Source organism: secondary endosymbiont of Ctenarytaina eucalypti (assembly GCF_000287335.1).
In the GTDB taxonomy this organism is placed as follows: Bacteria; Pseudomonadota; Gammaproteobacteria; order Enterobacterales; family Enterobacteriaceae.
In genome coordinates this window covers 1,326,447-1,441,139 of sequence record NC_018419.1, presented here as the reverse complement: position 1 = coordinate 1,441,139, position 114,693 = coordinate 1,326,447, and the positions used below count along the sequence as shown (strand labels likewise).

52 protein-coding genes, 5 tRNA genes and 2 pseudogenes are annotated in these 114,693 nt (G+C 43.6%); 28 read left to right on the top strand and 31 right to left on the bottom strand.

Annotation, left to right across the window (positions count from 1 at the left end; genetic code table 11):
* Window positions 1-2,219 precede the first annotated feature (2,219 nt).
* Window positions 2,220-3,416 (top strand): 1-deoxy-D-xylulose-5-phosphate reductoisomerase, encoded by a 1,197-nt coding sequence (ispC, locus tag A359_RS04115; RefSeq protein WP_014888624.1) that lies wholly within the window; start codon window positions 2,220-2,222, stop codon window positions 3,414-3,416.
* 968 nt (window positions 3,417-4,384) lie between these two features.
* On the opposite strand, the gene lon is transcribed toward ispC, so the two are convergent.
* The 5 genes from lon to bolA all read right to left on the bottom strand — a co-directional run bounded on the left by lon (window position 4,385) and on the right by bolA (window position 12,607).
* Window positions 4,385-6,772 (bottom strand): endopeptidase La, encoded by a 2,388-nt coding sequence (gene lon / locus A359_RS04110; protein ID WP_014888623.1) that lies wholly within the window; start codon window positions 6,770-6,772, stop codon window positions 4,385-4,387.
* A gap of 157 nt (window positions 6,773-6,929) precedes the next feature.
* A complete protein-coding gene (gene clpX / locus A359_RS04105; RefSeq protein WP_014888622.1) occupies window positions 6,930-8,252 on the bottom strand; it encodes an ATP-dependent protease ATP-binding subunit ClpX in 1,323 nt (440 codons plus the stop codon).
* A gap of 150 nt (window positions 8,253-8,402) precedes the next feature.
* Complete coding sequence (clpP, locus tag A359_RS04100; protein WP_014888621.1) at window positions 8,403-9,026, bottom strand: ATP-dependent Clp endopeptidase proteolytic subunit ClpP; 624 nt, start codon at window positions 9,024-9,026, stop codon at window positions 8,403-8,405.
* 1,706 nt (window positions 9,027-10,732) lie between these two features.
* Window positions 10,733-12,037, bottom strand: coding sequence for a trigger factor (gene tig, locus A359_RS04095; protein ID WP_014888620.1), 1,305 nt, complete (start codon window positions 12,035-12,037; stop codon window positions 10,733-10,735).
* A 234-nt stretch (window positions 12,038-12,271) separates the two neighbouring features.
* Window positions 12,272-12,607, bottom strand: a complete 336-nt coding sequence (bolA, locus tag A359_RS04090; protein ID WP_014888619.1) for a transcriptional regulator BolA — start codon at window positions 12,605-12,607, stop codon at window positions 12,272-12,274.
* A 1,909-nt stretch (window positions 12,608-14,516) separates the two neighbouring features.
* Here bolA and mrcB point away from each other — a divergent pair.
* Window positions 14,517-17,015, top strand: coding sequence for a bifunctional glycosyl transferase/transpeptidase (gene mrcB / locus A359_RS04085; RefSeq protein WP_014888616.1), 2,499 nt, complete (start codon window positions 14,517-14,519; stop codon window positions 17,013-17,015).
* Between the two features lie 1,170 nt (window positions 17,016-18,185).
* Window positions 18,186-19,412, top strand: a complete 1,227-nt coding sequence (gene mdtG / locus A359_RS04080) for a multidrug efflux MFS transporter MdtG (protein WP_014888615.1) — start codon at window positions 18,186-18,188, stop codon at window positions 19,410-19,412.
* Window positions 19,413-20,780: 1,368 nt separating this feature from the next.
* Here mdtG and pfkA read toward each other — a convergent pair.
* The 13 genes from pfkA to ispU all read right to left on the bottom strand — a co-directional run bounded on the left by pfkA (window position 20,781) and on the right by ispU (window position 39,223).
* Complete coding sequence (pfkA, locus tag A359_RS04075; RefSeq protein WP_014888614.1) at window positions 20,781-21,743, bottom strand: 6-phosphofructokinase; 963 nt, start codon at window positions 21,741-21,743, stop codon at window positions 20,781-20,783.
* Window positions 21,744-23,097: 1,354 nt separating this feature from the next.
* A tRNA-Phe gene (locus A359_RS04065) sits at window positions 23,098-23,173 on the bottom strand.
* 1,222 nt (window positions 23,174-24,395) lie between these two features.
* Complete coding sequence (gene accA / locus A359_RS04060; protein WP_014888612.1) at window positions 24,396-25,355, bottom strand: acetyl-CoA carboxylase carboxyl transferase subunit alpha; 960 nt, start codon at window positions 25,353-25,355, stop codon at window positions 24,396-24,398.
* A 12-nt stretch (window positions 25,356-25,367) separates the two neighbouring features.
* Window positions 25,368-28,850: a DNA polymerase III subunit alpha gene (dnaE, locus tag A359_RS04055; RefSeq protein ID WP_014888611.1), complete on the bottom strand. Its 3,483-nt coding sequence runs from the start codon at window positions 28,848-28,850 to the stop codon at window positions 25,368-25,370.
* A gap of 484 nt (window positions 28,851-29,334) precedes the next feature.
* Window positions 29,335-30,489, bottom strand: a complete 1,155-nt coding sequence (gene lpxB, locus A359_RS04050) for a lipid-A-disaccharide synthase (RefSeq protein ID WP_044104649.1) — start codon at window positions 30,487-30,489, stop codon at window positions 29,335-29,337.
* 2 nt (window positions 30,490-30,491) lie between these two features.
* Entirely contained in the window at window positions 30,492-31,280 is a 789-nt protein-coding gene (gene lpxA / locus A359_RS04045) for an acyl-ACP--UDP-N-acetylglucosamine O-acyltransferase (protein ID WP_014888609.1), read from the bottom strand.
* Between the two features lie 4 nt (window positions 31,281-31,284).
* On the bottom strand, window positions 31,285-31,740 hold the full coding sequence (fabZ, locus tag A359_RS04040) for a 3-hydroxyacyl-ACP dehydratase FabZ (RefSeq protein ID WP_014888608.1): 456 nt from the start codon (window positions 31,738-31,740) through the stop codon (window positions 31,285-31,287).
* Window positions 31,741-31,889: 149 nt separating this feature from the next.
* On the bottom strand, window positions 31,890-32,912 hold the full coding sequence (gene lpxD / locus A359_RS04035; RefSeq protein WP_014888607.1) for a UDP-3-O-(3-hydroxymyristoyl)glucosamine N-acyltransferase: 1,023 nt from the start codon (window positions 32,910-32,912) through the stop codon (window positions 31,890-31,892).
* A 3-nt stretch (window positions 32,913-32,915) separates the two neighbouring features.
* Entirely contained in the window at window positions 32,916-33,413 is a 498-nt protein-coding gene (skp, locus tag A359_RS04030) for a molecular chaperone Skp (RefSeq protein WP_014888606.1), read from the bottom strand.
* 321 nt (window positions 33,414-33,734) lie between these two features.
* The gene (gene bamA / locus A359_RS04025; protein ID WP_014888605.1) at window positions 33,735-36,164 is read right to left on the bottom strand and encodes an outer membrane protein assembly factor BamA; all 2,430 of its coding nucleotides are present in this window, start codon (window positions 36,162-36,164) and stop codon (window positions 33,735-33,737) included.
* Between the two features lie 37 nt (window positions 36,165-36,201).
* Entirely contained in the window at window positions 36,202-37,557 is a 1,356-nt protein-coding gene (gene rseP / locus A359_RS04020; RefSeq protein WP_014888604.1) for a sigma E protease regulator RseP, read from the bottom strand.
* Window positions 37,558-37,577: 20 nt separating this feature from the next.
* On the bottom strand, window positions 37,578-38,420 hold the full coding sequence (cdsA, locus tag A359_RS04015) for a phosphatidate cytidylyltransferase (protein WP_044104646.1): 843 nt from the start codon (window positions 38,418-38,420) through the stop codon (window positions 37,578-37,580).
* A 20-nt stretch (window positions 38,421-38,440) separates the two neighbouring features.
* A complete protein-coding gene (gene ispU, locus A359_RS04010; protein WP_095531957.1) occupies window positions 38,441-39,223 on the bottom strand; it encodes a (2E,6E)-farnesyl-diphosphate-specific ditrans,polycis-undecaprenyl-diphosphate synthase in 783 nt (260 codons plus the stop codon).
* Window positions 39,224-41,867: 2,644 nt separating this feature from the next.
* Here ispU and pssA point away from each other — a divergent pair.
* From pssA to A359_RS03980, 4 genes are all read left to right on the top strand, one after another.
* A complete protein-coding gene (gene pssA, locus A359_RS04000; protein WP_014888600.1) occupies window positions 41,868-43,226 on the top strand; it encodes a CDP-diacylglycerol--serine O-phosphatidyltransferase in 1,359 nt (452 codons plus the stop codon).
* 1,857 nt (window positions 43,227-45,083) lie between these two features.
* A complete protein-coding gene (gene proQ, locus A359_RS03995; RefSeq protein WP_014888599.1) occupies window positions 45,084-45,767 on the top strand; it encodes an RNA chaperone ProQ in 684 nt (227 codons plus the stop codon).
* 1,134 nt (window positions 45,768-46,901) lie between these two features.
* Window positions 46,902-47,783, top strand: coding sequence for a protease HtpX (htpX, locus tag A359_RS03990; RefSeq protein WP_014888598.1), 882 nt, complete (start codon window positions 46,902-46,904; stop codon window positions 47,781-47,783).
* Window positions 47,784-51,502: 3,719 nt separating this feature from the next.
* Window positions 51,503-53,233, top strand: a complete 1,731-nt coding sequence (locus A359_RS03980) for a potassium/proton antiporter (RefSeq protein ID WP_014888595.1) — start codon at window positions 51,503-51,505, stop codon at window positions 53,231-53,233.
* A 1,335-nt stretch (window positions 53,234-54,568) separates the two neighbouring features.
* Here A359_RS03980 and pncC read toward each other — a convergent pair.
* On the bottom strand, window positions 54,569-55,081 hold the full coding sequence (pncC, locus tag A359_RS03975; protein ID WP_160142742.1) for a nicotinamide-nucleotide amidase: 513 nt from the start codon (window positions 55,079-55,081) through the stop codon (window positions 54,569-54,571).
* A 1,030-nt stretch (window positions 55,082-56,111) separates the two neighbouring features.
* On the opposite strand from pncC, the gene alaS reads away from it, so the two are divergent.
* From alaS to A359_RS03955, 4 genes are all read left to right on the top strand, one after another.
* Complete coding sequence (alaS, locus tag A359_RS03970) at window positions 56,112-58,742, top strand: alanine--tRNA ligase (RefSeq protein WP_014888593.1); 2,631 nt, start codon at window positions 56,112-56,114, stop codon at window positions 58,740-58,742.
* Window positions 58,743-58,989: 247 nt separating this feature from the next.
* Complete coding sequence (gene csrA, locus A359_RS03965) at window positions 58,990-59,175, top strand: carbon storage regulator CsrA (RefSeq protein ID WP_014888592.1); 186 nt, start codon at window positions 58,990-58,992, stop codon at window positions 59,173-59,175.
* Window positions 59,176-59,433: 258 nt separating this feature from the next.
* Window positions 59,434-59,526, top strand: a tRNA-Ser gene (locus tag A359_RS03960).
* Between the two features lie 8 nt (window positions 59,527-59,534).
* Window positions 59,535-59,611: transfer RNA gene (locus A359_RS03955), tRNA-Arg, on the top strand.
* A gap of 981 nt (window positions 59,612-60,592) precedes the next feature.
* On the opposite strand, the gene A359_RS03950 is transcribed toward A359_RS03955, so the two are convergent.
* Window positions 60,593-61,186: a thymidine kinase gene (locus A359_RS03950; protein ID WP_014888591.1), complete on the bottom strand. Its 594-nt coding sequence runs from the start codon at window positions 61,184-61,186 to the stop codon at window positions 60,593-60,595.
* Between the two features lie 1,379 nt (window positions 61,187-62,565).
* Between A359_RS03950 and ubiA the strand changes: the two genes are divergently transcribed.
* Window positions 62,566-63,438: a 4-hydroxybenzoate octaprenyltransferase gene (gene ubiA, locus A359_RS03945; RefSeq protein ID WP_014888590.1), complete on the top strand. Its 873-nt coding sequence runs from the start codon at window positions 62,566-62,568 to the stop codon at window positions 63,436-63,438.
* A 1,679-nt stretch (window positions 63,439-65,117) separates the two neighbouring features.
* Window positions 65,118-65,194: transfer RNA gene (locus A359_RS03935), tRNA-Pro, on the top strand.
* Between the two features lie 675 nt (window positions 65,195-65,869).
* Here A359_RS03935 and uvrA read toward each other — a convergent pair.
* From uvrA to gshB, 5 genes are all read right to left on the bottom strand, one after another.
* Complete coding sequence (gene uvrA, locus A359_RS03930) at window positions 65,870-68,704, bottom strand: excinuclease ABC subunit UvrA (RefSeq protein ID WP_014888588.1); 2,835 nt, start codon at window positions 68,702-68,704, stop codon at window positions 65,870-65,872.
* 1,447 nt (window positions 68,705-70,151) lie between these two features.
* On the bottom strand, window positions 70,152-71,102 hold the full coding sequence (gene fmt / locus A359_RS03925; RefSeq protein WP_014888586.1) for a methionyl-tRNA formyltransferase: 951 nt from the start codon (window positions 71,100-71,102) through the stop codon (window positions 70,152-70,154).
* A gap of 22 nt (window positions 71,103-71,124) precedes the next feature.
* Window positions 71,125-71,640 carry a peptide deformylase gene (def, locus tag A359_RS03920; RefSeq protein WP_014888585.1) on the bottom strand — a complete coding sequence of 172 codons (516 nt, stop codon included), beginning with the start codon at window positions 71,638-71,640 and terminating at the stop codon, window positions 71,125-71,127.
* Window positions 71,641-73,361: 1,721 nt separating this feature from the next.
* Window positions 73,362-73,787: a Holliday junction resolvase RuvX gene (ruvX, locus tag A359_RS03915; protein WP_014888584.1), complete on the bottom strand. Its 426-nt coding sequence runs from the start codon at window positions 73,785-73,787 to the stop codon at window positions 73,362-73,364.
* A 2,932-nt stretch (window positions 73,788-76,719) separates the two neighbouring features.
* Entirely contained in the window at window positions 76,720-77,673 is a 954-nt protein-coding gene (gshB, locus tag A359_RS03905; RefSeq protein WP_014888580.1) for a glutathione synthase, read from the bottom strand.
* A gap of 2,275 nt (window positions 77,674-79,948) precedes the next feature.
* Here gshB and A359_RS03900 point away from each other — a divergent pair.
* Both A359_RS03900 and ftnA read left to right on the top strand, forming a co-directional pair.
* Window positions 79,949-80,033: transfer RNA gene (locus A359_RS03900), tRNA-Leu, on the top strand.
* A gap of 1,606 nt (window positions 80,034-81,639) precedes the next feature.
* On the top strand, window positions 81,640-82,146 hold the full coding sequence (gene ftnA, locus A359_RS03895) for a non-heme ferritin (RefSeq protein WP_014888579.1): 507 nt from the start codon (window positions 81,640-81,642) through the stop codon (window positions 82,144-82,146).
* Window positions 82,147-82,354: 208 nt separating this feature from the next.
* Here ftnA and ydiK read toward each other — a convergent pair.
* Together ydiK and prmB are read right to left on the bottom strand one after the other, a co-directional pair.
* A pseudogene (ydiK, locus tag A359_RS03890) lies at window positions 82,355-83,458 on the bottom strand (AI-2E family transporter YdiK).
* 1,252 nt (window positions 83,459-84,710) lie between these two features.
* Window positions 84,711-85,607 carry a 50S ribosomal protein L3 N(5)-glutamine methyltransferase gene (gene prmB, locus A359_RS03880; protein ID WP_044104770.1) on the bottom strand — a complete coding sequence of 299 codons (897 nt, stop codon included), beginning with the start codon at window positions 85,605-85,607 and terminating at the stop codon, window positions 84,711-84,713.
* A gap of 1,520 nt (window positions 85,608-87,127) precedes the next feature.
* On the opposite strand from prmB, the gene dusA reads away from it, so the two are divergent.
* The 5 genes from dusA (at window position 87,128) to glk (ending at window position 96,774) form a co-directional block, all read left to right on the top strand.
* Complete coding sequence (dusA, locus tag A359_RS03875; RefSeq protein WP_014888574.1) at window positions 87,128-88,162, top strand: tRNA dihydrouridine(20/20a) synthase DusA; 1,035 nt, start codon at window positions 87,128-87,130, stop codon at window positions 88,160-88,162.
* A 655-nt stretch (window positions 88,163-88,817) separates the two neighbouring features.
* Window positions 88,818-91,604 (top strand): DNA polymerase I, encoded by a 2,787-nt coding sequence (gene polA / locus A359_RS03870; protein ID WP_014888573.1) that lies wholly within the window; start codon window positions 88,818-88,820, stop codon window positions 91,602-91,604.
* A gap of 1,620 nt (window positions 91,605-93,224) precedes the next feature.
* A complete protein-coding gene (locus A359_RS04460; RefSeq protein ID WP_014888571.1) occupies window positions 93,225-93,398 on the top strand; it encodes a hypothetical protein in 174 nt (57 codons plus the stop codon).
* Between the two features lie 1,904 nt (window positions 93,399-95,302).
* Window positions 95,303-95,479, top strand: a complete 177-nt coding sequence (locus A359_RS04455) for a hypothetical protein (protein WP_014888570.1) — start codon at window positions 95,303-95,305, stop codon at window positions 95,477-95,479.
* Window positions 95,480-95,808: 329 nt separating this feature from the next.
* Complete coding sequence (gene glk / locus A359_RS03865; protein ID WP_014888569.1) at window positions 95,809-96,774, top strand: glucokinase; 966 nt, start codon at window positions 95,809-95,811, stop codon at window positions 96,772-96,774.
* A gap of 1,067 nt (window positions 96,775-97,841) precedes the next feature.
* On the opposite strand, the gene lysS is transcribed toward glk, so the two are convergent.
* Complete coding sequence (lysS, locus tag A359_RS03855; RefSeq protein WP_014888567.1) at window positions 97,842-99,386, bottom strand: lysine--tRNA ligase; 1,545 nt, start codon at window positions 99,384-99,386, stop codon at window positions 97,842-97,844.
* A 9-nt stretch (window positions 99,387-99,395) separates the two neighbouring features.
* Window positions 99,396-100,494 (bottom strand): peptide chain release factor 2 gene (prfB, locus tag A359_RS03850; RefSeq protein ID WP_160142737.1). Its coding sequence is split into 2 segments (ribosomal slippage): window positions 99,396-100,418 and window positions 100,420-100,494, totalling 1,098 coding nucleotides; the frame shifts between segments, so codons are not numbered across the junction.
* A gap of 3,227 nt (window positions 100,495-103,721) precedes the next feature.
* On the opposite strand from prfB, the gene cyoA reads away from it, so the two are divergent.
* From cyoA to panE, 8 genes and pseudogenes are all read left to right on the top strand, one after another.
* Window positions 103,722-104,615 (top strand): cytochrome o ubiquinol oxidase subunit II, encoded by an 894-nt coding sequence (gene cyoA / locus A359_RS03840; RefSeq protein WP_014888565.1) that lies wholly within the window; start codon window positions 103,722-103,724, stop codon window positions 104,613-104,615.
* A gap of 39 nt (window positions 104,616-104,654) precedes the next feature.
* Window positions 104,655-106,649, top strand: coding sequence for a cytochrome o ubiquinol oxidase subunit I (cyoB, locus tag A359_RS03835; protein WP_014888564.1), 1,995 nt, complete (start codon window positions 104,655-104,657; stop codon window positions 106,647-106,649).
* Window positions 106,639-107,253 (top strand): cytochrome o ubiquinol oxidase subunit III, encoded by a 615-nt coding sequence (cyoC, locus tag A359_RS03830; protein WP_014888563.1) that lies wholly within the window; start codon window positions 106,639-106,641, stop codon window positions 107,251-107,253. Before cyoB ends, cyoC begins: the two co-directional genes overlap by 11 nt.
* Window positions 107,253-107,576: a cytochrome o ubiquinol oxidase subunit IV gene (gene cyoD / locus A359_RS03825; protein WP_044104621.1), complete on the top strand. Its 324-nt coding sequence runs from the start codon at window positions 107,253-107,255 to the stop codon at window positions 107,574-107,576. Before cyoC ends, cyoD begins: the two co-directional genes overlap by 1 nt.
* A 215-nt stretch (window positions 107,577-107,791) precedes the next feature.
* Window positions 107,792-108,028, top strand: a pseudogene (locus A359_RS04580) (heme o synthase); the annotation flags it as partial.
* Between the two features lie 471 nt (window positions 108,029-108,499).
* Window positions 108,500-108,721, top strand: a complete 222-nt coding sequence (locus A359_RS04185) for a hypothetical protein (RefSeq protein WP_014888561.1) — start codon at window positions 108,500-108,502, stop codon at window positions 108,719-108,721.
* A 269-nt stretch (window positions 108,722-108,990) separates the two neighbouring features.
* On the top strand, window positions 108,991-109,041 hold the full coding sequence (locus tag A359_RS04575; RefSeq protein ID WP_407635085.1) for a hypothetical protein: 51 nt from the start codon (window positions 108,991-108,993) through the stop codon (window positions 109,039-109,041).
* Between the two features lie 588 nt (window positions 109,042-109,629).
* A complete protein-coding gene (gene panE / locus A359_RS03815) occupies window positions 109,630-110,541 on the top strand; it encodes a 2-dehydropantoate 2-reductase (protein WP_014888560.1) in 912 nt (303 codons plus the stop codon).
* Between the two features lie 1,271 nt (window positions 110,542-111,812).
* Here the strand turns inward: panE and dxs are convergent.
* Together dxs and ispA are read right to left on the bottom strand one after the other, a co-directional pair.
* Window positions 111,813-113,702 carry a 1-deoxy-D-xylulose-5-phosphate synthase gene (dxs, locus tag A359_RS03810; protein ID WP_014888559.1) on the bottom strand — a complete coding sequence of 630 codons (1,890 nt, stop codon included), beginning with the start codon at window positions 113,700-113,702 and terminating at the stop codon, window positions 111,813-111,815.
* Window positions 113,703-113,739: 37 nt separating this feature from the next.
* On the bottom strand, window positions 113,740-114,642 hold the full coding sequence (gene ispA, locus A359_RS03805; RefSeq protein WP_014888558.1) for a (2E,6E)-farnesyl diphosphate synthase: 903 nt from the start codon (window positions 114,640-114,642) through the stop codon (window positions 113,740-113,742).
* Window positions 114,643-114,693: the final 51 nt, after the last annotated feature.

Sequence of the window (114,693 nt, the reverse complement as noted above, 5' to 3'; positions counted from 1 at the left end):
GGTGGACTCCAATCGAACAAGATCAAAAAAACAAAACTTTATACTGTAGTGTCATCTTATCGACACAGATTACGATAGCGCAACCTGCGAACCGCCTTAAATGGTTTTTACCTCGCCGGATCTTAGCGGGTCCCGATACCCTTTAGGGTAGCAAGGATCATAACGCAAAGTACGCCGTAGATCCTCCTCTTCTACGCAGTTTTCATCCTTTTTATCCGCAGGGAAACTAGGTGCTTTAGCCTTTTCCTGATTCTTTCATCGCTGTATAGAAAGTAAATTCTACGATCGACGAAATTATGTATGCCTGTATATTTCGGTTGGGATCTCGGATCAGCGATCCTGCTAGGATTAAAGTAGGTTCAAAAAAGGTTGGTAAAATCATGATCGAGTGTTTAATAAATTAACCAATAGAAGGGCTGTTATTACATAATACCAATGATGGTATTGGTTTCTAACAGCGTCATCCGTAGAAACGCCAAGGCATTATTCCATCGCCTCGAATGTCTATAAGCACATCATAGTCAGCTAAACCGTGGACGATCACATATCAGTGTTTTGAAACGGGGAAGGGCCAGAATTCAACTAGTAAGCTACTGCCAAGTATCTCCTAGCGCTCAGGCGAAGTATCATTACTTCCGCGTAGGTCATGATTTTTAGCTGCGTGCTTATGTTTATAGTATGCATGCAGTTAAAAATTATGCACTCTCGCCACATCAGAATAACTGGCTTGATTGTCTATCTGCATGCATGGTGATAACGGTCACTTATACCATAAAAGCTGTTAGCTAGCGCTGCTTTAATCTTCCGGTAGTTTGGACGCATCAATAGTAGCAAGGCCTGTGCGTTTATAGAACCAATGTGCTAGAGATGGGCATAGATCATTTCATGTGTCACGCTATCTATTCCTAGATGTAGCTTACGCCATGATCTGTATTTTCGAAACCATGTCACTAGACTGCTCATGCTCCTACATCAAAAACTAAAAGGATGGTACTACTAGTAATGAATAAAAATAATTTCATTTCATATTAACATTTTTACGATGCTATTAACTTTCGTGTCTCACTTCCTTGGGTCTTGTTGAATGGAAAAATATTCTGTTTACTGCTGAGCTGTGCATGAGAACAAGGTTTCATCTCGAGTCAATAGCGCGTCCATGAAGCCTATATTCTTGATTGTTAAATTTTATGGCTCAATTAGTCTACGGAACTGATAGCATTCAATATATTCATTTGAAAACCACTGGCGCAAAGAACTTTTCCGGCATCTTAGTAGAAAGAGTATAAGTTTAAAGGTGCAATTAACTAATCCTCGTAAACACCCTTGGAACAAGAATCAACAGAGGCGTTGAATGATCCGCATCGTAGTTATTGCCATATCTGCAGGGCACAGTAATCAAATAGGCTATTAAGAATAGTTTTCTCTTCCCAGATGTGGCATGCACTAATTAAATTAGTTACTCTATAGGCTGATAGCATCGTGATCCCTGAAGGGCTCAGTGTACATAATCCATTCGGTGCTTTTAAAGTTTTTCCTTGTCATAGAGACAAGGCTTAAAAATATAATGTAGTGCATTCAGAAAATGATTAGCTCAATATTTGAAGTGCTTAATCCTGCCTCCTCGCATTAAATAATCTATGCCGATTGATTAAATGATAGTATCATTAATGTACAAGTTTTATCGGAGGTGATCACGAAAACCAATTGAATAATAAAAGAAATATATTATTTTAGATCCTACGATACCCGCTACTTGCATGGTTCGTATTGATTAAAAACATTAAGCCTCTGACCCCGCTGCGACATGGAATGCAATGTTAGGACCAGTCCCTTAGCATCAGTGTAGCCATATGATTAGTCATCATGCTTTGGGAAGAGGTCTATCATGCTTCTGAACTAAAGCGGTATGTTTTTATAGATCCTCACTGGATGAAGAGCAGCGTTTCTTATCAAGACATACCTCTAAATACTCATCTGAATCTACGTAATTCTAGTTCACAGTTTGAACGAGCAGTATGAAAGTCGTCAAAATACTACTTCACTAAATGAGACCATTCGGCGTGCCGAATGCTGTTCGTATCGCGCCGAAACAGTCTTTCTAGCACATCTATCTTAACAAACTCTCATTCTTCAACAAGTGTTCGTAATAGACAAAGGAGCGTTATCGTTGCACACTAGGATTTTGTTGCATCTTCTAACCTAGCAGAAAACATAAGCGCATGCGGTATTTGACGATTCTTGGAAGCACTGGCTCTATTGGCGTAAGTACGTTGGCTGTCGTAAAGGAAAATTTCGACCAATTCACGGTGCGCGCACTAGTGGCCGGTACCAACGTCTCCTTAATGACAAAACAGTGCCTGATATTTCGTCCCGACTACGCCTGCATGGCCGATGCGCCTGCGTCGCGAGCGCTCAAGGATAACCTCGATGCAGTGCGTGTTGACACTACAGTACTGTCAGGATCACAGGCCGCTTGTGAGTTGGCCGCGCTCGATGATGTAGATACGGTCATGGCCGCGATTATCGGCGTCGCAGGCCTATCGGCAACGCTGGCTGCTCTGCGCGCGGGAAAGAGGGTATTGCTGGCCAACAAAGAGTCTTTGGTAGCCTGCGGGTGTCTTTTCATGAAGGAGGCGCATCGCCATAACGCCTTATTGCTGCCCGTTGATAGCGAACATAATGCGATTTTTCAGAGCTTACCTGAACCACTTCAGCGTACCTTAGGTTATGCCTCACTCAGGGAGTATGGCGTATCTGGTATTATTTTGACGGGCTCTGGAGGACCATTTCGCCAGACATCGTTAACCGAGCTAGCATTGATGACCCCTGAGCAGGCTTATGCTCATCCAAACTGGTCGATGGGACGTAAAATATCAGTAGATTCAGCTACTATGATGAACAAAGGATTAGAATACATTGAAGCGCGTTGGTTATTTAATGCTAGGGCCGAACAAATAGAAGTACTGTTACATCCGCAGTCTATTATACATTCCATGGTACGCTATACTGACGGCAGTGTACTAGCGCAATTGGGATCGCCAGATATGCGTACGCCAATAGCGCATGCTATGTCCTATCCTAAGCGCATGCAATCCGGCGCCGCTTCATTGGATTTTCTACATATCGGTCCGTTGAGCTTCGAGCAGCCAGACGTCACCCGTTATCCCTGCCTACAGCTGGCAGTGGAAGCAAGTAAGTGCGGCCAAGCAGCGACCACTACGCTTAATGCCGCCAATGAAATCGCGGTGGCAGCGTTTTTACGGGGCGATATTCGCTTTATTGATATTGCAGCCGTAAATAGACGGGTTCTAGAACAGTGCAGTTTCTCTGAACCCGAGAGCCTGGAAGCAGTCCTAAACATCGATGACCGCGCGAGGGAGATGGGACGTCAAAGCGTGCGGTATTATACACAGTGAGACGATAAAGCTGATCAGGGTTCATTTCTGATTGTTACTATTAAAAATAAATTATGATAATGACAGATTTTTATTTACCTCAGTTATAATTGAGAATAATTGAATATCAGTCGCTTAAGATGACCCATTGATGTTGTACTTGAAAATGTTCGACGTCTATTTCGGCTATGAATCGATTCAACCCGGTTAGTGCTAAACTACATTAACATGGTCATGTATATTGCTAAACGCATAGAAATTAAATTAATTATTACGACAGAATGCAAACATTCTATATTCAGTGTTCTTAACAGTATCATCTGGTTGTGAACCATATAAGTACATGATATTCGTTTCTTCTATCTGCGCATCATAGTCATAAGGACTCTACTAAGCATTTAGTGAGATTTTGAACCAAAATATGAAGGGGTTACAGCTGCCAGAGAGCTTCAGTGAGTACCTACTTACCGCTTCTTTCAGCCATGATCGACTATCACTCAGAAGCTGATTGTCTATCCTGAAATGACGCTAATAATATGCAGCGGGGCAGATGCTGCTATACCATGCAGCTGTATATCATCAGAAAAACGTTTTATATGCTTAGCTTCATAATCCGACGATACCTGCACTTTTCGATGAGTTTTTTTATTAATTCGAGAAGAGCCCTACTTATCAGTGATAAGCGATATTAATAAGATTTCGCTTTGCTATTAGAGACGATTTATTACAATGAAAGGAATTACTATATCTAATTCTCTAAAACCCTATATTTTTAAAAAATATTACCAAAAACATTTTGAACTATCATGCTGATGATGTTTATACAATTTTTTGGTTTTTTCTAAAAAATTTTTAAAACTGGTGATGCATGTTCGTTACTGCTTTTGGATCTCCATATCACTAAGACTGATATTTTATGCTCAATGCTCTTTAAGAAAAACAAAATTCTCTCTGCTAACTCAGAGAGGGATATATAATATTCCTTTTTATCAATACAGATTCGTTGCCCCTTCCCCTTCCTTTTCTGCTTTCATCACTTCTTCTAGACCGAATGGGGCATTCTGCAACGCAAGAGTTAATACTTCATCGATACGCTGCACGGGATGAATATGAAGATCATATATTAAATTGGCAGGCATGTCTTCTAAATCTCGCATGTTCTCAAAGGGGATTAGGACAATTTTTATCCCACCTCGGCGTGCCGCTAACAGTTTTTCTTTTAGGCCACCGATAGGTAATACCTGGCCTCGCAGAGTAATTTCACCAGTCATCGCGATGTTCGACTTAACGGGATTACCAGTCAGGCAAGACACTAGCGCAGTACACATAGCGATTCCGGCACTCGGACCATCTTTTGGGGTGGCTCCTTCCGGGACATGTACATGTATATCACGATTTTCATAGAAATCGTGGTTGATTGCTAGTTTATCTGCGCGTGCACGTGCCACGGTCAGCGCAGCTTGAATCGACTCCTTCATCACCTCACCTAAGGAGCCCGTATAGGTGATCTTACCCTTTCCAGGCACGCATGCGGTCTCGATAGTTAGCAGATCACCTCCGACCTCAGTCCATGCCAAACCAGTTACCTGACCGATGCGGTTTTCACTTTCGGCGCGACCGTAATCGAAGCGTTGAACGCCAAGGAAATCCTTCAAGTTATCAACGCTAATAGTAATGTTTTTAACACTCTTATCCATAAGCAGAGTTTTCACCGCCTTACGGCATAATTTAGAAATTTCCCGCTCCAGATTTCGCACCCCAGCTTCACGGGTATAATAGCGAATCATTCCAATCAATGTGCTATCTTCCACCGTTAATTCATTTTTCTTCAAAGCATTGCGTTCAATCTGCTTAGGTAAAAGATACTGCCGAGCGATGTTCATTTTCTCGTCTTCAGTGTAACCTGAGAGGCGTATGACTTCCATACGGTCAAGCAGTGGTGCTGGGATATTCACTGAATTAGAGGTGGCGACAAACATGACGTCGGAAAGATCATAGTCTACTTCTAAATAATGATCATTGAAAGCCACATTCTGCTCGGGATCTAGTACCTCAAGTAATGCGGATGCGGGATCGCCCCGCATGTCCGAAGACATTTTGTCTATTTCGTCGAGCAAAAAAAGAGGGTTTTTCACTCCGACTTTTGACATTTTTTGAATAAGCTTCCCGGGCATCGAACCTATATAAGTACGACGGTGGCCTCGGATTTCTGCCTCATCACGCACGCCTCCTAGTGCCATACGCACATACTCACGGCCAGTGGCTGTGGCGATAGATTTACCGAGCGAGGTCTTCCCTACTCCCGGCGGACCTACCAGGCATAGGATCGGTCCTTTAATTTTACTGACCCGGCTCTGTACTGCTAAATATTCTAGAATGCGATCTTTGACGCGCCCAAGTCCATAATGATCTTTATCGAGCATCTCTTGCGCTTTGACCAAATCTTTTTTTACTTTGCTACGCGCATGCCAAGGCACGGACAGCATCCAGTCAATGTAGCCGCGCACCACTGTCGCCTCGGCAGACATCGGTGACATCATTTTTAATTTCTGCAGTTCCGCTTCGGTCTTTTGTCGAGCTTCTGGCGGCATTTTAGCAGCCTCTATCTTATGTTTCAGCGCTTCATTTTCATCCGGCGCATCCTCTATCTCCCCTAATTCTTTATGAATCGCCTTCATCTGCTCATTGAGATAGTACTCACGCTGACTCTTTTCCATTTGCTTTTTGACTCGATTCCGAATACGTTTCTCCACCTGCAAACGGTCGACTTCCGACTCCATCATTGTCATCAGATACTCCAGACGGTCGGTAACATCGGTCATTTCTAGTACCGACTGCTTCTCAGCCAGCTTCAGAGGCATATGGGCGGCAATGGTGTCAGCTAGACGGGCGGCATCATCGATACTATTTAGTGAGGTCAGGACTTCGGGCGGAATTTTCTTGTTTAACTTAATATACCCTTCAAACTGATTGATAGCTGTGCGAACCAGCACTTCCTGCTCAGGCTCGTCTAGTTCGTGTGCGTCAAAATAGTCCGCCTCGGCGGTGAAATGATCACCGCTGTCAGCAAGCTCCTTGATGCGAGCTCGGGTCAACCCTTCTACCAGAACTTTAACTGTGCCGTCAGGCAGTTTAAGCATTTGCAGAATAGAAGAAACCGTTCCGACTGAAAAAAGATCTTTAAGAGCGGGCTCGTCGGTTGACGCTTCTTTTTGAGCCACTAACATGATTTTTTTATCACTATCCATGGCTGCTTCAAGACACCGAATTGATTTTTCCCGACCAACAAACAGGGGGATGACCATGTGCGGATAGACCACCACATCACGAAGAGGCAATACGGGGATTTCTATGCGTTCGGAACGCTGAGCATTCATAGAGCTCTCTCTTAGTTTAGCTTCCGCAGGGTTTTTGGAATGCGCAAATCTCGGCTTGTGCCAGTTTTAAAAATTAGCTATATGAGTATATGGGGTCGAATCGCTAACATTCAACAGCAGTCGGTCATGAAAAGCAGGGGGGTATGAGATTGTTTTCCTAGACGCGCTCTATCGCCGTATGAGCCCCAATACGACACTCATTTTGCTTTCCGGAGGAATCCTGCTGTACTTCTTCCGTACTATAGATCAGTAAAGGCTCTGAGTGACCTGAGATGACGGCTGCATCGATAACTACTTTTTCTACGCCGTCTTGGGACGGTAGTTCGTACATTGTTTCCAACAGCACGCCCTCTACGATAGAGCGCAGTCCTCGAGCACCTGTCTTTCGCATCATAGCTTTTTTCGCGATGGCGGTGAGCGCTTCTTCGCGGAATTCAAGCTCGACGCCTTCCAGGTTAAATAAAGTCTGATACTGTTTGGTCAGTGCATTCTTTGGCTCACGTAAAATCCGGATCAGCGCTGTTTCACTTAATTCATTTAGCGTTGCTACGACGGGTAACCTGCCTATGAATTCCGGAATCAGACCAAACTTAATTAAATCTTCCGGCTCCACTTGCACAAGTAGTTCACATTCGGAGACTGGCTCCGTACTATCTTTAATAGTGGCACTAAAACCTATCCCGAGGTTCGTTTCAGTGCGCTGCTCGATTACCTTATCTAGGCCGGCGAAAGCGCCGCCGCAGATAAACAGAATTTTTGAAGTATCTACTTTTAAGAATTCCTGCTGGGGATGCTTTCGCCCGCCCTGCGGCGGCACCGAGGCCACCGTGCCTTCTATAAGTTTTAGCAGCGCCTGCTGTACACCTTCACCGGAAACATCGCGGGTAATGGATGGGTTTTCCGATTTACGAGAAATTTTGTCTATTTCATCAATATATACAATTCCGCGCTGGGCTTTTTTTACATCGTAATCGCATCTTTGTAACAATTTTTGGATGATATTTTCCACATCTTCACCCACATACCCAGCTTCAGTTAAAGTAGTGGCATCAGCCATAGAGAAAGGCACATCTAGAAAGCGTGCTAATGTTTCCGCTAGTAAAGTTTTACCGCTCCCGGTAGGCCCAATCAGTAAAATGTTGCTTTTTCCGAGTTCAATGCCGTTATTAATATCACTATTGCGTAAACGCTTGTAGTGATTATAGACTGCCACCGCAAGCACTTTTTTGGCTTTTTCTTGACCGATGACATAATCATCTAAGTGGTAACGGATTTCATGGGGCGTCGGTAGTGCACCGCATGTACTATGCGGTGGCAGCTTAATGATCTCTTCACGGATAATCTCCTTGCATAAATCAACACATTCATCGCAGATATATACCGACGGCCCGGCAATCAACTTCCGCACCTCATGCTGGCATTTACCGCAGAAAGAGCAATACAGCAGCTTTCTTGAACCGTTTTTGAGCTTATCTGTCATCAATAAACCTATTTCTTTCGTCTTTTGTCCCGCAGGAAAATTCTCTCGGGAACGCGACGTCTTAACTCTACACTGGTAGCCGGCAGTGCAGGCGCTTCCGCACAATGCACTGCATGAACTATAGCGCTATCTGTTCGCGCGATGAAATAACTATGCGCGCTGGATCAATACTGAATCTACTAATCCATACTCTACCGCCTCAGGCGCAGATAGGAAACGATCACGTTCAGTGTCCCTCTCTATTACTGCAAGAGGCTGGCCCGTATGTTTCGCCATCAATTCATTCATCCGTACCTTCACCTTCAGTATTTCCTGGGCGTGAATCTCAATATCAGTAGCCTGGCCTTGAAAGCCCCCCAGAGGCTGATGAATCATGATCCGCGAATTATGCAGGCAAAAACGTTTTCCTTTGGCGCCAGCGGCCAGCAAGAAGGCGCCCATGGAGGCAGCTTGACCCATGCAGACCGTGCTGACATTGGGTCTGATAAATTGCATGGTGTCATATATAGACATACCAGCGGTAATGACGCCTCCGGGTGAGTTAATGTACAGGTGGATATCTTTTCCCGGATTTTCCGCTTCTAAAAACATCATCTGCGCGACTATCAGATTCGCCATATGGTCTTCTACCTGACCAGTCATGAAGATAATCCGTTCTTTCAGCAGGCGAGAAAAGATATCGTACGCACGCTCTCCGCGTGCAGTTTGTTCCACTACCATCGGCACCAGAGCCATATGGGGTGCATAGCTATCATGTTCGCTACTGTATGACATGATCGTCTCCTAGAAATAACGCTTTCGACGCCCGGAGCTGCATTGATTGAATCAATGACAGTATTGATGACTTAGTCAAGAAGTATTCTTGTTATCCGATTCGAATGGTGTTACGACGTTGCTCACGGCGTAATCCGCTGAAGCGCTTTAGCTATCATGGCATCTTCTCGTTTACGCCTGCATCTTCGTTGCGCAGTCTAAGATAACCATCCAGAAGTGTTGCAAGCTCGAACCTAGCAGTATCAGTTAGTGAGCGCCTATGATAAACTGCTCTCTGTCTTCTACATACTATATCTACCGTTCAGATGGTGAAGTAAAACAGTGATATTACGCTTATGCAATAAAGTTATCTAATATTAAAAACTTTTCTTCTATCGAACAAGAAGCTTGCTTTTAAGCCTCCGCAGAGCATCATGACCCTCAGGTGTATTACAAACCGCGTTAACTGACACTGTCCGAACTTTTCGGTAGGTTCTCTTTATAAAAAATTTACTAGAGCCGGTGCAGTCATCGTCTTTCTGTTCGATAAATCGGGACAGAGACTTTTATCTGTCACATTATTTAATACCAGATAACGCTTACGTCATAGGTTATGTTTGTCAAGACCATGCTGTCGGACTATCTATTCTCCTTGATCCAACACTTCAAGGTCTATGCTATCAAGCAAAAAACGGCGAATTACAGCACCTTTTGACCTGTTTGTGCTGATTATTCACAGCCGTTACTTACGTGATGCTCAAAAAAATACTCCAAGAATCTTAATCGAAACGCTATCTTGTAACGCCATCATCACAATAACAAGTCCCCGGTTCATTATCAGCACCCTAGGGCTCTTTCTATCGGCGTAGGCCTGAAATTGGCGAAGCTATTTAATTGCAGTTGTCTTTTGCCATGCAATTATGTCTATCTCATGCGTCCATACCTTCAGAGCACTGGGCTTCTTGAAGGTCTTTTTGTGACTGGAGCAACTAGTAACTGTAAGTTTTTTTCTTATAGAAATCACTGGTTACAATGAATGTCTTCAGCTGAGGTAATAATTACCTAACATTTTGATTAGTTCAACACATTTCGTGTAAATTTTAGGGTTTGTCTGAGAGATAACATCATCAGCATATCTAAAAATATAGCTAGCTCTGCTCGACAGATTTTAGCACGCCCACCTCACAAGAAGGGCCTATTCTCTTTCTTTCTGACAGTCTTTTAGCCCGACAGGGTCGCTCATGGTCTCATGGCTAATTTTTTTAGCGCTCACGGCCTCTTAGTTATGTTCGGATGTTTAAATAACATTGCAGGATGTTTAATTAAATTTTTTCAGCTCCTTGATCGATTTATGCCTAATCTGTTCAGATTATTTTTACATGTTGAGAGTTTGTCGAATAAATAGATGTTATACGATCGTCTCATTGAACTGATTGATCTTTGAAATGTAAGATCTTTAAGTAAATATTTTGGGGCAAGCAGCACGCCTGAGATGGAAAAGATTCTCTACTAAAACTGCATCGTAAAACCACATGATATTAAATTATATAGTTTATTTTACAACAGTCATTGCAGCCTATCTTGCCCACTGCTTAACAATTCAATATAGCAATATTGATCACCGTTAATATTATCAACCACTTATGAAAAGCCTATCACCACAGGATGACAGGCTATAAAAAATAATGCATGACGCTTAAGACCGCACGTAATAAACATTATGGCCGCTACGAAGCGCTCGACTGATACATCAAGTCATTAAAACAGGTTTCTTTTTCAACTACACGAGCGGTGAGCAACAGAGCTTCAACTGCTTGTTCTTCTATCGCCTCGTTGCGTATGTTTTCCATCAGATTTTGATGCTTACCGTAGAACTCGATCACTTCTTTCGGATCTTCGTACATGGAGGCTCTTTCTTCAATTAGCGCTCTTACACGGGCTTCGTCTACTTTTAGTTTATGTTGTTGAATAACCGTGCCTAGCAGGAGACCGATCTTGACGCGGCGCTTTGCCTGTTCTTCAAATAGCTCACGCGACATTTCTAAATCCCGCTGTTCGTTTCCGCCAACACCCTGAACCGCGTGGCTTTTCAAGAACTCGATTTCATTATCGACCAGCGCCGCAGGAAGATGAATGTCGTTAGTGCTCAGCAGCCCGTCAATCACCTGGGTCTTCACGCGTTTGCGCACAGCCTTTTTCATCTCGCGCTCCATGTTTTGACGCACTGCAGCACGCAGGCTTGGCAAGGTACCGTCAGCTACGCCGAAACGCTTAATGAAGGCTTCATCCATTTCCGGCAGCACACACTGTTCGACTTTCTTTTGCTCAACGGAGAACTGTGAGACTTTACCTTGTAAAGCTTCGGAGGGGTAGTCTTCTTGGAAGGTGATACTGATGTTAAATCTTTCGCCTGCTTTATGACCGATCAGACCTTCTTCAAAACCGGGGATCATGCGCCCCTCTCCCATGACTAGGACAAAGTCACTAGCTTTGCTTCCCTCAAATGCTTCGCCGTCAATAGTGCCAACAAAGTCGAAGGTGACGCGGTCTTCCGAGCCCGCTGCATCAGCGGTTTCTTTCCAATCCGCGAGCTGCTTGCGGAGCGTTGCTAGCATAGTGTCTACGTCAATATCCTTCACTTCCACATGCGGCTTTTCAATCTCAAGCCGATCCAGACCCGTTAGCTCTACTGTGGGGTAGACTTCAAATTCCACCGTATAGGTAAACGTCTCCCCGGTCTTGTATTCACCCGGGGTGTAATGCAGCTCGCCCACTGGATTGATTTTTTCCTGGATCAGAGCGTCGACACAATGTCGCTGCATTAACGCGCGTATCGCATCTCGACGGACAGTAGCGCCATAGCGCTGTGCAACTATATTTATAGGTACTTTCCCTTTCCGAAAGCCATGAGCATGAACTTTTTTAGCGATGTTCGCTAATTCAATTTTCACTGCTAGCTCAAGTATTTCAGCATCAATGGTGATATTTATGCGGCGCCCCAGACCTGCAGTGCTCTCAACAAAAACTTGCATCTTTTACCTCAAAACAATCATAGTGCTCGATCATTGCCAGAAGCTGTTTTCAAAGCACCGCTCGTCGTCGTCAGACACATCCCGCATGACGTCCGAAAATATTCAGGTTTGTAATTATAGCGAGAAAGATCTCATGAGTCGAGCGTAGCACGACTTTTTGCCGTGCATAAGCCTAAAGAACATATAAAGACGCAGGACGGAATGAGTGGTTGCCCCATCCGATGAATCGGTAGACTATTTATCGATACAGTTGAGGGTAGTCAGCACGTCGCTATGACACGTTGGAGAGACTGGTGCCTGCGCCTTTAGTTCTTCCCATTCCATGAGCGTATAAGCGTGTAGAGCCAACCCATGCAAAGCCCCCGTCAGCTCATCTGCCAAAACACCGTATATCTTTCGATGACGGCTCAGGGCAGTCTCGGTGTTAAACTGATCACTCACCACAACCACTTTAAAATGACTCTCAGCGCCTACTGGAACATTATGGGAGTCACTTTCGTCCAGCACTTCTAGGTAAAAAGGCGCAAATTTTGACCTGATTTTTTTTTCTATTTTCTCGCGCATACTCATCTCTCCTCCTTAGCGCTAGACATAGCACTTTACTCAATCAGTTAAAATATCACCTCATAATTTTTAAACGCTGAGCGTGTTGACGCGACAATTGAAATTGGTTATAATTAAAGGTTTTATTGACTTTCTAATATATCGGTAATTAATCTTTATCTAAAGGGCCGCGTAGTGTGTTTTATTAGAAATTTTCTAGACTTTTTTGGATACCTGTAGTTCTTTCTCATCATTGTTGACAGGTCGAAATACTAGATGTAAATAGTCGTATTTAATACACGGATTGTATGATCCTGTTTAATTGAAACGATTGATCTATATAACTTAAACGCATCAAATAGACCGTACAAGAACTTGGTACACCGAGACGACAGGTCTTTACTGCTAACATTGCCTAATAACATAGGATCATGCTCTATTTTTCTATCAGGCGACTTAAGAAAATAGTTTGCACTAGATAGCCATTACAGTTACTCGCTTGGTCAAGACGCTCAGATGAGGCTTACTAGGGATGATAACATGTTTATTAAAAACGTAGCTTAAGTACTATTAGTAACCTGTCTTTTCTGTTAATGACTTTATTATGATTAGGTAATGTTTTACTTCCCTATTCTGATGCACGCGTATGCTGGATATTCTAAGAAAATAAACAATGCTCTTGATCGCTCTATTGAGAGTGAATTACATAAAACAGTTTATGTAACCGGATCGCGTGATTAACAAAAGAACGGATGAAGCAATACTAAAAGTTTTTATTAAAAAACTCATTAGCACTATTGTTATAATTTTAGCTGAGCAGATTATTAGTCACCCCGCGGTTTAAGGGCGGTTTTCTCTACCCATACAACGATGCTATGATATACTCGCTTTTCGCATTTTTAAAGAACGAGATGCGTAAAACGCTTGTGGTGAGTAAGAGACTTAGATAACTTTGCGCTTTTCTTGACCCGCAGAACCCATTTGTTGAATAAAGCGCGTCAAGAGGCCGGTGATGGCCTGAAAATTAAATATATTTAATAAACAACAAGCAATCACTCAGCTCACTGAGCCGAAAAGATTTTTTCAACATTTTATCTAAATAGCAACAATACCTTAACATAAAACTAACGTCATTTTTACGTGTAGAGTACACCATAATGCGCGGTCAAATAATGTCCATGAGTTGTAAAAAGAGATCAATAGTTCCGAAACTCATAAACCGCGGACAGCATATGGATTGAGCGATGCTGAACGGGGTATTATAGTATAATAAAAAAGACACATTAACGGCTCAATACCTCCCCTTCTGAGACCGAAATGAACCCTGACGCTGCGCAAGCGGCATTATTGTCATCAATATAGTATTGCAAAACATTACGCCATAATAAAATAGCACTTATGAACCATGCGATAGGAATTCTCTGCACTGCGTTTACCCCTTCTGCCTGGAGTTACTTAGCAGGGTATCAGCAAAACCGCTCAGTTTTCCCTAGCTGGGGGGCATACCTGCATCACAGGCGACCGTATAGCTCTAAACACCCTGCCGTGGATCCACATATGCTTGATGCCGGCTATCACGCCCCGGTAACCTGTTATACGGCTTACCTGGGCGTTATATCTCCCAGCCTTACTTTTCCCCCGCATCCCCTTGTGTCACACGGTCCTCAGGAAGCGCCTACTCTCTGCTCATGGGTAGATACGCAATCCGCGCCCCATACCTTAACCCCTACTTAGCCTAAACCCTATCGCGAGGTGTAAAGCATGACAACTCATTCTTTAAAACACTCTTAACTGAATGATCTGGTAACGGCGCTACCCGGGTGGAGCAGGTGTAATAAAGTCATCACAAGACATGCATAGGTCTCCGCTTACGACCAGGCACTGCGTCGGAAGAGAGTAGACGGATTGACTGTCGCAGTAGAGAGAGGAATGAACGATGTCTAGAAATGAGCGTGAACCTATCGGGCGCTATGAACACACGTCAGACCGAAAAGCTGAACGAAGACGGTCGAGGGATGATCATGATGACAGTTGGAGAAGTCATGAAGAAGAGCCAGTGACGCCGTTACGTAGGAGCCGATTACACGCTCCTTGGAAAAAACGTAGTCATCTTGGATGGTGGTTTATCAGCATCGTGATGCTGCTGAGCTTCGTGATCGCTATCTATGGTGTGTATTTAGATGCTCAGATCCGTCAACGCATTAATGGGAAGGTCTGGCAGCTGCCCGCGGCGGTCTATGGACGCATGGTAAGCCTGGAGTCAGGAATGTCTTACAGCCGTAGCGCCATAACTAAGCTTCTTGAGGGGATGCAATACTGCCAGGTAGCTCGCATTACCCGTCCGGGAGAATTCACTATACGCGGCAATAGTATTGAACTCTTACGTCGGTCATTCGATTTCCCGGACGGCATGGAGGGGGCAATCCACGTCCGTATGACGTTTGGTAACAATCAACTTTTAGAGATTAAAAACCAGGACACCGAACGAAATTTCGGATTTTTCCGCCTCGACCCTCGTTTAATAACCATGCTGCAATCTCCAAAGGGCGAACAGCGACTATTCATGCCACGCGCCGGTTTCCCGGACCTGCTGGTTGATACCATCATCGCCACCGAAGACCGTCATTTCTATGAGCATGATGGTATTAACCTATCTTCTATCGGCCGTGCATTTCTAGCTAACATTACAGCTGGTCGTGCCGTTCAGGGGGGGAGTACTCTAACACAGCAACTAGTGAAAAACCTATTTTTAACCAACCAACGCTCTCTTTGGCGAAAGGCTAATGAAGCTTATATGGCGTTAATCGTCGATTACCGTTACAGCAAGGATCGCATTCTAGAGCTATATCTCAACGAGGTATATCTAGGGCAAAGTGGTAGCGATCAGATTCGAGGTTTCCCTCTAGCGAGTCTGCATTACTTCGGCCGCCCAATTAATGAACTCAGTCTCAACCAGCAGGCGATGTTGGTCGGAATGGTAAAAGGGGCCTCTCTGTATAATCCTTGGCGTAATCCCGTGCTCTCTCTAGAGCGCCGAAATCTAGTCCTGAAATTGCTAGAGCATCAAAAAATTATCAACCATGAACTATATCACACGCTCAGCACCAGACCCTTGGGGGTACAGGAACGAAGAGGGGGCCTGACCCCACAGCCGGCCTTTATGCAGATGGTCCGCGAAGAGCTGAAAAGCAAGCTGGGCGAAAAAATCAACGATCTGTCCGGTGTTAAAATTTTTACCACCTTAGATCCTTTGTCGCAAGATGCAGCTGAAACATCGCTGGAGAAGGGCGTGCCCGTGCTTCGCGCTGTGCGGGGTGTTAAGGATCTAGAGGCCGCGATGGTCGTAGTCGATCGCTGCAGCGGGGAAGTGCGCGCTATGGTCGGAGGAGCGGAGCCGCACTTCCCCGGATTTAACCGCGCAATGCAGGCGCGCCGATCTGTAGGGTCGCTAGCAAAACCAGTCACCTACCTGACTGCCTTGAGCGAGCCGGATAAATATCGGCTGAATACTTGGATTGCAGATGAACCGCTTAACCTTAAGCAACAAAACGGCCGTATATGGTCGCCAAAAAATTACGATCGGCAGTTTCGCGGTAAAGTTATGCTAATAGATGCATTAACAAATTCACTCAACGTGCCGACGGTCAATCTTGGCCTCTCCGTAGGGCTTGATCGCATTACTGCTACTTTGGTTAAGCTTGGAATACAGTCATCTATGCTGCAGCCGGTCCCCTCTATATTACTTGGTGCCACCAGCCTCACGCTGATGGAAGTAGCGCAGGAGTTTCAGACCATCGCCAGTGGCGGTAACCATGCTACGCTATCAGCGCTGAGATCCGTCGTAGCGGAAGATGGCGCCGTATTATATCAAAGCTTTCCTCAGTCGGAGAGGGTGGTACCCGCGCAAGCTGCGTACCTCACGCTATATGCAATGCAACAAGTAGTCTCACACGGAACCTCTCGTGCGCTCTCATTAAAGTTTCCATCTTCTGGTTTGGCAGCGAAAACTGGAACTACTAACGATCTACGCGATAGCTGGTTTGCTGGTATCGATGGAAAAGAAGTATGTATTGCCTGGGTTGGTCGCGATAACAACGGCCCGGCTAAGTTAACCGGCGCCAACGGCGCACTAACGCTGTATCGCCGTTATTTAGAGAAACAAGCACCATTAACTCTAAACTTGACGCCACCTGAAGGCATCGTTCAGATGCCTATCGACTGTTCTGGGAATTTCATATGTAATAGCGAAAAAGGAATACGAACATTGCCTGTATGGACATATAATCCTAAAGAGCTATGCCAGTTGCCCCAAGAGCCACTACGGCGTCACTCTAAGCCAACGAGTCAACCGAAGCAAATCCCCCTACCATTGGGTGGTGAGGAGCAATATCGTAATAGAATAGAAAATTGGATTCGAAAAATGTTTGGTAAATAACACCCTGGTGAAGCTGTTATTTTGAACCGTAAGAATTTTTGGCCTATTAGTCAGTCAGGAACTGACGTCGGCCGGGGCCGACATGAACCCCTTTCCGAGCGTGATGTAGATAACTTGCCTCCTGATAATCTACGATTGTAAGGAGGCGACATAGTAACAATTAATCTAATCTAGCCAATGGTGGTGAAACCAACAACAATAATCCATTTTATTCTGCGCGCTATCTACTTCCAGATGCAGTTTATACGATGCCCTGATTTTTTTTGAAACTATGATACCCAGCCTGATTTTTATCCTTGATAAAAAACTTTACATCTGGTGAGATGAACATCTCAATCATCACCTTTACCGTGCATTGAGCTATTCATCGTAATTTTAAGTGCCTTTTCTCGATCGCAACGAAAAAAGTCTACGTACCTTATGAACAACGGCATAATTTTAAAAAGCGGGATTACATGAGTCCCTGTCTTGCATGTCCTGAGTGAGAGGAAAGATATTTGTTTCATTTGTTATACCCTTGATCATCCTTGTATCTACGTGCAGAATGAAGCTGATAAGCGCTTCAAGCGCAGGCTGCTTCTCCCATAAAAAAGAAACGCTTGATTAATCCATGCATCTTCCCAGAGCACCTCTCTGCTTGAAAAGCTTTTTTATCAGTTGCTAGTTAGGGGTATAGGTTTTTTCGTTTCTATAGAGTTTTTATGTTAACATGCAGACGGTCAACTAAAACAATGCATCCCTAGAAGTCAAGGTGTTTAATAAAACATTAGTAATGATGTATGATAAGATCATGAGGTAATATATTATTAAGTCTGCATTTACTTTAGTATCAATCACGTCTGGGTCGTAGGCTACCACAGCAGAAAAGAACTACGCACTAACTATCTACAGAAGGGGACAGAGAAACATGCGTTGGGCGCTCATCAGCATATATGCCTTCTGCATTATTGGTATACAAACCTTCGACCTAGCAAGCGCTTTCTGTACCGCTTATTCCTACCTTATCAAGATCTTCTGGGTAGGGCAATTGCGAATACCGCTCATATAAAGAGTAGTAAAATTGCCCCTGAAGCCCTTTAGGGTCATACTATATTCTCTCTCTTAACCTCCGGCGATAGCGTTCTTAACCTTATTTTTTATCGACCGCCGTAAATACGCAACCAGGACATCATGACGCTGGCACCGCTGCTCATCAATTGGAAACGTAATCTTTTTGTAAGCTGGGTAGGCTGTTTTCTCAGCGGCACCGCCTTTAGTTTAGTCATGCCGTTCCTGCCTCTCTACGTTGAGCTTTTGGGAGTATCCTCTCCAGAAAAACTGCATCTTTGGTCCGGTGCAGTATTCAGCATCACGTTTCTTTTTTCCGCTATCGCATCCCCGATATGGGGTGGCCTTGCCGATCGCAAAGGTCGTAAAGTCATGTTGCTACGCTCAGCGCTAGGCATGGCTATTATCATGCTGCTAATAGGCGAGGCGCAGAACGTATGGCAATTGTTGCTTTTACGAGCGCTGCTTGGGATGCTTGGCGGCTTCGTGCCTAATGCTCACGCACTTATAGCCACCCAGGCACCCCGCAACAAGATCGGATGGGCACTAGGAACTCTGTCCACCGGTGCGGTTAGCGGTACCCTGATAGGCCCCCTAGTAGGCGGGCTGCTGGCAGATCTCTATGGTTTTCGCCTGGTATTTTGCATTACCGCACTGCTATTGTTCATCGGTTTTATAACCACACTCCTATTTATAGAGGAGCATTTTACGCCCGTTAATAAAAAAGATATACTCACTTGTAAGCAAGTGCTAGCTTCTCTAAAAAACCCAAACATAGTGCTAAGTTTGTTTTTCACTACACTGATTATCCAGGTCGCTACAGGCTCTATCTCGCCTATACTAACACTGTATATCCGAGAGCTGACAGGCCATTCACAAAACCTTGCATTTATTAGTGGCATGATTGCAGCTGCACCCGGCATGGCCGCGCTCCTCAGCGCACCCCGCATGGGTCAGCTTAACGATCGAGTCGGCCCCGCACGCATCTTGATTAGCATGATGGCATTATCAGTGCTGCTGCTGATTCCCATGTCATTCGTTCACACCCCCTGGCAGTTGGGTGCGCTGCGTTTTTTATTGGGCGTGACTGATGGCTCACTCATTCCAGCAGTGCAAGCCCTATTGGTTTATCACTCCTCTAACCGGGTTGCTGGCCGTATTTTTAGCTATAACCAATCTTTTCGCGATATGGGTAACCTTAGCGGGCCATGCCTCGGCGCCTTGATTGCAACCAGTTATAGTTTACGAGCGGTATTTTTTTTTACAGCGCTCATAGTTATGGTTAACGTGGTTTATTCTTGGTACGCTCTTTATCATGCTAGTTTAAAAATAACACGATTAAATCATTGAATGAAAATAAACGAATAGGCTAACATTCTCTTACAATCGACTTTCAGACTCGCTGATGCTAAAAATTGCTTTTCCTCAACTTCACCTCCTCTTAGACCTAAAGCGTGTCTTTCCCTTATTTCCTAAAAATACGATTTTTACTCTAGTAGCCTGACCGCAATAGCCGAACCGCCTAATGGCGCTGTCATTGTGTCTATCGTAGAAGTTTGTTTAGCTACACGCCGTCTTCTGTTTCATGTATTGAGACAAGCGCGATACCTTATGACAACTAGGGCGCTAGCAAGGCTATCGCTACGCAAGATTAACGGCGTGTTATATTTCTCACCGTGTGATCTGGTTATAGACTATAGCTATATTGCTATCACCTTTACCCTTGTATCTGCCCATTGTAGACAAGCAGAACCAAATAACCACCCTACAGTCTCTTTAACTAAAACATGGTCGCGTTAGCCTGTAAGAGATAGTGATTGCCTCTTGTCTTCTCCGGGTATTATTACTTTTACGTAGTTGCTTCTCTTTAAGAAAATAGCTATCATTGATGTCTTTTAGCGCATATTGCGAACTTCGGCAATAGATAAACGCAGGAGTAGTGTGTCTTCTGAACGCCATAAGACAACACTAGACGACCTTTCAGACTAGCGCGCTTTATAAAATCTGCGCAGATAATTTCATTAATTATTGTACCTTCTGCTAAATAACTCGTATAGCACTCTTTGTGTGTTTTAAAACACCCCCGTCAGACCGCGCATTTTCTTTCACGAGACAATGCAAGTCTGGTGCTATCACTAGCTAAGTACGAAATATGACCGAGTATTTTTTTCTGCTAAAATGTTTTATTTTTTTCGCTTCACGAAAAGAATACCAACATTTTTAACAAAAAATGCATAAGTTCAAAACTTGAGTCAATAAATATTTTTATTCTTTTCAACGAAGGACCACATAGTTGTTTTATTATTCAAGATATGGTTGTGCACCCTATCGAAGTTGCAAAGCGGCTCTTCCTACTACTCTGCAGAACTGCTATCCGTCCATTCGGACATATGGCTACAATCTCTATCATATCATTTGATACCTGCGTTGGTTGAGGGCTTTTTTATAACTCAGAGAGGGAGTAATTTAAAACGTGCGCTTTGATATAGAGATCATGTTTTACAATGAGTCTCATGATCTCAGAAAATAATAAAAAATAAAATTTATTCAAAATAGTCTCTAAGCTCTTCTGAGGATGCATAAACCATAAGAGTGGATCTAAAACAACTGACATAAGAGTACCATATAATATAGATGCATATTATTATAAGGTTCACCGGTGCGAGGAAGGCTAAAGCGCGCTCCTTTAAGCCCTCGCAGACAAACCAACTGGTAAAATTAGAATAGTTTTTTTGCCGTTTCTAAAATATCGCTGCGGAAGGGGCGTTTCATATTTTTAATGGCGTCGACGATTTCGTGATGCAGAAGCCGTTCATTCTGCACGCCGACACAATGGCCGCCATAACCCTGCAACAATAACTCGATGGAGTACGCGCCCATGCGTGAGGCCAAAATACGGTCATAGGCTACCGGCGTTCCGCCGCGCTGAATATGGCCCAGTACCGTGGCCCGCGTTTCCTGTCCCGTTTCTTTTTCTATGTATTGCACCAGCTCAGCGACATTACAGATATGTTCAGTAATCGCGACAATGGCATGTTTTTTGCCTTTAGCAATACCCGCCTTGATTTCGTCAACTAGGTCTTCTGGTTTGAATTTTACTTCAGGCAAAACAATAAATTCACAACCGCCGGCGATAGCAGCTGCCATAGTTAAATCACCACAATACCGTCCCATGACCTCCACAATGGAAATACGCTGATGTGAAGTAGACGTATCACGAAGACGGTCAATAGCTTCGACGACGGTTTCCAGCGCGGTAAAGTAGCCAATGGTGTAATCAGTACCTGCCACGTCATTATCAATAGTGCCAGGTAGGGCAATACAGGGGGGACCCATTTCTGTCAAGTGCTTAGCACCCATATAGGAGCCGTCTCCGCCTATCACTACTAGCGCATCCAGACCTCGCTGAGCCATGTTTTCAATCGCGATCGCGCGAGTGCCTGCCTCTCGGAAGGCAGGGAAACGTGCCGAACCGAGAAAGGTGCCTCCACGGTTAATCATATCTGAAACGCTATAACGGTCTAGTTTCGCCATTCGATTCTGAAATAAGCCTAGATAGCCATCATAAATGCCGTAAACTTCTAAGCCTTCAGAAAGGCCAGACCGAACCACACCCCTAATGGCCGCATTCATGCCCGGTGAATCACCACCACTTGTCAGCACACCGATTTTTTTAATCATGACGACCTCTAAACTTAAAAAACTGCTTGTAGTATACAATACCCTGTTTGGTTCTTTCCCCATGAGAAACGCATGCTGATCTTTGTGATTACATACTATAACAAAATACTAAAAAGACATTGATTCACGTTAGACTAGTAACTAATATAAAAGCCGAAAAAAATCGTCAATCCCGACGTGCAACATTAATAAATAATCATATATGATTTCATCATGTTGTCATTTATCGGTTTTTTTTGAAAAAAAATCCTCACAATCCAGAGATTGCATGTGAGTGCATAAAATTCACGTGATGCCCATGTCTCTGACAAATATATTGTCATTACTAGGCAATAGTTTTATAAATAAATGTTTGTTACAAGTTAGAGGCGATCAGAATTACTTCAACACGATACGAGCGCTCTTCGGCATGCCTAACAGGCTAATCTTCTGCAATACTTTAACGATGTTAATCACCTAACTTTATTAGAATAACTACATCACTGAGAATCAAATAATTACCTGAAAGTATTTTAAACCGGGAAATGCCTATTGCGGATAGGAAATGTCTCAAATGTTGATTTCTGAGAATATAGTGACCCTCATAACATAACAGCTAGCTAATATCCCCCCTTTTTTCTGAGGGGGAAATAGTGACTGAAGTTGCTGTCTTAAGAGAGCATTGCCGCAGTGACGTATATTGTCAATACCGGTCAACTAACTTTCCTCGGATTGTTCAGGAGGGATATACTATTTATGCTGCCGGCGCTTCTTTGTGATATCATTAACACTCTGTATTTTGTTAATCGGAACCATCACATAGATCATTTCACTGTATTTTAAAATTTTTTGTGATCTGATTATTTTCTCGTTTTGTGAGAAAAAACATCCGGTCATCTTAGCGAAATCTGAATCTATTTCAACTGGAGTAAAGGCGTTCCTTGAGTACACTTTTCAAAACTCCGACACCTCTTTTTTAATGACTACTATAGTGCATGAGATGAACAGAGTAGATACGTATTCGGCTACTAGGCGTAAGATAATTGCTTCATGCATGGAGCCAATCTCTTACTCACAGACTCCGTACTCTCAGAGTCTGACGTTGCTTCATCGCATTGCTGTCAGCAGGCTTCTTAGTTATTGTAACCTATACAATCAAAACTACAGATATTAAATGCACGAATCTAGTGCTTGCTTAAAATGTCAAATTATCTAATCATTATCTCTTAAACCAGAGGGCGCCGGAAATAATACACCTAGAATACAGGTGCATTGTAATAAATAATTTTGCATAAATTGATTAAGGAATAAAAAATTTAAAGAGAATGCATTACAGCTATAAAATCGCTCTTAGGCAGCATGTACTTAATTCTGATGGCGCCCGGACTCGGAATCGAACCAAGGACACGAGGATCTTCAATCCTCTGCTCTACCAACTGAGCTATCCGGGCAATTATTATATTACACCCTATTAGCTCGATGACGTCAATAACTTTGTCCTAGCATGATGAGAAACTACTGTTTATTGCTAATGTTTAGCAAAGAAGCGGTAAATGCAACTCAAATCGTTTTTTCTAGCACAGAATGCCGTTGCCGTATAAAGCAGAATTTGCTTCGATGATGAATATTCGTAGAACGTGATTGGTATCTGGCATGTATCATATTTTCATGCAGTCTGATTCTTCGATCCCACGTTACTACAATTTATTTCTTCACGAAACTGATGGTTTCGAAGACATATTCAGAAACGCATTGAAGCCAGTTTACTGGCTCATAGAGCTACGCCATACGCGGTTTTATTCAACTTTATACTACCAGGCGGTCTATTCTACTACTTCGCCAACAAATTTTAGTAATGAGGTACGGTCGAATGTGGGTACTTTTACTTAGTTTAAGTCTAGTTTTTCTATAAAAAGCATGCTCTATATAGCTCGCCAACAGCTTTATCAGTTGATAAATAAAGTCAGCGCGACCTCATACCGCCCTTAGCGAAACGACAAACATTTACTTCATCATCAGCGATTGAAACCTGAATCAAAGAGACCCTCTGTTGCGATGAATATTGCAATATAATATAAAGATTAATGAACGTTTGTATTTTTTTTAACATGAGTCTGAACTTTTAAGAAAAAGTAAATCAATGCTGGGTGTAAACTTTGGGGTATCACATACATGCAGTTACCAAAACTAGCCATGTTTCGGTTCAAAGCATAGCAAAGTAATTCTCACATGCGTCTCTCCGGCCATGATGTCCAGGTAAATAGAACCATGTTACTGGTCAGTCGCTGAACGAAATTACACCCAAGCATAACTAACTGTGCCCACTCATCAACCCGTCCGGAGACATGCATCAATAATTCTGATGCATTCAAGAAGCTATAAGCGTATTACAATATACTCTGCTTAATAGGTTTCAGAATCACTAACAGTAGAAATACTTTTAAAATTTTTTTTCATAAATCACCCCATAATTAACACCTGTTAAGTTACGTGTAATAAGATATTGCAATTATTCAAAAACCCTCCGGGAAGTGCAGGATAGCGTGAGTCCTGGAGGTAGGCTTGGTTACACTCACTACAATTACCCGGAAACACTAAAAAATAGATACCAACCTATCTGGGATTAGCTATCACAGGTCAGCCCCCTGCCTAACTGCCATCAAGAATGGTTACTCAGCAATAACCATAATTCATCAGACGGTGATAACGATTGCTGAGCAACTCTTGCGTGCTGAAAGCATCAAGCTCGACCAGATCGTCTAGAAGTTGCGTTTTCAGCGCAGAAGCAATAGCTTGCATATCTCGGTGGGCGCCGCCCAACGGCTCCAGAATGATGCTGTCAATCAGATCCAGTTCTTTCAAACGTGAGGCGATAATACCCATAGCTTCGGCAGCGATAGCCGCTTTATCGGCATTTTTCCATAAAATGGAGGCGCATCCTTCGGGCGAGATCACAGAATAGGTACTGTACTGCAGCATATTGACCCTGTCACCCACCCCAATAGCTAACGCGCCACCGGAACCGCCTTCGCCTATCACCGTACAAATCACCGGGACTCGCAGGCCCGACATTTCTCGCAGGTTTTTTGCGATAGCTTCAGATTGGCCTCGCTCCTCAGCATCAACTCCCGGGTATGCGCCTGGCGTATCAATAAAAGTTAGTAGGGGCAGATTAAAACGATCCGCCATCTCCATTAGCCTCAGCGCCTTTCGGTACCCCTCTGGCGCTGGCATCCCAAAATTGCGTCGGATTTTCTCTTTCGTTTCTCGTCCTTTCTGATGTCCGATGATCATAACAGGCCGGGAATTCAGACGCGCTATTCCTCCGATGATAGCTTTATCATCGGCATACGCGCGATCACCTGATAATTCGTCAAAGTCCGTGAATATATTGTGCACATAATCTAGCGTATAGGGGCGCATCGGATGTCGAGCTAGCTGGGCTATTTGCCAGGCACCTAGATTGGAGAAAATTTTCTGAGTCAAGTCCCCGCTTTTTTGACGCAAACGCTGCACTTCTTCATTCAGATCAATGTCTAATGTTTTTTCTTGACGATTGATTGCGGTCAGTGAGTCAATTTTAGCTTCTAGCTCTGCAATCGGCTGTTCAAAATCAAGAAAATTCAAACTCATAATGTTTCCATATTAGTCAAACTCTACTTCCACTTGTTCACTGCCTACAAGTGTTCGTAAGTTACTTAGTAAGCGATCAGTCGGGGTGACATTCCAGGCTTCCCCAAAGCGCAACAGCACATGTGCATCTTGCCCTTGATAATAAAGATGCACTGGGATCGTCCCTGATCGATAGGGTTCCAATGATAAACGAAGACGTTTTAAAAACTGCTCATCAATTTGTTTGTCGGTTAGCGAGATAGCTAGTCCGCGCGCATATTTTTCGCGTGCTTCGTTAATATCAGTTAATTCGCGAGCCGTCATTTTCAGTCCGCCGTTAAAATCATTAAAACTCACCTGGCCCTGGGCGATCAGGATACGGTCTTTTTCTAATAAATGCTGGTATTTTTCGAGTACATCTGTAAACAACATCACATCCATCCGACTTGAACGATCGTCTAACGTGCAAACGCCGATCCGCTGGCCTCGCTTAGTAACCATAACCCGCGTAGACAACACTAACCCCCCCACACACACTATCTTACCGCGCTCAGTAGGGTGTATATCCTTCAGACACATCCCGCCCGAATAATATAAAATCTCGCGAAGATATTGCGTGATGGGATGGCCGGTCAAGTAAAGACCGAGCGTTTCACGCTCGCCATCCAGCACCGCCTTCTCCGGCCAAGGAGTCACGGTATTGTAGGAGGCTTCCACTTCTTCCGGATTCTCTGAAAGGACACCGAACATATCTTTTTGCCCATTCTTTTTAGCTGTAGTGTACTGAGTGGCTGCTTTGATTGCGTCATCTACAGCATAAAGAAGTGCGGCGCGATGAGGTCCTAAGCGGTCGAAAGCACCAGACATAATCAGCTTTTCTAGTATTCGGCGATTAAGCTTTTTAATATCGGCGCGAGCACAAAGATCAAATAGTTCACGGAAGTGACCGTTTTTGTTGCGCGCTTCAATAATTGCTGCAATAGGTTTTTCTCCAACGCCTTTGATAGCGCCGATGCCGTAAACTATCTCCCCCTCTTCATTAACTTGAAAATGATACTGTCCGCTATTGATGTCCGGCGGCAAAACTTTCAGGCCTATGCGCAAACATTCATCAACTAGCCCTACAATTTTTTCAGTATTATCCATATCGGCAGTCATGACCGCTGCCATAAATTCTGCGGGATAATGAGCCTTTAACCATAGAGTCTGATAAGATACTAGCGCATAAGCAGCGGAGTGAGACTTGTTGAAGCCATAGCCGGCAAATTTCTCTACCAAGTCGAAGATCTTCATAGCGATTTCGCCGTCGATACCGATACTTTCCGCGCCAGATTTAAATACAGAGCGCTGTTTAGCCATCTCCTCCGGCTGCTTTTTCCCCATCGCACGGCGTAGTATATCCGCGCTGCCCAAGCTATAGCCCGCTAGCACTTGAGCGATCTGTATCACCTGTTCCTGGTAAAGTATGATACCGTAAGTCGGCTCAAGAACAGGTTTTAGCGAGGGGTGTTGCCACTCGAAATCGGGATAAGAGATAGCTTCACGACCATGTTTACGATCGATAAAGTTCTCTACCATACCTGATTGTAGAGGTCCGGGCCGGAATAGAGCCACTAATGCAATCATATCCTCAAAACAGTCAGGCTGCAGGCGCTTGATTAGATCCTTCATGCCTCGAGATTCCAATTGAAAGACTGCAGTAGTTTCGGCTCGCTGGAGCATCTCGAAGCTTTTCTTATCCCCAAAGGGAATAGTGGCAAGATTGATGGAATCCAGACCTTGACGGGCACGACGGGCGTTAATCATTGTTAGCGCCCAATTGATAATTGTCAGGGTACGTAGGCCAAGGAAGTCAAACTTCACTAGGCCGGCATACTCCACATCGTTTTTATCGAACTGGGTAACCGGATGGTTACCTTCAGAATCGCAATAAAGTGGCGCAAAATCAGTAATTTTAGTTGGAGCAATCACTACGCCACCAGCGTGTTTACCGGCATTGCGCGTGACACCTTCAATCTTGCGCGCCATATCAATTAACGCCTTGACCTCTTCATCGGCGTCATAAATGGCCTGTAATTGCGGTACCGACAGAAGCGCTTTTCCCAGAGTCATACCCGGATCGAATGGAACCAGCTTGGCAATCCGATCCACAAAACCGTAAGGATGGCCAAGGACTCGGCCAACGTCACGGATAACCGCTTTAGCTGCCATAGTACCGAAAGTAATAATCTGCGAAACAGCATCACGGCCATAAGTTTCAGCCACATGCTCAATCACCAAATCACGCTTCTCCATACAGAAATCAACATCAAAGTCTGGCATCGATACGCGCTCTGGGTTTAAAAAACGTTCAAATAGCAAATCAAACGCTAACGGGTCCAGGTCAGTGATGTTTAGAGAATAAGCTACTAGCGACCCGGCACCTGATCCACGCCCAGGCCCGACTGGTACCCCATTATCTTTCGACCACTGAATAAACTCCATTACTATCAGAAAATAACCTGGGAACCCCATCTGGTTTATAACCTGCATCTCGATGTCAAGACGTTTATCGTAGGCGGCGCGCTTTTCGCGCCGCATATGCGCATCGGGAAATAAGAAATCTAGTCGTTTCTCTAAGCCTTCACGAGCACACTTTACCAAATAATCTTCGGTGGACATCTCACCAGTCGGGAACTGCGGTAGGAAATGTTTTCCAAGGCGGATCGTAACGTTACAGCGGCGTGCGATTTCTACGCTGTTTATCAGCGCTTCGGGTAGATCGGAGAACAATTCGCACATTTCCTCTTCGCTACGCATATACTGCTGTGGGCTATAATTTTGCGGACGGTTGACGTCATCGAGGGTAACCCCGTCATGAATAGCTACCCTGATCTCGTGGGCTTCAAAAGCATCAGCACTCGTGAAGCGTACATCGTTAGTAGCAACTACCGGCAAACCATGCCGAGATGCCAATGCAACGGCAGCCTGTAGATATATTTCTTCATCAGCTCGGCCGGTGCGGATCAGTTCCAGATAATATCGGTCAGGGAAATGCATCTCATAAAACGCTAGGCATTTTTCTACCTTCGGAATATTACCGCGTATCAAGTATTTTCCAACATCCCCTTTTCGCCCTCCGGAGAGCAAAATCAAGCCCTCCCTATACTTCATCAGCCAATCGCGATCAATCACCGGTCCAGCAGCCCCATATCCCCGCTTATAGGCGCATGAAATAAGTAGAGTTAAGTTGTGGTAGCCCACATTATTGGCTGCTAAAATAGTCAAGTCCGCTAGTTCATTCCCCAGCATCTCACTTTGTACAAAAAAATCTGCTCCAATAATAGGCTTAATACCGACACCATGGGCGCTTCCGTAAAATTTAACTAGCCCGAATAAATTAGTAAAATCTGTGATAGCTAAAGCTGGCATATGCAGGGCAGAGGCTTTTTTTACCAACAAGTCGACTTTAACGAGTCCATCGATCATTGAGTAATCGCTATGTACCCGGAGGTGAATAAAACGTTGTGCAATCATAAATACTACCCGCTGTGAGGTGTTATCACCACAATGACAGATTGATGCCAGAAAAATCAAGCGCGGAGCAACGCTCCCCAAAAGATGCACTGTCGTGCTATGAAATACGCGTATTGCGAGACAGGAGAGGGGTGCGACAGACTGTGTGTTGTACCGAAATTATATGCGGAAACATAGTGGGGGTAGCGCAAAGAAACTACCTGCTCTTAAATCGCTCGGATTGTGATAGCAAGCGTCGTTGCGATATGCTCTAGATTAGAATAAAAAAATTTATGTCCTTATACCAAACACGCGCGCCAGTTTTCACTCAACCATGTGGACTACCTCATCCTACCAGCCCCATCAGGGCTGGCTTCAGCATCACAGATAGGTCACGAGCGCTACTGCTAAAGACCTCGTCTACCTTTATTGAAGCTGATGATACCTGGTACAGTAGGATAGAAAAAAGAAGTGCGTCTTTCGCCTCATCAGAAATTCAAAAGTGTTATCGGCTAATCAAGGCAAGTACGGCACATGCCGCCTGTTTGTCGGCATTGCAGCGAATTTGCTGATGCAATTGACGAAATTTAGCCAGCAACGCCGAGCGCTGATTATCATCGTTAAGCAACAGCTCAATGACAGCCGCCGCCAACGCGTCTGGACGGCACTCCTCCTGTAATAATTCTTTGACTAACTCACACCCGGCTAGTAAATTGGGGAGTGACACCCAAGGGGTTTTAACCAGCCTTCGCGCTAGCGCGAACGTCAGCGGCTTCATGCGATATCCAACGACCATGGGGCAGTGAGCTAGCATACACTCAAGTGATGCGGTACCGGATGCCAGCAGAGCTGCATCAGATGCTATCATCGCCTGACGAGCTTGATTGTCCAGAAGCTTGACCAATAACTCCGGCGCCACCTCCGCCTTGATGCGCTCAAACTGGACCCGTCGTGCTGGATTCACTAATGGCACAACAATCTCCAGGCCTGGGAATCGCTGACTCACCCGTGCAGCGGCACGCAGAAAATCTGCACTTAGTCTCTCCACCTCGCTGTGACGGCTACCGGGCAAAAGCGCCAAACAGCTTGCGGCTGCGGGAATACCGAGTTCCTTTCGTGCAGCGTCTTTATCTGGATCAAATGGCATAATATCGGCCATTGTGTGGCCGACAAACTCGCAGGAGACGTTGTGGCGGTCGTAAAATGCTTTTTCAAATGGTAGGAGCGCCAACACATTATCCGTAGCACGGCCGATTTTGAGTACCCGGCGTTGCCTCCAGGCCCAAACAGATGGGCTAACGTAATGAATAGTGCGGATACCGCGTTGTTTGAGCTGATATTCCAGAGCAATCGTAAAATCCGGTGCATCAATACCGACAAAAACATCAGGACGCAACGCGGTGAAGCGTCGGATGAGATCTCGACGGATGCGCCATAGTCTCGGTAGACGATGAAGCACCTCGAAGATACCCATTACCGCTAACTCTTCCATGTCATACCACGCTTCCATCCCTTCCTCCTGCATACGAGGACCGGCGATACCGAAAAAGCGGACTTCTGGTAAATGACCACGCAGCGCACGCATGAGCCCAGCTCCTAAAATATCGCCGGAAGTCTCGCCAGTAACTAAACCGATCGTAATGGGGCGTGGCGACGACATATTTACCGAATAATGCCTCGCTGGGAGCGTGACAAAAAGTCTAGGAAGGTATTTACCACCTTATACTCGCTCGCCAACGTTTCCAGTTGCAATTTAGCTTCGTGAAGGGTTTTTCCACTACGGTAAATGATTTTATACGCAGCGCGTATCGCGTGTAGCGCATCGCGATCAAAACCTCGGCGCTTCAGCCCTTCAATATTCAGGCCGAACGGTGTAGCGTGGTTACCCTGAGCAATCACAAAAGGAGGTACATCCTGGGCAACACCAGAACAACCGCCGACCATGACGTGGGCGCCAATAACACAGAACTGATGGACGGCGGTCATTCCGCCGATAATAGCGTAATCGTCTACTACTACATGGCCGCCGAGTGTAGCGTTATTAGCCATAATGCAATGGTTGCCCACCGTGCAGTCGTGGGCGACATGTGCATTCACCATGAGGAGATTATCGTTACAAACTTGCGTTACTGCTCCACCTTGTATGGTGCCACGATGAATAGTCACGCTTTCTCGAATCCGGTTACGGTCGCCAATTGCAACTCGCGTGCGCTCTCCGGCATATTTTAAATCTTGATTGACATCTCCAAGGGAGACGAACGGATAAATCTGGTTGTCTTCACCAATGCAAGTAACGCCGACCACCACCACATGGGACTTCAGCACCGTGCGTGCACCGATTTCGACCTGTGAACCTATAACACAGAACGGCCCGACATAGGCGCCGGCGTGTATGATGGCGCCATCTTCCACAATAGCAGTGGGATGTATAAAGGCGCATTGATCAATCACGTATTCAGGCCTCCCGGCGCCGGGCGCACATCATAGATGCTTCACATGCTACTTCACCGTCAACTTTAGTGACACCTTTAAAGCGCGCGACCCCTCGACGCTCTTTAATAAATGCAACTTCGAGAATCATCTGATCTCCCGGCTGTACAGGACGCTTGAAACGAGCTGCATCGATGGCAGCAAAATAATAGAGTTCCCCAGGCGCCAGCTTTCCCGCGCTCTTGAACGCCAGAATTCCTGTCGCCTGGGCCATGGCTTCCAGAATGAGCACCCCAGGAAAGATCGGTTTGCACGGGAAATGACCCTGGAAAAATGGTTCATTGAAGGAAACATTCTTTACTGCTCGCAGAAACTGTCCTTTCTCGAAATCCAGAACGCGGTCTACTAGCAAAAATGGAAACCGATGAGGTAAAAGTTCTAATATCTCTTCAATATGCAGAGTATGAGTGTCAGTAGTCAAAATACTCTTCCTGTCTTTAAAAAACGTGGCATTAACAAGACCGCCTGCTTTAATCCGGCCAGGACAAAACAAGAAGGCCGCGAATATAATAATAACTCGCCGGGCAGTGAAAGCTCGGTGTGCATGATCCCCTACAAGGGCGGGATCAATTAGTTTTTTGCTAATTTTCGCTCGATAGCTTTTATTCGCTTGCTTATATCGCAGATATTCATGACTAACGCAGCGGTTTTACGCCATTCTTTATTCGGCTGTAGTGGAATCCCAGATGAGTATACACCTGGTTCGGTGATGGGACGCATGACCATGCCCATGCCTGTCACCGTGACTTTATCGCAAATGGCAATATGACCATTAATCACGCTAGCGCCCCCAATTATGCAAGAGCGGCCTATGGTCAGGCTGCCAGCCATAATAACACCACCAGCGACTGCGGTATTGTCACCAATGACTACGTTATGTGCAATCTGACACTGATTATCAATAATTACACCGTTCCCGATGGTGGTATCGTCCAACGCACCACGATCAATTGTAGTACACGCGCCAATTTCTACCCGATCTCCGATGATCACTCGACCAAGCTGCGGTATTTTGATCCAGTTTCCCTGATCGTTAGCGTACCCGAAACCGTCGGCACCAATCACGGCGCCAGATTGAATCAAACAATATTCGCCGATAACAATCTCATGATAGATGGTTACGTTAGCCCATAAGCGTGTGCGGGCGCCAATATGGGTGTTCTTTCCGACACAACAGCCAGGGCCGATGATCACGTCATCCCCAAGCACAACGCCAGATTCCAGGAAGGAGTTAGCGCCCACAGCCACCCGCTGTCCCATGGTCACATCTGGCGCAATTACCGCCCCAGATCCGATAGCCTCGGTAGGCTTTGGCGTGGTGTCCATCAGCTGTGCCATGTGGGCATAAGTTAAGTAAGGATTACTCACAACCAGCGCGGCGCCGGTGAAGAAAGGCAGGCTATCTTCGGTAAGCACTACCGCCGACGCCTGACAGGAAGAGAGTTGTTCACGAAAGTGGCTATCCGAAAGAAACGTAATCTGCCCTGCTTTCGCGCGCCTTATAGAGGAAATACCAGTAATGACGATCTCGCCATCACCGTGCAATTTTGCATCCAACTGCTGTGCTAAATCAGCGAGTCGAATTGAAAGCATGACTTATTTAACCTGTTTCAGAACGTCAGAAGTGATATCTTTAGCGTTGCGGGCATAAGCGATGGCGTTAGTATCGATAACGACGTCATAACCTTTCTTGGTAGCAACGCTCTTCACAGTATCGTGAATACGAATTAGAATCTTATTACGTTCTTCCGTCTGGCGACGACGATTATCCTGCTCAAATGCCTGGGCTGCATTGGAGAAAGTCTCCCGCTGCGCCATGACGGACATTTCTAGTGAGCTACGCTCACTAGCGGTCATCGTCAAACCGTCACGCTGTAGCCGCTGTATCTCAGTCTGCAAAGCGCGTTCCATGGACTGCAGTTCAGTGGCGCGTCCCTTAAATTCATTTTCAAGCTGTTTAGAAACCAAGGCACGTTGCGGCAGCTTCTGGAAAATACTAGAAACGTTCACTACAGCAATTTTATCGGCAGATTCCGCGATAGCAGAGGCAGCGAAAGTTAAACACAGGAACGCAGCATATACCCACTTTTTCACTATAAACTCCTTAACCACCTGTTATGTTTTACTGTGTTGTCAAGCTAGGCGACAGGCAGACATGCTTTTTACTTAGCATTGTTATCATACGTAGCTTTGTTGAAAAACGGATTTTATACTGTCAGTTCCGGGAACTATTTGAGCTCTTCAGGTCGAAATCATGCAGTTAAACCTTATGAGAAAACAGCACACTTGAGATGATAAGCATTTTCTGAGAAAACTGCATAGCAGAACCGCATAATTATCTATTTTTCAACAAAGTTGTCGTGCATCAACCACTGCTTTCTACTACTCCTTGCCTGAAAAGTAGTGGGTTTAATCTTACCACGTTTTCCCGATATTAAACTGAAACGGCTCTAACTTGTCGCCGTCGTATTTTTTAACTGGCTGCGCATAAGAGAACACCAGCGGCCCTAGCGGTGACATCCACTGCAGGGCAATGCCGCTAGAAATGCGGATAGCGTCTCGGTCGCTGTAGTCTGGAATACCTGCCGCGCGGGTCGCGCTGGTAGTTTGCCATTCCGTGTCCCAAACCGCACCACCATCGACAAACAGCGAGGCACGTAAAGAGTTGGAATATTTCGCACTCAAGAAAGGTATCGGCAAGATAAGCTCGGCGACAGCAACAGCCATTGCATTACCGCCTACCGCATCGCTAGATTTTTTCACTGGACAAACACTATAGTGGGCATTCGTGCTATTGCACTTATAATACGCTGCCTTTGGACCAATGGTCTTGGAACGAAAACCGCGCACGGTATTGGAACCGCCCGCATAGAAGTTGTCGTAGAAGGGGACATCCTTTCCGCTTAGACCAGCTGAGTAGCCGGCACGCACGCGGCCAATCAGCACCCAGTTGCCACTCTCCCTAAGCGGGACATAGTGACTGGCGTCGAACGTGATTTTATAATATTCATTATCAGAACCCGGCAGTGTCACCTTACCGATTAGACGGGCGCGAGACCCCCTGCTCGGGAAATGGCCGCGGTTTAAATTGTTGTGGCTCCACCCCATAGAGCACAAAAAGTCATCGGCATTGAAATCAGCGTTTTTGTCTGCCTTATCCGTCGTAATAACCGTGGCATTCATGCCACGGTTATTCAGATAACGCCACATTGCTACTTGGGGCTCCATATTGGTCAAATCATCATGAACGTAGTCAAGACCAACATTCAGCGCACGGTTTTCGCTTATGGGGAAGTCCAGCATCGTACCCACACCATAGCTGCGTAGATTATAGTCCGATAGATCTGCCCCATCAGCGTTAAAATCATTGTAGAAGATTTTTCCACCTAGACTAATACCGTTCACTGTAAAGTAAGGATCCTTCATCGACAACTCACCATAAGTCTGGTAGTCGTTCTTGGTGCCTTTCAAGCCGACAAAATGACCGGTTCCCATCCAGTTATCCTGCTGGATACCAAACTGGCAATTCACACCGCTTTCGGTCCCAAAACCAATACCAACGTTAATGTTGCCGGTATTGCGCTCCTTAACCTTGTAAACTACATCTACCTGGTCCGGCGAGCCGCGTATGCGCTCAGTTTCGGTCTCTACGGTTTCAAAGTAACCCAGCCGATTGAGCCGCGTTTTACCTTGATCGATCAGCTTACTGCCGAGCCACGCGCCTTCCATCTGGCGAATTTCACGACGCAACACAGAGTTCTTGGTTATATAATTACCGTCAAAGCGTACATGGTTTACATAAAACCGCTTGCCTGCGTCGATGCTAACATGCAACTTAACCGTTTTCTCCGCGTCGTTAAAGTCCAAATGCGTCGCCACGCAGGGATAGGCATAGCCATAAAAGCCCAGCAATTGCTTGATATCACTCTCCATCTTGATCACCTTGGCGCCGCTGTACAGTGCGCCAGGCTGAGCTATTGCTAATTGCTCAATTTCGGTAGCGTGACAAGCCATATTACCGCTGACCACGGTACCGGTAGACAGCTTATATTGCGTTCCTTCAGTGATGTTCAAGGTGATGAAAATATGCCTCTTGTTCGGCGTCAAGCTAACCTGAGTAGAATCGATACTGAAACGAGCATAACCGCGATCGAGATAAAATCTCTGTATGGTTTCAAGATCCTCATCCAGCTTTTTTTTTTGGTATCTACGATCTCCCACTACATTCCACCACGGCAATGCATCACGCAGCTGGAAGCATGCTATCAGCTCATCAGTGCTGAACGCATGGTTGCCGATAATATTAATTTTCTGAACCTTGGCTGAGATGCCTTCCGTAAACAACATGTCAAGAGCAACGCGGTTACGCGGGAGAGGCGTAACCGCTACTTTGACCGTAGCGCTGTATTTTCCATTGCTGTAGTAGAGGTCTTCTAGCTCTTTTGCAATATTATATATTGTAGGTCGATGAAGAGCTTCGCCCACCCGAACGCCCTGGATGTCCAGGTTTTGCTTAAGAACCTCCTCCTTCACTTCCTTGTTGCCGGAGAAGGTAATGCTACTAATAGTAGGACATTCCTTGACCTGTACGACCAGTGAATGTCCGTCACGCAGCACTTGAATATCCTCAAAGTGTTTAGTAGCAAAGAGAGAGCGAATCGCATTTCCTATATCTTCATCAGTCGCTTTATCACCGATGCGAATCGGCATCCTTAGCAACACCGCATCAACAGAAACCCGTTGCAGTCCTTCGAAATGAATGTCCTTCACTACGAACCCATCTGCACTGTATGCGGTAGCGCTGCTAAGAAGCAGCGACGCTATGAGTAACCTTTTCATCGACATCGTAGTTATGCGTTCTTCCTAGCATAATATCAGGCTCTCATAGCCTGGAAAAATCATTAAAAAGAGCTAGACCCATTAGCAGCACCAGCAAAATCGAGCCGATACGATAACTAAAGTCTTGCACTCGTTTGGATACTGGTTCTCCTTGCAGTTTTTCTATTGCAAGGAAAAGTAAATGACCACCATCTAACATCGGTAACGGGAACAGATTAATCACTCCCACATTCACGCTAATAAGCGCCAGAAACATTAGGTAATAAATCCAACCGTATTCCACTGCCATCCCCGCGCCCTTTGCTATACCAATCGGGCCACTCAGATTATTGATCTTAACATCTCCGGTAACTACTTTACCTAACATATTGACCGTAACGCGCATCAGCTGGCAGGTTTTTTCGGTCGCTTGGGCCAAAGCCGTTAACGGTCCGTACTGCAGTACAGTTTTATATTCCGCAGGCAGAGGGATAATTTTTGGTATGAGGCCCGCAAAACCTTGCACGTGCCCCCTTCCCACTGCCTTGCTGTCGGGCCACAGAGTTAGCTCTAGAAGCCTACCGTTCCGTTCAATACTGACCGAAAGCGACTGCCCGGGATTATCGCGCACTTGATTCATAAATACCTGCCATGCAGAAAACGGCTTCCCATTGACTTTAACGATCCTGTCTCCGGCTTGCAAACCTGCTTTTACTGCAGCTGATCCTGGCTGAACTGCAGAAAGCACAGCCTCTATGCGAGGCCCGAGTGGAATAATGCCAAGTGAAACGATAGGGTCTTGCTTGTTCGGCTCGCAGTACCATCCGCGCAAATCCAGTGTTTTCCTTTCAGCCTGCGAGGAACCGAACGGAACAAGGCAAATTGTGGTTTTAACAGCGCCAAAACTATTTATCAGCTCTAGACGGAATGAATCCCAATCAGGGGTTTCGATACCGTTAACTGACTTCAGTTCCATTCCGGAAGACATGTCTGCCCGCGAGGCGATGGAATGGGGGACAATCTCGCCAATAACCGGTCGGTAAGTCGGCACACCTATCATAAACACGATCCAATAGGCAGCGATGGCGAACAAAAAGTTGAATACGGGCCCGGCAGCGATAATAGCGGCGCGCTGCCAGACTGCCTTATGATCAACCACTCCTTCACGAGGCTCGTGAGCGACGCTATCTACTCTATCACTCAACATTTTGACATAGCCACCCAAGGGAATGGCTGCGATCACATATTCTGTGCCCCGTTTATCACACCAGCGCCATAGTGCAGGCCCGAAGCCAATAGCAAAACGTTCTACCGTCACGCTGCATCGGCGGGCCACCCAAAAATGCCCGAACTCGTGTACCACGATCAATACACCTAACACGACAACGAAGGCAGCAATACTCCAAAAAAAGTGCAGCATAAGCGCTCCTAGTCCCGGACTTAGATGGCGTTAAAGATCAACAGCATGAGACCACAAAAGACCGGTACCGAGGCGGTCAAACTGTCTATACGATCTAAAATACCACCATGCCCAGGGATTAAATAACTGCTTTCCTTGATGCCGGCCTCACGTTTGAACATGCTTTCACTTAAATCACCTAACACGGACGATAACGCCGCAATAATCGAACAAATAAATAGCGTTAACGGGGCGATTTCAAGAGGGGCGTATTTACCAAACAGCCAGCATATCGATGCAGAAGTGATCAGACCGCCTACCACGCCCTCCCAGGTTTTCCCGGGAGACACCCGCGGGGCAAGCTTATGGCGGCCCCAGGCACGCCCAAATATGTAAGCGCCGGAATCCATACTCCAAACCAGTATCATTACATACAGTATCCACCAGGCACCTGTAAAACGGTTAATATCATAATGGTATTGACGTAGAGTAAGCAGACCCCAAAAAAAAGGCGCAATAGTCAGAATACCGCATGATAGCCTTAGCGGACGAGATGCGCGCCAAAGCGTAGCGGAACGGGGATAACACAACACAAGGAGTAGCGATACCGTCCACCACACCAGTCCAAACCATAGGGTATATGTCGCCTTCCAGGCGGTCAAGCAGGGCCAGTAACCCGGCATAGCGAGCATCACAAAACCCAGAAGAAGGCCGAACAGCATAGCAATCCAGATGCGCTGGTGTCGGGAAGCAAAGCCAGCAAGCACCCCCCATTCCCAGGCACTGAACATACAGACCACAAGGGTAAACAGGCCAAATCCAGCCAGGGGAAATAAAAACAGTGCGGCGATAACAATAGGTATCATTACACACGCACTAATCATCCGATATTTCAGAACCCCTCCTAGGATGCATTGGCATCATGCTGTGTCGTTCCGCCGAAGCGCCGCTCACGTTGGGCAAAAGCATTCAAGGCGTTTTCAAAAACAGCATCATCAAAATCTGGCCACAATACATCGGTAAAAAACAGCTCCGCATAAGCGATTTGCCAGAGCAAAAAATTACTGATGCGCCGCTCACCTCCAGTGCGAATAACCAGATCCACTGGGGGTAGCTCGTGCATACACACTACCTGAGACAAAGTATTTTCATCTATTTGTTCAGGCTGCAAGATGCCTCCTTTTACCTGGGCGGTGAGTTGCCGTACGCCCTGAATGATATCCCAACGCCCACCATAATTCGCAGCAATATTTAAGGTCAACCCATGGTTATTGCAGGTTAGGGCCTCGGAGCGGCGGATACGCTCCTGCAATCGCCTACCAAAGCGTGAGGTGTCGCCGATAATACACAACCGAACATTATACTTGTGCAGGCTTTTCAGTTCACTATCCAGGGCGCGCGCAAACAACTCCATCAGCGCGGAAATTTCCTGGCTAGAGCGATTCCAATTTTCGCTGCTGAACGCATAAAGCGTTAATGCATCGAAATGATGACTGACTGCAAAGCTGACAGCGCGGCGTACCGACATCACACCGGCCTGGTGGCCAAAGATACGTAATTTTCCCCGGTTTTTCGCCCAACGGCCGTTACCATCCATAATAATAGCGACATGGCCTCTTGCATGAGGAGGGAATACTGTCAATTTTTGATGACTTTCAGATGATATCACGCTTACGCATTTCCTCATGAATCATACCACCGTCTTGCCTGAACAACAGATCTTAAATGTATAATAAAAACCTGCACGCAAATCGTTTACAACTGTTTTTGAATCCAGGTATCCTAGATCGACGGGATGAGTGGTGTAGACTATAACATTTTGATGTTCATCAAACAAATCGGCATTGAGTGCACTGTAATAATCATCGCTCTTTATATCCCTTCCAGTGATCTTACTCATGCATTGTGACTGCTTTTTAAAAAAAGTCTTTACTAACAATGTTATGTACATAATTAAAAAAATTTAAGATATAGCTCTTGAGGCATATTAATTGATCATGCCCTGCGAGTTTACGAATTACACATGGTAAAGATTAATGTTATCTCCCCTCACTTTGAGTGAAGCCGATCGAGCGCGATGTACTGTGCATCTGATATCATCTGCCAAACAAAACATTTATCGCCCGTGCTTAAAAAGATTTCTACTCTTGGCGGTGATGAAGGAGAGCCGGAAGCAACTATCTTTGATACATCAATCGAGAATTTCAGTTATAGTAGAGTACGTCCTTAGTATTAGATAGTGCACCTGAATAATGTGTACTAATGCATTCAAAATCAACATGGAGCAGATTGCAGGTGAAATAGCGTCTAAGGCTGCAGTCGTTATCTACTCTTAAGCATACTCGCCCTGTTTTTTGAAAAAAACATGCCCTAAGCGCGGTGCCTGAATCCGTTCGATCGAGGTAATGTAAAAGGAATCTTGTTGAAGAAACTGAACATTCTATCATCCTTGATGGCGCTTACTAGACGCATTGAAAATAGTCTTTATGGCATGTAATCATTGATAAGTATTTACTAGCTTAACTAAAACAACGTTTTTAAACAGCGCAGTTATCTCGAGTTATAGCCTGCTCGATCTGCTATATTTTTATATAAAGCGCACCCTTTCTCTTGAGCGGTATCTTTAAATACTTTACTAATTAAATCAAGCTATCATCAAAAGTACTGATGATGAAATAGCTGATCAGTGTCTCACTGAAGGGTGTAAGGGGGGTGCAGTGATTTAATGCTCAAGCTTATGCGGCACCTGTTAAGATCCCCGTACTCTGCAGTGTGATTTTAGCGATCACGGAGATTTTATAACGGCATAAAACAGCCAAGACGCAGTGAAATGCCTGATGTACTTATCGAGAGCATCGATTTTACGGTTTTGCTGCAATAATTAAGTGGAGCAATAGCGCACAGCGATAAAGTATCGAAAAAGGCAAAGTATGATGGCGTAAGCAACCTCATAATCGCAGTACATGGAGGGATAGAGGCATTATCTATGCTAATGTATCGCACCGTGATACCGCCACCCCCCTAAAAACAGGAATAGATTAGAGCTGACAGCGTTTACGCTACACCTTCTTCCCACACCCTGGGAAAGCTCTTTGTTTAACAATCAAGTCTTTTGTAATAGCTAGCCTGATAGGCAAGCTCTCGGTGCCCCATAAGAGCGCTGTTCGATAGTCCTCACAATATCATCTCGTTTAGCAGATTTACTGTTACTGTCATCATCATTTGCTTATCTTAATTATGATGGCAAGACAAACCAAGAACACTACCAAGTAGTGTTTTGCAAAAGCAGATAACCATTGCAGCTATTGAGAGCAGGTTATAATCTACTTATTTTCTTAGTCTAATTGCTCCCGAGCTCAGACGCTGAGCTTCAACCGCAGTAGCTAGGATTATAAGATGCAAGGGGGACAGCATGACTTTACCACTATACAGTATCTAGCTCGCTAAAAGTACGCCAATGAGTACGGAGATCTTAACAGTCGCCACATAAGTTTAAAAATCAAATCATTGCACTTCTGTGCACCCCTCAGCGAGAAGCCAATCAGCCACTGCATCGTCATAAGCATCATTTATGGCGCCGGCTAAGTCATCACATAGTCTGCCAGACCCTTTAAGTGCAGTGGCTCCATGCGACAAGATCTGCGTGTTATTCAAAGAATGTCGCTGCTGAATCGCCTTGCTGCCAGTGTGCTAAGTTGGTTATTCTACACTATAGTTTTGATATGAAGGTTATGATTAACAATCAATCAAGAACAATACTTTAGTCATAAACTAACTTTTAATTTTTATACGGTCATAATGATAATGATATTTTTCTTTTTGGCGCTCAGCGATTAGAGATTAAGTCGATCGTTGCATGAATAATATACAATCTATTGATTTCACAACACCGTAACCATAATACTTGGAAAAGCACGCACTCAGTATCATTAACAAGCCATGTCTGCAATTTAAAGCACTTTCAGGTGTTAATGCAACTCTGCATAATCATGGTAATCACCCACACCCGGTGATCAAAATGACAACCGTCTGAAGCATACAATCTTGTTAGGAATTTTCAATAAAGTGCCATAGCATAACATGCTCGGCATAATAACGGGTTTGGCCTAATCAAGGCTACACTGTAAGTATTTACCTGCAGGATAATGTCCCCACGATATCACTAAAACCGACTAATCGATGATTTGCTGTGTGCAGTCCTAAAGATTCTCGAAGTCAATTGAAACATCCCCACAAGTCAGAAAGTAGTGATACTATTACCCATTAAAAGAAAATGCCTGTTTGTACAAAGTCATTCCAACCATCGATGATGAGAGCAGAAGCGCACTGTGATGTTGTCAACTTTAGAACACAGCAAACACCAACAACACCTTGCACAACTACCGAAGATTCCCCAAGTACTTTCAGGTATTAAAACACTTTATAGCCCTGAAGCTTTTTATCAAGCACTAATACAAGCGATTGCAGGAGCCAGAAGGCGGATTTATTTAATCGCGCTGTACCTGGAGCAGGATCAAGGCGGCCAACGGATCCTTGAGGCTCTTTATCAGGCAAAACAGACTGGCCTAACGCTTGAAATAGCGATTCTGGTTGACTGGCACAGGGCACAGCGCGGGCGCATCGGCGTCGCCTTTGCAAACAACACCAACGCTGACTGGTACTGCCGCATGGCTCAGCTACATCCCGAAATTAACGTTCCGATATACGGCGTGCCGGTCAATACCCGCGAAGCCTTGGGTGTTTTGCATTTGAAGGGATTCATCATTGACAATGATGTGATTTATAGCGGAGCTAGTATTAACAATCTTTATCTCTATCAGGAAGATAAATACCGCTACGATCGCTACCATATTATCCGTAATGAGACCCTGGCTGAGACGCTCCTCAATTATATCAAACACCATTTACTCACAGCACCTGCAGTAACCCGCTTGGACACCGCTTCCCGGCCAAAGAGTCGGGTAATAAAAAACGATACACGCCTGTTTCGCCAGACACTACGAGAGGCTAACTATTGTTATCGTGGTGAGGCCGGCCCCAATGAATTGAGCATTACCCCGCTAGTCGGATTAGGGAAAAAAAGCGCACTTAATAAAACGATTCATCATTTGTTATGTTCCGCTCAAGAGAGTTTGACGTTATGTACCCCTTATTTTAATTTACCAGCGCTGTTGGTGCGGGATCTGATCGGGTTGCTGCGCCTGGGAAGGCAGGTGGAAATCATTGTCGGTGATAAAACCGCCAGCGATTTTTACATCCCTTTGGATCAGCCGTTTAACATCATCGGCGCCCTTCCCTACCTATACGAAATGAACCTTCGTCGCTTTCTTAACCGTCTGCGGTGTTATCTTGATACGGGTCAGCTGGTAGTACGTCTATGGAAAGACGAGGAGAATACTTATCACTTGAAAGGTATTTGGGTGGACAAGGAATGGCAATTGCTAACCGGAAGCAATCTCAATCCACGTGCCTGGCGACTTGATCTAGAAAACGCGCTACTACTCCACGATCCTGCGCAAAAACTTCGCTCGCAACGTGAATGCGAGCTTAACTTAATCCGTGCCCACACGAGGTCGGTACGACACTGCGACGAGATGCCAAACATCGCTGATTATCCCGTAAAAGTGAGTAAGCTGATGCGTCGTCTACGCCGTATCCGCATAGACAGCTTAATTAACCGGATACTCTGAAATATAGCACCCAGATAAATGGGAATTGATTATATTAACAATGAGCGTCTCTCATCAATAACATAAAACCTTATGCGTTTCAGGAATCGGTAAACAGAATCGTGATTCTGTTGCTGAAAACTGCACATGTAGATGCTTTGGCAGCAACCCCGCTTGCAACAAGCAAGCGGGGTTGCTGAACTGCTATCAATAAAAAATGCTTTTTATCTTCCTCGGATCCTTGACGTACGCGTTTTCACTGTTCCTATAATCTGACGGTAGGAAAGGCGATGGTAATGATTAAAGCGTGTCGGCGGTTTACTCCCGTAAACAATGCTGAATATTGTCCTTAATTACGTCACAAGCCTTCTGCTAGAAGGACAGTCATATCACGCTCGATGCGATATAATGATTCCACGAAATATTTATTCATCTCTTCTTTAATTAAACCACAAAATAATCAATAAATCATTATATTTTTATTACCCTACAATAGAATTTTCTGAATTAATGCAATTCCTTAAATAATTTACAAGCAATATCCTAATTCTTGTTGCATTACAGTCAAAAAGCATGCATTAGATTTTATTATAGAAGTAGGTAATGTCGTTAATCGGTTTTATTAAAAGATAAAAAAGATTTGATGTAATGTTCCTTCGTTATAGTCACGCAGATAGCATTTTATGTAATAGTGGTATTATATATAAGGCGATCGATCATAACTCACACTGACTGACAGTGGTAAAGTCTTATATGTCATTTACTGACCGAAACACACTTCTTTTCCTCTCCGCAATAGGAATGTTAAAAGAAAAAAGTTGATATTATCCTAAAATAGCTATGAAGTCGTTCTATGTTAAAAAAACTTATTACCCAGTAAACTAAGTAATGAATGCTATTTATACTATAAGCAAAACTCTAGATTAAAGATGTGAAATCGATATTCAACATCATTCTCAATGCTTGTAATATCTGTAAAGAGTAAATCTATCAAAGACTAAAAAATAAATTTATTATATCTTATATCAGCAGAAACATCAATTAGCTATCAATAGCTCTTTTGATACCTCATATCAGATTCAGTTATATCCACTACACTCTGGAATTATTTTGAATCAAAAGATTACGTCGCGTTTATTCGATAAACCAATTATTTTTTTTAAAAAATCATGCAATTAAACCCTATTAAATAACGGAAAGTTCAAGAGGCAGAATGCTCTACTAGAAGTTTATACCAGAGGAGAATAATTCTTAAGAGTTTATCAAGCCCTCAAAAAAGATAAGAACCAGAGCGTTCAAAACTGCACTATCTACAGCCTGCTTTAGGAATGTTCTTTTTTTAATTCATCAGTATAATATTTAGGCTAATACCTAATGGGCAATGATTGTCACTGATCTAAAGAGAAGTTCATTGGCATATCAATGATGACTATCCTACATCTCATGCAATACCTAGATAGCAAAGATAGCACCAGAACTTTTTCACTATAGCTTCAAGACGTGGCGTTACATGAGGCACCTAATATCAGATGCTGATGGTATCGCACTGCATAACCTCTCACTAAAAAAGTAGATAATATCAATTATTCACATACTATCCTTTTAAAATCGCACTGCCTATTTCAATGGCATAAACTAATAAAACACGCTTTAGATATCGATAGAACGATCTCTCATCGCTTTGAGTGGGATGATCAAGATACACTCAAGCGGTATTGATTAGTTCTTCCGGCCGTTAGATAGCATCAATATGCTCACATTGAACACTCAGACTTGATCATGATATACGGATTACGTGGCATTTTCCGATGGTGTCATTCTAATAACGTCTGTTCATGCCTACGCTAGTTGGCGCAACCGTTGTGATGAGGAAAGTTAATGAACAACAAAACTAAACTGAAGAGCAAAAAAGAAGTGATTAAATTTTTAGCGAATCGCTTCCCTCTCTGCTTCACTACCCAAGGTAAAGCTAAACCGTTAAAGATCGGTATCTTTCAGGATTTGGTTGAACAGGTTCAGGGCGAAGAGAATATCAGTAAGACGCAACTGCGTTCCGCATTACACCGGTATGTTTCAACCTGGCGTTACCTCAATGAAATAAAGATTGGCGTGCAGCGCATTGATCTCGCTGGTAACCCCTGCGGTGCGATGGAAACGCAGCATGTTGAACATGCACGCAAAACATTAACGGACGCTAAAGCCAGAGTTCAGCTGCAGCTCGCCGCTGAAGAACCGAAAACGCGCATAAACGATAATGCGGCTACGCTGCATGGTGCCGATTTATTCAACCAAGCTAGAAAAAGTAAGCCCGAAACCACTTGCATTCCCCATCTTAAAAAAGCAAATCCTAGCGTTTCAGTTCGGCAAACGACACGCGCTGTAAAAACCTTAGCCGTCACTAGCCTGGATAGTTTTAGAGTTGGACAAACGATCAAAGTTAAAATTGGTAAAAATCCCATACAAGCAATCATCCTAAACATCGGAAAAGCAGGAGTACATATACAACTTTCTTCCGGAATGGCCGTGATAATACGAGAAGAAGACCTTCAGCTCTTATCTTGAGACCGGCAAGACAGGGCCAATATCTTTTACAGAGAGCAGATCATCACCTTTGATGTACGCTGTCCCGTAGAAATGGCGACAGCATACATCACATAAGATGATCTGCTTCCGAAGTTGAAAGCAGCATAGTACGGCAGTAGACAGTAGGTGAGCGGGTCAGGTAACGTTTGCTCTAGAATCGTCTTTCGCCCAGAACATTTTCGATCATTGCGGAAACATCATTGACCACAGAGACAGATTCTTAGTCCCTTTAAATCCTACAGCATTTTCCCTGCTCAAAAATTTAAATTAACTTAAGTGCTCAAGATTCGTAAACGTCACGTTATAATCCCCGATGTATAATATCTTGGGAAAGCTTTGATTCGAGTCTCAGCGGTATCCTACTAGCTCAGGAGCACGCCTATCACTTTCAACGGACACGACGTCATTGCAATTCACTACGCGTACAGCCGCACTCGAAAATTACCTTTAAGCTCGATGTGGGATGAGCAAATCTGAGCAGATCTGCGATAAGAACACTGTACAGATAGACCATGCGCGCTACTTCATTCATCATCAGATGTTGCGTCGAGTATGGCCGATGCTAGATTCAATGCAAAACAAGCTTCAGAACTATTATCGATTTAACAGCGATCGCTCTCAATAACAACGTGTTATATAATAGCTCATTCATACCCACCTGAATCAGAGCTATCAAAATTAAAGAAAATTGGAATCTATTCTCGACCCGGCTGTTTCAAGCGGCCTGGCGCGCATCGTTAAGGATCTTGAATGAGAAGTACATTCAAGAAGCTACCTCGCGTTACGACCTTATTCACGCGAATCAAAATTAAGCCCCCGCTCCTTATCAACCGGAAGCTAGAGCTCTAACAAGAGGGCGCTTTTTTACAGCACGGGCAGAAGTAACTATAGTATCCCATAACAAGACGGCAGTGTAATGGTAAGTGCACAATAACCCCTTAAACCGCCGACTTTTCGACACTTCCCAGCAAAGCTGGGAGTCAACACCTGATGAAATGTAAAGTTATGTATGTTTGTCGACTTAGCCCCGCGTAATGCTTGAAAAACTCCTCAAAGACCCTAAAGTAGGGCTACGCAATCAGCGTAATTATTTTCCGAGGAACCTGACATTTTATGATGCGTATCGCTCTTTTCCTGCTGACGAACCTGGCTGTGATGCTGGTGTTCGGTATTGTACTGAGCCTCACCGGGATCCAATCTTCCAGTGCCGCTGGGTTAATGATAATGGCCGCCTTGTTTGGATTTGGCGGGGCTTTCATTTCGCTATTAATGTCAAAATTTATGGCACTGCACTCCGTTCGCGGCGAAGTGATTAAGCAACCGCGTAATGACACTGAACGTTGGCTGATAAATACAGTCCGCCAGCAAGCGCAGCAGGCTAATATCGCTATGCCGCAAGTAGCGGTTTATCATGCGGTTGATATCAACGCTTTTGCTACCGGCGCAACGCGTAATGCTTCGCTGTTGGCCGTCAGTACCGGTCTGCTTCAGAATATGAACCACGATGAAGCCGAGGCTGTCCTCGCTCATGAAATTAGCCATATAGCAAGTGGTGATATGGTGACTATGACGTTAATGCAGGGCGTGGTAAACACGTTCGTCATTTTTATATCGCGAATCCTAGCGCAGTTAACGGCAGGGTTCATTTCGTCAGATCGCGATGAGAGCGAACATAGCAATGGTAATTCTCTGGTTTATTTTACCATCTCCATGGTGCTTGAGTTGGTGTTTGGAGTCTTGGCGAGCATAATTACACTATGGTTCTCGCGTCACCGTGAATTCCATGCTGATGCTGGTTCGGCTAAGTTAGTAGGGCGTAAAAAAATGATTGCAGCACTTCAGCGGCTAAAGACCAGCGGCGAGCCCCAGGAAGCCAAAAGCATACTTGCTTTTTGTATCAATGGCCGTAATAAAACCTTTAGCGAACTATTTATGTCACATCCCTCGCTAGATAGACGAATCGAGGCACTCCGTTCTGGCACCTACTTGAAATAAGAAAATTACGGAGGCTAACACCTGCAGGAGACGCATCACAACACACCTCGTAATGGTAACTATAAAAATACGAACAGCTCTGCCGAGAAAGAGTAAAATCTCTCTCTGCAGCTTCTTGAAAATGCCCGCTCTTACTGTAGAACCACGACCTCCTGTAGAGTTCGTTATTGTAACGCTAAATAATTTCACGGTTGACTCCCTGCGCACAAAACTAGATGCCAGTACTACTAATCAGCAGAATAGCCTATGTATACAAACTATTACAGCAACAGCAAGCCAGGCTGTGAATATTATATACCCCTGCTGCCGGTATTGGTATAAGCAGTAGAGTCGGACGACTATTAAAGCATCCTCCTTATTTGAGAACAGTAGACTGTGCAGTACGTCACTAGCTATAATAGCTATTATTAGACTATTAAATTCAGATCAGTACTGTATTTTTTACAAAGAAAATAGCTTTCAACTTATAAGTACCAGTGATAACCTACGCGCTTCCAAGGTAGGTCGCTTCTTGCCTCCACGCTTATTAGCACAAGCGTCGCTATGGTGCTGATAGTTTTAACACCCAGTGGGATATTACAACACGTCCCGCTACGTTAGGATCGCGGTCTCTTGAGCTTGATTAACCGATCTTCTGCTATTTTTTAGATAGAGACATCTTATTGCATCCGAAGAGTCAATGCGAAAATAGGAAAGGTAAAAAAGGATTGATAGATGCTCTCAAGACTGAACGGATATGACTTCTAAGAATTCTTAAAGTAAATATATTAACTCAAACACCAGTTTGTTTGAGTCTAGTTGTTTAGCTGCTTAAGCTAAAACAGGCTAGATAGAAAACGCGCGAGGAGGGCCGCGACTCACAAATCCTAGCGTCAGTCTGCACTTCTAGAGGCTCCTTCGAACATAAAAAGAAAATACGGAATCCACTCTGTCTCAACAACTGCATATAATATGCCAGTGCTGCCATCGCCGAGTCCGAAACAAGCAAATGGTAGTATTTTATCTTAGGCTCGATGCATGCAAATAGTCAAAAAAGCACGGCCTCCTTTACCTCTAGGTTGCGTGTCTCCTATCACCCCTATGGAGGAATATAGAATTAACTGTTATGTTTCCCAACAGGTATGATAGGTTTTAACCTAGTATTGTGAAGATTACCATCTAATGATATTGGATTTAATCAAATAGCTCGATAACTACAGAGCGATACTGTCATATAATTAAGGAAAGATAACGTTGAAAATAACACCATTTGATAATACATCAGAATGCAATTTTATATTGCATTATTGACTATATTGTGTACTGCACTACTAATGGTGTTGCAACGATGCGAGTGTCTTAGGTACGACTCTATATTGTCCGTGTTCGCAGAAGTTTCAACCCTCCTATAAGGGCTCAAGCTAGCGCGAAGGTGGAAGCTACTGGCTGGGGCGCATACATACACCTCCAGTCATGGTATGCGAGACTGCACAGAGTTAAACTAGAAAGGAAAAACCACTATTCATTCCCTAATCGCCAACGAATGCGAACCTGTTCGGGCATAACTCAGCCTTATTGATTGCTTTATTCCTCTAATTTTCAGAATACACTATGGCAATGGTCGAGACCATCTGACCGCATATAATGCAAGTAATAAAATTTCATTCAATCAAAATCTGATTGCAAGCAATTAAGATTTTAACTTCATGCTATGGTGAAAAATGTTTTAGATATATTTTAGATACCAAGATCACTCAACCAAACATACACATAAGTCTTATAGATATTGCAATACATTACGCTGTATCAAGGCAGACTCCACTGATATTGAGTATTCGTCTGCATATTTTTCTGCTGCATTTTAAAAAATACGTCAAAGGCGGTTAGAGATGGGATATCGCCTAACATATATTTTGAAAAACAGAAATTGCAGTCATCATGCAAGCGGTTAACTACCTTCATTTCAATTCATAGGCTTTATAGAAGCATGGGCATGACAACCTGGCTCACTAATACTCACGCCCTCTAAGGCCGCATGAGTCTATTGGACTATAAATAGATACATCAGCTATTTTTTTCATGAATCACAGCACTACTTTTAAAGAAAGTAACTAATTACCTTTTCCGAAGATAACACTCTCAAAATTTTGCTAATTATACAATCCGGACTTAGCCTCTCGCTACAGGCCGTGCAGTACAATAATGTCTCCAGTTGCTTTGAAAGCTGATAAGGCCCCTTAGATACAGACACTGCTCTTTGTTGATTAATTGCTAAAGGATAGTTTTTTAATATAACGATATCAAGATGCTGTAAAATCATTCCTTGATTCGTTGATATTATCGCCCTTGAACTGTTTAGTAAAGGCCTTTAAAATGCCACCCCCTTCAGCATGTCGAAAACTGTAAAGCATGGAGGCCGGTGTGTTCCTTACACGAAACAACGTAAAGCATTAAATGCTCTATGATCATGGGTAGCTTGGTATCACCTACACTGGCGCTGCCAGATTTTATAAAGCAGAATACCGAAACATCCGCGCAGAGGTGAGGAGAAGCGCTTACGATACAAGTTACCCTCATGATGCTGTGTTAAGGCAGTGCCTAAATCATCTATAGCTACCGTAGCCAAATGCATGATATTCAGCAGCGCTATACCATAAGCCTAACTATGTAGTTGCACGTCAGGACCTAAAAAGCAGTAATCATGCTTTATCAAAACAGTCGATTAGTGCTTGCTTTCACTGGCCAAAAACAGTCCCAGTCCAGTGATAAATACAAGGCAATAATCATCTAATGATGTTCGCCTTTGGATATACAGGCAAAGAAGATGGTGAGAGTTATGTAGCAATAATAGTGTCAATGGATGACTCTATTAAAAATCTCGCATACCATCCGCATCACCTAAGAATAGCACCGAGGGCGTAACACTAATTAAAAAATAATCGCATATTCAACAACTAATGGTTTTCCCCTCATTAATTGTCTATTTTGAAAGTCAGTCAACATGACCTTTGCATAGCTCATACAGATAATCCTAAATGAATATTTGAGACAAAAATAATGACATAAAAATTCGAGCCTTACGTCACGCGTCTTATCTAAGTAGAAACGATATCAGACCATTTGAATTGTTAAGAAAATTCAATATAGCTTTTACATATTTTATCAATGACCTGTTTAGGGTGCTCTTTTTTAAGCCTGGTTAATCATGTAATCAGTACACAACATAACTAGAAGGTAGTACGACATAACTTGAATATGCGTCTTGAGATCAAACATCTTTCTCGTAAAAGACCTGATCATAAAAAAAGCAAAAAAATGGATAGCAAAATCATGTCATGATGTATGACTCTCCTGTTGTTATGAGAAAATCCGAGTCATCACTAACCTCGGTTATTTCGTCGTACTGTACGACTACAAAGGAAAGTGCGGCCCTGAACAAGACAGTTTTTCATATATGGGTAAAAATTAACGCGAAAAAACGACTTTTTTGTTGAGAATAAAAAGGGTAGTTTAATCGAGTGCCCGACAAAGATCCTCCGGCTCCGGCCCGCTTCCCCTTTTTCCGTAAGAGGTTAAAACGAACGATACATTCGGTAGCCAGGTCTAACCTGCCTGCCCTTTGCAAGTCATAGTACCGATGCTTGCAGCTAGGCAGTTATGGTAAATATTAAAAGGTCATCACGCCGCTTTGCCAGGCAAAGACAGAGTCTACAATAAACACAATTACAAGGAGACCGCGTTTGGACAGCAGCACCATTATAAGTTTGTTTATTATTGGTTCGATATTGGTGGGAGGAGGCATCCTTCTTAGCGCTTTTTCCTCACATCTTGGTATCCCTATTCTGGTTATTTTTTTGGCTATTGGTATGCTGGCAGGGGTCGATGGCCCAGGCGGTATCGCCTTTGATAACTATCCTGTAGCGTATCTTATTAGCAACCTAGCACTAGCGGTGATTTTGCTAGATGGAGGCATGCGTACCCGCGCTACTGCGTTTCGAGTTGCTCTTTGGCCGTCACTATCGCTCGCCACGGTCGGGGTGATTATCACTGCCGGCTTAACCGGCATGGTCGCGGCATGGCTATTTAGACTAGATATGATTGAAGGCATGCTTATAGGTGCCATTGTAGGTTCCACCGATGCCGCAGCAGTATTTTCGCTTTTAGGCGATAAGGGCTTAAATGAACGTATTACTTCGACACTTGAGATAGAGTCGGGCAGCAATGATCCAATGGCAGTATTTTTAACTATAACGCTTATCGCTATGATTCAAAAGGGGCAAACCCATCTTGATTGGCTATTTTTAGCGCACCTTATCCGCGAATTTGGCCTAGGTGTATGCATGGGTATGGGTGGCGGGTGGTTATTGCAGCAGATCATTAACCGCATCTCGCTAGCCAACGGGCTATATCCGCTACTAGCCGTGAGCGGTGGCATTATGATTTTCGCTTTGACCACGGCCCTGGAAGGCAGCGGTATTCTGGCAGTTTATTTATGCGGTTTTGTTCTAGGCAACCGGCCAATACGCAACCGATACGGTATTTTACAAACTTTTGACGGCATGGCCTGGCTTAGCCAGATCTGCATGTTTTTGGTATTAGGACTTTTGGTCACGCCTAGCGACTTATGGATGATTGCTATTCCGGCGCTTATTTTGTCGCTTTGGCTAATGCTAGTAGCACGTCCGCTTTCAATCTTCGTCGGTCTTCTACCATTTCGCCACTATACTACTCCTGAACGGTTTGTTCTATCCTGGATTGGACTACGCGGAGCGGTCCCAATCATTTTAGCGGTATTTCCCATGATGGCCGGTCTTGACAACGCCCCCTTATATTTTAATGTAGCATTTTTTATCGTTCTGATTTCCCTTCTGCTACAGGGAACCTCATTGGGCTTCGCCGCCCGCTTGGCGAAAGTAGTTGTACCTCCTACTACGTCCCCGATTTCGCGCGTTGGAATGGATATACATCCGGAAAACCCCTGGGAGCAGTTTATTTATCAATTAGGGAATGAAAACTGGTGCGTGGGCGCAGCATTACGTGATCTTACAATGCCTCGCCATACACGCATCGCTGCATTGTTTCGTGATAACATACTCCTTCATCTTACAGCCAACATCCGGCTTCGCGAAGGTGATGTGCTTTGTGTGATTGGACGAGAACGTGACTTGCCTGCGTTAGGAAGGCTATTCAGCCAATCCCCAACCATTGCGCTGGACCAGCGTTTCTTCGGAGATTTCATACTGGAAGCCCACGCACGCTTATGCGATGTTTCATCTATTTACGGCCTACAATTTGCCGAGGAAGTAGATAACGAACTAAATCTCGGCCAGTTTGTTATGGCATTGCTGGGTGGGGGCGAGCCGGTAGTAGGTGATAATGTCATCGCAGAAGGTGTTGTATGGACTATTGCAGAAAAAGAAGAGCACAAGGTCAGTAAAATTGGTATTAAGATCGCCAATGATACATCATAAACCAGCACCGCCCCGACGAGGCAGTGCTAGCATAAACGGATATAGCTGATAGAAATCAGCTCCTAACTGAAGTCTATCGTAGGATGGCGCGATAGAGTGTTCTGAAAACAGCTGATCTTTAAAGGCGCTGATTCAAGAAAGCCAGAGGCATACCATTTTCTTGGTACGCTGGACCTTTCGAGAACCCACAAAAGTTATGCTCCGATCAATTTTTGTGCTAATTGACTACTAGAATGGATAGTTATGCTAATAACTAGCGATTTTTTAGAGAACGCTGCTGCCAGATAGACAGGTCACTGCTTCTGAAGCTCGCTGAGGCGTCTAATATGGTATTTCGGTTTTTGTCCATTTAGGGTTGATGGCTTATATGTTATCTTATTTTTTCATCTTTTAGAGTACGGATCTGCTGTTTTCATAACTCGCCGATGCTTTCCGATAATTTATTAGCGAATGATCTGGCGATAGTTTACGATTCTTCAGAAGTGTACCGGCGATAATCAAACCCTTTCTCAGGTTCAGCCTGATTCATAAATGATCTTGTTTCCGAGAAAAAGCACTATATCGCATATTCTAGTACATCGAGCATCATAAATATGGGGATCGTTATTAACGTTGAGAGCATTTAATTAGTAATCGATAGAAATTATTGCGAACGCATCGGCAGGCAGCGTACTAGTACAGTTTATCATTGCAATCTGATGCGGTCTCAATCCACTTTAAAAGTAGTAGTCAGTATAAGTAAAAGATCAATTCAGTGCATAAAAATAATCGTAATGTTTCCTAGAATGCACTGGCTACTAGAAAATAGCGGTTATGGCCTACTATACGTTTTTCTACGTGTTATAGCTCTGCGAGCGAACTTTCAGGTTAACATATTGTAATGCTTCATGCCGCTATGCATCATTTTTCTCTTGTTGAGCGATCATAAATTTTATTTTCTCTCATGAAGAAAATTGTGTACAACACACATAAGATGCTGAGCGAATACTCAAAGTACAATATCGACTTATTAAACAAATTTATTAAAATTATGAGGTTATGGTTTAAAAGAACATGACATATTTAAAGTAGTATTAAGTGCAATCTACTAAAACCTGCTAGCGGGACAACATGTTTTTCTCGTATGCTGTTATAGCACCTGAGTCTTGTAACAATGCTACCCTAAATAAAAGTAGTTCTGTCTGTCACTAATGCAAGCGCTTAACCAAATGAAATCTATTAAAAATGCAAATGGCCTGCCGAATCTCAGCAAAATCGTTCTTCGCGCTACCAACACAAACTCTATGTGTTAGATTCAAAACATGATTCAGCATGCCTGGCGGCATCTATAAAGGCTCACAGTGCTGGACAGAGCGCATGTTCGGAAGATGTTGCAAATAACATTCCAAGCGCGAGATGCACTGCTTGACGGCGCACCGAGTTGCGATCGCCCTCTAAATGCATAAGCTGAGAAAAGAGAGCGCCCTCAGCGAGGGCGAAACCGAACCAGACCATCCCCACAGGTTTTTCAACCGTCCCCCCATCGGGGCCAGCGATACCGCTGATGGCCACCGCGTAATCAGCGGAAGCAGCGCGGAGCGCGCCGCAGGCCATCTCCTTTACCACTGCGTCGCTTACCGCACCGTGTTGTTCAATAGTCCCGTGTCGGACATTGAGCAAATCGATTTTTGCCTGATTGCTATAAGTCACAAAGCCACACTTAAACCAGTTAGAGCTACCAGCAACATCGGTAATCATCTTCGCTACCCAGCCACCTGTGCAGGACTCTGCACAGGTAATCCACTTTTTTTCTCGTTTTAACGTTGTGCCCAGCAGCACGCTGAGAGCATAGAGTTCATTGTTGTGTATAACATTTTTATTATTCACATGCATCTGATCATATTTCTCCTGCATCGAGGTAAAACATTCAAAGTGTTTGGACTGGGCAGTCTCATTTTCAGTATGTTATATAAGCTCTTTAACTTTAATTGAATAATACAAAATGATCCTGCTCTGTTATGATCTTTAGAAACGAAGATTGTATTTGCGAGGCTGCTATTTTTGGATGAAGTCTCTTTTCATGAGTTTAAACTCCAGAGAGCAATGATTTCAATAAACCGATAGCATAACATTTATGTATGCAACAAGGCCGGCACATAATTATTTTTGACAATGTGTCGTTACAAAGCATTCCCTAATGCAAAGTCGCAGGCCTCTGATCCTCTTTCAGGCGAGAGAGGTAGTTAATATTAGTCAGCATGATACCGTGAAAGTCATCACGCGGCTGAATATAAGCATCCGAACGGCAGCAATAATATCTAAAGCGGGCTATAACCCATTCTTTCACTTTCTAAAAAATACCATTTTCTGATTCAGAAAACTACCAGGAGATCATCTAAGTTGGCGTCTCTATGGTGCATAGGTGAGTGAAGTAATAGAAATAATGAAAGCACTTGGAGATAATAAGTTGTTAGGAATGTAATACATCTTCGGATCCCTTTAAAATAGGGCTTATTATATGCTAAATTATTGAATATTGAAACTTATTTAATTAAGATCATGCAGATCTTTGAGACAGGAAGGGCGCAACACCACCTTCATGCCGTTATTGTATGCTACAGATATTTGCCATTCTAATGCAAAACATGCGCAGTGGCTTTGTTAAATTCTGTAAACCAAAAGCACAAAATAGCATGATCTTCAGTACTACAAGTTTTCTATAACAAAATTTAGTCTATCAATAGACATTGATCATATAGATGAAGTTCAGGATTTTACTTCGTATCAAAGAAAATTTATCTTATGCTCACTTTTTATGATCATGAACCCAACTGCAGCATCTTACTGCTTCACGATTATGTTCAAGATTAGATCTTTATTGCATACTTTCGGAACAACTATGAATAAGAGTACCGATCAAATCCGTCAAGCGTTTCTCGAGTTTTTCCATAGCAAAGGGCATCAGGTAGTAGAAAGTAGCTCACTGGTGCCTGATAACGATACGACATTGCTGTTCACCAACGCTGGCATGAACCAATTTAAGGATGTGTTCCTGGGCTTAGATCAACGATCCTACCACAGCGCTGCTACATCGCAGCGCTGTGTGCGAGCAGGCGGCAAGCATAATGATTTAGAAAAAGTCGGTTACACATCTCGCCACCACACCTTTTTTGAGATGCTTGGAAATTTCAGCTTCGGCGATTACTTCAAACATAATGCTATTAGTTTCGCGTGGGAACTGTTGACCAGTGAGCAATGGTTTAATGTGCCAAAAGACAAGCTATTGGTGACTGTGTATGCTAATAATGATGATGAAACCTACAATATCTGGGCCCGAGAGATTGGAGTACCGATCGAGCGCATCATCCGTATCGGAGATAATAAAGGTAGCCCCTATGCCTCTGATAATTTCTGGCAAATGGGAGACACCGGCCCCTGCGGCCCCTGCTCGGAAATCTTTTATGATCATGGAGAGCATCTTTCTGGCGGTCTACCGGGAACTCCTGAAGAAAATGGCGATCGATACATCGAGATCTGGAACTTAGTGTTTATGCAATTCAACCGACAAGCTGACGGCACCTTACTTCCGCTGCCAAAGCCCTCGGTAGATACTGGGATGGGGTTAGAACGTATTGCCGCAGTACTACAACACGTTAACTCTAATTATGATATCGACTTATTCAAAAGACTCATCGCTGCGGCTGCCCAGGCTACAGACGCTAGAAATCCTCATAGCAAATCACTTCGAGTTATCGCTGATCATATTCGCGCCTGCGCTTTCCTAATTAGCGATGGCGTCATACCGTCCAACGAAGGGCGGGGCTATGTTCTTCGCCGTATCATCCGCCGCGCGATTCGGCATGGTAAGATGCTCGGTGCCAGTGACACCTTTTTCTATAAACTGACAGAGCCGCTTATCGAGGTAATGGGCAGTGCTGCAAGCCCGCTACAGCGACAAAGAATCATGATAGAGCAGGTGCTGCACGCCGAAGAAGCTCAGTTTGCCAGAACACTTGAGCATGGCTTGAAGTTGCTAGAGGCACATCTAAACAAACTGACTAGCAAAACCCTCGACGGAGAAACTGCCTTCCATTTATATGATACGTATGGTTTTCCTCTAGATTTAACCATTGATATCTGCGAAGAACGCAACCGAGGCGTCGATACGGCTGGCTTTGAACACGCTATGGCAGCGCAGCGCAACCGCGCGCGTCAATCGAGCAGTTTCGGTGCTGACCACCACAGTATCCTGCATATCGAGGAAAAAACCTATTTCTATGGCTATGAAAAACTTATGCATCAGGCAGTTGTAACCGCACTGTTCCTCAATGACCAACCGCGAGAAGTCATTGTTCAGGGTGACAAAGCCGTAGTAGTGCTTGATGCAACGCCGTTCTATGGCACAGCTGGTGGACAGGTAGGTGACCGGGGCCAATTAAAATCTATTGACGGGCTTTTCGAAGTTTTGGATACACAGAAATATAGCAAGGCACTTGGTCACTTCGGGCAACTCAGCTACGGTGAACTTAGGCTAGGAGCGAAGGTCACGGCACAGGTAGATAGGGAACGCCGTGAGCAAATCTGCTTGAATCATTCAGCTACTCATTTACTGCATACAGCATTAATTCGAGTTCTCGGTGAACATGTCAGGCAGAAGGGGTCGCTGGTTAACGACCAATACCTACGTTTCGATTTTTCTCATAATATGGCCATGACATCAGCACAGATCCGTCGAGTAGAAGAGATCGTGAATCAGCAGATCCGCTATAACTTATCCATACAGACCGATCTGATGGCACTAGAAGATGCCCGAAATATCGGGGCCATAGCTCTTTTTGGTGAAAAATACGAGGAAAAGGTTAGGATGGTACGTATAGGCGCTTTCTCCACCGAGCTTTGTGGCGGGACCCATGCTAGACGTACCGGCGATCTTGGCTTGTTCTCGATCACATCGGAATCTGGCCGCGCTGCCGGTATTCGTCGTGTCGAAGCTATAACTGGCGAAAAAGCATTAAGAGTAGTTCAGCGGCAGAGGGATTTAATGCATCTTATTTCGCAGTTGGTGAAAGGCGACAGTCATACGCTACCAGATAAAGTCTTAGCATTGCAGGTGCGCTGCCGCCAACTAGATAAAGATCTCCAAAAATTAAAGAACCTGCAAGTTGCACAGCAAAGCACATTAATCGGCCATAACGCGCGCGACATCAACGGAGTCAAAGTTCTAGTAAGGCAAGTTAAGAATGTCGAATCGAAAATGTTACGCAGGATCGTGAACGATCTGAAAAACCAATTAGGATCCGCAGTCATCATTCTTGTAACTGTGGCAGAAGGCAAAGTGAGCTTGATAGCCAGCGTAGCCAGTGATTTGACCGATCGGATTAAGGCAGATGATATTGTTACTTACGTTACCAAAAAAATAGGTGGAAAAGGCGGCGGACGATCCGATCTGGCGCAGGGAGGGGGTAGCGATACCGCTGCATTGCCAGTAGCAATGGCGTGCTTAAATGAGATGTTGATCGAAAAGCTCTGACTAGAGTTTAAAATGCGTTATAATAAATAGTATGAACTTATGTTCAATTAAAGCACGTAAATAAATAATCTTCCAAAAAAGTTAGATACGGATCAGTTAGCCATATCGAAATATCTTGATATTATCTCATGAATAGACTGAGGATGAGCTATTCATGCATGTACACTACTTACACTTTCATAGTATATGATAGATAATAGCGGGACAATGAGACGCCCGACTCTTTTAATCGTTCAAGGAGCAAAGCATGCTTATTCTGACTCGTCGAGTTGGTGAGAGCCTCATGATTGGTGATGAGGTTACAGTTACTGTTTTAGGTGTCAAAGGCAACCAAGTTCGCATCGGTGTTAATGCCCCTAAAGCCGTTTCTGTGCATCGTGAAGAAATATACCAGCGTATCCAGACTGAAAAGTTACAACAGACTCCGTACTAATTTTTTAGCGCCTTACCCGGTGCGAGGCGCAGCCCCAGGAGCCTTGTTATCAGTTTTGTTCTAAGATTCTATCTTTTTTCTCATTGTTCAAATGTTTTCGATCAAACGGTTTTTGATCAATCTTTAGCCTCTAATCTATTTAAATTCAAAAAAAATTGTGCCACTATCCGTGCAAGGGGAAAAACAGTTTGACTTATCAATCCCAAAAGGTAATATACACTGCTTGCAGTACCTTATGAAATTCAACAATCGCGTGTAGGTGAGGTGGCCGAGAGGCTGAAGGCGCTCCCCTGCTAAGGGAGTATATAGTTAAAACCTGTATCGAGGGTTCGAATCCCTCCCTCGCCGCCATTTAAAATGCATCCGTAGCTCAGTTGGATAGAGTACTCGGCTACGAACCGAGCGGTCGGAGGTTCGAATCCTCCCGGATGCACCATTCTTTTACTGTTGTGAAATGAGCACACTGTGTTACGCTGCCTCCTCCGGGGAAAACAAATCTTGAGAGATGTTGATACTGTTATCGATAGTTTTAACTATTGTACCGTTAAGTGCTATAAACTTTTCTGCGATCTTAAGCGTATTTATGGTATTTTTTACTAGCATTAAACATTTTTTTAAAGAATCAGCAGTAGAAAATAACATACTTACTTTATTCGAAGAGTCTTATTGCCGTTAAAAAGCTCACGCTCAAACAGGCATTATCCTAATAATTTGTATTATTAGCCCTATCAATCAAAACCGATTGAACAGTGATCTTGTTATGCGATAAAGCGGCTATAGATAATTTTACTGGTCGTGCTATGTACAGCTAGTCTGCGTTTTTTAAATATTTCTGAAAAAGTGATGTATCTCTACGCTCAGCGCGATATATGTTGTCATATCAAGCATCTGCTTAAGAAATCTTATAACGTTAAGCACTTCATATTTTGCATCATGATTCTTGTAAGCTCAATCTTGGCTTCTTCTAAATCATGCTCTCCTACTGGATCGCTACTGCGGAGAGACAGTTTAATCTACTCCGTATCAGGCGGTTTTTGGGAGGATCAATTACCTCATTCCGGCGTATTGCAGCAAACTCAAAGATGAGAGATTAACCAATTACTGCTTAAGAGACAGGTATCTATATTTTCCTTACGGCCAGTGACTGTTATTACCAACAGGCACAACGGCCTTTAAATCCTTCCTTAAGGTTTTTTATTGCTAATACATCTCGACACTAAACAGCTTCACTGCTACGTAACATGATTGTTTCCCCAGAACGAGCAGGCTGATCGTACATTGTGCGCTTTGTCTATTTAGTGTGGGATATATCAATCGCGTGGGATCTTCACAGTAGAAGGATAGACGGCGTTATCACGCGATTTCTTAGCGCGGTGTTAATAGTCTAAGCATCATGCTATCGACAACTTCAGATAAGTCACCCCCCGAGCACCCCTCGCATAAGCGCCTCAGTAAAGTGTTTTCTGCATACCGATATATAGCAATTATTACCACCAATTAGTACCTGTTCGCCCTCACGCATCACCGAACCCTTCCCGTCAGTTCGTAGCACGCGGTTAGCTTTTCGCCCGCAATGGCATACGGTTTTCAGTTCCACCAGCTTATCCGCCCAGGCTAATAGCCATAAACTACCGATAAATGGCTCCGCGCGAAAATCTGTTCGCAAGCCATAGCATAGCACCGGGATAGTCAACTTATCTACTACCTCACATAGCCCGGCAACCTGCTCACGACTTAAAAAGTGACACTCATCTACTAGTACGCAATGAACGGCCTGTTGGCGATGGGCGGTGGCCACAGCTAAAAAAAAATCAGTTTTGACATTGAATGATTCGGCAGGGGAAGACAGTCCAATACGCGAACTCACCTGCCCACGGGCGTATCGGTCGTCAATGTCTGCTGTGAACACTAGAGTGCACATGTTGAGCTCTTGATAATTATAGGATGACTGCAGTAGTGCTGTAGACTTACCTGCATTCATTGCAGAATAATAAAAATAGAGTTGCGCCATTAGTGCGGGAGATTGCCTAAATGATACAGAAATGCATAATTTATAATTATACTATATTAGGTGCAGAGATAAAAGTGTTTTAGAGCCTGCAATTCCCATACTTATCGGAGATACACAACAGATAATCCCAGACTTGAGGTTATCAGTGAAACTGAATACAGAAGGTGTGTCAGAAAGGTGTTAACGAGAACATCATATGGTGCAATGTCTCATATGACAATATGAACAAATACAGTCATAGATCGGTTCAGCTGAATTAGATCAAAAAACTCATTTGACTATCAGCACATCAGTGGCTAACGCCGCCTACCATACACGTTGCTGTAGAAGTGCTCTAATTTATAAACGCCAAGCAATCTATGACTTACCGTGGGGCGAACAATATTGCCTAGTTACATGCTATGTGCATAAGAAGATAATTGAACATTAATCTCTAAAAGAGAGTTGTCATAATTAAAAAACACCAGGTCATGAATCTCGGCTCTTACTGACTGCAATTCTATCTTCTGGTTAAAGGCCCTGCTAGGTGGTCCTTGAATCCTGCATCGCTATCAGACGCAATAGGCATGCATATGATGAGGATCACAACGTGATTATCAGGATTGTGCTGTTAAAAATCAATATCGTCCAGTATACGTATCGTATCACATTATCCCCACGATCAGCTAACTCGAAAACACTCTGGTATTTTTAATCAGGCTTTTTAACGATATAATCGTTGCCTGATCTGTATGCCTGTTGCAATCTATATGATATATAAGTAGCAATTGCTTTTATCAACAACAAACCCTTTAATCATGAGCGCATGCGTAAGACTGTAATATCGCATCAGACCCGTACCGGTTACTTTACTCAGCATTCTCTTGCTAAAAAAGAGACTATCGTAGCCCAATTTAATCAGGGCGGCCTGGTTGACTCAACATGGATTGATCTCGAGTCTTGCATAAAACTATAAAAAAGTTTTTTTGCTCCGATAAAGCGCAGAACAATGGCATCGCCCACTACAATCAAAATTTGCAGACGATGTCATCGTGCTTCCGAATTTTGGGGAAAATTATGTCAGTGCGCAGTAATACTTTGTCAGCATTACTCTTCCCCCCCCTGGATTAGCCGCGGCACATACCTAATTTCTCATCCTAACGCAACCCGGGGAACGGCCGTAGAAAGCGCCGAACCTCAAGAATATCCCTCTCAAGGAATAGCTCTATTTATCTACAGCCGAAGGACATGAATGTTATTCAAATTAATCCCGAGAGGGGAAAGCGTGCACACCTTTCTCTTCAGGACAAACAAAGCCCCCCTCTGGAAGAGGGTCTGAACCTTACTGTCACTTTATAGCATCGCGAGGGCGGTGTAAAAATTATAACAGGAGCATGTCTTTGAAGCGGCGTTCAATACAAGAAAAATACCAGGCGTGGTGCAGATTGATGCGCACTGATCAGCCTATCGGTTCGCTACTACTGCTCTGGCCAACGCTTTGGGCTCTGTGGATAGCGGGTATGGGCATTCCCAGTCTAGGAACGCTGGCGGTATTTATTCTCGGTGTATTGTGTATGCGCTCCGCGGGCTGCGTGATGAACGATTATGTGGACCGTAAAATAGACGGCGGTGTTACACGCACCTGCAGCCGTCCATTTCCCAGCGGGCTCATCGGCGAAAAAGAAGCTTTGCTACTGTTCGGCGCGCTGATAGGAATTGCCTTCACACTAGTGTTGATGTTGAGTAGTATGACCATTAGACTGTCAACAATAGCATTAGTATTGGTATTAGTTTATCCGTTCATGAAGCGCTATACGCATGTGCCTCAGCTAGTGCTAGGCGGGGCATTCAGCTGGTCCATTCCGATGGCATTTTCTGAGGTCAGTCAGGACTTAAATTTAAACTGCTGGCTTCTATTTCTTGCCAATGTCACCTGGACGATAGCTTACGATACCCAATACGCAATGGTGGATCGGGAAGATGATTTGCGTATCGGCGTCAAATCTACAGCGATTTTTTTTGGTCGCTTCGATATACTGATCATCGGGTTACTGCAATTCATAACGCTGTTTTTTCTGATAATGATTGGCTGGAGGGTTGGACTTAACGGGTTTTACTATTTAGCACTAGTGGGCTCTACAGCATTATTTCTCTGGCAGAAACAGATTATGGCTAAACGCGAACGACCGTCCTATTATCGGGCATTTCTAAACAATAATTTCGTTGGAATGCTAATTTTTATTGGAATTTTTCTCAGTTTATTGCCGCAGTAAGCTTCTTTAGATAATCGTATGTAATTTTCAAATAACGGTATTTTGATTACCACTCTTTAGAGTGGGGGGATAGTCTTCACCCGGCATCCTAGATATAGGGATGCGGAATAAGCACTTAACTGTTTTTCTCAAATAAACCAGATTATAGGAACGTGCATCCTTATCACCGTAATCTGACACTTCCTGATCTTCAAGTAGGTTTGGTGGTTTATGAAATTCATTTGATCGTCTGCAGCAGCGGTACCTCTATGAGACAAATAGATACAGCTTATTGCAAATAACATAAAAAATATTTTTTCGATAGTCTTCTTTTTCACTACCTATCCTCCTTCAGCACACACTCTAAAGATAGAGAGCTAAAAGAGTCAATGAGTTACCCCCCCTGAAGGTTAACGTTGTTATCCTGATAATTATTATCTTCCTCCTTATTAAATTAAAAAAATCGTCTGGACATTTTCTCACCGCCTGGATGAATATAAAATGCTCGTGAACGTATCTTTTTAAGCCCTCAGAAAAAGGCTAAGCATCGATGTCATCATTAGTAGGCTTCTGATGAGCTAACTCCAGAAGAACATTGGGTCTGCGCTCCTATTCAAGAGCGGTTGTCTCTAGCTATGCAGCACAATAGCTAACTCATTGATGCATAATGCTAGCAGCTCGTACTTCTTGCAGGCGTATTTGTTAGTAAAAAATAGGTGATTGTAATTTTTTATTACTATCAGACTTTTTGAAATGCGTTTAATAACATGAATCATTAATTCTCTAAAAGTTTTTTTCTTTAAAAATTTTGAAAAACAGTACTTCCGGTAATAGCATACAAATTCGAAGACCACACCTGAATTCTTTTTCTCTGGAGCCTGAAAAGTTGTACGCCTCATCAGCATTAAGGTTATATGTCACATCACAGAACTAATGCATTTACACCACTTCTATATAGGCCGTATCTTCTCTATATCAATAATGTTTCATGCAGCACTCTCTGGATCGCTGTCAAGAGAAAATGATGCCCCTACCCCGCTTAAAGCATCGGAGTGGATAATATTTGTCAGAAATTTAAAGAGCCAAGAAGTTGAAAATTGCTCTCTAAACAGCCGTGAGCTGCCTGAAAAAAGTTCGTGATCATGGGGCTCGGTAGCTAACAGGGACATGTTCCGGTTCAAATGATCCTGACTCTAGCTATTTGAGTATAGGAAACTCTTATGCACCGGTAAGTCCTGAAATCACCGTAGTCAACGTACTGTACACCTCCGAATTATACTGTTAGGCATGCCATACGCGGTCTAAATTTTGTCACAAGATCTCTGCTATTGATTCAATCCCTACGAGCTCCAGTCCTTATTTAACAAAGCATAATCTCCCTTTTAATTCATAAAGCCTGCATTTATAAAAGAAAACGTCGTATGTTAATTAACATTTTCTACGCAATCATCGATGTATATCTTTCCATTCTACTGAAGACCTAAAAGATAGTGCGCTCGCTCTTATTAACATCACGGGTAATAATGGAAGTGCAAAGATGCAACTAACGCGTCTGAAAAAATATCTGTTTTTAGAAACTATCTCGGGTAACGGTCAGTTTCATGATGAAGCGTAGCTCAAAAAAACACATAAACAGCTATTTGAAATGACAGGAAAGAGATTGACGCATATAGCGAGGCGAAGTAGTATGCACCATATTACGGTGAGTGGCGCAGCCTGGTAGCGCAATACGTTCGGGACGTATAGGTCGGAGGTTCAAATCCTCTCTCGCCGACCAATGTTCATCTGTGACGCTACGTCCTATACATCTACCACTAGAAGTCAACAAGTTATTTTTATATTAATGTTATTACTAGATCACTTGTCACATGCTTATAAAAATAACTATTAAATATGGATATTACATTCTATTCATCGAATAATATAACTAATTTTTTGAACTACATACCTCCTGGTAGACCGTGGGAAAAATAGCGCGCTGAAGATGAATAATATTACCAAATGTATATTTTGATAAAAACTAACCCTGCTGACTTTCATAGGGCGCATATCTCCTTTATTTAGTTTTGTGATAGAAACGGCGCTAAAACACTTTCCTATGCTATAATCCTTAAGACCTCTGAGACTAAATGATCGTATTTTACTATATACATATATTGTATAGGCAATATATACTGTATACCTTAATTATAGTCTATCCTATTAATCACATTGATGATTGCCATTACCTTTACTAAATAAATATAATTTATTCCTCAGATTGATATAGCCATCATGCAGTTTTATTATCACATGCTATGTACTCATGAGTGCTCACTTTATAATTTTACGTTACAGTAAGCACTCGGTGTGCTCAACTAACCGCATGTAGTTGGTTGTCCAACGGATGTATTAGTGATAATAATCAAACGCCGCTGAATAAAAGATTCACTAGCGCCACTAGCTGAATTTTTTACTTAGAACGTTCTAAAATAGGCCGTAAATAGCGCGCAGTATGTGATGCTTTACAGGCTGCCACCGTTTCAGGTGTTCCGGTCACTAAAATTTTACCACCCCCGTTACCGCCTTCCGGGCCCAGATCAACGATCCAGTCGGATGCTTTTATCATGTCCAGGTTATGCTCAATCACCACTACGGTGTTCCCCTGATTCCTTAGTCGATGCAGTACCCCCAGTAATTGTTGAATATCGGCGAAATGCAAACCAGTTGTTGGCTCGTCGAGGATATACAGCGTTTTACCAGTGCCACGCTTAGATAGCTCACGAGCCAGCTTGACCCTCTGTGCCTCTCCACCAGAGAGCGTGGTAGCCGGTTGCCCTAATCGAACATAAAATAGCCCAACATCTATCAGAGTTTGTAGCTTGCACGTTAAAGAAGGCACTGCTTCGAAAAACACCTGCGCTTTCTCAATGGTCATCTCCAGCACCTGATGAATATTCTTCCCCTTATATTTAATTTCCAGGGTTTCACGGTTATAACGCTGACTGTTACAGTGATCGCAGGACACATAAATATCTGGGAGGAAATGCATTTCCACCTTGATCATGCCATCTCCTTGGCATGCTTCACAGCGCCCGCCGCGCACATTAAAGCTGAAACGACCTGGCATGTATCCACGGGATCGAGCTTCCGGCACGCCGGCGAATAGCTCACGCACCGTCTTAAACACACCCGTATAGGTCGCGGGATTAGAGCGCGGTGTCTGGCCGAGAGGAGTCTGATCGATATCAATGACTTTATCGAAATATTCCAGCCCTTGCACATCTCGATAAAACGCGACTTTGGTAGTGATAGCCCCGCTCAGCTTATGCTGCGCTACCGGAAATAATGTATCGTTAATAAGCGTGGATTTACCGGAGCCAGACACACCAGTGATACAAGTAAAGAGGCCCACTGGCAGGGTCATCGTCACATTCTTAAGATTGTTACCGTGCGCGCCGATTAGCGTCAATACTCGGGTGAGATCAGGCGGTATGCGCGCCTTCGGAACGGGAATTACCCGAGCCCTGCTAAGGAACTGTCCTGTCAGAGATGCTGGATGAGCCATGATTTCCTCGACAGTACCTTCGGCTACAATCTCTCCGCCATGTATGCCAGCTCCTGGACCGATATCTATGATATGATCAGCAATCCGGATAGCCTCTTCGTCGTGCTCTACCACTATAACCGTATTCCCGAGATCTCGAAGATGCTCTAAGGTTTTCAACAGCCGTGCGTTATCCCGCTGATGCAATCCGATGGACGGTTCATCCAGAACATACATTATGCCCACCATACCAGAGCCAATCTGACTTGCCAAACGGATGCGTTGGCCCTCACCGCCGGAAAGAGTTGCTGCCGAACGTGAGAGAGAAAGGTAGCTTAAGCCAACATTCACAAGAAACTGCAGGCGATCGCGAATCTCTTTCAGGACTACTACAGCAATCTTGGCTCGCTGACCGCTTAGTTGCATGCCTTTAAAAAACCTCAATGCATGACCGATGCTCATCTCTGAAATTTCCGGCAAGGTCGTGTGCTCCACGAAGACGTGGCGGGACTCCCGCCGCAGACGAGTACTGTCGCAGGTGGTGCAGGGGTGGTTGCTCATATATTTAGCCAGCTCTTCCCGTGCTGCAGCAGACTTGGTTTCCCTATAGCGGCGCTGCATATTCGGCAGCACCCCTTCAAATGGTTGGTGTCGAACCGATGTATCCCCATAATTATTAGTATATTTAAATTCAATATTTTCTTTTCCGGATCCGAAAAAAATTTTTTTCTGAATCATTGGGCTGAGAGTATGAAATGGGGCATCGACATCAAAATTATAGTATGCAGCTAACGCACTCAGCATCTGGAAGGAGGAACCGCTAAGCCGATCCCATCCGAAAATCGCACCTCCGGCAAGAGATATGTCTTGATTTTTTAATACTCTGTCGCGATCAAAGTACTGCTGCACACCGAGCCCGTCGCAGGCGGGGCAGGCGCCTGCTGGGTTGTTGAAGGAGAACAGCCTGGGCTCCAGCTTGGGCATACTATAGCCGCAGATCGGGCAGGAACAGTTTGCAGAAAATAGCAGTTCTTCTGTGTTCTTGTCATCCATATCCGCAACCACTGCAATACCGCCCGAGAGACCGAGCGCGGTTTCAAAGGATTCTGCTAGACGCTGTGCAAGCTCCTCTTTCACCTTGAAACGATCAACCACGACTTCGATGGTATGTTTTTTTTGCAACTCGAGTTTCGGAGGATCCGCTAAATCATAGACCTTGTGATCGATGCGCACTCGGATATAGCCCTGCGATGCAAAATATTCTAACGTTTTTCTGTACTCTCCTTTTCGCTCTTTCATGATAGGCGCCAGCAGCATCAGGCGTTTCTTTCCCGGTTGCTCGAGTACTTTATCCACCATCTGGCTCACAGTCTGTGTCGCTAGCGGCACATGATGATCTGGGCAGCGTGGTTCACCAACTCGGGCGTATAAAAGACGCAGGTAATCGTAGATTTCGGTTATCGTTCCAACCGTCGAGCGCGGATTATGTGACGTAGATTTTTGTTCGATCGAAATAGAGGGCGACAGACCTACGATCTCCTCAACATCTGGCTTATCCATCACCGAAAGAAACTGACGAGCATAAGTAGAAAGCGATTCAACATACCGCCGTTGGCCTTCAGCATAAAGTGTATCGAACGCGAGAGATGATTTACCGGAACCTGACAAGCCGGTAATTACTATCAATTTATTGCGGGGAATCACCAGACTAATGTTTTTCAGGTTATGGGTGCGGGCACCACGAACTTCAATTTTATCCATTCAACTAATCCCAATACTGGATGAATTAGGAAATGACTTGAAAGATTAAAAAATATGATAACGGGGGAAAGAAGTCAATTCGTTCATAAAAAATCAAGCAATATTGAGTGTTAATTCAAACGCTAGGAAAGCGAATCATTTAGAAAATTTTGCATGCATTGAAACGTCAGTAAACATTGCTTAAGATTAGTATTTTTATTTCAAAAACTCCTCTCTATGGCACTGCAATTATTTTAAATCACCAACTAGTTCACCTTACAATGCGCTCGTTAATTGGTTTCGTTTTCTAAAACAAAAAATCTATAATTATCGTTTTCCAAATAGAAAAAAACCGCTCTTAGCTAGTAAGACTAAAAACTATTCTAGATAAATTCATGTATCATGATGATGTTGAAGACAAAAGCAGTATTGAGCCTTTTAGTCAAGCCTGTAAAAAGTTTTCTGCAAAAAGAACATTTATAATACGTAGTGCCGGCACTATAAGGGCTATTATAGCGCGCCTCAGAGGCCGTGGAATGCTCCTAATAGCTTAGTCTCATTAAGGATGATCCCTATCACAATCACCTTGCTTACCGGTAAGTTATAATCAAAAAAATAGCTTGATTCCTCAGATTTATTGAGCATCAAAATATAGCCCTTATAGTTTAGAGGCTATAATGAGAACCTCATTCTTGTTATCGGTTATTATTTCTACTGCATAGAGACTCTGGTAGAGTTAGAAATAATTGATGCTCTTTGGTTTAGATAAAACTATTACGCTCTTGAACATATACTTAAATCTTATGAGAAAATAATTAATCTGCAATGATTAGAATGTACTGATAAAGCTTCGTGGCAACAAAGTACGATTCTGGCTCATGAAGATCAATCAACTACGCTGAGAGCTAAAGAAAGTTCCATCTACAGCTAATTAAAGTTATTTTCCTACGTCAGCCAGTGAGTGACACTTGTACCGTAACTTTATTATAACAACTATTTTTAAAATAAAGATATTAAACTAATGCATGTGGTAAATGATAAATAATCATGCTTTTCTGCTATGATGTTTAGTCATTAATGTTTTTTAGAGGTGCTGTGTTCTGATAAATTCTACTTTCATACTGTTACAGTGAAAGGATGCATCTATTCACTGAACTGAAAATATAAACTATTTTTTTAACAAAGCCGCTCTAAAATAAAACTGTGCTTCATGTGCCATACAATAAATCATTGCTTGTGCATTAGGCCCTAGCGCCATAGGCACATGGCTGTAGAGTAAGTATTGAATAGACTAGAATAGTGTTTAGCCTAATAATGCTCAATACCTCAGTCATACCCCCCGAATCCAGAACTATGTATTGTTTATCAAAGAACCTTGATCGCCGTCATTTCTTATTACAATCGAGGCATATTATTATTTAACACGTCTGAATCACTATTACAAATTATTCACAGTGACATTAACGATTTACTCTAGGAGAGTTCCGGGAACAAACCATGTGCGTCGTGCGTTGAGTAAATCTTGTACTGGTATCACTTTTTTACCCGCCAGCTGCAATTTTGTGAGCGTTAAAACGCCCTCACCCGTGGCAATGTGAATTCCAGCCTTGTCAGCAGCTACAATCGTTCCTGGGATGCATGCAGCTGTTTGTCGATCGTCAACACTAGCGGCCCAAACTTTTATTGGCTGTCCCGACAGCGGAAAATAGCTGATAGGCCAGGGATTAAAGGCGCGGATATAGCGCTCAAGCTGCGCTGCAGAAAGGCGCCAGTCAAGCCGGGCTTCTTTCTTCGTTATTTTATCTGCATAGGTTGCGAGTGCATTGTCTTGTAGCTCCGCTACAACCCTACTCTCGGCTAGCTTCTCTAGTGTGCTTAATAAGGCAGCTGGTCCCACTCCCCCGCATTTGTTATACAGAGAGGCGCTAGTGTCATTGGGTTGAATAGGAAAAACAGTCTTATGTAGTATAGCTCCGGTATCAAGGCCAGCATCCATCTGCATGATCGTTACGCCCGTTTGATCGTCGCCGGCCAATAATGCTCTCTGAATAGGTGCAGCGCCTCGCCATCGCGGTAGTAGAGAGCCATGTACGTTAATACAGCCAAGGCGCGGCAAATTCAGCATGACTGGGGGCAGGATCAAGCCATAGGCTACAACCACCATTATATCCGCTTTTAAGGACGCTATAAACTGCCGCACCTCGTATTTTCGCAGTAATGTAGGTTGAAAGACTGATAGTCTATACCGCTCCGCTAATTGCTTTACCGCGCTAGCCGTTAAGCGATTTCCGCGTCCAGCAGGGCGATCTGGCTGGGTAAAAACACCAACCACTTGATGTTTTGAGTGGATCAGCGCTTTCAAATGACGTGCGGCGAATTCTGGCGTACCAGAAAAGATAATGCGTAAAGAATCGGACATGATACTTCCTATGACGTTTGGATTACTTTTCCGCCCACGCGATCATACGCGCTAGTTTTTTTATTTTTTCACGAATACGCTGACGTTTTAGCGGTGAGAGATAATCAACAAACAGCCTGCCCATCAGATGATCCATTTCATGCTGGATACAGATTGCGAGAAGATCTTCCGCCTCTAGCTCGAAGTTGTTACCGTTACGATCTAACGCACGCACTTTGATCTTTTTCGCACGAGGCACGAAGCTGCGGTAAGCGGGAATCGATAAACAACCTTCCTCAATGCCTGTTTCGCCGCTTTTCTCTAGTAGTTCGGGATTGATCAGCACCAAGCGCCGATCACGATTTTCAGAGAGATCTATAACTATGATTCTCTGGTGGATATCAACCTGGGTGGCAGCTAGGCCGATCCCATCCTTCGCATACATAGCCCCAAACATATTGTCCACGATGCTACGGACGGTATCATTCACATTGGGGACAAATGCAGCAACTTTGCGTAGCCGTTCGTCTGGATAACGTAATACCTGTAATAATGACATAGTAGTTTAAATTGACACCTGAGAAGATTTCTTGAGTCATGAGGTATTATACTATTCCACTAAGCAGTTATAGTAGATAATCGCTATTATCTCTAGTGCAGTGTTTTCTTATGCACTCTAACTGCATTATTTTATGCCGCGTATCTCCATCAGTTTCATTAACCTTCATCATGAAAGTATTTTACTCAACTGAACTGATGTGCGCATAAACACTATAGTTACATCCCTTCTAAAGCTGTCCAGATCTGATTGACAGCCTTGCATGGGTAAGAGTCTAAAGCTAGTAATCTGGCATAGGCAGAAAAAGAGAAAAACACCATTGAAAGACACATGGTCGCCTATAGTAGTAACGGTGAGCGAAACACATGGTCCAAGGGTCAAGTCATATTACAATTGTTGTTAAACAACAAGCAATGTTAGGTAATCATGAGAGCAGATCAAAAAATGCATTGTAAAAATCGCTACTAGCGAAAAGCTTTACTTTAAAATCACTCACCCTACCACTTAAAAGAAGAGCCTTACAACTTCAGATCTATACATTAATGTTTCAGCTATGACTGTGTTACGGTATATATAAAACGCGTTTCTCTTAGCAGGTCTGGAAAATTACAATAAACTAATGAGATTAAGATATCACAGCTATGCGGATGATGAAATCATCGCGCTTTTATTCTTTTATTAAAGATATGATCGCAGCAGCATTGATATGAGCTTTAACTAATAACGCTGATGCTAATATGCCTCCGGGTATTCTATTTTCATGAGGGGCAAGTACACCTCACATCAATATAAAAACATTAACGCCTATATCTTGATCTATTGTAACCTTGCGAGCATTACACTGCACGTTTTTGGTAACGAAGGATAGGCAATCCTACGTCGTGGTGTCAAAAAAAATAGCGTGCGGACGTTAGCTCCTTCTAGTAGTCGACAGGACATAGCTAAAATGTTCTGTGCCGATTTATTACACGGCAGAAATTACTGATACTTCGGCTCTGGCTAACAGTTATTTTCTGATTAGAAGCTGCTGCCAAACAGTTTTATCGCGATGCGCAGAACAAACTCTAAATAGCAATTTAAGACTACTTCAGCTCCAGGCTAATAGCACCAGGCCCGTATTTTCTAAAAGAGTATTTCGATTGGTCTCTGACGCCTCCGAGCTGGGAAGGGCTCTACATCCGACGTTATGCCTACATCAGGAACGGTCGGCACCTATTTTGAGATCATACTAGAAATAACTCTGCCAGACTAGCATCTATTCTCCCTTGAGAATGTGCGTGAGATAGGAATTTGAGCAGCGGATTTTAATCTGCGCGCTATGGAAGGGCACATTTAGTAATGTCTTCTGGTATTACTCTAACAAGAACGTATGATAACGAGCAACGGTTGATAATATAGCTCTATTCTAAGAGAAATCAATCCTATCAGGCCGGTGATATAATCTGCTCAGGTATCTATGCTAACGAAGTCGTCCTGAAGCAGCATAGCTCACTCTATTAGACAAAAGTCATTGCTTCTATGAATAAGATGATCATCTGTGCTGTTGCTGTTTTCGGGTTTAGTTATGATAGAGGTTTATTCTAGCTAACGCCATCATGTCCACCGAAACGATAACAGCGAAGTCAATGTAACCCTTTGTCCGGTATGATATCTGAGGTAGTCGGTTGCCATGGAACGAAAGCATAGAGCAATGTTCTTACCATAGCCATGACTCGATAATATTATTGAGGAAATTGTTCAAGCCAGCTTTCTAAAATGATAACAGCCGCCCACGCATCCACTTTGCTTTTCTCAAGCGCACGGTATCCCCCTCGGGCAAAGAGCACAGAACGAGCTTCTACGGTGCTAAGGCGTTCATCGTGTAGCACTACATGTACCTTAAAACGGCTCTGCAGCCGGTTAGCAAATGTGCGGGCCCGAGAAGTTATTGGCTGTTCGCTACCATCTATACTCAGCGGCAACCCTACTACCACCCTATCCGGACGCCACTCATTGAGCAGTGTTTCAATCTTCGGCCAGTGAGGCATACCGTCACGAGCGTTTAGTACCTCTAGTGGTCGGGCACTACAGGTTACGTATTGACCAATAGCTAGACCGATGCGCTGAGTGCCAAAATCGAAGGACATTATGATGCCGGCGGTAGTCATTAGGCATGACCAACATGCTTGAAAGTATTAGGGATATGTATGAATAGGATCCTAATTACTATGTACGCTCTAGGCGGAAATGAACTTAGAGAACAGAACTTCGCTAACAAAAAAGAATTTGCGCAGCGCGTTTTCAAACAGATTCTGCTCCAGCTGTTTCTGCTCCGACCTGGGAGTCCCCCGGTGCTGCTTAGCACATCGTCTAGTTGAGCAACGGAGAGAAGGGTCTCCTCAAGATCAAATATGCTTAGCATCATTTTCAGCGAGACATTAACATTCGATCAAGAAGACTCGCACTAAGGAGCGCCGGATCAAAGGCGCCAGAAAAATCCGAGAAGTCGATTGGCAATAGAGCTCTTGTACAAGCACCTGATATCCGATTTGAAGTCAGAAGGGATAATCTCAGTCGTTTGCACCACATTACAAGAATGTACGATAGTTGCACTGGCTTTTTCATCATAATATTCATAATATTCATTAGACTTTTCCTGAATAATTTTAAATCTAAGACCTCAACATATGAATAAAGGATGCTGAAGTCAGGGGATAGCACTAAGGAAATCGTTTCGTAAATAAATGCTTTCAGTAAGTAAGATACATAACTTTAAAATATATATCATTTGATTTTATGGATATAACAATTATCTGTCAATGGCCTCAAATACAATTAGATTGCTACGACATTAGGATCTATTGAAAAATATGGTATATTCTCATTTCTATCTCGACACCAAAAAATTCATGGTTTCATGTGCTTTTATTATTGAATCTATGGGACATGATGGAATACTTAAAAATATCTTAGCACTTTTTATGGGGGTATTTGCACGAGGTATAAACGAAAGTATGTTGAATTTCTAAAATCATAATATAGTATAGTACTTTACATATTGCTATCACCTCACCTGGTCGTGTATCATGGCCACGGAAACGCCGCTGATTAAAAAAGAATGTTCACAAGAACAGGGGTCGTATGAGTAAGTGTAGGAGAAAGGGTCTTTCTGTTCCTAAATATCATGAAATCCGCTCTGATATCAATTTTTAACTATGTAGCGACATCAATGGTGTCAAAGTAGCAATGCTGTTCATCCTGGATCTTCCGGGAAATTATTCTTTTTGTCTTCCGCAACAGAGCACATCATTATGCTTCCCGTTATCGTACATGTCGTCAAACAACGGAGACGGAATCTTTTGATAGGCGCTCTTGCTTAAATACAAACAATTTATTATATTCTCTAATACTGCACTGCGATGCGTCAATAGAGAGATATGCTCATTTTATCTGTCATGCTATCCGCCATTAATAAAAGCTAGCAGGCTGTCCCGCGTTTCTCGATAGCATGCTGCCATACTGTTTTTCATGCACTTTCACTAAAAAACCTTAAGACAGGCACTTATCAATCACTCTATAGGTCATTTTACCGCGTCTTAACGTTTTTTTAGGGCTTTTTGAAAAAATAAAAGTTAGGTAAGGAGTCACTCAGCTCACCACACGTCTTTCAATATATAGTAATTATAAGAAAAAATTCACAATAATTTTAGCAGTATCCTTACAAAAAAGGACTCACAAAGTACAGTATTCTGATGCTCTAGATGAATACAGACAGCGATGTCTTATGTCTAAATAGATAGAAAAGCGTTGCTTTTCGACGGCATCGTGGCTACTAGTTTACTCAGATTGTTTCATAAGCACGCTGCTGATGATATGCAATCACCATTTGGCATTGCGTTGTGGACGTTACAGAATATTTTTGGCAGGAGATGTTTAAGCTTATATACCTCTATTGCTAAGATAGTTCAGCAAGCGAGCCGGATCGTCGGCATAAACACCCCACGATGCGGTGTAATGGTTTATGCCGTCAACTTACAGAACCCCAATCGTAAAGTTTCAGATGAAGTAGCTTGCGCGGTCTCTCTAGAAGCATAATGTTGAAAATCTAGCGTAGCGTGTACGCCACCACTTAGTGACCATAGTACAACAACTATAATCATCTGTACCAATTTATAACGAAGCACTGCTGCGCATGCACGAGCTCTGCTATCTGTAAGCAATTGCTTCATTAAAAAATCTAGGACTGATTACTTAATGATACTGAGAGTTGTCTTGATGAAGTGACCGGATTGCATGCTGTAGGGTTAGTGACCTTTCTAGGTCCTGAAACATACACTTATGCAGTGATATCTCATGAAACAATAATGTATTGATAGGACCGGTATAGCCTGGTAACACTTTTCACGTCACAGCATAATTCTGTTTTATTCAACAAAAAATATGATACGACTTACTGTGATGTTTCTGTCTTAAAGAGACTTCAACACCCCCTGATCCTATCGCCATAAAGTGCAGAATATTGATTATCTGCATACAATGCGCGTAATATGTACCATAGGAAATCAGCGCCCAGGCAGCAATCATTATGCTTAACAAAAAGAGAATCAGAACTCATATTTGTTTACTGACTGACACAGCCCCTTGCCTATTCAATACTCTTCAGCATAATCATCTAAACCTGCATGACGATGACGCCCTGCTAGGCAGGGCGTCAGGGAAATGAGTACTGCACACTGAATGGGCTTATGTGTTGTGAGGAATATAGAACACCGTGCACATTGCATAAAAGAAGAGTAGCTATTTTAGCGAACAAGGCCTTATGCATGTTAATATACCCAGTGTCTCTTATTTTATTTTTATGGTCATGCTCATTCACTCACTTCCTATTATAAGACATCAGATAATGCAATCAATTTTTTATTATCGCAGCGGAGTCATCGGTAATCTCTTACTCCATCAAGACCTTGCATATAGACTTTTCCACCCTGTCATTTTGTTGTTAAAAACATCTACGCAATGTATTAGCAGGCTATCGCACACTTCTTAAGACACCATACAGAAGATTGTCAACATACAGCTCAGAGAGAGGTTCTAGATACATCAGCGTTTTCGCGCTGCTAGGCGTTTTTCAATGGCATCCATAAGCATCCCAGTGATGGAAAGAGGGAAAGCTGCTTCGATTTCCTGTATACAAGTGGGACTAGTAACATTAATCTCAGTTAAACAATCACCAATGATATCCAGACCGACAAATATTAACCCTTTCTTCTTCAAGACGGGACCTATATCGCAAGCGATTTTAAAGTCGTTTTCGCTGAGCGGACGGACCTCACCTCGGCCGCCGGAAGACAGATTTCCGCGAGTTTCACCGATTTTTGGAATGCGAGCCAGACAATAAGGAATCGGTTCACCATCTACCATCAGCACTCTTTTATCGCCATTTTTGATGGCCGGAAGATACTTTTGTGCCATGCAAAAGTGACGTCCGTAGCTGGTTAGCATCTCAACAATAACTGTTAGGTTAGGATCGCTTTTCTTTACTCGAAAAATCAATGCGCCACCCATTCCGTCCAGTGGTTTTAGAATAATATCGCCGTGCTCTTCCCAAAAAGCACGAATATGCTCGTCACGACAGCTTACGATAGTATCCGGCGTATGGTGCGGAAACCAGGCTGTGAACAATTTTTCGTTACAGTCCCGTAGACTCTGCGGTTTATTGACAACCAGCACTCCCTCTACTTCCGCGCGCTCCAGAATGTAAGTAGCATAAATGAATTCAGTATCGAAGGGAGGGTCTTTACGCATTAGAATTACGTCTAGTTCGCCTAGCGCGATATCTTGTTCGCTATTAAAGCTGTACCATGAATCATGATCCTGCTGTACCGACAACAGACGTGTACTAGCCCTTGCTTCCCCACCCAGAAGATACAAAGAGCTCATCTCCATATAATGAAGCTCATAACCTAGTTGCTGCGCTTTTAGCAACATCGCTAAGCTACTGTCTTTTTTCAAGATAGATGCAATGGGATCCATCACGATGCCAAGCTTAATCATTGTGTGCTCCTTTTGCCCCACCTGGCCGTAATGCTGCATTTTTTAATCAGGTGATGAGATCAGTGTGTTGCACTCACTGTGCAACAACGGTTGCAATAGCATGCATCAGTATCAGTAAATGTAGAATAAACGGCATATTCAGCTTTCTCCGCCGAAGGGGTCACCTTCCGGACGGACAAGCAAAAGACACGATTCAACGTCAGCGTATTCAATAAGCTATTCATAGCGGAGATGGCATTTACCTGTCAAGCCTACAAATTAGGCCGCACATTCTGCCTCTATGATCATAGGAAGGCGGAGCTGTCGGGTAGGCTGCTTCGGACACATTGTACACTCGTACTGATAGCAATTTTTACCAGTGTTGCGGATTTTTTATTTAACTATTGGCTTGAAAGAACCCCCCATCAGGCCATTTAGCCTAGTGCAATGATAGAATCTATAACAAATCCTAGTATTTTATAAAAAATACTAGGATTTTTTTAATAAATTATTTTGATCTTATAGATTTAATAAATATATTAATATCTGTAATTAACATCATGCAGCTCGATCCAATGAAGGTAAGCGGAGTTGTAGTAGACATCGAGCGTCGGCTCAGTCGTTGGCTTAGGTGAATGCCTACTTTACTATTCCTGGGCGGCTTTCTGCAGCTCAGATGCTGAACTGTTAACTGCGTGCTGTGGCTGTCTTGTATATAGCTGAACAATGTTTTCCGCACTAACGTGACCCCAGAAGCTGTTTTATTTTATTTAATTAACAGCGCATAAATAGCGGTCTCCTGTATCATCATCGCCGTCAGATAATGTTTTTTGGGATTGTTTTATGGGGGTCTCTGTCTTCCATCCGGAAAAGCTTCTGTATCTGTTTTATTACTTTACGACACATAGCAACAGATCATTTTATCTTTCGCGCTATCCACCTCCAGATAACGATTACACGTTACTCTATAACCTGTATCAGTATAATGGCTGCCGAACGCGCTGTATTCTCTTTCCCAAAAGCCATCCGGATTAACTATCAAGCATTAAAGGGGTAATGTAAGCGCCTATTGAGATGTAAATGCCGATATGCGCTGTTTTCCTCATTTTCAGAGCCAAGAACGGTACGACACCATAGCAGTAGCTGAATCAATTTAAACAGCGAGTAAAACGGCCCTCTAGCACAGTGAAGGACAGCCTAAATCCCCGATGAATCATCAGCATCGTCATAATAGCCTCTGAGTCAAAAAGTGATCAATCACGCCATCCAAGAGCAGTGTGCTCTGTGTATAGATCAAGATCTGGCTAATTTATTTATGCTTTCAGGGCAGGTAGGGTTTCAAATCCCTTATTGTCGGTTTATTAGGTAGTGACTCTCAGCGTTTTATCTGCCATAGAGGGCATACATTGCATTGCATCTTGTGTTCTTATCTAATAAGAAGAAAAAACGTCTTTTGTTGGAGCAACATTAATTCTTTTATCAGGTCTTAGTAAAGGCACGATAAGACATATAATCTAGCGACGTAGTAGTTCCGGAAATATTAACTAGACCTCTATACCATGATGTTCATTACGTCTACCAGTATCAGCGTCGTGTGTCGTTAAGGACAACGCCCAGGGTAAAGTAAGCGGATATTATCAAAATTCGGAGTAAGCAACAACAAGCGTCTAGATCACCGCTCTTCTAGGTGATCAGTAAAGTATCCCTGACGATACTTCCGATAGATGAGGAGCTAATTAGACTTTAATAACTGAATAGAATTAGAATTCTAGACTGTTCTGACGACTTCTGAATGGCTCTCGCGCTTTTAATAAACAGGCAAAGCAGCGTCATGTGTAAGCCTATTTTTGACATTCCGATTTTATCTTACGCCTTCTCCTGGCTAGGCCTAGCCCTAAATACTACTACTTCAACATATAAGTAATGTTAATGGGTCTTTCATCGTCTTAGTAACGTCTATGAAGTAGTACGCCTTCTAATTAAGAAGACTGTGTTTTTCGAAATATCAATCTTACTCATGACGGGCGCCGGAAATAACATCATTAGTGAGAAGGGATGAATAAATCCTCCTGCGTCGCATAAAGTTATCTAAGACTGAACACGATACTATAGCTGCTAACTAATGTTAGCTTTTAGGCTCATTAAAGGGCATGAATTCAGCACTACCTGCAAGAGCCAAAAATCGCTGGTATGCATTCAAAGAGCTTTGTAGCAGTTGTAAAACTGAGATGCAGATGAGTATTGCATCAAAATCTTTGAGTGATATAATCAGTTTTGCTTTAATCAGCACCTCAGTGCCGAAGTGGCGAAATTGGTAGACGCAGTTGATTCAAAATCAACCTCCTTCGGGTGTGCCGGTTCGAATCCGGCCTTCGGCACCATTAAGAAAGAGAACCTGAGTATATTAGCTGTTACTTTTGATAATGCTCACTACTTTCTCCGCAATGAGTGATAAGGCGCAGGAGTCTATTTCGGTCGCGGTCTTAGGGAAATCATTTAGTCGCTGCTCCCTACCGCTTTCATTCTACTATGTTGCATATGCCAGAGTACACAATGTTGTTTTCTGCGGATCGTTTTACTCCAGATGCGAAGAACCCCTAGTTTATAAAACTCATTGGTACATTCTACTATCTAATGATCGTACTGTTTTCATCAGAGCGGTATAGGCGTCGATTTTTTTCGGTATTGTTGAAATACAATCATCTCGGTAATGCGGCACACTAAAAAGTGCTAGTTGATTAGATTATATTTTTCTACACTTTTATTAGTTTATGCATTCTTTATTCGCATCATTGTTGACCTGTTAAGGATCATGCTTAAATCAATGAAAGTATGTAATAATCAACCGATAGAAAAATATTCTATTTTCCTCGAATGCTCTTCGGTAGTATTCCTCAGTGCTAACTTCACTGAGAATTTCTGATTATTGCCATCGCTTCTCCAGGAGCAGTGCTGTAGTTACGTAGACTTAAATCAACATAAGGCATTTTTTAACCCGAAATATTCTTCATCTCAGTCAATGAATACCGGTAATAACTGGCTTTTTCCATCTTGCCGTGCTTTTTTCATGCTGATGCTGAATTGGTATATGATATATGATTCTAATCTTACTTACCCCGCCCTAGTGGGGTCATCGGCTACCTTTCTCTTCCGCACCAGGTTATTACAAAAGTGCTTGTAATCATAAGCGCTATCAGCTAATAATGTGATAATATGTAGGATGAGTGGACCCCATCCGGCAGAGTCTTCGCGGCAGTGGCGATACTGCACAATAAAGCAGCAAAATACAATGTATGTATTACACTGGCTGCTGCTAGATAACGCTTAAAAAAACTCGCTTTTTGCTTTGCAACCTTTGCCCTCCGTGATGAGGAGGGTGGATTATGCCTTGTATTTATGTTTTATGGTGATATGCGCTGTCTTATGCTTGCTTGCTGATGTAAAAAAGTCTAGGCATCTGAGCAGTAGTTTAATAAGTTAAAAAAATAGAGCCATTAAAATTTTTTAATACTCTAAGTGAGATATCAAATACCCATTTCATCATCAAGATGTTAATTGATAATCCTCTTTGGGTAGTAAGAGTGCTCGGCTAAACGAATAGACGGATAAACCCTTTAAGATAAGACTTTTTCGTCTGAGATGACATGGCTGAAACACATGCATTTTACTGCAACAAGCTCGAGCATATTACATGCTTCTGAATGTACGTAAAGCACTGATTAAGTCTCAGCTTTAATATTTTCATGGAGAAAATTATTTAATATTCATGCATTAAGGTAAGCGAATGATTACTTAAATCGTGCCGTTTTAACAAAGCACTTGAGATAAGATGCATTATCTAATAAAATAGGTAAAAAAATAGATGATCAGTGATTCAGAAGATGATATGCAGTTGTTTAGTAGTATCATCCGAGCTTAAGTCATGGTTCATGTTTAAAATCATCCGGTTTTTTGCTATAAAACTGGCATTATAAAGGACGGCAAGCAATGTTAAAAAAAGAAATGGCCAGTGCACTTAATGCACAATTAAATCTCGAATTCTTTTCCGCTAATCTCTATTTACAAATGAGTGCATGGTGCAATGAAAAAGGCTTCGAAGGTGCCGGGCAGTTTTTTAAAACCAAGTTCAGCGAAGAGATGGATCATATGCGTCGTCTATTTGATTATTTCAATGACACTGGGACCATGCCTATATTAGGAGCTATCGATGCGCCGCCTGTCGGTTTTTCTTCCCTCGGAGAGCTGATAAGCCTTGCTTACAAACATGAACAGTTGATCACCCATAAGATCAACGAGTTGGTTCATCTTGCCATGACGCTGCAAGATTATTCAACGTTTCACTTCCTGCAGTGGTATATTGCTGAGCAACATGAAGAAGAAAAGATGTTCCGGTCAATCTTAGAAAAACTTGCACTAGTCAACATTGACGCTAATGGCCTTTTCTTTATCGATCGGGAACTCAAGAAGCTAAATAACCATGATGGCACGTTTTGAATACACTCCCTGATTTTTCATATTTTTAAGTATCATTCATCGCTGATCAGTAACTGATATTCAATGATATAGTCATGCTGATACGCATGAGGAAGACCTAAAGCTCATATTCCTGCTCTGCAAGGATATTATCACTCACATCGTCGGTCTATGTCAATTAGCACGTGGAAACGATTATCCTCTCTGCGCTGCAGAGAGCGAGTTGCAATTAATGTAACTCCCTGAGAGGTGTCTCAGGGTTGTCAATTTTCTCCGAAACCTCTACTTCCTGCATCCAGGAAAACACTAATCTCCAGGATACTACCAGCACTACCGGGCTGATAAATAAACCAATCATCCCGAAGGCCAGTAAAGCCGCATAGCACGATCAGCATCGGCAAATCAGCGCTCATATGAGTAAAAATAGGCCGTAGAATATTGTCCAGAATAACCACCGCACAGCTCCAGACCAGTAGCAGAATCGGCCCCGGTTCTATTACCACTCCAATGCAGCCATATCACACACCCCCCATCGGGATCAGTATCGGCAAGGAGCCTGATTGGGCGGTTCACATTACGAAAAAAACGATGGTTAGTACGGTTGCTAGTGGAATGCCAGCAATCAGCAGGCCGATACCTCCCACGACAGCCTGAACAATCGCAGTTAGTACTGCCCCCTAGCGCTACCGCTCGAATGGCTTGTGCGGGCAGAAAAACTAAAGCGTCGCCACGTTCCCGTCCTAGGAAAATAGCAAAATATCGCGCACCTTCATGCCTATGCTTTCACAACGGAGATACGGCCATATGCTGAAAAATAGCATTGTTCCAGAATGGAGTAGTAGACTACCTAAGTTAGCTGCTTGCTTGGCTCAGCATCCACGTGGCAGCCTGACCGATATAAGGCTGAATCCCTTACTTATCAAAAGGGCGAAACCGCTGGCAAGCAGCGATTGCCAGGCGCCATGGAGCTTGCATCCCGCCATCGCCACATCCTCCTGCACAGCCAGGCAAGAGTCGGCAAGTGCACCTTATTCAGATTGGACGCCCAGGTCACCGCAGATGCGCTATTATTGACGATACTGCTCAGCACAATGCTGACCGGCAGTACAAACGGCAGTAATGTCATGACTGTGACTGCAAGAGAACGTCTCTCCCAGAGCAGAAGCTGTGCTTTAATAAGTAGTGGCCAGGCTGCTATCACCAACATAGATGTCCACAAACAGCCAAGCATAAAAAACTGAACCACCCAAAAGCAGCCGATAGCCATCATGGCGATAAAAGTAATACTAAATAACACTCTAGGTAAATCGTGTACTAAATTCGGAAGATACATGACACACCTTTCTCCCTATATTATGCAAGGGAGCTAAGAGCGATCAGAAGAGCGCCAAATACTAAATGAGTAATATACTAATGATGTATATTGGCTTTATTTGATAGGGGGAAAAGGATGACTTTCGTTATGTAACAGCTCCATCAAATACAGTAGCCTATTTATGCTGTAATGAAAGTTTGGGCTATTTTTATGTAATGTAAATGCTGTACAACATAACTGACAACGTCACTTTGTTTAAATATTTTAACTATCGTAAGCGCCTGTCGTTAACTGGCGGTTATCATACAGCAGATTCCGATGACTACCCAGAGGTATTTTGAACAGGAACACGCTGCCATACCTTCAATCAGCTAGCATGCCCGCTACTTGTATGTTCCTGGTATGATTACTGCCAATTACATGCTGATTATTAATCGCCAATGCATTCGTAGTGATAGAGGCCGGTGAATATTGTGCACTTCCCAGAAATAAAACAATTAGCTTTATGCGCCTATCTGCAAACAGTGCTTTCCAAGAACAACATGTATCGTAAATGATTTCATCCAATGAAACCCGTATTCGCTGTTGGGTCGACTGCATGAAATCTAGTACCACCTCTTTATCAGTAGTACTGCTATACGGTAATTATAGCAGAGATCATAACATGCATTACCCGATCTTACTGTCTGACTATCGTTCTTTCATAATCAGCCTTTATTGATACTCTTCTGTCGGACGTTCTCTGATTCACCAAACATGTTGAAGGTTAGTTCTATCAATGATAGAGCTTCTTTCTTACCACAGTGGTCTTGATGAAACCCACTGTAAGTAGATAAGCGGTGCGCCCTAACGTCTAAGACACATTTGGGCCGCCCATTCCACAACACTCTTTCCTGCATTCATGCTATCAAAAAATTACGCCACTTCAGGGGAAGTTTTCCTGATTCAGGTCATCATTTTCAACAGTGCCTCTGTACAAAGATTATTTGTTAAATATATACTGAGTTGCATCAATTTTTGCCAAAACTCCCCGTTTGTTTAACAAAACTTATGCTACATTACAGAAATGAACACGTGCGCTAAACCAACAGTTCACAGGATCTTTATACAATAAAGTTATTTATGTCTATCATAAATATGGCATAAACAGTACAGAACAGGAATAGCGCTATCATCTTGAAAACACTTATCTAGCGCTTCTAGCTAATAACCAATAAACACAAGAGATATGTCTCAGCCAAAGGTGATTCTTTAGCGAAACCCAAAAGGTTTAATCACGGTCACAGTTGAAAAATTCGCAGCAGGTAATCAACTGCTGCTGTGTTAGCATGAAGACGCCGTCTCCTCCGTGAGAAAAATTTAACCAGCGAAAGGGCACTTGGGGGTATTCTGCTATCAAATGCACCATCGTATTACCTACTTCGCAAATCAAGACGCCATCCTCTGCAAGGTAATCAGTTGCATAGGCTAGGATCCGCTTCACTAGATTCAGACCATCGCTGCCGGCGGACAATCCTAGAACCGGTTCTGCGTGGAACTCTGCTGGTAAATCGTCCATGTCCTCTTGATCCACATAGGGAGGGTTAGTTACGATTACATCATAGGCTCTCGGAGGTAAGTTACGGAATAAATCAGAGCAAATCGGGGTGACCCGATGCTCAACGCCGTGCATCTGAATATTGTGCTCTGCCACCGCCAACACCCTGGTCGCAATGTCTACTGCGTCTATCTTAGGATGGGGGTAAGCATAGGCACAGGCGATGGCAATACAGCCGCTCCCGGTGCACATATCCAGGATATGCTCCGGGGGATGCGGCAAAAGATCGCGAAAATGATCGATAATCAGTTCACCAATAGGTGAACGAGGAATCAACACCCGATCATCAACATAAAACTCTAGACCACAGAACCAAGCCTTATTAGTCAAGTACGGCACGGGAATTCGATCATTAATCCGGCGCACCACCTTCTCGACCACGCCGGCGCGCTCTCGCGCCGTAAGGCGCGAGCTATACATCTCCTGAGGGAACTCTAGAGGCAGGACAAGACTAGGCAAGACCAAATGCAACGCTTCATCCCAAGCATTATCGGTTCCATGGCCGTAATAGAGCGGTGCGCCATTAAACTGACTAACCGTCCAGCGCAGTACATCTTGGATGGTATGCATTTCTGCCACCACTTCAGCTTCAAAAAAAATTTTCAATTTTCCCTCCGAAGGCTGCACTTTTTGTCAAAAGCATGACGCTATGCAAACGTACTCAATGTATCGAAAAAGGATTTTTTGAAAAAAGAATATGTATCCAATCTTCACCCCGAACACGTTGTCTTTAAGGTGATAAAAACACTTCTTCACCCTTCTTAACAGAGTGATAACGATTAAGTGCTGGCACTCGTACGATTTCCTCGACTATTTTCGCATTCTATTAGTATAAGGCTTAGATGCACACCTAGCAGTCTTGTGCAGTGGGGCCAGGCCGTTTCAGCCACTACGCACTAGCGATAAGCTATTATATTTTTATTTATCGTAACGACTTCTTGGGGGTATAACTTTAACTGCAGCATTAAGCTTATACTGATCAAAGCCGGCTAATATTAAACACGCCCGCAGCAACGGCAGCAGTAGCCTTATTTCCTGCCTCAACAGAACATAATAACAGTAATGTTGCTTGTTATAGACGATCAAAAAGGTTGTCCTGCTTATCCAATGGGATTGACTTTCTCCAATTTAGAAGAATCAAAAGCATTTTTCGTACTACGTGCACAATAAAAGTAACACAGATTATTTTATACCTCGCAGTGTTATGCTGCAAGATGGCCCTAATGCCATATTCTGCGCTTTTCAACAGCCGACTCTGCCAGATCATGCATTCTAAATCCAAACAACCTTAATACCGTTAGTTATCAAGAACCAAATAACTCATTTCAGTTCATATTAACGTTTTGATCCTGTAATATTTCCGGTTTTCTCGCTATGCCTTCGCAGAGAACAGTTGAGAGAATATTAGGAGTGGTGGTAGCGGTTTAAACACTGACTGAATAAAGCCCTCTATACCCATGAGCGGCAGGCCCACGACCAAGGATGTCTGTCATCACAGAGTAGTTAGAGTTATGACCTAATCTTCTTACACAAGCTGTCTCTTGCGTCCAGGAGACGTTGAATCTATCCCGTTCAGCAATAGCAGACTTGTGCTGCCATAGTGTGAAGCAAGCACGCTGATTAAGTGCTTTTATAAATAAAAAAGTTGATTATTTGAAACTTTTCCTTTCGATAGGCGGCATGTCGTAGAATACGTATAGTCATCTGAGGTAGCAATGAGCGAGTATTAAGATTAATTAACTAAATACAGAATGATGTATAGAATTTACATTACTTAACAACAAGCCGATTAGGGGCTGGTCGCAAAACATTCTGATGTATTCAAAAGATACTTAAAAAAAATCAGATTAAATTCGTTTTTAAAAAACATTACACTAAAATTGTATAGCAAAATAAATGCATTGCTTTTCTAAATTAAAGAATTTTATACTACCCTCGCAATAAACGAGCTGTACGCTGCAACGTACAATTCTAAATTTAGCAATCATGAGAAAATAGTATGACTGAAAAAACGCATACTCTACTAAAAGCTTTTAAGAGACAAGATGTGCTGCGTCATAATTTAAAAAACACATACACAAGTATTAGGTATGCTTGAAAGCCCCGATCATCAAAACGCTCACCGACCTACTATGGAATCAAACCGATTAGCATCGCTCGCGCCAGGTCGGTTCAGTGTTGCACCGATGCTAGATCGCACAGATCGTCATTGCCGTTTTTTTCTACGTCAATTAAGCCGTCGTGCCTTGCTCTACACTGAGATGGTGACGACTAACGCTCTTTTCCATGGTAAAGGCGATTATCTGGCGTATAATGACGCCGAGCATCCTCTGGCGCTGCAACTAGGCGGCAGTAATCCAGATGTGCTAGCCCGTGCTGCGAAAACCGCTCAGGAGCGAGGTTACGATGAAATCAATCTTAATGTGGGTTGCCCCTCGAGTCGTGTGCAGCACAACTGCTTAGGAGCATGTTTGATGGCGGAGAAAGATCGGGTAGCTGCCTGCGTTTCTGCTATGAATGAAGCGGTATCATTGCCGATAACGGTAAAAACCCGCCTCGGTATCGACGAGCAGGACAGCTATTCGTTCCTTTGTGAGTTTATAGATACCGTCTCTACTAGTGGCGGATGCCAGACGTTTATTATTCATGCCCGAAAAGCCTGGCTTAAAGGCCTGCTACCTAAAGAAAATCGCAAAATTCCACCGCTGAATTACGGCCGGGTGTATCAGCTAAAGAGAGATTTCCCATCGCTCCGGCTAATGATAAACGGGGGCATCACCACCCTGAAACAGGCTAGAGCACATCTTCAGCACCTTGATGGAGTCATGATAGGCAGGGCCGCTTACAACAACCCAAGCATTTTACTACGGCTTGATAGCGAACTATTTGGCACGCCCGATCCTTTGCCAAATCAGGCGTCAGCAATTGACGCCATGTTGCCTTATATAGAAAAGGAGCTGTACCGCGGCACGGTCCTGAGTCGTATTACCCGCCACATGCATGGTCTGTTTCAAGGGCTGCCAGGTGCCCGGCAGTGGCGCCGTTATTTAAGGGAAAATGCACACTATCCTAGTGCGGATACTAATGTCTTGATTAAAGCGCTATCCTACGTGCAGCACAACTAAGAGATGAGTGACTTGACGCATTCTTTCAGAACATTACTGTCAAAAACATTGTGGCTCCTGTATGCGCTGACATTAGTAGAAGTGTTTATCACGATACAAGAACGTCGCTCTTCTGCACTCTATATGCAGCGAGATACACAATATTAGCCAACGCTCAGGACATAAGCGCACCCCGGTTGATACTCATCATCTGAGTAGAATCTTATAATACCTTAAAAAATAAAAGATGAATAGCAGTGCTCACGAGCTCAAAAAACCCTATTTGATTAAAAATTCTTTTAGATTTGCCTTTCAGTCTCTGTCATGAGAACCATGAGGTAGCCTGATAGCTATGGTGGTAATACACACATTCCTGAACGATATTACGATGTTTTTCATTACCTGTCACCGGGTTGGTATCTCATTACACTAGCCCCTGCCACCAGAGGAATCATCACAGGCTTTATGTTGTAAAAAAGACCTTACCCTTTCATGATCAATTTCTTAACTTTAAATACTACATACACTGTCTTGATGCAACAAACCTCTATCAAGAGAGTAAATTAGTTTTCGGTCTTTTTCTTTTCTTTATGCTATTATCCATGCGTATCTATTCAATGCCGGCTTTTGGCCAGACAATCTTATATTTTCCTGCTTAAAAATAACGAAAGATGCTATGGTCAAAATCGCAGAAAACCCATTTATCATAATAGATGGCTCTTCTTATCTTTACCGCGCCTATCATGCCTTTCCGCCGCTAACTAATTGCTTCGGAGAGCCCATCGGGGCAATTTACGGCGTAATAAATATGCTTAAAAGCCTGTTGGTGGAATACCATCCAAGTCATTTAGCAGTAGTATTTGATGCCAAGGGTAAGACCTTTCGAGATGTATTGTTTGAGAACTATAAATCCCACCGCCCCCCTATGCCGGAAAATCTTCGGCTCCAGATCGCTCCTCTGCATAAGATAGTTAAAGCGATGGGACTGCCGCTACTGGCCGTCAATGGAGTCGAGGCTGACGATGTGATCGGTACCCTAGCCTTGGCAGCGGTGAAAAACGGCCACTATGTACTGATAAGCACTAGCGATAAAGACATGGCGCAGTTGGTATCGCCCAAGATCACCCTGATTAACACCATGTCGAATACAATCCTAGGGCCAGAAGAAGTTCGGCTAAAATTCGGTGTTCCTCCGGAGCTTATTGTTGATTATCTAGCCCTAATGGGTGACAGTGCCGATAACATTCCTGGCGTGCCCGGGGTGGGGAAGAAAACCTCCCAAGCGCTATTGCGTGGACTAGGAGGACTAAAAACGCTGTATCAACAACTTGATAGCATCAGAACTCTTAGCTTCCGCGGCGCAAAAACAATGGCTGAAAAACTTATTCAGCACCGTGAAGTGGCTTTCCTATCCCACCAGTTAGCGACAATTAAAACTAATGTGGAGCTAAATATACCTTATGAACGGCTCGCAGTTGAAAATCCTAATATTGCATCGCTGATGCTGTTATTCCAGCGTTATGAATTTAAACGCTGGTTAGACGCCCTGAAAGCGGGTAAATGGCTACAAGGTCCTAAAATCCCCCCCTCGCCGTCTTCGCTACGTCTCCTTTCCCACCCCACCTACTCGGAGGCGGCGGGGAAGTCATGGCCAAAAGACGGCTACCAGCTCATTAGCGAAACATCGACATTACAACAGTGGATTACTACTATCCGAAACGCCGGTGCATTTGCTTTCAATATTACAGCCGACGGGTTAGATGCGCTGACAGCCAATTTGGTGGGACTATGTTTTTCTGTGAAACCGGGCGAGACTGCCTACGTGCCTCTTAAGCACTATGATTTAGATGCTCCGATGAAGCTTAACTTAGCGATCGTATTGTCGGCGCTGAAACCGGTCCTGGAAGACCCCGCTATTAGTAAAATCGGCCAAAATCTAAAATTCGCTCGCGGTATCTTGCAACGATACAATATTGCGTTGTCTGGTATCGCTTTTGATACCATGCTGGAATCCTATGTCCTTAACAGCATCGCGGGCGCCCATGATATTAACAGTCTCTCAGACCGTTTTTTACAGATTACCACTGAGCAATGCGAAGGAAGAGAAAGTCAAGGTCATAATCGGGTGATATTTAATCAATGCGACTTACAGCAGTCCGCCTACTATGCCGGTGTAGCCGCCGACTTGATGCTACGTTTACATCAGAAGCTATGGCCGAGTATTCAGCAGACGCCGAAGCTAAAAAAAGTCTTTGAAGTAATCGACATGCCGCTAGTGCCTATCCTGTCGCGTATGGAGTGCGCTGGGGTTCTTATCGATGAAAATATCCTTCTGGCGCATTCAGTGGAGTTAACGCAACGCCTAGAAGCGCTAGAAAAGATAGCGCATCAACTCGCTGAAGAGCCCTTCAATTTATCCTCTACTAAACAGCTGCAAACGATTTTATACGATAAACAGAAATTACCCGTGCTGAAAAAAACTCCTCTTGGTGCCCCGTCCACTAATGAAGAGGTCCTAACGCAGCTTGGGCTGTATTATCAGCTGCCTTCACTAATTTTAGAATATCGCGGCCTAGCCAAGATAAAAGCCGCATACGCCGACAAGCTACCGAAAATGATCCACCCGCTTTCAAAACGGGTGCATACCTCTTATCATCAAGCCGTCACCTCCACCGGGCGCTTATCTTCGAGCGATCCGAACCTGCAGAATATCCCGGTACGTACCGACGAGGGGCGGCGTATCCGACAGGCGTTTATTGCACCAACAAACACGCTGATCGTGTCTGCGGACTATTCTCAGCTTGAACTCCGCATTATGGCACATCTCTCGCACGACCCTGTATTGTTGAGTGCCTTCTTCGCAGGACAAGATATTCACCGTACCACCGCCTCCGATGTTTTTAACATGCCATTGGAGAAAGTGACTCAGGATCAGCGCCGAAGCGCTAAGGCTATAAACTTTGGTCTGCTTTACGGCATAAGCACCTTTGGTCTGGCCCGTCAGCTCTCTGTAACGCAGACGGAGGCGAAAAAATATATGCAGCTTTATTTCGAGCGGCACCCCAGCATTTTAGCCTACATAGAACGCACCCGAAGACAAGCTAGCGATCAAGGTTATGTATCGACCCTAGATGGTCGCCGGCTTTATTTTCCTGATATCCTCTCACACAACCACAGACGAAAGAAAAGCGCAGAACGCGCGGCTATCAATGCACCGATGCAGGGAACGGCTGCCGATATTATTAAACGGGCAATGATTGCGATTGATGAATGGCTAGAGAAGGAAGCACCTCCGGTTCGCATGATTATGCAGGTTCATGATGAGCTAGTTTTTGAGGTACAGCGCGATGAGGTAGAGAGTGCGATATCGCGGATCAAGTTGCTAATGGAAAGGTGTTTTATGCTAGATGTGCCGCTAGAGGTGAAAGCTGGAGTCGGTGAAAACTGGGCAGAGGCTCACTAAATAACTTCACATCTCATCACAGTAGTATATTTTTTAGCGAGATTTTATCATGGCTGTTTATAATCATAGATTATCAAGCTGTCTTTTCGTACATCATCTTATTTCAAGATGCCCTGATTAAAGAGCAGGAGGTGTTTGACTGGTTGGCCGCTAGCAGGGCTTTTTTGACACAACAAAACCCGTTGCTCAGCATGGCTGCCGGCATTAGGTGGTGGGGTATTGTTCACATCGCCATAGCCTGACCTAATTTCACATCATAGTTAGTAGGTAGTGCACATTCAGCACCCAGAATGATGGGAAACCGAACCATGGGCACTCTAGTTATTAGAAGAAGACAAACACCTACTTTTGTTCTTCTAAGTGCGATGAGGTTTCCCACTCAGACAGTACTTTTTCAACGCGTGGTGCTTATCAGTCAGATATTAACAATTACCCAACGTCTTCCTGATTGTTTGGTAACGCTACTTGATTTAATCCAGCATAACGGGTAAATAGTAGTACTGTTCTACAATTTATCAATGTAGATGAGATAGTTTTATCTACTATTTAGTCTACTGCCAGATGGCAATTACACTATGTTTCGTTTTGGTTTAGACCACACTGTCTGATTTTTTATTCTTCTCCATCAAGTTTTTTCAGGCCTATTCCCGTAATAACTGAACAGACAACATCACCCTCAGTTAGCCTTTTGATGCTAATAAAAACCATCTTTCTTCTTTTCATCAAAAAAGAATCGTCCGAAAATTGTCCGTGAATTACAACATCAAGTCAAGAAATTCCCTTGCAAAACTCTCAACGAAAGACTAAGAACCCATAGAATATATGTATTCCCTGGTGATAAACTGATAGAAAAAAGTATTTCACCACACCCCCTAAAAGAAAAACATCGTATATTGATACTGTTCCATCAGAGAATTACTCTGCTTGAAATCTATGTTACAAGGCGGAGCTTAAGTAACATTACCCTATGGCTTTGCCATAGGGGTTCTTGATCGAAATAAACGCCGTCATCTGTCACAGTGATTCGCTGAAATGATGCTTTATTAAGTAGAAACATTTTCTGACAGTCATGAGGATCATGGCCTCTGATGATTGCTCTAGAACATAGCAGCTCATTCGGTACCCCTTAGTTACCGCATCTTTTCTCATTAGCTAAAGAGCGCGATTGTGAAAGTATCTCATTACTTGTTTCCACTATTTTTCTAATCCTTACATGGCCTGGTTACCTGTATGCATAGCGCGGACACCGCCTTGCAACTACAGTTGGCACTGATGTGGCGACGGAGGATTGCTATTACCAATCGCAGGGCGTGATACAGTGCAACCAGGTACTAATAGACTACGGGAGTAGTCGCAAAACGGCGCAAAATCCAGTAGTAAGAGTCCAAAGATGAGCTTTCAGAGATTGCATCAAAAGTTACGTCTTTCCTCTAGCTGTACACTATACCGCCCAGCGATCTTAGCCTGCTCTACGAGACCAACAAGGTAGTGGTAAGCATTACAATCTGGCAGGATTGCGAAAACATGCGCAGTACGGTGCGGTGTGTAAGGGGCTACCGGAAAGAGACGCGACTATATTATTTTCAATATTTACACTAAATCTCATCGCCAGAGTTAGTTATGGGTCTTGACACAACTCTACTCGCTCTGGCTAAACAGGGAATAATGGCCGAAGCATGGGTGCATATCTCTGACGGACTAGGACGACCGCAGCGGGTGTCTATTTCGTACTTTCTATACTCCGGGATCGCCCCTATAGTCTATCTTGAATCTTCTCTGGCGTCCCTCACTTGAGGATTACCACAGTTCTATCAAAATCTAGCTTACCATTGTAGAAATGGTTGTAGAGGCAGATACAACACTAAAGCTATCTTAAAAAGATCCATAAGCGCTTTTCTTCAGGGTAGGATGAAATCCGCACTTCAGATCTACCTCATAGACCGACCTAGTAGTCATTAACGCAAGCATTGCAGACGGAGATTGATGCGGGGAGACGAAAGCTTTGCGATCACTTCAAGTGTTTAGAGATTTATCCTAGTATAATAGGCTAGGCTTTATTTCCCTAGATCTACAACGACGGCATGAAGATAGAGAGTTTAAACTAAAATAATATGACCTGCTACATTTTTGATGTTTCGAGTATGTTTATCAGGTTTGCCACGTCAATACGTTTAAAAGGCATAATTATTATGATCTTATCGCCAACACACGACACACAGTTAAAGCATATAGGCTTGTGGGTCTAAGCAGAAAGCACGCACACCCATTCATCGTCCTGACCATAGATCAACCCCGTTCTCTGGACAACACACGCGCTCCTCAACTTGACTTTGCTGTTCTTCCTTCCCTGCCTGAAACCGATTCACCACATTATTGCTGATGATAAAATCATCGATAGTGGTTGCGCGGAACGCGGGATTGATGCCAGAGACGGTGCCTCATCAACGCGATTTTATGCCGCAGTAAACGATTGTGGAGAGCGTATATCTCCCGGTTAGCATTAGTGACGCATACGTTTTTACATCAATTAGCGTTATCGCTCCAACAACGGCATAAGCAGGGCCCCATCACTCAACGCCAACCTACTAATACCAATCACGCAGACCGCGAGGGGTAACGAATACCCTCACCGCATCTCTACCATATAAATAAATGTGCACTACCTGAAAAACGCTGTGGCCAGGCTTGGGATAGATGATTGATGATCCTTTTATGCTTCAGTTAATTTCGTTGCATGCATTAGCATGAGTGAATGAGCATAGCACTATCAGGACTATTGGTAACCTGATGGCGATGGTATTAGTCGTTTGTAACAGTATCATCGCATTGAGTTTGTCTATAACGTTATCACCTCTTTCTGATTGCGCATTATGCTCATCTGAATTTCAGGAGCAATCTAGAATCCTTTCTAACCAGAAAAATGCTTATTGCAGCCTCTAAACGCTGAGTTTAGTTGGCTAACTTTCAAGTACATTATGACCATCTTTTAGAGGATGCTTTTAATCGTTTGGTCGCTGCTCATGGTGGGTTTTTTGAACAACATAGTCTGATGCTTTTCTGCTAAAAGGACTTAGCAGGATATACTCTTTATCTCTCCTGTCTCGTTTCTCATTAATTTCTTACAGTATGATTGTGCGGTGTAGTAATCAAGAGTTGCACCGCATCAACATAATACACTCCATTGATTTAAAAAAGCTAAACGGCTGAACAACGATCGCCAATTCCTGCTCAAAAAGAAAATAAATTTTGAGAAAAAACTGATTTTCACAATATATGCAACCAGCACTAGATCTCCGCTTAATCGTACAGGATGCATGACAACTACTAAATGATAAAAAATAAAATGGCACATGAGGCTTTCATGTCAACATAAACATGTTAACACCCTCCATCATCACTGATGTGCTCATTGATATCCTGAGCCTGAAAGTTCTTAAGTGAGCAGACATGAAAAATCTAGGATAAACTTGCATCCCTCAAGACAGATAGCGTTATCTGAGATCTGGTAGTGTCTGCAATAATTAATATTATTATCTCTTTGCTGACTGATTACACAGCGATACTAAAGATAAATAGGCTCTTCCGCATTTTATACAGCAGATCCAGGGGGGAAGGTCTGAGAAGCTTCAGATGACAGCGATCAAAATACGCATGAGTCTCATTATGCTCTTTTGAAGAAGAAAATACAGGCGCTTATTATGCGACGAAACGAGCAATACAGAACAGCCGCTATCTTTGATGCCATGAGCGGCGTCATAAGGCCGTTGAAAGCCAGCAACTGCGCAGCAGTCATGCTAGAGATTGACAGCAAGCCGATTCTCCTCATCCCTCAGCGGCTGAAGAATGAAGTTCCACATCACAACACTTCTCGGTGAAGATCTGAAGTCCGAATGACTATAACTTGGAAATGGGTAGGCAATAGAAATAGTCACACACGATTACTTGAATCAAACATGTAAGAAGGACTGCTAGCTCCTATATCGCATAACACAATAGCCTTGCTATCAGTCAGATTCTTGTAACATCGATCTTATTCAACATAACCTAGCAGCATACGATCATGCTTAATTATTCAACATAATCAAGCATCTCACTTATATCAATAATAGATGTAAATGTTATTATTGTAATATTGAGAATCAATTCAACCTGTCGTACATGAGATGCCGGCAGACAGCTATTAAGTTAGTGGAGCCTGAAAAAAATGATAAACTATGTACTAGTCGGTGATGTTGGAGGTACCAACGTCCGGCTAGCGCTGTGTTATTTAAGTACTGGAGAGATTTCCCACATCCATACCTACGCCAGCGATGGTTACGACAACCTGGAAAGCGTCATTCATAATTATCTAATTAGCCAACAAGTTGCTATTAAAGAAGCCTGCATTGCTATTGCCTGTCCGATTAACAGCGATTGGGTTGAAATGACCAACCATTCCTGGGCGTTCTCCATTAAAGCGATGCAAGCTAACTTAGAATTAGAGCAATTAGAAATTATTAATGACTTCACCGCAGTAGCAATGGCCACTCCTATGCTAACAGAAAAAGAAGTTATTCAGTTCGGTGGCCGTCACTCTATTATCGGAAAGCCAATTGCAATTTACGGCGCTGGCACGGGGCTAGGTGTAAGCCATCTTCTCCAAGTAGAGAAGCGCTGGATTAGCCTACCTGGAGAGGGAGGCCATGTAGATTTTGCACCTAACAGTGAAGAAGAGTACAGCATTCTAAATGTGCTTCGGGAGGAATTGGGACATGTTTCTGCGGAGCGAGTACTGTCAGGCCCAGGTTTGGTAAATTTGTACCGCGCTATTGTCAAGGTCGACGAACGCTTGCCTGAAAATCTATTGCCAAAGCAGGTTACTAAACAAGCTCTAGCCGACAGCTGCATCGACAGCCGACGTGCTCTGTCGCTGTTCTGCGTTCTAATGGGCCGCTTCGGCGGCAACCTCGCATTAAATATGGGAACCTTCGGTGGTGTATATATTGCCGGCGGCATTGTGCCGCGATTTTTAGATTTCTTCCGCGCCTCCGGTTTCCGCGCAGCTTTTGAAGATAAAGGGCGCTTTAAAGATTATCTTCTAGATATTCCTGTGTACTTAATCCGTCATGATCAGCCAGGATTGCTCGGTGCCGGTGCCCATATCCGGCAGCTAATGGGCTATCAGCTGTAAAGCTGGGCGGTAAATAAGACTACTCATATCTCTTTTGATGCTCAGGTACTTTGTGTGACATACATTGCAGCCGCTAAGGGGCTTAGAGAGGACTCAATTTAGGTTCATATTATGCGATACAAACGTTACTCGGCATTCCTAATAACGTCATTTAGTTAAAGACTTTTGCACAGGATAATGGGTTCGACGATTTAAGTAAAATACTTACGTAGACTACGATGATTAGAAAAAAGTTTTTAAGGCGGGAGATAGCCGTTAAAATTTTTGTAATCAGACAGAGACAGTTTGTTTTTACCAATTCTTAGATTACGCTTTTCAAGCGTGTAGTGATGCTGCTAGCTTAGAACTAGCTATTATTTTGAACCCAGTCACAACTAAATCAGTAACTTGGTTTTTTTCGGGCTAGAGCATGATGCCAGCAAAGTGTATTTAGGGTTTTTGCAAAACAATAATCATTGTTGTCATTCGATAAAGTTTAAGTGTTTTATGTCACGCATCTTAATTTTTTCTCAATCATTAAATTGATTCGCTGCATGTACATCAACACGTACTTTGTAAAAAAAAGTTTTTAATAGCGCATGCGTCTGTGTATCACCAAGCTTTAAAAAAGGGGGGGGAGAATCTCTGCCATGAGACATACCCAAATTAGTCATTCATGCCTTTATAGCTATACGGAGCGCTGCTTTTAGAGAGCAATAGGCGCCTTCTATTCTACTGAAAGAGGCCAAAGTAGCATGTTTGCTTATAATATACAGTCAGTGCTTAGATGTTGCTAATTCCTGTACAAGGGATATATTCACTCGTTTTTTAAAATTCTGCATCTTATTTCTAGCACCTTATCGGGATGTATCATAGTAGCTAGCTTCAAACCATGAGCTTCACCACATGCTTGCAAATACGTTGCTGAAAAGTGGTCATTATAACTGCTAAAAGCATATTGCCTCTCTCACAAGCTCGCTGGGATAAACTGCTATATTGAGTCTCAAAAAAATTAGATGATTCATCTGAGTTCGGCTGACGATGATGCGTACGCAACAAAAGGATTGCAATAATCATCGTTACAGCGATTAGATGGCTCCCCTATCCCTGGGTTCTTTTTTCGGACGCAGCACCGGGAACAAAATTACATCACGAATAGTATGCTTATTAGTTAGTAGCAGAATCAGACGATCAAGACCGATGCCTAGACCGGCAGTCGGAGGCAAACCGTATTCCAAGGCAGTGACATAATCTTCATCATAAAACATAGCCTCATAATCGCCGGCTTCTTTGGCACAGGCTTGTTCAGAAAATCGGACCGCCTGATCTTCGGGATCATTAAGCTCCGAAAAACCGTTACCAATTTCACGCCCGCCGATAAAGCATTCGAAACGATCGGTAAAGAATGGGTTTGCATCATTTCTGCGTGCAAGAGGGGAAACTTCAGCAGGATAGTCGGTAACAAAAGTCGGCTGAATCAGATGGCTTACAGCGCTCTCTTCAAAAATCTCGTTCTGCACCCGGCCTAAGCCCCAGGCTTTATCTAACTGAATCCCTAGCGACTCAGCAATAGCAGTGGCAGAGAGCATGTCGTCGAGCGATTCTGGAAGCGTTTCCGGTCGAACATGACAAATGGCCTCCTTCATAGTAATCTGGGAGAATGGTTTTCCGAAGTCAAATATCTGATCGCCGTAATGCACAACGTTACTGCCCAATATCTGCTCAGTCAAGGTACGGAACAAATTCTCCACCAACACCATGAGATCGCGATAATCCGCATAGGCCATATAGAGCTCCATCATAGTAAACTCAGGATTATGGTACGGCGAAAGCCCTTCGTTCCGAAAATTACGGTTAATTTCAAAAACTCGCTCAAACCCCCCCACAACCAGCCGCTTAAGATAAAGCTCGGGCGCGATACGCAAATACATATCGATATTCAGTGCATTATGATGGGTAATAAAGGGGCGTGCTGCCGCGCCGCCAGGAATGGTTTGCATCATTGGCGTTTCAACTTCTATGAAGTCCCGATCTATCATAAAACGTCGAATCTCTGCCATGATGCGCGAACGTACTTTAAAGGTTTTGCGTGATTCCTCGTTGGCAATTAGATCAAGATAACGCTGGCGATAGCGGGTTTCTTGATCGGCTAGACCATGAAACTTGTCTGGCAACGGACGCATTGCCTTCGTTAAGATACGGATCTCGTTACAGTGTACCGAGAGCTCGCCGGTGCGGGTTTTAAATAATACTCCTCGTGCTCCTAGAATGTCTCCAAGATCCCATTTTTTAAACTGCTCAGTGTACTGGCTGTTAGGTAGATCATCTTGGGCTACGTACAACTGAATTTTCCCTCCCACATCCTGTAAGGTAATAAATGCAGCTTTTCCCATAATACGGCGACTCATTATACGCCCAGCGACACTAACGTCAATATTTAACCCCTGTAGCTCTTCTTTACTTTTCTCGCTATAGCTAGCATGGAGCTGCTCGGAAACGGCGTCCCGTCGAAAATCATTTGGGAACGCAATTCCCTTCTGTCGAACTTGCGTAAGCTTTGCCCGCCGAACGCGAAGCTCATGATTTATCTCCAGTACCTGAAGGGTACTGTCGCGTAAGCGTGATTCAGACATATAGGTTCCTCATAGCCCCGCTTTAAGACTGGCTTCGATAAATTTATCCAGATCGCCATCGAGCACTGACTGGGTATTACGATTTTCCACACCGGTACGCAGATCTTTAATGCGGGAATTGTCCAGCACATAAGAACGAATCTGACGGCCCCAACCGATATCGGACTTGCTATCTTCTAGCGCTTGCTTTTCGACATTTTTTTTCTTAATCTGGAGTTCGTAGAGCTTAGCCTTCATCTGTTTCAGCGCCTGATCTTTATTTTTATGCTGGGAGCGATCGTTCTGACACTGGGTCACAAGATTCGTAGGTAAATGGGTAATGCGCACGGCGGATTCGGTCCGGTTAACGTGTTGGCCTCCGGCACCGGAGGCACGGTACACATCTATACGCAGATCTGCCGGGTTAATCTCGATATCGATCTCATCATCTACGTCTGGATAAACAAAAGCGGAGCTGAATGAAGTGTGGCGTCGATTACCAGAGTCAAACGGGCTTTTTCTCACCAGACGGTGCACGCCAGTTTCTGTACGGAGCCAGCCATAAGCGTATTCTCCGATAACCTTGATGGTTACCGATTTGGTTCCAGCAACTTCCCCTGGCAACTCTTCAACAATTTCGGTTTTAAATCCACGAGATTCCGTCCAACGCAAATACATTCTTAACAGCATGCGTGCCCAATCCTGAGCTTCAGTACCGCCGGAGCCAGCTTGAATATCTACATAGCAATCGGCGATATCATGTTCACCGGAAAACATGCAACGGAACTCAAACTGCTTTAGCTTGACTTCCAAAGCATTTAGTTCGATTTGGTTCGCAAGTAGGATTTCTTGATCGCCTGCTTCTACGGCTAGCTCTAAAATCCCGATGACGTTTTCTAAACCTTGGGTAAGCGTGTCGATGCTCTCAACAATCGCCGCTAGCGAAGAACGTTCTTTACTCAGGGTCTTCGCACGTCTTGGCTCACTCCAGATGTTCGGCTGTTCTAGCTCAGCATTTACCTCTTCAAGACGTTCTTTTTTTAGATCATAGTCAAAGATGCCCCCTCAAAATACCTGTCCTGTCTAATAGATCCTGAATATGATTTTTGACCGGATTTACTTCCAACATAGATTCATGTACTCATTCTAATTAATTATTCTAACGCATCTCTACCCTGGTAGGTAGTAATAATCGCTATCGTATGAAAGGCATAGACGCACAGTCTCATATTGATTAAGCAAGATTCCGCTTTTAAAGTAGTAGGTTTAACCCCCCCTTCTTTCGCTGCTTTTAGATGCTATCTGTTGTGGGCTTAATGAATATTAGATCTAATGCAATCTGAGTTATAAGGGCTCGATTTATTTATTGTAAATAAAGATTACATTCTCTAATGTGCTCTAAACGTTTTTTCGTTGACACATTAAATGATGCAGTGAATGTTATATAAGCACATGGTACTGAAGATAGAACAAGCATGTTCCGCGAAAGCGTCATGGCTGATAAGTGATCTTATAACTAAGTCATGTAATCAGATGTTATAATCCTGAGCGCCGATAGCGTGTTATGTGATTAACACTCTATGTCAATGATTTAACAAAATATCTTTGGCTTTATTTAAAAAGTTTCTACTCCATGTTCGCTATTAAGGGGCTTCAACAGATACATCTCAAAAACATCATTGATTATAGCATCCAAGATGCTTTTTGTGAAAAAGTAATCATCATTGATGAATGATCTACTATCAAGTTATTCTAACGCCATACAGACGGTTCCCTCGGCTCTCTATAGCTTCGCCTGGTCAAACATTTTTTAACCTTACCATCTCCTCGCCTCACCGCGCATGATAATCATGCAAATTGCGATGACAATCCAGAAGAGATTTAAATTAACATTGATCTCCTGAAAGCTAGAGCGTTCAGGAAGGATTCACGATTTTTCTAGAGCTCATGACTGCTCATGAGACACTAATTTCATCAACTGCAAGGTAGAGCCCATAGTTATAGCATTAGCGCACACTGAACACCTTAGCTAGAGTGGTATCAACGGCTATCTTTTATACTCAATATCGGGCTATCAAATGCATGTGTATCATCATTTCCATCAGCTGACGCTGATTGATTGTGGATAAGTCGGCCGTATCAAATCATGCAGAGCTTATATATTAAGAGTACTATTTTTCCATAAAGTGGCTAACGATGCTTGTGTCTGTCTCTCTACCCGATATAAATCGTAGCGTACGCAATACGCTGGAGCTTTCGATCACATGCTGCCGAACCCTCTACACACCTTCAATAAAACATTGGTGATTTTCTCCCCATCACTTCACTTGGCTCATTTTATTATTTATTGATCTTTTTATACTTAAAAAAAATAATCTTTAGCATTGTAGGACTAGCCGAGGTGAGTTTAAAAGCTCTATCAATAATCCCCTGTAAAACTTTGGGAAAAATGCTAAATAGCCAATTCATGATCAGAATCGTGATTCTTACCTTATCTGAGATAATTATCCATCGCCGCGACATCTAAAAGTTTTATCTATCTATTTAGTAACCTTTTTCTGCAATCACCTAGACTTTTAGGGACATCTGCTGCTTCAGAGATTTATTGTTAGTAAGCTATCTGGATCTTGGCACACTCTATCTTTTTTATCCAGCCTATATGCTGGCACTAATGTCGTGCGCTCAGTCCAGCCTTAACAAAACTGAGATTTTTCAGCAAATGTATAAATCATTGGCTATGAATACAGCGGTCGTAATTTATACTTATTTTATATAGTAAAAGTGACATGCCATTCAATCATTTCTGAATTCAGAATTGCTAATTTTTTTAAAAAACATCTTGTATTACAAAAATATGTAAAAAGAAGGGTGCGTACAGTCAAGTTATGGCGTCATCAACTGGAGTATATATACTAATCTAGATGACTTTTTGATTAAAAAGGCCTAATCAAAAAAACAGGTATCGGGGCTATCTAAAATTTTATTAAAATCACGTTAGTAGAACATATATATCTTGCGCAGATACGCGCATCAGATCAAGATAATATTTTATGAGATAATAAGTGTAAACATGCCCCTCAAGAGTGCTCTATGCTCGGTACAGCACAAGAGGAAGCGCTATCTATAACTGGGTGTGCTGTAAATTGCAGTTCAAAATTAGCTAAGTTCATTATATATATTTTAAAAAATACTCTTTATGAAGAAACTATAGTTCTTAGTTAATAACTCTGGATTATCATATTATAATAAAGGCTATAAGCAGCATAGAGCTCTGAAAATATAGAGATGTAGTATTTACTAAATAAATAGAAAAATTTTTTCTTCAATAGCTAGGGCGGACTACTGTTCTATTCAGATAGAATGATCAGTATTGTTCTGATGATAAGTTGGATATTTAACCTTTTCTAAGAATTTCCAAAGACTTTCTCGCCTAGACTTAATACAGTAATTGAGGTATTGCTAAGATAGCTAGATTATTTTTTGCTCAAAAAACCAGCACTGACTATATCGCATCTCAGAATGAGCATACTAAGATCTAGTAATGCTATCTTTTTGATTAGTTATGGAACTAGACGTAACTTCTCGGCAGAAGTAGAATAGAAATTGAACAGCATGTTATCGATAAAAAAGATTTTATTTAAGCCGCATCTCGTAGTCGATTGCAAGACGCATGAAATGTTCCATGCCACTTCATCCTTATCCTTGAACAACACCAATACTGCAAAATGATGTGCCGCACTTAGCGCTCCTTGAATAGTAATCACTGAATATCTATAATATCAAATCATGAAATGAGGCCTCATTAGGCATGGCCGACCCCCTGAAAGAATTTTTCACCAAAAAGCTTTATAAGCAAAAAACATGATGGTAGAATAAAATAGTTGAACTATAATTTAACATAGATTGTATTGAGCCCTATGCCCCCTACTTTCCAAAGGCCCCGTCTATTACTCAATCATTATTATACCCCATATCATGGTTGAATATATATCTGCCTGCGCTCCTATATAGTGAGCATGGAGATAAAAATTTTTCAATACAATCTGTATATGTAACGCTGAGTGCCTGATAATGTATCATTATTACATCATACTCTATCTGCCTGAAGACGGTAAAAGTAGGTAGGTACTACCATTGATTATAGTGTATTCTTATAATTATACATTAAGAGATCTAAGTCATACGCCTTCTTTAAGAGCGAATATTGTCCCGTTATTCTTACAAGACATCACATGTCTTTCAGAATACAGCAATGTGCTTCTAACATGTGCAATCGTGTTTACAGTACTAGGCCCTTCCCGTAAAATGCCTCCACAAAAGCAATGGCATTAAAGTACATGTTATTGAGGTCCTGAGATGAGACTGAAAAAATATAATAAGAGTGCAGGGATATTGTCTCTTCTTACCGTTGTTACATTAGCTAGCGGCTGCAGCGAGATGGTATTAATGAATCCTAAAGGACAGATAGGGCTCGAGCAACGTTCATTAATATTTACGGCTCTCGGTCTGATGCTTATCGTCGTGATACCTGCTATCGTCATGGCGCTCGTCTTTACCATAAAATACCGTGCGTCAAATACTAAAGCGATGTACAGCCCTACCTGGTCTCATTCTAACAAGATAGAACTAATAGTGTGGACAGTACCCTTCCTGATCATCATTTTCCTCGCCAATTTGACGTGGAAGTCGACCCATGCCCTGGACCCTAGAATGCCCATTGCGTCTAACACGAAACCTCTCACAATTCAAGTGATCGCGATGGACTGGAAATGGCTATTTATTTATCCGGTTCAAGGTATTGCTAGTGTGAACGAAATTGCTTTTCCAATTAACGTCCCAGTGAAGTTTGAGGTTACCTCCAATTCAGTAATGAACTCCTTCTTTATTCCCGAGTTAGGCAGTCAGATTTACGCGATGGCAGGCATGAACACCACCCTGTATCTCATCGCCAACGAGCCGGGCAACTATAAAGGGATTTCATCGAACTTTAGTGGCAGAGGTTTTTCAGGTATGAAATTCACCGCCGTAGCTACGCCGGATCAGGAGGGCTTTGAAGCATGGGTTCACAAAGTCAAGGAATCCCCTCAAACACTTAGCACGATCGACTCTTACGAGAAGATTGCAGTACCAAGCGAATATCATCCAGTTGAGTACTTCGCTAGGGTTAAACCCGGTTTATACCAATCCGTGATCGGAAAATTCATGGAGGCAGGACCGCAGCAAGACGAGGGCATCGTACAATGCAAATAGGTAAATACTCTCTCACGTGGGCATCGAGGAATAATAACAATGTTCGGAAAATTAACGCTTGATGCGGTTCCTTACCATGAACCTATAATCATAATCACCGTCGCCAGCATTATTCTTCTTGGTCTGGGGCTGGTAAGCTTCATTACATACTGCCAAAAATGGCAATATCTTTGGCAAGAGTGGATTACCTCGGTAGATCATAAAAAAATCGGCATTATGTACATGATCGTGGCGGCCGTCATGTTGCTACGCGGCTTTGCCGACGCCATTATGATGCGTTCACAGCAGATGCTTGCATCAGCGGGCGAATCCGGCTTTCTCCCTCCACATCATTATGATCAGATAGTGACTGCCCACGGCGTCATCATGATCATCTTCATGGCGACGCCCTTTGTGATTGGACTAATGAACCTCGTGGTGCCGCTACAAATCGGCGCACGGGACGTTGCCTTTCCTTTTCTAAATTCCCTAAGTTTTTGGCTCTTCATCGTCGGTGTCATCCTGATCAACGCATCCCTTGGTATAGGTGAATTTGCGCAAACCGGATGGGTGGCTTATCCGCCGCTGGCGGGAAAAGAGTACAGTCCCGGCGTCGGGGTCGATTACTGGATTTGGAGCATACAGATAGCAGGCATTGGGACCACCCTGACCGGCATTAATTTCTTTACGACCATTTTGCGCATGCGTGCACCTAGCATGCCAATGATGAAAATGCCCGTCTTCACCTGGGCCGCCTTGTGCACTAACATTTTAATTATCGCTGCGTTCCCAATTTTAACCGTCACCATCATACTACTAACCCTTGATCGCTATCTGGGTACCCATTTCTTTACTAATGATATGGGAGGCAATATGATGATGTACGTGAACCTTTTCTGGGCCTGGGGACATCCGGAAGTGTACATACTAGTACTGCCGGTGTTTGGTGTCTTTTCGGAAGTGGTCGCCACTTTCTCCAAAAAACGTTTATTTGGTTACACCTCTCTAGTATGGGCAACTATTGCCATTACCGTGCTGTCGTTCTGTGTTTGGCTGCATCACTTCTTTACCATGGGATCCGGCGCCAACGTTAATGCCTTTTTTGGTATTATGACAATGATTATTGCCATACCGACCGGGGTAAAAATTTTTAACTGGCTTTTCACCATGTATCAGGGTCGATTAGTCTTTAACTCAGCGATGCTATGGACAATAGGCTTCGTCACTACATTTTCTATCGGAGGAATGACCGGGGTTCTGCTGGCAGTGCCCGGAGCCAACTTCGTGCTACACAATAGCCTTTTTTTAATCGCCCACTTCCATAACGTGATTATCGGAGGCGTTGTCTTCGGATGTTTCGCTGGAATGACCTACTGGTTCCCGAAAGCCTTCGGCTATACCTTGAATGAAACCTGGGGAAAGTGCGCTTTCTGGTTTTGGATTATAGGCTTCTATATAGCATTCATGCCGCTGTATGTACTTGGATTCATGGGGATGACACGCCGTTTAAGCCAGCAAATCGAACCTGCATTTCACCCGCTACTAACGGTTGCCGCCGCCGGTGCTGGACTTATTGCGCTGGGTATCTTGTGCCAGGTGATTCAGATCATAGTCAGTGTGCGCGATCGCGAAAAAAACCGCGATCTCACCGGCGATCCTTGGGGCGGCCGTACTCTAGAGTGGTCCACCTCCTCTCCTCCACCTTTCTATAACTTCGCTATTGTGCCAGAGGTCAATAAGCATCTTGATGCGTTCTGGAAGATGAAAGAAAAAGGCACCGCTTATAAACAACCCCTCGCTTACGATTTAATTCATATGCCGAAAAACACCGGTTCCGGCGTGATTATCGCTGCATTTAGCTTGCTATTCTGTTTCGCCTTGATCTGGTACATCTGGTGGCTAGCGATCCTAGGGTTTTCCGGCATGATAATAACCTGGGTACTACACAGCTTCAATGAAGACGTAAGTTATGACGTGCCGGCAAAAGAAGTTGAACGCATCGAGAATCGGTATTTTGAACAAATACGTACAGCAGGCGTTAAAAATGTCAACTAAGAATTTATCCAAGCATTTAACTACGCATCCCACTCATGGGCATGATGATGCAGGAGCTAATAAAGTATTCGGCTTCTGGATCTACTTGATGAGTGACTGTATTATGTTCGCTGCTCTATTCGCTACCTACGCTGTTCTTCATAACAGCGTAGCAGGTGGGGTGAAAGGAAAAGAGATTTTCGAGCTATCATTTGTTTTAGGAGAAACCTTTTTGCTGCTCTTCAGCAGCATGACATACAGCATCGCGATCCTGTCCATGCGCATCGATAAAAAAACCCGGTGCAATATCTGGCTTGGCCTGACCTTCTTATTAGGGCTCAGTTTTATCTGCATGGAGTTGTACGAATTTTATAATCTAATGAGAGCAGGACATGGCCCGGATCGCAGCGCCTTTCTATCGAGTTTTTTCACATTAGTAGGCACCCATGGTCTACACGTCACTGCTGGCTTGATCTGGATCCTGATCATGATACATCAGATCTCCCGAAACGGTCTCACCCACCCCAACAAAATCCGTCTGCAATGCCTGAGCTTATTCTGGCACTTCCTGGACGTGGTATGGATTTGTGTCTTTACCGTAGTGTATTTAATGGGGGCACTTTAATGCATCATAGATCCGTAGGGTATAACGATAGAAACTATAAGTCGTACTTGATGGGCTTTATTCTCTCCCTAATACTGACGATCATTCCCTTTAGCGTGGTAATGCTGGACTCCGGCAGCGAAAGTATGTTAATAGCGATACTGGTAATCTGCGCCGTAGTGCAGATTACCATTCATCTTGTGTGTTTTCTTCACCTCAATACGTCTTCAGAAAAGCGGTGGCACCTAATGGCTTTCGCATTTTCACTGATGATCATGACAATACTAGTAGTCGGCTCCTTGTGGATTATGTCGTATCTTCACTACAACTTAATGACGCACTAAAAGTCCATTGCAATTCATGTTGCAGCAATAATTATTTTCGGTCACCTAATTTCTGTTATTGTAGGCTTTTTGTGATCCGACAAAGGGCAGATACATTACCCCCTGTTCTTCGCTACGCTAGGAGTCGTATCGCTCAAACCGAAAAATAAGGAAGGATCAAAAAAGAGTCCCCGTGAGGGAACTAATTTCTCTGAAACTAGCTATACAGCTTCTAGCTGATTTTACTGCTGATGTTTAGTCTGTGGAAAATGTCTCATTCCCATGCTATCACGATCTTGCATTTCAAGGATTATTAAGCAGCGGCAATACCAGTATTGCGGGTAAAACATAGCATTTTTGGTAACTAAGCATCATATTACGTTGTATGTTATCGGATTTATGGTGGAGACCTTGATGTTAAAAGAGTGTATACCGGACATAAGTATCTGATTGTCAGTGCGTTTTTAAAAATTTAGCGCGATCTTTGCCCCGAGAGGCAAAGACGTACGTCTTTAACATATTTTAAATATCATTCCATTTCCAGTCATGTTCTGCAGAATGGTAATGCTCCAAGAAAGTGTTAGGAGGTGCTGATAAACGACAGAAGAATAGATAGTGTAGAGCTTTTTCGGCTCATAGAGTCTATGTGCAGTCTCTTCTGGAGCATTAACAGAGCTGGCGCTGGTTAGTATTGCACTGACTCTTTTGGTGATCCCCGCTGCTAGAAGGGCATTTTCTCAATTGAGAATCTAGCATCATCCAGGGCAGTCTTGGCAAAGCCCTGAACAATCAATGCTGATTAAAACTCAATGTGGGCATATTTTCCTGCACTGCATGCTAATGTCGCTCTTCGTCGCCCTTCCTCCCTTAATGGCAAGAGCTGGGGTGTGTTACCTAAAGAACAATAAAAAGTTTATCTTATCACCGCGCTGGTTTCATTTTCTATGGTACTGCCAATGATAATTTACGCCGAAGTCAATCGTCGTATGAAACCCATGTTCATTATTTACGTTACACTACTAGTGTTTTCCGAGTTGCTATTACTCGTAGTAGACCACTATCGTTGGTTAATGTTTACTAGCATGCAACTATTCTTGTTATCATTTAATATTATGGAGGCCGCCTTACCTTCATTGATTACCAAAGAGTCCTCCGCCCAGCTATAAAGGGGATGCCATAAATGTCTACCCCAATGGTCAGTTTCTCGGCGCGGCTATGAGGCAGAGTGCTAGAAGGTTTTCTCTTAGAACCGCGGCGAACCTAACTGCCCTTTCTAGTCAGCATGGAGATGACGATTGTTTGGTGGGGAGTAACTACAACTCCGGATGAACCGGCCCGTGTCGGTAGTTTACGCATTACCCTCCCCAAAACAGAGGAGCTAAATAGTCAATTAGCGCAGCGTCTTTAGGCACAACCCGGCGTCGCTGCAGTGGTGATGAGGCCAGCAGAATGTAGTGTTTACATAAAAGTAGACACGAAAAAATAAACCGCGCAGCAATAGAAAAAACGGTAGAAATCCTGATTACAAGGGTAGACTAGAGATGGGCTGATAGCATGCTCATCCTACATCAATTGGCACTTCCAGGAATGTGAGTGACAACACTTGTCATCTAGAATCTACAATTGAAAAATCTATTTTCAACAAATTACTATCAAGGCATGAATTGCCACACTCCTTCAACTTAAGATTAAAGTGAGTCTTGCAGCGAAGCATACAATAAGAACACTAAGCCCGGTTGATGTCTTTCAAATAAATTACCTAAATACCGCATGTAAGGATTTTTTTCAGCAGCACAGTCAGTTATGTTACCTTGAAGTCTGATTCTCTGGCAAAGAGTGAGGGTATATGTTGCACTGAAATGAAGCGAATTGAGATCTGATGTTCATTCCAGAGAATCCTTATTGCGCGATCGGTATTTGATAAGAAAACAAGAAGATAACAGATAGCCTTCTATGCACATAACGCGTTAGTTGGGATGCAAAACTACGGCAAAGAAAAATTTTATACTTAGGCCTCTCCAGGGAGCTCTGTCTGGGGCATAGCTCTAATATCTTTTTGCGCAGGATAAGGGAAATGAAAATTACTGTTCTGGGTTGTGGAGCATTGGGGCAACTTTGGCTAGCAGCGTTAAGCCGAAAAGCGCACTGCGTACAAGGATGGCTACGGGTGCCACAATCGATTTTTGCAGTGCATGTTATCAGTCCGAACGGAGGCGAAACCCAGCTACAATTGCCCGCTAACAATACCGAGCATTTAGCTGAAAGTAATCTTCTTCTAGTTACGCTAAAAGCCAGGCAAGTCTCAAAGGCAGTTCGGTCACTTTTAACACATCTTCGGGACGATTGTGCTATTCTATTACTACATAATGGCCTCGGCACTCGTGAAGAATTGACTCCTTTTCTTTTGCAGCCGCTACTGATGGGTATCACCACCCATGCCGCTTACCGTAAAGAAGACACCATTCATCATGTTTCTCTTGGGACAACCCGAATCGGACCAGGTAACAGTGAGGCGAAAAAAGTTATCGCCATCAGAGATGTGCTACACCACTCACTGCCTGAAGTTGCATGGCATCACAACATCGTAGCCTCAAGTTGGGTTAAGCTTGCTGCCAGCTGTGTGATTAATCCTCTTACCGTGATCTACGATTGTCAAAATGGCTATCTAGAACACTATTCTGCAGAAATCGAAGCTATTTGCCGCGAAGTAGCAATGGTGATGAACTGCGAAGGATACCATACTCATTACGAAAGCCTGATTTTTTATGTTAGTCAGCTAATCCGTAGCACCGCTAATAATGTCTCCTCTATGCTGCAAGATATCCGCGCACAGCGGCATTCCGAAATTGATTATATCAATGGACATGTTTTGCGGCGTGCGGAGGCACACGGACTGAGAATGCCAGTGAATCAGCGGCTATTTGATTTAATAAAACTAGAAGAAGCAAGATATGGGAAAAGCAACTCTGTTTTGTCAGGCAAATGAGATAGTATAGCAATCGACACACACCCCTACTATCTAGACTGTCTCTGCTAACAGGGCTAGCATCCATGATAAGGACTGCCTATTGCCAGATCTCGTAAGGTGGGGCCATTCTCAGAGCGTCCACTCAAGTGTTGCCGCCGCTATTTCCCCTTCTTGTTCATTACAATGCACAATTCATGGCTTGATTTTAAGATCAATCATAATGCTTTTCTACTATGAAAATTTAGCAAAAATGACTCCTATATCGAGTATGTTATTTAACAATATCTTATTAAAAACTTTTAATTAGTACACTCGATCATAGATACTCCTACACTCATCTGACAGCTTTCAGTATTTATAGCAGGATAATGCAGTGAACTATTTAAATAATTAGTGCTGTATTGCTTAGCCACGTCTAATTATGACTTTAAGCCTACACACAAGCCACTTTGGTTAATCTAATTCATAATATATCTTCACAACGGTGTTAGCCGCTATCTATTGCTAAGGCAATAGAGCATAAAGATAATAATACATGTCCTCAGCACAATCAGCCAACGATTTTCTAATATCTGATGGACGCGCTCTTTATCTCATCGAGACGATCTTATGTTTTAAGCGTACACTTTTTTGATCAATCAGCACCGGTTATTATACTCTGTGTTTTTTCATGTGATGATTACCTGATCTTGCCTATTCCGACTTACCAAATACTTTATACCTTTCGCGCTCTAATCACTAGATACGTAATTTCACTACTTCTTAACGTTGTGAGACTGATAAAAACTGCCTTCTCTCCCCTCTCTTGCGTGCACCAACTGAAAATCTTTAGCATAGCTTGATCAGTTTAACAATCCCATCAATGAATTTTTGTACAGCTTGCAGCATAAAGCTACAAACTTATTTCATGATACGCATCGTGGTTCGTGATTGATCTGAGTAAAAAAATAATCAGCTACTCTGTCCGAAAGCAATTTTCTCTATGCATAAAGCAATACCATGACTCATCCAGAGATGACTACCAAAAATCCAGGCTTCTTGCAACCTGGTCGCAAGTAAACCAAAAATAGTTTTAAAATTTTTTTCATAGATGCTAGTTGATACAATAGATGCTGTATCACTAGATCATGCATACGTACTCTATCACCCTCCATACAACGAGAGCGGATAACATCCCTCTTTTCTGTAGTATATTCTTAATATCGCAGATGATCGCAAATCAGTAAATGTACTTTAAGACTATAGAAGCAACGTTGGCGATTATTCGAAGAAGGATAGATCCAGCAACGCTAGCACGTGATTTTTACGGTGCGGTTAATCCCCAGCCAGTTCTCGATCTGTAGACGGATACCTACGCCATCGAGGCCCAGATCGGATCGGATGTCCTCTTGGACACCCTGCGGAATGAAATGATCTGGTAGACCGATATTTAATACCGGTACCTGCAGCCGCTGGTACATAACGAATTCATTGACGCCGCTACCAGCGCCCCCCATGATAGCATTCTCCTCAATGGTCACGAGCGCCTGATGACTGGCAGCTAGTTCTTTTATCAGGGCCCCGTCGAGCGGTTTGACAAAGCGCATGTCTACCAGCGTCGCGTTCAGCGCCTCTGCCGCCTCTTCAGCCTGTGGCAACAAAGTCCCAAAATTGAGAATAACCACCACATCCCCCTGGCGGTGCACTACTCCTTTACCCAGCGGTAATTCATATAATTCACTTAGGAGGGAGCCAGTACCGTTACCGCGCGGATAACGCACCGCACTCGGCCCTGCCCTATAGTGATATCCTGTGTGCAACATCAATCGGCACTCGTTTTCGTCGCTAGGCGTCATGATGACCATGTTGGGAATACAGCGGAGGTAAGAAAGATCAAATGCGCCCTGGTGGGTCTGGCCATCAGCGCCGACCACGCCGCCTCGATCGATGGCAAAAAGCACCGGTAGATTCTGAATCGCCACGTCATGGATAACCTGATCGTAGGCACGCTGCAAAAAGGTAGAATAGATAGCTACCACAGGGTGATAACCACCGATAGCCAGGCCCGCTGCAAAGGTGACCCCATGCTGCTCGGCAATAGCAACATCAAAATATTGACGCGGGTATTGACGTGAAAAAGTAACCATACCTGAACCTTCACACATGGCCGGCGTAATAGCCATTAACTTATCATCACCGGAAGCTGTGGCACATAACCAATCACCGAAAATAGCTGCGTAAGATGGCCCACCTTCTCCGCTTTTCGGTAGTCTGCCACTTTGAGGATCGAATTTCGGGACCGAATGCCAACTGATAGGGTCTTTCTCGGCCGGTGGATAACCATGACCTTTTTTCGTCATAATATGCAGCAGTTTCGGCCCTTTCGTAGATAGGATATTTTTCAGCGTTTTCACTAAGCCCTCAACATCATGCCCGTCCACAGGGCCGATATAGTTAAATCCCAGCCCCTCGAATAATGTTGATGGGACTACCTTGGCTGTCATGTGCTGTTTGGTGTACTTTAACAACTCATTTATTGGCAAAATATCGGAACACAATGCATCCCCACTATCTCTCAGTGTGGAATACAGCGATCCGCTTGGAATTTGTGTTAAATGATTTTTAAGGGCCCCAACGTTTTCCGAAATAGACATTTTATTATCATTAAGCACTACCAGTAAATCGGATTTAATATCACCAGCATGATTCATGGCCTCGAATGACATGCCAGCGGTGATGGCGCCATCGCCAATCACGCAGACTGTGCGGCGCCCTAATCCCTCACGCTCCGCGGCTACCGCCATGCCGAGACCAGCGCTAATAGATGTAGAGGAATGGCCCACAGATAACTGGTCATATTCGCTTTCCCCACGCCAAGGAAATGGATGGAGGCCGTTACGCTGACGGATTGTGGTGATACGATCCCTTCGTCCAGTAAGAATTTTGTGCGGGTAAGCCTGATGACCGACGTCCCAAATAAGGCGATCAAAGGGTGTATTACACACATAATGCAGCGCTACAGTCAGTTCTACCGCCCCCAGTCCCGAAGCAAAATGACCACTTGAGCGACTGACGCTCTCTAGCAAAAATTGCCGTAGCTCATCACACAAATCTGGCATGCTCTCTTTTGGTAACTGGCGGAGCTCGATAGGGTTATTGACCAGAACCAGCGTCGGGTATTTCTTTTTATTAAGGCTCATGGGGGTACTCATCTATGATGATGTAAAGCTATATCACTTATTTGTCGCGTTCAATAATATAGCGGGCAAGAGCTCCTAGGATATCGGTATCATAACCGAGCGTAGCAAGACATTCTAAAGATGCGAGCGATGTGTGATACAGATCTCGAGCCTTGGCTCGCGCCATTTCCAGTCCCAGAAGGGACGGATAAGTACTTTTACCTACTTGCTGATCCGCCCCAGGCAGTTTACCAATGGCTTTTTTTTCGCCTACAACATCAAGAATATCGTCTTGTACCTGGAAAGCCAGGCCTATATCAGCAGCGAAAAGATCAAGATAGTCTAGCGCTGGTGCACTGCGCTCCCCTGCCGCTAATGCGCCTATTTTTACCGCTGCACGAATTAATGAACCAGTTTTGTAGCGGTGAATCGTCTCCAGAATTGTGGTAGAAACTTGTTCTTTCTCGGCCGCTAAGTCGAGCGATTGCCCTAGGCACATGCCATCGGCACCGATGGCGGCGGCAAGGGTCGAGATCATTTTTAGCCTATCCTGTATGGCAACCTCAGGCATCTCTGCATCGGCTAGGATGCTAAAGGCGAGTGTCTGCAGAGCATCGCCGGCCAACATGGCTGTGGTTTGGCCGAACTTGACATGGCACGTCGGCAAACCTCGGCGCAGTGAATCATTATCCATAAAGGGTAGATCGTCATGGATTAGCGAATAAGCATGGATTAATTCAATGGCGCTCGCTGGCGCGTCAAGGCTTGCGGGCATTAGTCCGAAGAGCCTACCGGTCTGGTACACAAGAAAAGGCCGGAGCCGTTTTCCCCCCAGAAGAGTGCTGTGACGCATGGCTCGGACAAGGGGTGCCTGCTGGGTGGAGAGGCTGTGGAGATAATGTTCTAACGCTGCATCCACATGCTTACGGCTTTTCTCTAAAAAATCGGCAAAATTACTCATAAAACCTTATTTTCCAGAGAAAAAAGAAAGAGTGGTAAGATGTGCATGTTG

Coding starts and splice junctions, on each gene's coding strand:
- gshB (WP_014888580.1), bottom strand. CDS start 77,673: ATGATTAAGCTTGGCATCGTGATGGATCCCATTGCATCTATCTTGAAA.
- def (WP_014888585.1), bottom strand. CDS start 71,640: ATGTCATTATTACAGGTATTACGTTATCCAGACGAACGGCTACGCAAA.
- rseP (WP_014888604.1), bottom strand. CDS start 37,557: ATGCTGCACTTTTTTTGGAGTATTGCTGCCTTCGTTGTCGTGTTAGGT.
- alaS (WP_014888593.1), top strand. CDS start 56,112: ATGAATAAGAGTACCGATCAAATCCGTCAAGCGTTTCTCGAGTTTTTC.
- cyoA (WP_014888565.1), top strand. CDS start 103,722: ATGAGACTGAAAAAATATAATAAGAGTGCAGGGATATTGTCTCTTCTT.
- glk (WP_014888569.1), top strand. CDS start 95,809: ATGATAAACTATGTACTAGTCGGTGATGTTGGAGGTACCAACGTCCGG.
- csrA (WP_014888592.1), top strand. CDS start 58,990: ATGCTTATTCTGACTCGTCGAGTTGGTGAGAGCCTCATGATTGGTGAT.
- accA (WP_014888612.1), bottom strand. CDS start 25,355: ATGAGTTTGAATTTTCTTGATTTTGAACAGCCGATTGCAGAGCTAGAA.
- A359_RS04460 (WP_014888571.1), top strand. CDS start 93,225: ATGGGTCTTGACACAACTCTACTCGCTCTGGCTAAACAGGGAATAATG.
- dnaE (WP_014888611.1), bottom strand. CDS start 28,850: ATGATTGCACAACGTTTTATTCACCTCCGGGTACATAGCGATTACTCA.
- cyoB (WP_014888564.1), top strand. CDS start 104,655: ATGTTCGGAAAATTAACGCTTGATGCGGTTCCTTACCATGAACCTATA.
- bamA (WP_014888605.1), bottom strand. CDS start 36,164: ATGTCGATGAAAAGGTTACTCATAGCGTCGCTGCTTCTTAGCAGCGCT.
- polA (WP_014888573.1), top strand. CDS start 88,818: ATGGTCAAAATCGCAGAAAACCCATTTATCATAATAGATGGCTCTTCT.
- lpxB (WP_044104649.1), bottom strand. CDS start 30,489: ATGTCGTCGCCACGCCCCATTACGATCGGTTTAGTTACTGGCGAGACT.
- lysS (WP_014888567.1), bottom strand. CDS start 99,386: ATGTCTGAATCACGCTTACGCGACAGTACCCTTCAGGTACTGGAGATA.
- clpP (WP_014888621.1), bottom strand. CDS start 9,026: ATGTCATACAGTAGCGAACATGATAGCTATGCACCCCATATGGCTCTG.
- dusA (WP_014888574.1), top strand. CDS start 87,128: ATGCTTGAAAGCCCCGATCATCAAAACGCTCACCGACCTACTATGGAA.
- pssA (WP_014888600.1), top strand. CDS start 41,868: ATGTTGTCAACTTTAGAACACAGCAAACACCAACAACACCTTGCACAA.
- tig (WP_014888620.1), bottom strand. CDS start 12,037: ATGCAAGTTTTTGTTGAGAGCACTGCAGGTCTGGGGCGCCGCATAAAT.
- clpX (WP_014888622.1), bottom strand. CDS start 8,252: ATGACAGATAAGCTCAAAAACGGTTCAAGAAAGCTGCTGTATTGCTCT.
- cyoC (WP_014888563.1), top strand. CDS start 106,639: ATGTCAACTAAGAATTTATCCAAGCATTTAACTACGCATCCCACTCAT.
- A359_RS03950 (WP_014888591.1), bottom strand. CDS start 61,186: ATGGCGCAACTCTATTTTTATTATTCTGCAATGAATGCAGGTAAGTCT.
- A359_RS04185 (WP_014888561.1), top strand. CDS start 108,500: ATGGTACTGCCAATGATAATTTACGCCGAAGTCAATCGTCGTATGAAA.
- prmB (WP_044104770.1), bottom strand. CDS start 85,607: ATGCATACCATCCAAGATGTACTGCGCTGGACGGTTAGTCAGTTTAAT.
- pfkA (WP_014888614.1), bottom strand. CDS start 21,743: ATGATTAAAAAAATCGGTGTGCTGACAAGTGGTGGTGATTCACCGGGC.
- mdtG (WP_014888615.1), top strand. CDS start 18,186: ATGACGCTGGCACCGCTGCTCATCAATTGGAAACGTAATCTTTTTGTA.
- cdsA (WP_044104646.1), bottom strand. CDS start 38,420: ATGATTAGTGCGTGTGTAATGATACCTATTGTTATCGCCGCACTGTTT.
- cyoD (WP_044104621.1), top strand. CDS start 107,253: ATGCATCATAGATCCGTAGGGTATAACGATAGAAACTATAAGTCGTAC.
- dxs (WP_014888559.1), bottom strand. CDS start 113,702: ATGAGCCTTAATAAAAAGAAATACCCGACGCTGGTTCTGGTCAATAAC.
- fmt (WP_014888586.1), bottom strand. CDS start 71,102: ATGTCCGATTCTTTACGCATTATCTTTTCTGGTACGCCAGAATTCGCC.
- ispU (WP_095531957.1), bottom strand. CDS start 39,223: ATGAGGAAATGCGTAAGCGTGATATCATCTGAAAGTCATCAAAAATTG.
- proQ (WP_014888599.1), top strand. CDS start 45,084: ATGAACAACAAAACTAAACTGAAGAGCAAAAAAGAAGTGATTAAATTT.
- bolA (WP_014888619.1), bottom strand. CDS start 12,607: ATGAGTATGCGCGAGAAAATAGAAAAAAAAATCAGGTCAAAATTTGCG.
- lpxD (WP_014888607.1), bottom strand. CDS start 32,912: ATGCTTTCAATTCGACTCGCTGATTTAGCACAGCAGTTGGATGCAAAA.
- ftnA (WP_014888579.1), top strand. CDS start 81,640: ATGTTAAAAAAAGAAATGGCCAGTGCACTTAATGCACAATTAAATCTC.
- ruvX (WP_014888584.1), bottom strand. CDS start 73,787: ATGACTACCGCCGGCATCATAATGTCCTTCGATTTTGGCACTCAGCGC.
- mrcB (WP_014888616.1), top strand. CDS start 14,517: ATGTCTAGAAATGAGCGTGAACCTATCGGGCGCTATGAACACACGTCA.
- ispA (WP_014888558.1), bottom strand. CDS start 114,642: ATGAGTAATTTTGCCGATTTTTTAGAGAAAAGCCGTAAGCATGTGGAT.
- ispC (WP_014888624.1), top strand. CDS start 2,220: ATGCGGTATTTGACGATTCTTGGAAGCACTGGCTCTATTGGCGTAAGT.
- A359_RS04455 (WP_014888570.1), top strand. CDS start 95,303: ATGCGACGAAACGAGCAATACAGAACAGCCGCTATCTTTGATGCCATG.
- htpX (WP_014888598.1), top strand. CDS start 46,902: ATGATGCGTATCGCTCTTTTCCTGCTGACGAACCTGGCTGTGATGCTG.
- lon (WP_014888623.1), bottom strand. CDS start 6,772: ATGAATGCTCAGCGTTCCGAACGCATAGAAATCCCCGTATTGCCTCTT.
- uvrA (WP_014888588.1), bottom strand. CDS start 68,704: ATGGATAAAATTGAAGTTCGTGGTGCCCGCACCCATAACCTGAAAAAC.
- panE (WP_014888560.1), top strand. CDS start 109,630: ATGAAAATTACTGTTCTGGGTTGTGGAGCATTGGGGCAACTTTGGCTA.